This window comes from Roseibium sp. ROS1, from assembly GCF_054658215.1.
Genome location: NZ_BAAGIG010000001.1, coordinates 1,083,578 through 1,195,960 on the forward strand (window position 1 = coordinate 1,083,578; position 112,383 = coordinate 1,195,960).

Below are 112,383 nucleotides of genomic sequence, written 5' to 3' on the forward strand. Positions count from 1 at the left end.
GGCCGGATCGAGTGTCGACGCCAGCATTCTAGGCCAGGAAATCACCTACAAGATCGGGGCGTCGGGCAAACACCACGTCAAGAACAGCCTGGCAGTCCTGACCGCGGTCGTGGATCTGGGGGCGGATCTTGCAAAAGCAGGACTGGCACTCGATTCCATGCGCGCACCAAAGGGGCGCGGCGAGGTGACCCGTCTGCCCATGCAGAAGGGCGAGTTCAACCTTATCGACGAGAGCTACAACGCCAATCCCGCCTCTATGAAGGCAGCACTTGCCGTGCTGGGTGAGGCGCCTGTCACAAGGCCGGGTCGCCGCATTGCCGTCATTGGAGACATGCGAGAACTGGGGACTGATGCCGACCGTTTGCACGCGGAGTTGCTCCAGCCGATTACCGACGCCGATATTGACGCGGTCTATTGCGCGGGCCCGCACATGCATGCGCTCTGGAAGCTGCTGCCGCATGACCTGCGCGGGCACTACTGCGAAGAAGCAAAAGATCTGGAAGACGTGCTTTTGGGCGACGTCCGTTCCGGTGATGTTGTTATGATCAAGGGATCGCTCGGAACCCGGATGGGCCCGCTTGTCGAGGCCTTGAAAAAAGAATATCCGCCTGCGGACGACACCGCAGCGGCGTAAGGGGCATTGGATGTTTTATTTCTTGGGGCAATTCGCGGATCAGATTTCAGCGCTGAACGTGTTCCGTTACATCACTTTCCGAACCGGTGGCGCGATCATGACCGCGCTGTTTTTCGTTTTCCTGTTCGGACCGAAAATCATCGCCAGTCTTCGGATCCGGCAAGGGCATGGGCAGCCGATCCGCGCCGACGGACCAGAAAGTCATCTGCTGACCAAGAAAGGCACGCCCACCATGGGCGGTTTGATGATCCTGTCAGGAGCCCTGGTCGCGGCATTGCTTTGGTCGGATCTTTCCAATCCTTACGTCTGGGTGGTCATCGGCGTCACCCTCGGGTTCGGCGGCATTGGCTTTTATGATGACTACCTGAAGGTCACCAAGTCCTCGCACAAGGGATTTGGCGGCAAGGCCCGGTTGGGCCTGGAGTTCCTGATCGCTGGCGGCGCGGCCTTCGCGGTTACCCTTCTGGATGTGTCCGAATACTCGGAAGCGATCACTTTTCCCTTCATCAAGGATCTGACGCTCAATCTCGGTCTTTTCTTCATTCCCTTCGCGGCCTTCGTGATGGTTGGCGCGGGGAACGCGGTCAACCTGACCGACGGTCTCGATGGTCTGGCAATCGTACCGGTGATGATCGCCTGTGCTTCCTTCGGCCTGATTGCCTATCTTTCCGGTAACGCGGTATTTGCCAGCTATCTCCAGATCCACCACGTTGCCGGCACCGGTGAACTTGCCGTCATCTGCGGTGCCGTGATTGGCGCGGGTCTCGGCTTCCTGTGGTTCAACGCCCCTCCGGCCGCCATCTTCATGGGTGACACCGGATCACTTGCTCTCGGCGGCATGATCGGCGCGATCGCGGTTGCCACCAAGCACGAGATTGTTCTGGCCATCATTGGAGGCCTCTTCGTGCTCGAAGCCGTGTCGGTCATCGTGCAGGTGTTCTCCTTCAAGTTGACCGGCAAGCGGGTCTTCCGCATGGCGCCGATCCACCATCATTTCGAGATCATGGGCTGGACCGAAAGCCAGGTGGTGATCCGCTTCTGGATCATTTCCGTCGTGCTTGCCCTGCTCGGCCTCGCAACCTTGAAGCTGAGGTAGGCGCATGATCCCGGTCACCACATTCGACGGCAGAAAGGTTGCCCTGTTCGGGCTCGGCGGGTCCGGGCTTGCAACGGCGCGCGCGCTGAGGGCTGGCGGTGCGGATGTGGTCTGTTTCGACGACAACGAAGCCCGGGTCGCACAAGCTGCCGGCGAGGGGCTTGCAACGCAAGACCTTCGGGACCTTGACTGGTCGGACGTTGCCGCACTGGTTCTTGCTCCCGGTGTGCCGCTGACCCATCCGGTGCCGCACTGGTCCGTGGAGCTGGCGCGTGATGCGGGCGTCGAGATTGTCGGCGATGTCGAGCTTTTCTGCCGTGAGCGGCGCAAACAATGCCCGTCCGCGCCGCTGATTGCGATTACCGGTACCAATGGCAAGTCGACGACCACCGCACTGATCGCGCATCTCCTGAAGGCCCTCGGCCGGGACGTGCAACTCGGCGGCAACATCGGGACGCCGGTTCTGGAGCTGGATCCTCCGCAACCCGGTCGGCACTATGTGGTGGAGTGCTCTTCCTACCAGATCGATCTTGCGCCGACCCTGGATGCAACGGTCGGCATTCACATGAACCTGTCGCCGGATCATCTCGATCGTCACGGGTCCATGGAAAACTACGCCGCTATCAAGGAGCGGCTTGTTGCCGGTGCCAAGGTCGCGGTTGTGGGAGTTGACGACCGGTTGTCCTCAGCAATTGCCGACAGGCTTGAACTTGCACGCAAGCCCGTGTGCCGGATCGCCGGTGAGAAGGAACTCACCAACGGTATCTACGCTCGCCACGGGCGACTGATCGAGGCGCATGACGGTAGCCAGATCGAAGTTGCGCTGCTTGGCGGGATCGACAGCCTCCGCGGTGACCACAACGGCCAGAATGCGGCGGCTGCCTTCGCGGCTCTGCGTGCGCTGGAAATTCCGGCAGCGCAGATCGCAGAAGCCCTCAAGACCTTCCCGGGACTTCATCACCGCATGGAAGTGGTGGAGAAGAAGGGCCGGGTTCTCTATATCAACGATTCCAAGGCTACCAACGCTGACGCTGCGTCCAGAGCATTGGCAAGTTTCGATCGGATCTACTGGATCGCGGGCGGCCGGGCCAAGGCGGGCGGTATCTCCTCGCTGGACGAATATTTCCCGAAGATCGCCAAGACCTTCCTGATCGGAGAGGCGGCTCAGGATTTCGCCAAGACGCTGGATGGCCGCGTGCCCTTCAAGATCAGCGGAACGCTGACCCAGGCCGTGCAGGACGCCGCTGCCGAGGCGGCAGAGGACGGTGCGGCTGAAATCGCCATACTTTTGTCGCCCGCCTGTGCGAGCTTCGACCAATTCCCGAATTTTGAACTGCGGGGCGCTGCTTTTGTAGATGCGGTGCGTGCCTTGCCCAATTCCGGCAATACCCAGGAGGTCGCCTGATATGGTTTCGCGCGCCGATCGCAGCCGCTTTGCGGAATGGCTCTGGACAGTGGACCACTATCTGCTTGCCGCCTTCAGCCTGCTGATGGTTGGTGGTGTGGTGCTTTCGTTTGCAGCCAGTCCGCCGGTTGCCGAACGCATCGGCGTTGAAACCTTCTATTTCGTCAAGCGACAGGCCATGTTCCTGATACCGGCCCTGACGATCATGCTTGCCGGCTCGCTTATGACGCCGCGCATGGTCCGGCGGGCGGCACTCATCCTGTTCATCGTGTCACTACTGATGATGGTCGCCACCCTGTTCCTGGGGTTTGAGGCCAAGGGTGCGCGGCGCTGGATCTATATCGCCGGGCTGTCGATACAGCCGTCCGAATTCCTGAAGCCTGCCTTCGTGATCCTGATCGCCTTCCTTCTGTCGGAAAGCGGCCGCCGGCGCGAGGTGCCTGGAGTGCTCTTCGCCTTTGTACTCTTTGCGGTTTGCGCGGCTCTCCTGATCGCCCAGCCGGACTTTGGTCAAACCATGCTGCTCGGCCTGGTCTGGGCAGGGCTGTTCTTTCTGAACGGGATTTCCTGGCTCATCATCATGGCGCTTGGCGTCATCGGGATCGTCGGCCTGTTTGCTGCCTATGCTTTCCTGCCGCACGTGACCAACCGCGTGGACCGGTTCCTCGACCCGAGCTCCGGAGACACCTTCCAGATCGATACGGCCAAGGATTCCTTTCTTGCAGGCGGGTGGCTGGGCCGTGGCCCGGGGGAGGGCACCGTCAAGCGGATCCTGCCTGACAGCCACACAGACTTCATCTTCGCCGTTGTCGGCGAGGAGTTCGGCGTAATCGCCTGTCTGCTGCTTGTCTCCGTCTTTGCATTCATCGTCTTGAGAGGCCTGCGTCATGCCAGCCGTGATCAGGATGCTTTCAGTCGCCTGGCAACGGCAGGTCTCACAGTTCTGTTCGGCCTGCAGGCGACCATCAATCTCGCGGTGAACCTTCACCTCATTCCGTCCAAGGGCATGACCCTGCCTTTCGTTTCCTACGGCGGGTCGTCGCTCTTGTCGTCCGCCATGACCGCTGGTGCCATTCTGGCGCTCACGCGCAGGCGGCCGCAGCCGTCGCGCGGTGATGTCGTCACGGTGAGCCGGCTTTCACCCTCTTCCCTGATGTAAGGCCCCAAGCCGCACTCATGAGCAAAACTGTTTTACTGACGGCCGGCGGAACGGGCGGCCACCTCTTCCCCGCACAGGCGCTGGCCAGCGAGTTGATCCGGCGCGGCTGGACCGTGGAACTTGCAACCGACGAACGGGCCGACAAATACGGCAGCGCCTTTCCCGCTCGCAAGGTTCACATCATCGCCTCGGAGACCATCCGGGGGCACAATCCTTTCCTGCTGGCTAAGACTGCAGTGAAACTGTTTCTTGGAACGCTGCAGGCACGCAAGGTGATCAAGGCCTTGAAGCCGGATGTCGTGGCCGGGTTTGGTGGTTATCCGACGTTTCCGCCGATGTATGCTGCCCGGCTCACGGGCACGCCCTCCATCCTGCACGAAGCAAACGGCGTCATGGGGCGAGCCAACCGCCTGTTGGCGAAGGGCGTGACCGCCATTGCCACAAGCGTGCCGATCGAAGATCTGCCGGCGGATTTCAAGGCCAAGCTGACTGAAACGGGCAACCCTGTTCGGGACGCCGTCCTCGCGGCTGCGGAGTTGCCCTACTCGGCACCGCTCGCCGGGGGAACGTTCAACCTGCTGGTCTTCGGCGGATCCCAGGGTGCGCGCTTCTTTTCCGATCTGTTGCCGCCGGCGCTTGAAAAACTGCCTGCCGACATCCGCGCCCGTTTGCGGATCGTGCAGCAGTGCCGTCCGGAGGACATGGAGCGGGTACAGGCAGTTTACGACAGTCTGGGCGTTCAGGCCGAATGCGCGCCGTTCTTCCAGGACATGCCGCAGCGGATTGCCCAGGCGCATCTGGTGATCTGCCGGTCCGGTGCGTCGTCGGTCAGCGAGCTCAGCGTTCTTGGCCGTCCCTCCATTCTGGTACCGTTGCCCGGAGCCATTGATCAGGACCAGGCTGCCAATGCCAAGGTGCTTGAAAAAGCAGGTGGGGCCTGGCCGATCCGTCAGGTCGACCTCTACCCGGAGCGGTTGGCCCAGGAAATCACCCGATTCATGAATGCACCAGAAATGCTGGGCGAAGCAGCGCTAAAGGCGCGCAGCGTCGCCAGGCCTGACGCGGTGAAAAGACTTGCCGACCTCGTCGAGAAGGTCGCAGCAAAACAAGGAGAACGGCCATGAAGATGCCGCAGGACATCGGACCGGTTCATTTTGTCGGCATCGGCGGTATCGGCATGAGCGGGATTGCCGAAGTGCTGAAGACCCTCGGCTACACGGTGCAAGGCTCGGACATGGCGGAAAACGCCAATGTTCAGCGCCTGCGTGACAACGGCATCAAGGTTTCCATTGGCCATGCCGCAGAAAACCTGGGCGATGCCGAGGTGCTGGTCGTGTCTTCCGCCATCAAGAAGGACAACCCGGAACTGGTCGCGGCCCGTGAAAAGCTGATCCCTGTGGTGCGACGGGCGGAAATGCTGGCCGAGCTGATGCGCTTCAAGCAGGCGATCGCCGTTGGCGGCACACATGGCAAGACCACGACCACGTCGATGGTTGCCGCTCTTCTCGATGCCGGCGGTCTGGATCCGACGGTGATCAACGGCGGTATCATCAATGCCTATGGCACCAATGCCCGCATGGGCGAGGGTGACTGGATGGTTGTCGAGGCAGACGAGAGCGACGGCACCTTCGTCAAGCTGCCGGCTGATGTCGCCATCGTCACAAACATCGATCCGGAGCATCTGGATCACTACGGCGACTTCGCCGGCGTACGCGCTGCCTTCCGGCAGTTCGTTGAAAATGTGCCCTTCTACGGCTTTGCCGTCATGTGTCTCGACCATCCCGAAGTCCAGACGATGATCGGGACAATCGAGGACCGGCGTGTCGTCACCTATGGCGCCAATCCGCAGGCCGACGTTCGCTACACCGATGTGTCGATGGATGGTGGCAAGTCGATCTTCTCCGTAACCCTTCGTGACCGCCGCAGCGGGCAGGTGATCGAACTGGACGACCTGACGCTGCCGATGCCGGGCCTTCACAACGTTTCGAATGCCACCGCGGCAATCGCGGTTGCATCGCAGCTGGGTGTCGAGGCGGACGACCTCAGAAAAGGCATTGCGGCCTTCGGCGGCGTCAAGCGGCGCTTCACGCACACCGGCACGGTGGGCGGCGTACAGATATTCGACGATTACGGCCACCACCCTGTTGAAATCAAGGCCGTGCTCCATGCGGCGCGCGAGTCGACAAAAGGCAAGGTAATCGCGGTGATGCAGCCACATCGCTATTCGCGCCTGCACAGCCTGTTCGATGATTTCTCGAACTGCTTCAACGATGCGGACGCGGTGATTATCGCTCCTGTCTACGCCGCGGGGGAGCAGCCGATCGAGGGAGCGGCACATACCGATCTCGTCTCGGGCATGAAGACCCGCGGTCACAGGAACGTTCGGGCGATCGAGGGCCCGGAAGAGCTGCCGGCGCTTGTCAAGGAACTGGCCGAGCCGGGCGACTTCGTGGTTTGCCTCGGGGCCGGCAACATCACCCAGTGGGCATACGCGCTGCCGAAACAGCTGGAAGAGCTTTAAGGAGGACGTCACATGGCGTTTCCCGATCTGCTGGAGCAGTATACGGAGCTTGCCGAAGGTATCGGCGGCAAGCTGACGGCCAACCAGCCACTGTCTGCGGTCACGTGGTTCCGCACTGGTGGTCCCGCGCAGTTGATGTTCCAGCCGGCGGATGAAGACGACCTTGCTGCCTTCCTGAAAAAGCTTCCGAAAGATGTTCCGGTGCTGCCGGTAGGGCTGGGTTCCAACCTGCTGATCCGTGACGGCGGCCTGAAGGGCGTTGTCATTCGCCTGAGTGCAAAGGGCTTCGGTTCCATCGAGGAAGTCGGCGGTAACAGGTTGAGGGCAGGGGCGGCCGTGCCGGACAAGCGTCTGGCGGAAGCTGCGGCCAAGGCCGGTCTCGGCGGTTTTGCGTTTTACACAGGTATTCCTGGCGGTCTGGGCGGTGCGCTGCGCATGAATGCGGGCGCTCACGGAACGGAAACCCGCGAGCGCATGGTGGAGCTGACCGCGGTCGACCGGGACGGCAACCGTCACGTTCTGACGAATGAGGACATGGGCTATGCCTATCGCCACTCGGAAGCTTCGAAAGACCTGATCTTTACCTCCGCCGTCTTTGAAGGCGTGCCGCAGGACGAAGCCTCGATCCGACAGGAAATGGCCGACGTTGTCGCCCACCGCGAACGGGCGCAGCCGATCCGTGAAAAGACCGGCGGATCCACCTTCAAGAACCCGCCCGGCACGTCGGCATGGAAAGAGGTCGACGCGGCAGGCTGCCGTGGCCTGACCGTCGGTGGAGCGCAAATGTCCGAAATGCATTGCAACTTCATGATCAATACCGGAACGGCCACCGGACACGATCTCGAACTGCTGGGGGAAACCGTGCGCGCGCGCGTGCTGGCGCACAGCGGTATCCGCCTGGAGTGGGAGATCAAGCGCCTGGGTGAATTCGGTGCACAGGGGGCTATAGAGCCATTTCTGGGCAAGGAAGGGGAGGCTGCCTGATGGCAAGCAAACATGTCGCTGTTCTGATGGGGGGCTGGGTTAACGAGCGTCCTGTAAGCCTCGCCAGCGGCAAGGGCTGCGCCGATGCGCTGGAAGAAGCCGGCTACCGGGTCACCAGGGTCGACGTTGACCGCAATATTTCCGCTGTTCTCAAAGATTTGAAGCCTGATGTGGTCTTTAACGCTCTTCACGGTCCCTTCGGCGAGGATGGCTGCGTTCAGGGAATATTAGAAGTTCTTAACATCCCGTACACACATTCCGGTGTGCTCGCCTCGAGCCTTGCAATGAACAAGGTGAAGGCAAAAGCGGTGATGAATGCAGCCGGAATTCCGGTCACGGAACACCTTGTTGTCAACCGCCGGGAGATCACCCGCGAGCATCCGATGAAGCCGCCATATGTGCTGAAACCCATCAACGAGGGATCGAGCTTCGGGGTGCTGATTGTCAAGGAAGATCAAGAGTTTCCGCCACAGGAACTGGGTCGGGAGGACTGGCCTTACCCTGACGTTCTGATGTGCGAAAAGTTCATCAGCGGGCGGGAGCTGACCTGTGCCGTCATGGATGATACGGCCCTGGGCGTCATCGACATAGTGCCGTTAGGTCACGGCTTCTACGATTACGACGCAAAATATGCACAAGGCGGTTCAAAACACATTCTTCCTGCAAAAATTTCACCGATTGTTTACCAAACCATAGAGACACTAGCAGTTAAGGCGCATCAGGCTCTGGGTTGCCGCGGTGTTTCCCGCGCCGACTTCCGATTCGATGAAAAGGAAGACGGATCCGGAGAGCTGATTTGCCTAGAAGTGAACACGCAGCCAGGCATGACGCCGACTTCTCTTGTGCCCGAAATGGCGGCCCACAAGGGGATGAGTTTCAAGGACCTGGTCAGCTGGATGGTTGAGGACGCGAGTTGCTGTCGATAAGGCGCAAACATTACCGGGACGCTATGACCCCGCTGGAGGCTGAACTGGCTCCGCGTGGGCGCGGTGTGCCGCGTTTGCACCGCCAGCCGGTGTGGCGTTCGGCCGGGCGCCTGGCAGATCTGCCACGCTGGTCAGGATCTGCTGCTGCGCTCACTTTCTTAACCTTAACAATTGGTTATGGAATAGTCATAGGGGGGCACGGCCGGCTTGTTGCCGACAGCCTCCTGTCCGCTGCTGGTTTCGGCATCGAGGCCGTCAAGCTGTCCGGCCAGCGTGAAATCAACGAGTTCCAGATCCTGGAAGCGCTGGAAATTCACGAGGGTTCCTCGCTCGCCCTGTTCGACGCCAATAGCGCTCGCGAGCGTCTTAACGAGATGGCCTGGGTGAAGAGCGCTTCGGTGATGAAGCTCTATCCGAGCACGCTGCAGATCAACATCGAGGAACGCGTGCCCTATGCGCTGTGGCAGCGCGGCGACATGGTCTCGATCGTAAACGAATCAGGTGACGTAATCACCGACGAGGTGGATGGGCGTTATGCCAATCTGCTGCTTGTCGTGAACCACGGTGCTCAGCGCCGGGCGTCCGAGATCAACACCGCGCTGGAGAAGGTCCCGGGCCTGCGTCCGCGCGTGCGCGCGGCGTTCCTGATCAGCGATCGCCGCTGGGACCTGCAGCTTGAGAACGGGATTTCGATCCGCTTGCCCCAAGACAACATCGACGCCGCCTTGGCAGATCTGGTGAAAATGGATGAAGAAAGCGGGCTTCTGTCCCGGGATATCGTTGCCATCGACATGCGTCTGGCAGACCGCGTGACCGTGCGCCTCTCCGACGAGGCTGCCGAACAGCGCAAGGTCATGACGGGCGGCAAGGGCCGCTCAGGCAAAAAGGAGCGTGACACATGAGCCGCTCCGACAACAACCTCTACCTGCCGAAGATGCGGCCGCTGCCGAGCCGTCGTGCCGTCATCATGTCGGTTCTGGACGTGGGCTCCACGAAGGTCTGCTGCCTGATCGCCAAACTGGTGCCGCAGGAAGAAAAGGCAATTCTTTCCAGCCGCTCCCACAAGGTGGAAGTGCTGGGGTACGGTTATCAGCGCTCGCGCGGGATCAAGTCCGGCGTCGTTGTCGACATGGATGCTGCCGAACAGGCCATCCGTCTGGCAGTCGACAGTGCCGAGCGCATGGCCGGCGTGACGGTCGAGTCGCTGATCGCAAACATCAGCTGCGGACGCCTGCAGAGCGAGATCTACAGCGCCAACGTTCCGCTGGCAGGCGACAGCGTGTCTGAAGCCGATATCCAGCGGGTGCTTTCCGCCGGCTCCAGCCACTCGGTGACCGACGGCCGGGCCGTCACACACGCCTTGCCGATCTCCTATTCGCTGGACGGCAGCCGCGGCATCCGCGATCCGCGTGGCATGATGGGCCACAAGCTGGGCGTCGACATGCAGGTCGTGACGGCGGAAGTTCCGCCTGTGCGCAATCTGGAACTGTGCATCAACCGCGGTCACCTTCATGTGGAAACCATGGTGGCGACGCCGTTTGCCAGTGGCCTGTCCACCATCGTGGATGACGAAGCCGAGCTTGGCGTCGCCTGCATCGACATGGGCGGCGGTACGACGACATTGTCGGTCTTCGTCGATGGCCACATGGTGCACCTGGATGCGATTGCCGTTGGCGGCAATCACGTCACCACCGATATCGCCCGCGCTTTCGCAACCCGTCTGCAGGATGCGGAGCGCCTGAAAACCCTTTACGGCTCGCCGCTGGCGTCCAGCTCGGACGATCGTGACATGCTCACGGTACCGCCGCTGGAAAGCGACAGCGACCTGCCGAACCAGATCCCACGCTCGGCGTTGACCCGGGTTATCCGGCCGCGCGTGGAAGAAATCCTTGAACTCGTGAGGGATCGGCTTACGGCGTCCGGCTTTGCCGGGCGTGTCGGTAAGCAGATCGTTCTGACCGGGGGCGCAAGTCAGCTCACGGGTCTTGGAGAAGTTGCGCGTCACATCCTGGGGCGCAACGTCCGTCTTGGCCGGCCTCTAGGCGTCGCCGGTCTTCCCGAGGCTGCCAAAGGTCCGGCTTTTGCCGCCGCTGTCGGTCTCTTGATTTATCCGCAGGTCGCTCAGATCGAACAGTTCGAACACAAGAACCGGAGATCAGGGTGGGGCGGGCAATCTGGTTACCTGGCCCGTGTGGGCCAATGGATCAGGGAAAGCTTCTGACGACATGAGCCAAGAAGACGACATCCAGGAAGTTGAGCTGCCAGAAATGGCAGAGGAGATTAGGGAAGAAGAGGCTACTCCCGTACCGGGGGCGCCAGTGGGTCGCGAGGATAATATGACCATCAACCTGAAGATGCCCGACATTCAGGAGCTGAAGCCACGCATTACGGTCTTCGGCGTCGGCGGCGCGGGCGGAAACGCCGTCAATAACATGATCACTGCAGGTCTCCAGGGCTGCGACTTCGTCGTTGCCAATACGGATGCCCAGGCACTGGCCATGAACCATTCAGACAGGCTCGTCCAGATGGGCGTGGCCGTGACTGAAGGTCTTGGCGCAGGCTCCCAGCCGGAAGTCGGCTGCGCAGCTGCCGAGGAAGTGATCGACGAAATCAACGATCACCTTTCCGGATCGCACATGGTGTTCATCACCGCCGGCATGGGCGGTGGAACCGGCACCGGTGCCGCACCCGTTATCGCACGGGCGGCACGCGAGCAGGGTATACTGACGGTAGGTGTGGTGACCAAACCGTTCCAGTTCGAAGGCGCTCGCCGTATGCGGATCGCCGATTCCGGTATCGAGGAACTGCAGCGGAGTGTCGACACACTGATCGTCATTCCGAACCAGAACCTGTTCCGGATTGCCAATGCCCAGACCACCTTCGCCGACGCATTCGCGATGGCCGACCAGGTGCTCTACTCTGGTGTTGCCTGCATCACCGACCTGATGGTGAAGGAAGGTCTCATCAACCTCGACTTCGCCGACGTTCGCTCCGTGATGCGCGGCATGGGCAAGGCCATGATGGGCACCGGCGAAGCTAGTGGCGAAAAGCGTGCACAGCAGGCGGCGGAAGCGGCCATTGCCAACCCGCTGCTCGACGAATCCTCGATGAAGGGTGCAAGAGGCCTGCTCATCTCCATTACGGGCGGCAACGACCTGACGCTGTTCGAAGTGGATGAAGCGGCTACCCGCATCCGCGAGGAAGTTGACGCCGACGCCAACATCATTCTGGGCGCGACCTTCGACGAGACGCTGGATGGTCTCATCCGCGTGTCCGTCGTTGCAACCGGCATTGACAGGGAGGAAGGCCTTGCGGCCAACACGTTTCCCGGAACAGCATCTCAGCCTGTAAAGGCGGAAGCTCCGGCGGTAAGCCGGACACCGGAAATCAACACTCAGCGCCCGGCCGCTCTGGCTGAAAAGGCTCACGCCGAAAATGCCGCTGCCAAGGCCGTTGCCAATCTGGAACGGGAACTTGCCATTCCGGATCCGCAGCCGGTCGCCGTCGCAAGCGATCCGGCTGTCGAGATCAAGAAGGTGCAGCCGGCAGCAGGTTCGCTTGCAGCCAAGCCGCAGATGCTCGACATCGAAGACGAAGCCCGGGCACCTGTCGCAGAAGACATGCCGGTCAGCCAGCCTTACATTCCGCCGGTTGCCGCCGAGCATAACCCTGCACCGCGCATGCCGCGGGTGGAGGATTTCCCGCCGATCGCTCAGCGTGAAATTCAGGCAAAGCAGCAGACTGCAAATGTAGCCCAGCCTCAGCAGGCCGTTGCCCAGCAGCGTCCTCAGCAGCCTGCTCCGGCACCGAGCTATGAAGAGCACGTCGAAGACGACCGCCGCCCGATGGGGCTGCTGCGTCGCCTTGCAAGCGGCCTTGGCCGCCATCACGAAGAAGATCAGGAACATGACATGGCTGCCGCACCGGTTGCCCGTCCTGCTCCGCAGATGCAGCCGGCCCAGCAGGCCGCCCCGCGTGCGCCCCAGCAACGTCCCGCAGCTCATGGCGCTGCAGGCCAGCTGGACAACACCGGGCGGGCAACGCCGAAGCCGGTAACTGCAACAGAAGACGAACAGTTGGAAATTCCGGCGTTTCTTCGCCGCCAGGCCAACTGATTCGAGACCCGATCATCTTCCCTGATCGTTACAGCCCGGAGTTCACGCTCCGGGCTGTTTCCGTAACGGAACAAATTCCCGTTTTAATTCAGTGATTTGAAAGCCTGTGAATCGTTACAAATCGTAATAAAGCTTTATTTCGCCCAATTGGGGTTCGGGACTATGTTCCCAGCCAACGCGGGATCGTTAAAAGTCCGTAACCCTTTAAGGGCAAATAGAGGGCTTGTTTCCGCCGCAAACCGGAAGGGCAGGGTTTTATGACCGCATATGTTGACCGACAGACGACGCTAGCCGATCAGGTGACCCTGACCGGGATTGGCGTTCATTCGGGCAAACCCGCGTCGATCACTCTCGTACCGGCCGAAGCTGGTGTGGGGATTGTGTTCACCCGCACCGACCAGGAAAACTCCACCGAAGTTCCGGCCCTCTGGAACAAGGTATCCGCAACAGCACTTTGCACCGTTCTCGGCGATCCTTCCAGTGAAGGCGTCGCGACCGTTGAGCATCTCATGGCAGCTCTTTTCGGCATGGGTGTCGACAACCTGATCGTGGAAATCGACGGTCCGGAAATGCCGGTCATGGACGGCAGCAGCGTTGCGTTTGTCGAAGCAATCGAGCAGATCGGCCTGAAACGCCTGGACCGGGGACGCCGGTACCTGAAGGTGAAGAAGACCGTTCGCGTCGATAACGGTACGGCATGGTGCGAGCTGCACCCCTACAACGGCACCAAGTTCGATATCACCATCGACTTCGACACGCCGCTGATCGGTCGCCAGCAGTTCTCTTCCGACATCACTCCGGACGTGTTCCGTGACGAGCTTTCCCGTGCACGCACCTTCGGCTACGTGAAGGATGTCGAACAGCTTTGGAAGATGGGCTTTGCCCTGGGATCGTCGCTGGAAAATTCCGTGGCGATTGCCGAGGACAAGGTTCTCAATCCGGAAGGCACCCGCTGGCCGGACGAGTTTGCACGTCACAAGGCGCTCGACGCGGTTGGCGACCTGGCTCTTGCCGGTCTGCCGATCCTGGGTCTCTACCGCTCCTACAAGGGCGGGCACAAGATGAACCACGCGATCCTGGTCAAGCTGTTTGAAGATCCGAGCGCGTTCGAAATCGTCGAGTCGCCTGCATTCCGCAAGGTCGGCCAGGTCGACAAGGGCGGTATCGCAGCCGCTGCTGCTTTCGGACCTGACGTCTCCTGATATAATTTTGATCGGCCGCTTTGATGAAGCGGCCGTTTTCTTTTCGGCGGAATTCGGAACCTATTTGGACCGGTTGCCATAAAATTGCTCAAAAAAACCGTCAGATGGCCGATGAGGACGTGACGGGGACCGGTGATTTCCGCTAAACACTCCTGTCGATAAATTTGCAAGGCCGCATGACATGGGCCTTAGGGGCCGGAAAGGTCCGGGAGTATAGGCGTGAACGGAATGGATACTGGTTCTGAAGTGAACAGAGCCAAACACATGAAAACCTTCCTGAGATTGGCCGTTCTGGCTGTACCGCTTGCGCTTGCCGCATGCGGTGGCAAGGACGATCTCGATGAGTTGGCACTCAACGATACGCCGCCGGAAGTTCTGTTCAACGAAGGCCTGTCCCTGCGCGCGCAAGGCAAACTGCGCGATTCGACCCAGAAATTCGAAGAGCTCGACAAGCTCTATCCCTATTCTGAATACTCCAAGAAGTCGCTCGTGAACCTGGCGTTCCTGAACTACTCGCGAGGCAAGTACACGGAAACCGTAACTGCGGCGAAGCGGTTCGTGACGCTCTATCCGGGGGACGAGGATTCAGCCTACATGCTGTATCTCGCCGGTCAGGCCTATTTCCGCCAGATGCCGGACATCACCCGCGACCAGGCCGTGACCCGGAAGGCAGCCGGTGCGTTCAACGAGCTGATCCAGCGCTTCCCGGAATCGGAATATGTGCCGGATGCCGAAAGCAAGCTGCGCATCGTGCATGACCAGCTTGGCGGCAAGGAAATGCAGGTCGGTCGCTTCTACCTGAAAAAGCGCAACTACATCGCGGGGATCAACCGCTTCAAGACGGTTGTCGTCGATTACCAGACCACGCGGCATGTGGAAGAAGCCCTGTTCCGCCTGACCGAAGCCTACTACGCGCTCGGTGTCGTCAACGAAGCGCAGACGGCCGCAGCCGTGCTCGGGCACAACTACCCGGACAGCCAGTGGTACAAGGATGCCTATTCGCTGCTCAACAAGGGTGGGTACGAGCCTTCCGAAGACAGCGGCAGCTGGATCAGCCGCGCCTTCAAGAGCATCTGACGCCTGGTTTAATCCCGAAATGGCTTCAGCCTCGCAAATGAGGTTGAAAAGGCCCAAACAGGCTCTTTCAAGACGCTTCGGTCCTCCTATATGGTGGGCCGAACTTTAAGGAGCATCCCTTCATGCTGGTCGCGCTGTCTATCCGTGACATCGTTCTGATCGACCGTCTTGACCTCGAATTTGCCGCCGGCATGTCGGTTCTCACCGGCGAAACCGGTGCGGGCAAATCCATCCTTCTCGACTCCTTGTCGCTGGCACTCGGCGCGCGTGGTGATGCCGATCTCGTGCGTCATGGAGAGGCGCAAGGACAGGTGACGGCTGTCTTTGATGTGGCGGCGGATCATCCCGTTCGCATGTTCCTGCGCGAAAACGATGTCGATGACGATGGCGACATCATCCTGCGCCGTATCCAGACCTCCGATGGCCGCACCCGGGCCTTCGTCAACGATCAACCCGTAAGTGCAGGACTGCTGCGCCAGGCGGGCGCGCTCCTGGTGGAAATCCACGGACAGCACGATGACCGTGCCCTGGTTGACCCGGAAAGCCACCGGGCTCTCATTGATGTTTTCGGAGGGCTGACGGCCGAAGCCGAGGCCGTAGCACAGGCCTTTGCCACCTATCGCGCTGCCGACAAGGCGGTGACAGATCACGAGAAACGTATAGAAGCCGCGCGCAACGAAGCTGATTTCCTGCGTGCTGCCGTCGATGAACTGTCGGCCCTCAAGCCGGAAACCGGCGAAGAGGAGCAACTGGCGGCCCGGCGGACGGACATGATGGCGGTCGAGAAGATCGCCGGTGATCTGAACGAAGCCTTTGAAACCTTGAACGGCACTGCGTCGCCAATCCCGGAACTGGCCAGCCTTCTGCGACGTCTGGAACGTAAGGCCGACCAGGTGCCCAATCTTCTTGGCCAGCCCGTCCGCACGCTTGCCGAGGCGATGGATCTTCTGGAAGAAACGCGCGGCGGACTGGAAAGCGCGCTGCGTGAGACCGAATATGATCCACGCGAACTGGAAGCTGTCGAAGAGCGGCTGTTTGCGCTTCGTGCTGCCTCCCGCAAGTTCTCGGTGCCGGTTGACGAACTGTCCGCCCTGTGTGCCCGCATGAGCGGCGATCTGGCCGATCTCGATGCCGGTGAAGACAAGTTGGCGGCGCTGGTGAGTGCTGCTGGAAAGGCCCGCGCCGAATACGACAAGAAGGCAGCCAGCCTCTCGGACAAGCGGCGAAAGACAGCCAAGGCACTGGAAAAGGCTGTTGAAATGGAGTTGCCCGACCTCAAGCTGGAGCGGGCGAAATTCATCGTCGAAGTTGAAAGCAATCCGGAAAACCGCAGCCGTTCGGGGATCGATCTGCTGGAGTTCCATGTCCAGACGAACCCAGGCACGAAGCCGGGGCCGATGATGAAAGTCGCGTCCGGTGGCGAGCTTTCCCGTTTCCTCTTGGCACTGAAGGTGTCTCTCGCCGACAAGGGTTCTGCCCCGACGCTGGTTTTTGACGAGATCGACACAGGGGTGGGCGGTGCCGTGGCCGAGGCCATCGGCCTGCGTCTGGCACGGCTTGCCGGCAGCGTTCAGGTTCTGACGGTTACCCACGCCCCGCAGGTGGCAGCTCGCGCTGCAGGGCATTTCCTGATCGCCAAGGAAGCGACCAAGAAGGACCGGGTGGCAACGCGCGTCCAGCGTATTGATGAAGACCACCGCAGCGAGGAAATCGCCCGGATGCTCGCCGGCAGCGTTATCACGGAAGAAGCCCGCGCCGCGGCGCGCAGGCTTCTGACGGCTGCGGAATAGGAAATAGGATCCGGAGCGGTGGACAAAAAAAAGGGCGGGTTAGCCGAAGCTCCCGCCCTGTGGTGCAGTTTTCAAATGAGAAATGGTCTTACGGCTCCTTGACGAGCGGTGCTTCCTTCATGTCAGGCAGCTTCAGTTCACCTTCTCCCAGGTTGGGGACATTCAGCTCGATGCTCAGCTCTTCGTCGTTCGTGAAAAAGCCATTGGCATAGAGCAGGCCGCCTGCGATCAGCGCGACGACAAGCGCTCCGGCCATGAACCAGCCAGCGCTGTTGCCGTTCGTCTTCTCGACATAATGCGTTTCACGGTCCTGATAAGCCATTCGTGTCTCCTCATTCCAACATTGACCAGCATCGAGTTTTGCCGGTTCGATGTGCTATCAACGCTTGAGCCCGCCATTCGGTTCCGGTATCCGATTTAATCCGGTCATCAACTCGGCCTGTCCCGCTGACACATTTCGTGAAGACATCATGACTGACACTTCCTTCGCCCAAACCGACATCGACGCCCTGACGCAGGAGGAAGCACAGGTCGAGCTGAAACGGCTGGCGGCGGAAATCGCCGAGCATGACCGCCGCTATCACCAGGAAGATGCCCCGGTGATCTCGGATGCGGACTATGACGCCCTGCGCCGGCGGAACGCGTCCATCGAGGCCCGGTTTCCCAATCTCATTCTTGAAGATGGTCCCTCTGCCCAGGTAGGGGCGGCCCCAGCGTCCGGTTTCGGCAAGATTACTCACCGGGTGCCGATGTTGTCGCTGGACAATGCCTTCAACGATGACGACGTCCGGGACTTCGTCGGCCGCGTGCGCCGGTTTCTGAAGTTCGATCCGCTGATGGGGGCTCTGGCGGTTACCGCGGAACCGAAGATTGACGGTCTGTCGCTGTCTCTTCGGTATGAAAACGGCACTCTGGTTTACGCCGCAACGCGAGGTGACGGCACCACAGGTGAAAACGTCACCGAGAACGCGAAGACGATCAAGGATATTCCGGAGAAGCTGTCCGGCACGGTGCCGGGTGTCGTTGAAGTGCGCGGCGAAGTCTATATGGCGCACAAGGATTTTCAGGCGCTGAACGAGCGCATGGCAGCCAATGGCGGCAAGGTTTTCGCCAACCCGCGCAACGCGGCGGCGGGCTCGTTGCGCCAGCTGAAATCCGAAATCACGGCCTCCCGCCCACTGCGGTTCTTCGCTTATGCCTGGGGCGAGATGAGCGAGCTGCCGGAAGACACCCAGTTCGGCATGGTCAAGCAGCTGGAAGGCTGGGGCTTTCAGGTCAACCCGCTGATGAAACGCTGTGAAACCGTGGAAGAGCTTCTCGGGGTCTATCACGGCATCGAGGAAAGCCGTGCCCAGCTCGATTATGATATCGATGGTGTAGTCTACAAGGTCGACCGGCTGGACCTGCAGGAACGCCTCGGCTTTGTCTCGCGGTCACCCCGGTGGGCGATCGCTCACAAGTTCCCGGCCGAACAGGCCTACACCATTCTCAACGACATCGAGATCCAGGTTGGCCGAACAGGTGCCCTGACGCCGGTTGCCAAGCTGGAGCCGATCACGGTGGGCGGTGTCGTCGTTTCAAACGCGACCCTCCACAACGAAGACTATATCAAGGGTATTGGCCAGGACGGAGAGTCGATCCGTGGCGGCAAGGATCTTCGCATCGGTGACACGGTGAAGATCCAGCGTGCCGGCGACGTCATTCCGCAGATTGTCGACATCGATCTGGACAAACGCCCCGATGGGGCGGAAGCCTTCGAGTTTCCGACTGTCTGCCCCGCCTGCGGTAGCCACGCGGTGCGCGAGGAAAAGGAAAAAACCGGGCGCCGCGATGCGGTGCGCCGCTGCACCGGCGGTCTGATTTGCCCGGCCCAGGCAACGGAAAAGCTCAAGCATTTCGTCTCGCGCAATGCCTTCGACATCGAAGGCTTCGGCGACAAGCAGGTCGACGCCTTCTACAAGGAAGGCCTTGTGATGGCGCCGGCGGACATCTTCACGCTGGAGGAGCGGGACAAGCGCTCTCTCACCAAGTTGCGCAACCGGGAAGGCTGGGGGGCCATTTCGGCGAAGAACCTTTTCGAGGCAATCAACGCCCGGAGAGAGATTGACCTTCATCGTTTCATCTTCGCCCTCGGCATCCGTCACGTGGGCGAGGGCAACGCCAAACTTCTGGCACGTGCCTATGGCTCCTGGGCGGCGTTCTATGCAGCCATGAAGGCGGCGCATGACACGGCGGGTGAAGCCTGGACAGAGCTCAATGACATCGACGGCATCGGCCATATCGTTGCCGAGGCGCTGGCGGAGTTCTTTGCCGAGCAACACAATCTCGACCAGCTCGACGCACTTCTGGTCGAGGTGTCACCCAAGGACGCTGAAAAGATCAACGCCTCCGGCTCGCCGGTCGCAGGCAAGACAGTGGTTTTCACCGGCTCGCTGGAACGTATGACCCGCGACGAAGCCAAGGCCATGGCCGAACGCTTTGGTGCCAAGACAGCCGGTTCCGTGTCGAAAAAGACCGACCTGGTGGTGGCCGGTCCTGGTGCTGGTTCAAAGCTGAAAAAGGCACAGGAGCTGGAGATCGAAGTCATCTCCGAGGATGACTGGTTCGATCTGGTGGGGGCCTGAGGCGCACCTGCCTTCTCTATCTCTGTTTTGCGAAGATAAGGCAGGGGCGGCATGATGCACGGGCTCCCTTGTTTACTGGATCCCCGCCTGCGCGGGGATGACAAGAGAGAGGCTTCGGGACATGGCTTTGCTTCTTGTCATCCCGGTTTGACGCGCAGCGGCAAGACCGGGATCCAGTACCTCCTGTGCTCGCTGGAACCGCAAACCTCTGGGTTTCCCGAAACTGCTATCGGCAGTGCCAATTCAACAGGACTAACGTATATCCGGGAAGAATTTCAACGAAGGCTCCACGTTGCACCTCGATCAGCAATACTATGTCTACATTCTTGCAAGCGGACTGGGCGGCACGCTCTATGTCGGGGTGACGAATGACCTGTTGGGCAGGGTTTCGCAGCACCGTGAAAGCATCGGAAGCCAGTTTACCGCGAAGTATGGCGTGCATCGCTTGGTGTATTACGAAGTTCACGAGGAAATCGAGTGGGCGATCAAGCGGGAAAAACAGCTCAAACGCTGGAATCGTGCCTGGAAGATCCGTTTGATCGAAGAACGGAATCCAAACTGGGACGATGTGTTTCCTAAACTGGTTTGATACTTTTGCGTTGCTTCGATCGTTTTCTGGGCATTGCCAGTTCTCCCGCCGCTTGGTCAAGCAACAGGCTCCCTTGTTTACTGGATCCCCGCCTGCGCGGGGATGACAAGAGAGAGGCTTCAGAGCATGGATTTGCTTCTTGTCATCCCGGTTTGACGCGCAGCGGCAAGACCGGGATCCAGTACCCTCTGTGCTCGCTGGAACCGCAAACCTCTGGGGTTCCTGAAATCTGTCGCGGCTTTGTCAAAAGAGGCGGCCTCACGCAGTTGCCGGTTCAAATAAGAAAAGCCCGCTTCTTGTCCCCACCAAATCGGTCATTCCTGCCTCGCCAGCGCCGGTATGTTGCTATATTGTTCTCAAAACAAGCGCTTGAAACCGGACCAGTAAACCATGACCGACCCGGACGGGTACGACGATTCCTTTGACGATCCATTCCAGCCTATCGGCACGCGGGCGGAGTCCGCGCCTGCTCCCGTGCGGCCGCAAGGAGGGATCGCGGCCAGGGCGATGGCGGCACGGCGGGCACCGGACTATCTGACGGGGCTGAACCCGGAGCAGCGGCTGGCGGTGGAAACGACCGAAGGGCCGGTTCTGGTGCTGGCTGGTGCCGGCACGGGCAAGACCCGTGTTCTGACAACACGCATCGCCCATATCCTGGCAACCGGCTTGGCGCGGCCGTCCGAAATTCTGGCTGTCACGTTCACCAACAAGGCTTCGCGCGAGATGAAGGAACGCATTGCCGGTTTTGTCGGCGGCAATGTGGAAGGCATGGCGTGGCTCGGCACGTTCCACTCCATCTGTGTGAAGATCCTGCGCAAGCATGCCGAACTTGTCGGCTTGAAATCGTCCTTCTCGATCCTCGATACCGACGATCAGATCCGCCTTATCAAGCAGATCATCCAGGCCGAAGGGCTGGACGACAAGCGCTGGACGGCCAAGGCCTTTGCCGGGATGCTGGATGGTTGGAAAAACCGGGCTCTTGGGCCAAAGGATATCCCGGAAGGCGAGGCGCGGGCGTTTGCCAACGGCAAGGGCCGAAAGCTCTACGAGGAATATCAGGAGCGCCTGTCGATCCTGAACGTGGCCGATTTCGGTGACCTGCTTTTGCATGTCATCACGTTGTTCAAGACGCAGCCGGATGTCCTCAAGGAATATCAGCGCCGCTTCCGCTACATGCTGGTGGACGAATATCAGGACACCAACATCGCGCAGTACCTGTGGCTGCGGCTGCTGGCCCAGGGCAACCCGAATGTCTGCTGTGTCGGTGATGATGACCAGTCGATCTACGGCTGGCGCGGCGCGGAAGTCGATAACATCCTGCGCTTCGAACATGACTTCAAGGGCGCCGTCGTCATTCGCCTGGAGCGCAATTACCGCTCAACCAGCCATATCCTGGCTGCCGCATCCCACCTGATTGCCTTCAACGAAGGCCGTCTCGGCAAGACGCTGTTCACCGATTTCGAGGAACCCGACCACGACCTGGTGTCGGTGGCCTCCGTCTGGGACAGCGAAGAAGAAGCGCGCACCATCGGCGACGAGATCGAGACGCTTCAGTCGCGAGGTCATTCGCTCAATGAAATGGCGGTTCTGGTGCGGGCATCCTTCCAGATGCGCGAGTTCGAAGACCGGTTTGTCACGCTGGGGCTTAATTACAGAGTCATCGGCGGTCCGCGCTTTTATGAGCGCATGGAAATCCGCGACGCCATGGCGTATTTCCGCTGTGTCGCGCAACCCGCGGACGATCTGGCGTTTGAGCGCATTGTCAACACGCCGAAGCGCGGTCTTGGCGATGCGACGCTGAAACTGGTCCATGGCGTTGCCCGGGCAGAGCGTATTCCACTGATGCAGGCGGCAAGCCAGCTTATCGATACCGAAGAACTGAAGCCAAAGCCACGCAACGCGCTGAAGTCCGTCCTCGACAACTTCGAGCGCTGGCGGCGTCAGCTCGACCAGATGAAACACACCGAACTGGCGGAAATCATCCTCGATGAGAGCGGTTACACCGAGATGTGGCGGCAGGACCGCTCGGCGGAAGCGCCCGGACGGCTCGATAACCTGAAGGAACTGATCCGGTCTATGGACGAATTTGAATCCATGGCCGGTTTCCTGGAGCACATTTCCCTCGTCATGGACCGGGACAGCGCGGATGCGACCGACGCCGTATCCATCATGACGCTACACTCGGCCAAGGGGCTGGAATTCGACACGGTGTTCCTGCCCGGCTGGGAAGAGGGGCTGTTTCCCCACCAGCGCGCGCTGGATGAATCCGGTCGCGCCGGTCTGGAGGAAGAGCGCCGGTTGGCCTATGTCGGCATCACCCGAGCGAAGAAACGCGCAAAGCTCTATTTCGCGTCCAACCGGCGCATTCACGGCCTCTGGCAGTCCACCGTTCCCTCACGGTTTCTGGATGAACTGCCGCCGGACCATGTCGAGATTGCCGAAGCTTCGTCCAGCTATGGCGGCTATGGCGGTGGCGGTTACGGACCGTCCCGGTTCGACAGTCATGATCCCTTCGACAAGGGTAGCTACTCCACGCCGGGCTGGCAACGTGCGCAGCGTGCCAAGCAGTCCTCCAGCGGATTTTCCGATGGCGGCGGCCGTGGGTATCAGTCCGCGCGGCAAAAGCGTCAGGGGCCGTTGACCATCGAAGGAGAGCTGGTGGCGAAATCCGTCAGTGACACGCCATCGCAATTCTCTCTGGGCGAGCGCGTGTTCCACATCAAGTTCGGCTATGGCGCCATCAAGTCGATCGAGGGAAACAAGCTGACCATCGACTTTGAAAAGGCAGGGGTGAAGAAGGTCATCGACAGTTTCGTCGAACGGCACTGACCGGCTGGTTGCGAAAACCAGTCCGGTGAACTGCTTCTGACGGCTACGCTCCAATAGAACCGGGAATTTGGTCTCGCACCTGATGTATCCTTGGGTTGGCCGCAAGGCCTGAGACACTTTGAGTCTGGGACCGTTCTAGAGATCGACACCTTGCGGTTTGATCAGCATGTCGCGCTCCTTCAGGTAGGGATGTATACCGACGGCCTCACGCAGCACTTCCTGGCCCAATTGCACCCTGCCGAGCGTCATGAAGATGATTGCCTTGCCGGACAAGGCGCCAAAGTGCCGTGGTTCCAGAGCAAGGGCGCGTTCGATATCTTCGAGGCTGGCTTCGTAATTACCCTGCAGGAAGAGGATGAAGGCACGCTGGTTCCAGCCTTCCGAGTAATCCGGTGCCTCTTCCACGACCGTGTCGAGCAGATCCTTCGCACCCTGAAAGTCATAGGATCCTCGTTTACGCATGGCTTCGTCCACCTTCTTCCGGATCTCTGGCGTGGGAGCGGCATCCAGCCAGGTGTGCCAGATGCTATCTTCGATCTTGCTGGCCGCCTCTTCATTCGGAGCGTTCTTCAAGGCTTCAAACAGTTGATCCTGCTCGGACGTTGCCCAGGCGGGGAGGATGAGAAGCTGGAGGCAAAGAAGGGCAGCAACCAGACATCCGGTCACTTGCAGCCAGTTTAGGTGCGAACGGGGGCAAGTCATGGGTGTTTCCTCGCATTTCCCAATGAAATGGGGCACAGACCCGGTTTGCCCAGTCCCGGGACCGTTTCAAGCTGGCATCGCTGGCCGCTTCCCGCTATACCGCACGCCTTGACCCCAATAACCACAGGCGCGAGCGGCGATGAAAACCATCCGGGTGCGGATCACGGCTGAAGAACTGGAAGCCAAGCGGATCTCCGAGATTCTTGAACGGGCGTTTGAGGACGACGGCAATCCGGTGACCATCTACGAAGCAACGCCGGACGGACGCCTGTGGGCTGCTGAAATTCTTCTGTTCGACATGGAGCCGGAAGAGGCGGCTGCGACGGTGCGCGACCGTGTCGGCGCCGATGCATTTGCCGCGCCGCTGGAAGCAGAAGAACTGCCGGATATCAATTGGGTCGAGAAGAGCCTTGAAGGGCTGAAGCCGGTAAAAGCCGGTCGTTTCGTTGTTCACGGCAGCCACGATAGGGACAAGGTTCCAGGTGGGGCCATCGGCATCGAGATCGAAGCCGCGCTTGCCTTCGGAACCGGTCACCATGGCACGACCGCGGGTTGCCTGGAGGAAATCGACAGGCTTTTGTCCATGCGCGCGTATGACAGCATTCTCGATCTTGGAACGGGAACAGGCGTGCTGGCAATCGCCGCTGCGCTTCAATCCCGCCAGTTGGTTCTTGCAACCGATATCGACCCTGTTGCGACGAAAACAGCGCTGGAAAACGCCCGGCTCAATGGTGCGGGGCATCTTGTTCGTGGCTTTACCGCCAACGGAATTGAAGACCGCCGCTTCCGTCTCTTTGGTCCGTTCGACCTGGTGATCGCCAACATCCTGGCGCGGCCGCTGATGAAGATGGCGAAGTCCATCGGTGAACGCATGACGCCGACCGCAACCCTCGTGCTGTCCGGCCTCAGGGTGGAAGACGGTCCCCGGATCCTGTTCGCCTACGGTTGTCAGGGGTTCATTCTGGACAGGCGCGGCGAAAAGGACGGCTGGTTGACGCTTACACTTGTGCGGGGACGTAAACAGGCCTGACTGCGTCCGCCATCTGCCAGGAAACAGCGATGATCATGTCCTCGCCTGCAAGGCGCTTGTCGTCGCCAGGCTCCGCAGGATGAGGGAAGGGGAGAGCCGTTTCTTTTATTCCGGTGCCCGGAAATCTTGACTGCAGATACAAAAAGACCCGCCGAAATTTTCGGCGGGTCTTTTCTTGTGCACAGTGGTTTTTACTTAAACCGTCCTGAGCCCCTTAGAACGCGCTGGTAGAGGTGCCTTCGCGCTCGAGCTGGGCGCGGTCGTAGCCGTGGGAGGCCAGGGTCGCGTCGTCCAGTGACAGCAGGTAGCCGTTGACATAGCGGCGTGCCTGGATGGAGCGGGCTTCAATCATGCGGTCGAAAGCGCGGCGCATGAAGCTGCCGCCGGCGCGGGTCGAGGTGGTTGTTTTCATGGTCATCGTGGTCATTCCCATTTGAAGTTTAAGAGCTTCCCTAGGGAGAAACGTCTTTTTTCTTGTCTGAACCCTATATGCGCTTTTGCCGGGACCTCAGGTAGGCCTCGAAACGCATGCCAGCCTTGCGCTCTTCGCATATGCGAAAGATTTTGCTGCAATGCAAAATATGAGGAAGATAATGCTGCTGAACCAATTCAAGCGGAATAATTATCCAGCTTGATCGGATGGGGCCGCGAAATTATCTTGCGGCCATGTTCCAGACCTTTGACGATCTTAGTGATCCTTCCTGTGGCGCGCCGCATGCGGCGCTTCTCAGAGCCGAACTCTCCCGCCGTGGTCTCGACGGCTTTCTCGTGCCGCGCGCCGATGCGCATCAGGGCGAATATGTGCCGCCGCATGATTGCCGCCTCCAGTGGCTGACAGGCTTTACGGGATCTGCCGGCATGGCGGGGGTTCTGGGGGAAGAAGCCGCTATTTTCGTTGACGGCCGATACACCATTCAGGTGCGTGACCAGGTCGACATGGCGGTCTTTCCGGCGCGCCATCTTGTCAATGAGCCCGTGACCGACTGGCTGGCCGAACGACTGCAACCGGGGCAGAAGCTGGGCATCGATGCCATGCTGCACACGGTGAGAGAGGTTCGCCGTCTCGAGGAGATTTGTGAGTCGGCCGGCGCCACTTTGGTCAAGCTGAACGACAACCCGGTTGACAGTGTCTGGAAGGACCGTCCGGAGCCGCCGCTTGGTCAGGTTTTTCTCTATCCGGTTGAGCTTGCCGGACGTGGTGCGAAGGACAAGATTGCCGAAATCCAGTCGGCCCTCGCAGACAAGAAGGCGGATGCCTGCGTGCTGACGCAGCCCGACTCGATTGCCTGGCTGTTCAATATCCGTGGGTCTGACGTCACCCATACGCCGTTGCCGCTCTCCTTCGCCACGGTTCCGGCAGAAGGCAAGCCGTCCCTGTTCATTGATGGCCGCAAGTTGTCCAATTCTGTTCGCGATGCACTCGCCGATCTGACGGACCTCAGTGAACCGGCTGATTTCAAGCCGAGGCTGGAGGGTCTCGGCAAGGCTGGTGCCAGGGTGATGATTGATCCGGGCCTGGCGGGGATCGGCATCGCCGACGCCATCACCAAGGCAGGTGGAACCTTGCTGGAAGCACAAGACCCGATCCTGCTGCCGAAGGCGATCAAGAACGAGACGGAACTGAAAGGTGCGCGCGCCGCACATGTCCGCGATGCAGCTGCTTTCGTCAATTTTCTGTGCTGGTTTGACGAAGTTGCCCCCAAGGGCGATCTCGATGAGATCGCCGCTGCGGAAAAGCTTGAACAGTTCCGCCAGGAAACCGGTGTTCTGAAGGATATTTCCTTCGATACGATTTCCGGTGCGGGCCCGAACGGGGCGATTTGCCATTACAGGGTCAGCCGGTCCAGCAATCTCAAGATCCCGGTCGGCAAACCGTTCCTGATCGATTCGGGTGCCCAGTACGAAGACGGTACCACCGACATCACCCGCACACTTGCGGTCGGGGAAGTCGGCACGGAGATGAAGAAGCACTACACGCTGGTGCTGAAGGGACATATTGCGATCTCGACGGCAAAGTTCCCGGAAGGCACCACGGGTGCGCAGCTCGATACGCTTGCCCGGATCGATCTGTGGAAGGCCGGTCTTGATTTCGACCATGGCACCGGTCACGGCGTCGGAGCCTACCTCAGCGTTCACGAAGGACCACAGCGCATTGCCAAAACCGGCACGGTGCCGCTGAAACCGGGCATGATCCTGTCGAATGAGCCAGGCTACTATCCGGCGGGCGAATACGGCATCCGGATCGAAAACCTGGAAGTCGTCACGCCTGCGAGTGATTTGCCGGGTGGGGAACGCCCGATGCTCGGCTTCGAAACGATCACCCTTGTGCCCATGGATCTTCGGTTGATTGAGCCTGTTCTGCTGACGGTGGCCGAGCGCGACTGGTTGAACCGGTATCATGAGAGGGTCCGTGCCGAGATCGGTCCGCTTGTGGGCGCGAAAGAGCGGATCTGGCTGGAACAGGCGACAAAAGCGATCTAAAAGATCCTGAAGGCCGGTTTCGACCGGCCTTCCTATTTTGAATTCTTGTTTATCGAGCTGAGGTTTTTCAATGCGCGCCGCGGATGTTCTCAAGATGCCGCTCTACGCTGCCGAGCTGGCAACCGGAGCCAAGTCGTTTCGGGACAACCCGCTGATTGGCAGCCGCCGGCTGAACGAGGCCGGGTTGCACGCCAAGCGCATCAAGCTGGCGGAATCCATGGCGGATTCGCGCCGCCGCAGGTTGGAACACCTGCTGCCGGAAGCTGATCGCGCAGCTTATGCAAGAGACGGATTTATCGCCACCCGCAACCTTCTGCCGGAAGATGAACTGGCGGCGCTGCGCAAGGAAGTCGAAACAACGCGCTTCGATGCCTGGGACATGCGCCAGGGCAATGCCGTCACGCGGTTCGTTCCCCTGCCGCCCAGTGTGCTTGCAGATTTGCCTCATCTGAAGGCCTTCGTCTGGAGCAAGCCGTTCCAGAACGGTCTGCGTTATGTCGGTTCGACCAATGGTGATCCACTGGTCTACCTGCATATCGTCATGACCAATCCGGACACCAAGCGGAAGGCCGACCCGCAAACGGCGTTCCATTCCGACACCTTCCACCAGACCGCGAAATCTTGGTTCTTCCTCTATGACATCGATGATGCCGAGGGACCTTTCACGTATATTCCCGGATCGCACCGGCTGACGCCGGAACGGCTGGAATGGGAACGTGAACAGAGCCTGTCGGCCTGTGGCGACAAGAATACGCTGCATGCTCGCGGTTCCTTCCGCCTTGCTCCGGAAGAACTGGGTCGGCTGAAATATCCCGAGCCGGTGAGGTTTGCAGTTCCCGGCAACACGCTGGTCGTTGCCGATACCCACGGCTTTCATGCGCGTGCCGCCAGCAAGCGGCCGTCGGTACGCGTGGGCATTTATGGCTCGCTGCGTCGAAATCCATTCCTGCCGTGGGCGGGGCTTGACCCGTTCGATCTGCCAGGCCTCAGGGGGCGCCAGGCCCGGTTCTACATGGCCCAGAAGGATCTGCAATTCCGCCTGAAAGGCAAGGCATCGCATCGCTATGCGGGCAAGATCCTGGTAACGGAACCTTCGAAATTCTGACCTTGCGGACTATCCTCTAGGCGGAATTCCTGCAGGTGTCCGTTAGTGGTGCTCTTCCTCGTTGGCCTTGATCAGCTCCGAGTTGAAGTGATTGAGCGCCTTTACGTGGCGCGCCTGTCCGACGATCCTGGTTGCATCTTTGGTGCTGACGACGGGAAGCAATGCTTCTCCGCAGGAATCGAAGCTTTTCAGTGCGCTTTCAAGCGAGTCGGTATCATGAAGGTAGCTGCCGTCCTGACCGGGCCGGAAAATGCAATCCTCCTCATTGGCCGGGGGAGGGTCCATGAAATCCTTCACCTTGACCGTTTCTCCCAGAAAGCGGTGGATGCCGTCATTCACGAAATAGCCGCGCAAGCCAAGTAGCCAGTGGAAATAGGATTTGCCATGAACGGCCTGCGTCAGGCCCGTTGCAATCGACACGGTCAGCAGCAGGGCGATCGAGAGCGTGTAGCCGCCGGTCAATTCGAAAACGATCATGGTTGTTGAAAAGGGCGCGCCGAGAACTGCTGCTGCAACGGCCCCCATTCCCAGGATCGCGTATAGCCCCTCGCTTGAAGCCAGTTCGGGAAAGACGGAGGCGGCAATCAGCCCGAAGGCGCCTCCGGTCATTGCCCCCAGATAGAGCGATGGCGAGAAGATGCCGCCACCAAAACGGGACGCCAGCGTGATCGCGGTCGCGGCCGTTTTCGCAAACAGCAGAGCGAACAGCATCGCAAGGGGCAACTGGTCCTTGAGGGCGGCGTCCGTGGTCTCGTAGCCGACGCCAAGCACGTCGGGAAAGACCAGAGCAATGAGCCCGACCGCGAAACCGCCGATAACAGGCCGCAGCCAGACCGGCATCGAAATGTTCCGGGCAACCCAATCCGTTCCAATCAATGCAAACTGGAACAGGATTGCCACGAGGGCGGAAACCAGGCCCAGAAGCGCAAAGGCGGGAAATTCCCAATAGGAGGTGATCTGGTGTCCCGGGATCACGAAGGCGGCAACGTCGCCGAACCAGAGCCGGGAGAATACGGTTCCCGTAACGGCGGCAATCGCGATGGGCGAAATGGCCGACATCGCATAGTGCCCGAGAATGACCTCGTGTGCGAACAGAACGCCTGCGATAGGCGCGTTGAAAGAGGCGGATACCGCACTGGCAACGCCGCAGGCCAGCAGAATGCGGTGCGCGGAATCCGGCAGGTGAAACAGGCGCCCGACGGATGCACCGATGGTTGCTCCCAGGTGCACGACGGGGCCTTCACGCCCGGCACTGGCACCGGAGCCGAGCGATAACGCCGTGATAAGGGCTGATGATATGCCCGGCCAGAACGGCAGCCCGCGTCCGCCTTTGACACGAGCCTCGATCACGTCCGCCACGCTGAACGTTCTCTGCATCGGTTGCATGTACTGAAGCAGCAGGCCAACCAGCAATCCGCCAATGGTGGGCCCGGCAACGATCATGTACCACGGCAGTGTCGCGGCGGCGCTGACGACACGTTCCGTCGCCGTGCCAAGCCAGGGCAGCTGCACCAGGCTGATGATCTCACGGAAGATAATGGCCGCCCAGGAGACGAAAGATCCGATCAGAAGGGCAAGCAGCCAGACGATATGGCTTTTCTGGCGCAGAAATTCCCTGAAGTTGAACCCGATGCCAGCGAGAAGCCCGGCGATGCCGGAACGAATGGAAGGGGCGAGCCTGTAAAGAAAGTTCAATCGGTCTGGCATTTGGTCGGCGTGACTCAACTGAGATTAAAAGCCAATCTGAATTACGGCCCCATTTTACGGAGGAACCGCGTCACTTCACCGTCAAAATTGAAAAAATCCGGCTTGTCCCTTGATTTTCATGTGTTCAGGTTTAAGGAGAGGGGGTCGAAGCCTTCAGGCCATGTCGCCATCCCGGTCGCCTAGACCGGCTGTTTTGGGCTCCGGCAAATCGCCAGAAGTAGCCCTCTCAGCCAAGAAGTGTTGGCCTGCCATGTCCGTTGTTGAACCGTCCGATACACCGTCACTGTCCGGTGACGGCCCCCCAGACGCGCGCGAAGAACGCGTATTTTCTGTGCCCATGTTGTGTCTTGTGGCGTTCTTTATCGGGATCGTCGCAGCCATTGGCGCGGTTTTCTTCCGATATCTGATCTCGGTCGTTCACAATCTTTTCTACTACGGAAAATTTTCGACCGTTTACGACGCCAACCAGTTTGCCGATGCCAGTCCACTTGGGGCTCTGGTCATTCTCGTACCCGTCGTCGGTGGTTTGATCGTGGTGTTTCTGGTGAAGACCTTCGCTCCGGAGGCCAAGGGACACGGCGTGCCGGAGGTGATGTTCGCGGTCTACCACAAGAAGGGCGACGTTCGCGGCGTGGTGGCGCTGGTGAAATCCTTTGCCTCTGCGATTTCCATCGGAACCGGTGCATCCGTCGGCCGCGAGGGGCCAATCATCCAGATCGGAGCCTCCTTCGGTTCAACGATCGCCCGGGCGCTGCATCTGCCGCGCTGGCAAAAGATCACGCTGCTTTCTGCTGGGGCAGGGGCGGGGATTGCCGCCACCTTCAATACGCCGCTTGGCGGGGTGCTCTTTGCTGTCGAGATGCTGTTGCCCGAGGTCAGCAACCGGACTTTCCTGCCCGTGGTCGTTGCCACGGCGACAGCCACATACGTTGGCCGGATTGCCTTTGGTCTCGACCCGGCCTTTATCGTACCGATCTCCGCGGAAGAGGCTATCGAAGCCATCGCGCCGATCCAGCTGGGCGCCTATGCACTGCTCGGCGTCCTGGCCGGCATTGCCTCCTGGGCTTTCATTCGCACGCTCGCCTGGTGCGAGGACCTGTTCCCCAAGCTCCCGGGCAATGATTACACCCAGAACATCATCGGTATGCTGATCATCGGCACGCTCAGCTATGTCCTGATGCTCACCACGGGGCATTACCACACCGCAGGCGTCGGCTATGCCACGATCCAGGATATCCTGAATTCGACCCCTTACACATTCATACTGCTGGCTGTTCTCTTCATTGCGAAAATCATCGCGACATCGATCAGCCTTGGTGCGGGGGCATCCGGCGGTGTCTTCTCGCCATCGCTGTTTATCGGTGCGACGCTTGGCGGCATGGTCGGTGTCCTGTGTTCCTACCTGTTCCCGGACAGCGGATTTACGGCGGTGGAATTCGCCCTTGTTGGCATGGGAGCGCTCGTGGGCGGTGCAACCGGCGCATCGATGACTGCCATCGTGATGATCTTCGAGATGACCCGGGACTATAACGTCATCGTGCCGCTGGTTCTGGCGGTCGCGATTGCAGTCGGTGTCCGGCGCTGGCTGATCAAGGACAACATCTACACGGTCAAGCTGCGCCATCGCGGCAAACCGATCCCGCTCAACCGGCACACCAACATGTATCTGGTGCAGCCGATCAAGGAAGTGATGGCAAAGAATTTCGTGATTCTGCCGCTCGATACACCTGTCCAGGAAGCGATTTCCGCCGTGAGTGCCGATGGCGGATCCCATATCATCGCGTCCGACGGGCCCCGGATTGCCGGCTTTGTGCGCCTCGGCACCATTCCTTATCAGGCCGACCGCTTCGCCGGACAAACGCTGCGCGCGATCCTCTCAAGCGATTTCGTGATTGCACCGGCAACCAACATCATGAATTCGGTGATCACCCGCATGAACAACCGCAACCGCAGTTGCGCGATCATCGTGTCGGGCGACGGCCGTATTCCGCGTCCGGATGATGTGGTCGGGGTGGTCGATTCCAAGGAAATCGCCGGCGTCGTCGTCTCCAACCACTACGGCTGAGGCCATCGGTTCGGATGTCAGCCCGTGGAGTGGTTTGCCGCTCCACGGGCTTTTGTTTTCGAGTCGATCAGTTGCTCAGGGCTTCTTGCGGATCTCGATATGGCGTCCCGCCCGCTCCGGGCGCGGCAGACTGGCATGAGCTTGCGACAGGGTTGTCAGGTTGGCCGCAATGTCCTCCGGCCAGGGAGCGACCTTGCGGGCGTTCATGTCGACATGAAGACTCAGTTGTTCTGATGTCGCCGACAGCCAGCCTTCCTCGGCGTGGCGCAGTTCCTGATAGAAATGCGCGCGCTTGGCGTCGAAATCGACAAGCTGAAGCGTCGCGATCACCTTCATGCCGGCGCTGAGTTCGCGCAGGTAGCACACATGCACCTCGGCGGTGAAGAACGAGCCGCCACGGGTCTTCACATAGTCGGGACCCATGCCGAGACGGTGAAAGACCTCATCGACAGCCGTATCGAACAGGACGTTGTAATAGGCCATGTTCAGATGGCCGTTGTAATCGATCCAGTCGTCCCTGACCGTCATGATTTCGCTTTCCACCGGCATTGCGTCCCAAGTCACCTTCACAATCCTCCTTGCGCCATTGTGTCCAACCTTGCGGGAAATGCCCATTAGGCTTTGACCTTTCGGGCCGGGGCTAACATATTCGGCTTTTTACCGCGCAGACAAAAGCGCGGCCCCAGGAGGAAAGAGAATGCCGGAATTGGCAACCGCGTCCGACGGAGCGCAAGTCCTTGAAAAGAATGGCGCGATCGGCGCTGCCATCGAAAAGCTGACGGGCCTGTTCAAGGACCGTTGCTCCACGTCCATGGCTCTGCGGGAACAGCATGGCCACACCACCACCTGGTTGAAGAATCAGCCGCCCGATGCAGTTGTCTTTGCGGAGACGACCGAGGAAGTCGCCGAAGCCGTCAAGATTTGCGCAGCTCACAAGGTTCCCGTGATCGCGTTCGGCACGGGGTCCTCGCTTGAAGGGCATGTGAATGCACCGTTCGGCGGCGTTTCCATAGACCTGTCCCGTATGAACAACATTCTGGAGGTCAATGCGCAGGATCTGGATTGCCGGGTCGAGGCCGGGGTAACGCGCAAGCAGCTCAACAGCTTTATTCGCGACACCGGCCTGTTCTTTCCGATCGACCCGGGGGCGGATGCCAGCATCGGCGGCATGGCGGCCACCCGTGCATCGGGCACCAACGCTGTTCGATACGGCACGATGAAAGATGCAGTCCTCGGCCTCACCGTGGTGACCGCGGACGGACGGATCATCAAGACGGGGGGACGGGCGAAGAAGTCCTCGGCGGGTTATGATCTGACGCGGCTTTTTGTCGGCTCGGAAGGCACGCTCGGCATCATCACCGAGTTGACCTTGCGCCTGAACGGTCAACCGGAAGCCATTTCCGGCGGCGTCTGCCCGTTCCCGGATGTGGCGTCCGCCTGCAATGCTGTGATCACCACCATCCAGATGGGTCTGCCTGTAGCGCGTATCGAGCTTCTGGATGAAGTTCAGGTGCGCGGCTGCAACATCTATTCCAAGCTGGATCTGCCTGAAACTCCGACGCTTTTCCTTGAGTTCCACGGATCTGAAGCCGGGGTGCAAGAGCAGTCGGAAACTTTTTCGGCGATTGCCGAGGAGTTTGGCGGCGGGCCATTCAAATGGGCGACAGCGGCCGAAGACCGGACGAAACTTTGGGCAGCCCGGCATGACGCCTATTGGGCTGGCAAGTCGCTGAAGCCTGAAGCCAGCATCATGGTGACGGACGTGTGCGTGCCGATCTCGCGGCTTGCGGACTGCGTTGCCGCCACGGCCGAGGATATCCGCAACGAAGGTTTCCTGGCGCCGATCGTTGGGCACGTGGGTGACGGAAATTTCCACGTTCAGATCCTGGTCAACCTGGACGATCCGGAAGAAAAGCAGCGGACGGAAGACTTTGTCGGACGGCTTGCGCTCAGGGCGATCGCCATGGGGGGCACCTGCACCGGCGAACACGGTGTCGGCCAGGGCAAGCAGAAATACATGGCCAAGGAACATGGCGAGGCGCTTGACGTGATGCGCGCTGTCAAACTGGCGCTCGATCCTCACAATTTGATGAATCCCGGCAAGATCCTGCCGCAGTCATGATATTGTATCGAATCAGTTCAATAAGCTCGTTTTGCTCCGCCGGACGCCGCAGGGCGGCGATCCGGCCGGCGCCGGAAATCCTGTGTTTGCACTGCAGCAGGGATCGGCTACATCTATCCGGTACGATATCCGGTGACTTTGGAGAACAAGGAGACAAGGCCTGAACTCCGTCTACATCACGTTGGGTGTAACAGTCATTCTGGTGCTGGTGGCAGCGCTGGTCGGGCCGTTCTTTATCGACTGGACCGTCTATCGGTCGACTTTCGAAAGCTATGCGGAGCGCGCACTCGGGCACAGGGTGACTGTGCTGGGGGAGGCGGACCTGCGGCTTCTGCCTGCGCCCTCCATCAGTTTTTCCGACGTGCGTGTCGGTGGTGCCGAAGATCCGCTGCTGGTGGTGTCGCGCTTCGACATGCGCATCGAGCTTCCGTCGCTGCTGAAGGGCGAGATTCGGGTTCTCGACATGGAGCTCGATCGTCCGCACCTGTCACTTTCACTTGATGAGGCTGGACGACTGGACTGGCTGACGGCCATGACGTCGAGCGGCACCATAGCCAAACTGGCACCGGATGACCTGTCCTTCGAAAAGGTGACGATCCGTGACGGCGCATTGACGATCGTCGATGCGCGGTCTGGCGAAATCAACCGGATCGATGACGGAAATCTGGTCGTGTCCGCACGCTCGCTGGAAGGCCCGTTCCGGGGCGCCGGCAGTCTCACGCTGAATGGTGCGCCCTATACGGTCAGTCTTGCGACAGGCCGCGCACAGGAAAACGCGGGACTGCGCGTCAAAGGCGAAGTCACGCCCACCAACAGGCCGGTGAACTTTGCTTTCGACGGTCAGCTTCAGGTGGCCGACGCCGCGCCCGAATTCGACGGCCGCTTCACCATCGCCTCTGTTGCGCTGGAAGAAAACGATCCGAACATCTGGCAGGCGGAAGGGCAGTTCACTGCCGATATCGCCGAGGTGGCGGTTCCCGAATTCGAGTTCCGCTATGGTCCCGAAGACCGGCGCCTGAGCATGACCGGCAATGCGGATCTGATCTATGCCGGCGAAAAGCGTTTTGAAATCCGTGCGAAGTCGAAGCAGGTCGATCTGGACAGGTTGCTGGGAGGCGGACCGCAATCCCCCGTCGACATCAACGAGGCGGCAACACGGCTGATTGCTGCCCTGCGCGTCGTGCCGCTGCCGTCCATCGACGGTGCCGTATCCATGGATGTTCCGGCGCTGGTGGCCGGTGGCGGCATCATCCAGAATGTTCGCCTGGATCTTGAAACCATGCTGGGCGGCTGGCGCGTCGCGCGCCTTGCCGGACGCCTGCCGGGCCGCACGACGGTTGCCACCCAGGGCGACCTCGGCCTCGAGCCGTCTTTGACCTATCGCGGTGCGGTGTCTATCAGCTCGGACCAGCCGGGGTCGCTTCTCAGCTGGTGGCGGCAGAAGGAAGCCGGCGTCGGTACTATCGAACCAGTTTCCCTGGAAGGACGCTTGAACCTGGTGCCCGAAGGAGCGGCGCTGGACAATCTGCGTCTGACCATTGCCGGTTCCGAAGCCCGCGGCGGCCTGGCTTACCGCATTCCACGCAGCGGCAATTCGGAATTCTCGCTCTCTCTGGAAGCAGACCGGCTCGATCTGGACCAGATCGAAAACCTGGCTGCCCTGCTTCACCCTCAGGCTGTCGAAGCGGGAGAACCGGCAGATCCAAAAGGGCTCGATGTGTCCTTGCGCCTTCGTGCCAAACAGGTGGTGGCACGCGGTGTGGAGGGCGAAGGTCTGGCGCTGGAGGCAGAGTATTCGGACGGCGGCGTCAGGATCGACAGGCTGTTTGCAAATGACCTTGCAGGCGCCCGGCTCGATGTCTCCGGTGATATCCGCAATCTCTTTTCGGCGCCCGAGGGAGCTGTGTCCGGAACGCTCGACGCCCGGGACCTGTCCGGTCTTGTTGCGCTGGCAGGCGGTTTGTTTCCCGAAACCGTCTTTGTTGAACGGTTGGAGCGCGCAGCCGCAAGTCTGGTGCCTGCCAAGTTCGATGCCGAGTTGAAGGCGGCTGCGGTTGGCGAAGCAACGGACATGACACTGCGCCTGGATGGGAGCGCGGGCGGCGCCGATGCTGCGATCAATGCCGAGCTCAAGGGCCGTGTCGACCAGTGGCACGATGCCGAAGTTGCTGTCGGTGTGGAACTGAAGGGCCCGGATGGCGGCCGACTTCTGCAGCAGCTCGGGTTTGATGTCATTCCTTTGGAAGCTGCCGGAACAGGCCATCTGGCGCTGAATGTTTCCGGCATCCCGGCAAAGGGGCTGGCCACGGACCTTTCCACGGAGATCGGCGGATCCAGCGTTGAAGCCAACGGAACCTTGACCCTGAAAAAGGATGAGGCGCCGGAATACCTTGTTTCGGTGACCGCAGAGACATCGGACCTTGGCCCGCTGGCGTTGATGGCCGGCCGGGTCCTGCCGGTCATGAGCGGCACGATCCCTGCAGCGCTTTCGGTCGATGTCGAAGGGATTGGCAGCTCGATGGCTGTCAGCAGGGCCGAAGGCTCGCTCGGAACGACGACGTTCGAAGGTCGTCTGGAAGGCGACCTTGAACCGGCGCCGGGCGAACGTAACAGACGTTTTTCCGGTGAGATAACGGTGTCCGAGGCCGATCTGCGCACAATGACGGAACTGGTCCTTGGTCCCGATCAGTGGTTCTCGGCGGGGGACGGTTCAAGCATCTGGCCGACAACCCCGTTCGGATCGCCGCTTCTGGACGGCCTCGACCTGACCATGCAGTTCAAGGCAGACAGAATGCTGCTGGACGAAGACACCGCCATTACCGGTCCGAGTGCCGAAATTCGTCTGTCTCCCAGCCTGTTCCGCCTCGACGGTCTGCAGGGGGCCTTTGCCGGTGGTCAGCTTGACGGCAGCCTCTCGATTCGCCGGACCGAGGCGGAGGCCGCGGCTTCCGGACGGGTGAAACTGGACAATGCCGATCTGAGGCAGGTGTCCTGGCGGCCGGACAACAGGGCGGTCGCTTCCGGCACGCTCGACCTTTATCTGGAATTCGAAGGGGCGGGACGCTCGATCTCGGCAATCGTGTCAGGCCTCAACGGCGGCGGCACGTTCTCGATGGAAAACGGCGACTTCCGCGGTCTCAATCCGCAGGCCTTCCCGCTGGTGACACGCGCGGTGGATGCGGGACTGGACCTTCAGGAGAACAAGATCCGTGACGTTTTCGTCAGCCACATGGCGGCGGGAAGTCTTCCGTTCAAGCGCGTTGACGGCACGTTGACAATGGTGGGCGGACGACTGAGCGCTCGTAACGTTGTTGTCGATGCCGAAAAGGCGGAGATCTTCGGCAGTGCCGAAGTCAATCTCGCCAGTTACGATCTCGATGCGGATTTCTCGTTGAAAGTCGATCCGGGCGAGGACGCGGTCACCGGTGCTGAACCACAGGTCGGACTGTTGTTCGAAGGGGCGGTCGAGGCTCCGGAACGCCGCATCGACATCGCGCCGTTTACCGCCTATCTCACCCTGCGTGCCTTTGAGCGGGAGGTTGAACGCGTTGAGAAGCTTCAGGCGGAAATTCTGGAACGTGACCGGCTTGTGCGGGAACTGAAAAACCAGCGGGAAGGCGAAGCCCGCCGGGAACGTCAGGCAGCCCGGGCTGCCGAAGAGGAGCAGCTTCGTCTTGAGCAAGAGCAGTCCGGCGAAGACATTCAGCCTCAGCCGGATCCGGACAAGCAGGAAAATTCAGCCCTTCCGCAAAAGACCAACGATGCGCCGCGCAGGGAAACCCGCGCCGCACCGCCGCCAGTGCCTGCGCCAGCCCCGGCACCGGCCCCGGCTGTTGCCGCGGCTCCCTTTGCCGAGCGCATTCGGGCCGTGTTGGAGACGCCGGACCTGGAAGACCTGACCGCAGCGCCAGATACTGCCCCGGTCACCACTCCTTCGAACAGCCTGCCACCCCTGGACCCGCCGGTTTCCATTGAAGACCTTCTGACACGCGACGTCGGCTCGCCGCTGGTCCTGCCCGGCGCGCAGTGACAGGCTGGTACGACGGGCCTTCGCTCGTCGATATGGGCAGGTGTTGCCTGAAGCCCATTGAACGGCGATCGGAAGAGAAGCCGCCAGTCCTTTTCACTCAAAGTTTCAGCAATCTCTCCCTCATCCTGAGGAAGCGCGCAGCGCTGTCTCGAAGGATGGGCGGCACACTCTTGAGCAAGTGGCCCATCCTTCGAGACGCGCGCAAGCGCGCTCCTCAGGATGAGGGAGATGTATGTTGCAGAGGCGGCAAGAGGGCTGAAGCTCAGAGGCAGTCCGGGCACTTCTAGCTGCGCTGTGGGCAGGCGAAAAGCAGGGGACCGGAAATCAGATTGTCAGCCGTTCATCCCTCCGAAATGAGACCAGCTTCCATTTGGACCCGTTTCAAGGCCCAGATCCTGACAGCGGAAGAGAGCGGATCATCGGGGTCGCGGTTGTCGTCGATTTCGGCAATCAGTCCGGCGAGGGACTTGTTCGCGGCGTCGGCGTAGGCGTCGACGACGTCCCAGAATTCCGGTTCCAGCGCGAGGCTGGTGCGGTGGCCATGAAGTGAGAGGGAGCGCTTTAACAGAGCCATTGGCGGTCAGCCGCGATCGCCGGAAGAGCCCGGGTCAGAAGGTTCGGCTTCGATTGTGTTCGCGTCTGTTGTTGCTTTATCGGATTGTTCGGCATCAGGGCCGTCAGGTTTTTCCAGAAGATGCCCGTCGACGTGGGTTTCCAGCGTTTCCCGGCGTTGGCGGGCCGCCTCACGTTCGGCTTTGGACCGGCCATACTTGCGCCGGTTGTCCTCGGCCGTCTTTTCCTTGTCCTGACGGTTCTTCTGCTTGCGCACCATGCGCAGATTGATGATCTCCGCGCTCATGGGAAAGGCTCCCGATCTCAGGTCTTCTTGCGGAATGCATCCAGGGAAACGACTTCGCCGCCACCGTCACTGCTTTCGGCAGCTTGCACGGCAGGTTTCGCCTTGGTGTCTGCAGTTGCAGCTTCCTTGTCGCCTGCGCCGTCGTCCTGTCTGGCTTCGTTGTCGGCATGTTCCTGCTCGGCTCTGGCAAGTTCTTCCACGGCTTCCAGCAGCTCTTCCGGCAGTTCTTCCGCCGTCTTGCCGGGATCGAACTCCAGCGCGAACTGTACGGACGGATCGAAGAAACCCTTGATGGCAGAAAAAGGCACCAGCAGCTTTTCCGGCACGCCGCCAAAGGACAGGCCAACCTCGAACGCATGTTCGCCGATGGCAAGATCCCAGAACTGGTGCTGCAGCACGATGGTCATTTCCTGCGGATAGCGCTCCTTGAGCCGCTGGGAAATGCGCACGCCAGGGGCATTGGTGTCGAACGCGATGTAGAAGTGATGGTCTCCGGGCAGCCCGGTACGACCGACTTCGGCAAGTATTTTCTTCACCGCTCCACGCAGCGCGTCCTGGATCAGAATATCGTATCGCAGAAGGTCTTCAGACATCGGTTTTCGTCGAATCTCGCTGGAAAAGTCCACTATCAGGAGCACATTGACGGGCCGAGATCAAAAAGAAAAGGCTCTTTTCCAAGTGAACCCAGATTAATGTGTGCAACCCGGCAATCATCGCTCATTGGTCATGCAACCTATGTAGGACGCTGCAAATACATGGGAAGATCAAGTGGAGGCTTCTGTTGCCAGGTGCCTCCGAACCCCGCCCGTGAGTGCTACCTCAAAGGACTTAGTGGACTACCGGCGCAGCGTTACGCTGCGACAGCGTTGTCCATAGCATAGTTGTCATTTGCAACTATTAAGAAAGCCCGATAACGGTGGTACAATGCCGAGCAAAAGCACAGTCTTTACGCCCTCGTCGATCCTATTTCGCCCCCGCCGAAACCCATGGAGTTTCCGTAGCTTAGCCTCATGGGCTTGGGTGGAGGCGCCGGGTACCGCCCCCGGGTCCGATAGGTTTATTGCACTGACCATTTATTGCCATAGCTGGCGAACCAGCAGCCCTGATATAAGGTCTTCGGCCCTGAAATGAAAGAGGCTTCTGGCAAAGCATGTCGTTTGCCGGCTTGGTTCATGGCCATTCTTCCACAGCACGTGCCAAGTTGGGGAAAGTGCGGGGGAGGGGCTGTCTTTTCGGAAAAATCTGCCAAGTTAACCACAAACTCCAGATCTCCTGACCGCGAAGGCTTCCGCCGTGCAGCAATATCTCGATCTCTTGTCGAAAATCCTGGACGAAGGCGTTGATCGGGGCGACAGGACCGGAACGGGCACGCGCTCGATCTTCGGCCACCAGATGCGCTTCGATCTCTCGCAAGGCTTTCCCTGTGTCACGACAAAGAAGCTGCACCTGAAGTCGATCATTCACGAGCTGCTGTGGTTCCTCGCAGGCGATACCAACATTCGGTATCTGAAAGAAAACGGGGTGAAGATCTGGGACGACTGGGCGGACGAGAACGGCAATCTCGGACCGGTCTATGGCTACCAGTGGCGGTCATGGCCGGCACCGGACGGCAGGTCCATCGACCAGATCGCCAATCTGCTGAAGATGATCCGGACCAACCCGGAAAGCCGGCGGCTGATCGTCTCGGCGTGGAACCCGGCTCTGGTCGACGAGATGGCGCTGCCGCCGTGCCATTCGCTGTTCCAGTTCTACGTGGCTGACGGCAAGCTTTCCTGCCAGCTTTACCAGCGGTCGGCGGATGTCTTCCTGGGCGTGCCCTTCAACATTGCCTCCTATGCGCTGCTGACCATGATGGTGGCCCAGGTGACCGGCCTGAAGCCCGGCGACTTTGTGCACACGTTCGGTGATGCGCATCTTTATGCCAACCACTTCGACCAGGCCCGCGAGCAGCTCACACGTTCGCCGCGGCCCTTGCCGGAAATGAAGATCAATCCGGATGTCACGGATCTCTTTGCGTTCAAGTTCGAAGACTTTGAACTGACCGGCTACGATCCGCTCCCGCACATTGCCGCGCCGATCGCGGTCTAGCCACCGGCTGTTTCAGCTCACTTCGAACCAGGTCATCATGCCCGATGCCGCATGACCGAGCATGTGGCAATGGATCAGCCATTTCCCGGGATTGTCCGCAACAAAGGCGATCTTGACGGTCTCGCGCGGCTGGCTCGTGAAGGTGTCGCGCCAGTCGGGATTCTCCAGTTTCGTGCCATCGCGCTCGATGACGCGGAAATGATGGCCGTGCAGGTGGATCGCATGCGGGAAAGCCGTGTCGTTCCGGCTTTCCAGAAGGATCGTGTCGCCGCGCTTGGCGGAAAACATCGGATCATCTTCCATACCGGCCACACCGTTGAAAGCCCAGAAGAGTCCCTCGGACATCATCTGGCGCATGTCCATCTCGACGCCGTGTCTCATCATTGACTGCATGCCGCCCATGGCTCCACCCGCCATCACTAATGGCAGTTCCCAGGGAGAGCTCAGATCGGGTTCCGGCAACCGGTTCGGCGGTGGCAGCACGAGTGGCAGGTCTTCGCTTTCGGTTTCCGAGACGACGAAGTTGGCGAAGGTGAACGGCTTGCCGGTCATCATCTCGAATGGCAGCTTGCCGGTTTCCTGAGGTCGCAGCACCAGATCCATGCGCTGTGCCGGCGCCAGTTGCACAGTGCCCTCGACCTCCCGCGCGGTGTCAAAGGCCTGCCCATCAAGCCCGACTATCTTCGCACCAAACCGCGCCGGAGCCAGATCAAGGATACGCGCCGTGGAGGCGTTGATCAGGCGCAGCCGGTGCCAGCGGTCCTTCTTCAACGCAATGTCGGGCATCGAAGCACCGTTGATGGTGAGCCAGTTGCCCAGACGTCCGGCATGGGCAAAGTCGTGCATGGCACCGAAGCTTGCGGTTTCCAGGATACCGTTTTCGTCCAGACGCCAATCGTTGAGGATCAGCGTGATGTCGCAATCCGGGTCGAAGGACTGCTCGTCGTCCTCGACTATCAGTGCGCCCGCGAGGCCGCGCGGCACCTGGTTCCAGCTCATGTTGTGGGCGTGGTACCAGAAGGTGCCTGCGTCCGGCACGACAAAGTCGTAGTCGAAGCTTTCACCGGGGGCGACGGGGGGCTGGGTGAGGCCGGCAACACCATCCATGGCATTGTCGATGCGGATGCCGTGCCAATGGACCGAGGTGGGTTCGTCGAGGTTGTTGGTGAAGCGCACTCTGACGCGTTCGCCGCGCTTGACCCGTATCTGCGGACCGGGCAGCCGGTCGTTGTAGAGCCAGAGATCCGAGAGGCCGCCATCCTCGCCATAAAGTCGGGCCTGTCCCTTGACCGCCGCAAGGTCGAAGAAACCTTCTTCCGTTTTTGCCAGAGCAAAGGCTGGTGACAAGGCGGCAAGACCTCCTGCCACCGATGCTTTCAAGAACGAACGCCGATCCACTCTCCCACCTTCCTGACGCAAGTTGCTTCTCCCCTTCACTATGGTGGTTCCAGTTGGTGGAAGGTCAAGCTCCTCGCACGGCAATAAACCTTTCAAATAACGCTCGCATTTGGCGATGAAACTGCCGACACTTCCTTCAGGTTTCACGCAAGGGAGCTCTCCATGAAGTCAACCGACGGTCTTTCGCTCTCACCCCATGCGGCAGCTGCCGAGCGTCGCGGGTTCGATACGTCCCTTGGCCGCAAGCTCTGCGCCGGTGCCGAGGCAGGTTTGTTGCCGCATCTTCATGTCGTGATTGCAGAACGCAGTGGTGAGACGGTTCTGGAAAGTTATGGCAAGGGAGAGGACGAAAACTGGGGCCGTCCGATCGGTGAGGTAACCTTCGGCCCCGAGACCCTGCACGACCTGCGTTCTATCACCAAATCCATCGTCAGCTTGCTCTATGGCATTGCACTGGAGCGGGGCGAGGTGCCGACGCTCGATACGCCGGTTCTGGAGCTTTTTCCCGAATATGCCGACCTTGCTGTTGATCCGAAACGCATGGAGCGGACCGTGGAGCACGCCTTGACCATGTCGCTCGGCATGGAGTGGGACGAGACCCGTCCCTATACCGATCCGGAAAACAGCGAAATCGCCATGGAAATGGCCCCGGACAGGTGCCGTTACATTCTGGAGCGGCCGCTGGTGGGAGATCCCGGCACCCGATGGATCTACAGCGGCGGAGCCACCGCGCTGGTGGGCGAGATCCTGCAACGGGGAACGGGGCAGAAGCTGGCCGATTATGCAAGGGAACGCCTGTTTTCGCCACTTGGCATAAATCAGTTCGATTGGTCTAGCGGCCGGGATGGGGCCTATTCGCCGGCGTCCGGGCTGAGGTTGGCTGCGCCGGATCTGCTCAAGATCGGACGTCTCGTTCTTGACAACGGTATCTGGCAGGGCCGGGAGATCGTTCCCGAAGCCTGGATCCGGGCTTCACTGCAGCCAATCATCGAAACCAGCGAAGGACCGGGATACGGCTATTTCTGGTTTTGCGGCCAGGTTCCTGTTCCGGCTCTTGGCGGCCCGACACGCTGGTTTGCCGGCTTTGGCAATGGTGGCCAGCGGCTCTGGCTGTGCCCCAAGGCCGACGTTGCGGCCGTCATCTATTCCGGCAATTACAACGACTGGTCCGCCTGGATCCCGCCGACCCGGGTCTGGAGCGAGATCATTCTGGCGAATTTACGGGAAGCGTAGCCTGGCCTTTGAACGCCTGATCCTGACACCAATACATCCTCAGGATGAGGGGAGAAGAGGCTAGGTTAAGTTAAGCGTGCGTGCTGGTTCCACTGATCCGCAACGAAGGGTGAAAGCTCGAAGCGTTTTCACCCCTGCCGATGCGCTTCCAAGAAATCCCGGTACCACAGTGCACTGTTCTTCAGCGTACGGGCCTGGGTGCCATAATCCACGTGAACAATGCCGAAGCGCATCTTGTAGCCTTCGGCCCACTCAAAATTGTCCATCAGGCTCCAGAGGAAATAGCCCTTCACCGGAACGCCTGCCTCGCGTGCATCGGCAATGGCACCGAAATGTTTTTCCAGATAGTCGATCCGGCGTTGGTCGTTGACCACACCGTCCTGCGGCTCGTCATTGTAACAGGCACCGTTTTCAGTGATGTAGCAGTCCGGAAGCGGGTAACGGGTGTCGAGATCCTTCAGGAGATCCGACAGGCCCTTTTCATAGACTTCCCAGCCGATATCGGTCAGCTCCGGCCCCGGAGTTGGGGGAACCGTCTCGGCCATCGGATAGACCGCGCTGGCATTGGTGTCTGCTTTCACCCGTAGCGGCGTGTAGTAGTTCAGCCCCCACCAGTCGAGAGGCTGGTGAATGGTTTCAAGGTCACCGTCGCGAATGTCCATGTGGTCGCCAAAGGCGCTGAGCACATCCGCCGGATAACTGCCCTCGAACATCGGTTCGAAGAAAATGCCGTTGTTGAACTGGAAGGCCCGGTCTGCCGCTTGCCTGTCCTGTGGCGTGTCGCTGACCGGATAGACGGAATGGGCGTTGATGACGATGCCCATCGGCAAGTCTGGCTTTACGGCCCGGGCAGCCTGAACGCCCAGGCCATGTGCCAGGTTCAGCGTGTGCACACTGGCTGCGAACGCCTCGATGCTTTTTTCTCCTGGAGCATGGATGCCGTAGAGATGGCTGAGATGACAGATGCACCAGGGCTCGTTGATGGTCGCCAGTGCGTCCATCCGGTCGCCGAGCCTTTTGACGACAATCTCCGCATAGTCCGCAAACGCTTCTGCCGTGCTGCGGGCGGTCCAGCCGCCATCGCCCGCCAGGGTCAGCGGCAGATCCCAGTGGTACAGCGTCGGATTGACCTTCAGACCGCGGGCAACCATGCCATCGATCAGCCGGTCGTAGAAGTCGAGACCCTTCTCGTTCACCGGGCCTCGGCCATCGGGAAGAATGCGCGGCCAGGCGATGGAAAATCGGTAGGCGTCGACGCCGAGTGACTTGATCAGATCCAGATCGCTTTCCCAAAGATGATAGTGGTCGCAAGCCATATCTCCGGAATGCCTCTGGTAAACGCGACCGGGCATCTTCGAAAAGGCATCCCAGATGCTGGGTTTGCGGCCATCTTCGCTGGTTGCGCCCTCGATCTGATAGGCCGCGGTTGCAACACCGAACAGAAAATCGCCGGGAAAACGGAGCGCAAGGTCTTTGGGAAGTGCCATGGGAACTCATCTGGAGTGGAAACGCGAATGCGATGGTCATAGTTTCCAAAGCGCTTTGGATCAAGTGATTTCGTCTTGCGTTCTGGGTATTCTCCGCAGCCAATGTGTCAGGTCCGGTGCGCGTGAAGCGTCATCAGCCAGCGCCAGAAGGGGAGTGCAGGTTCAATAACCCTTGCAATCGCTTCGTGGCCGTTTGCCCCCTGAAGCGACCCGATGTCGCTGACGTCTCGCCAAACGGCGAGGCCCTTGTGCCGGGCGAGACCACTGCGCGGGTGGTCCGCGGGAAAGCCGCGAGGAACCTTGGCAAGATCTGGGGCGGACATTTCAAACCCGGCAGCCGTCATATGGGCGATCAGATCTCCAATGTCCTCGCCGTTGTCCGTCTCGAGTGTCTGGAGAAACGATCCGAGCACCGGTTTTGAAAACCGCATGCACCCTGCGCCGGTGCGCACATGATCGGCTTCCACGGACAGGAAGAAGCTGGGCGGTTGCGCGTCCTTGCCCTGGAAAGCGGTGTCCTGCGGCCAGAAGGCCATGCGGATGTGGGTGTTGTAGGGTGTCTTGTCCCTGGAAAAGCGCAGGTCCCTGTTGATGCGAAATTGCTTCGAGGTGAGGTCGTGTCCGCAAAGCCGCGAGAGCGTTTCGGCAAGCCTGCCGCGAAGCTCGTCGGCCGGATCCCTGACGAAGCGCTGGTAATCGGCCTTGTGCGCTTCAAACCAGTCCCTGGTGTTGTTGGTGGCAAGCTCTTCCAGAAAACGGAAGGTTTCTGGCTGAAAACCCGAGCCGTTCATTTTGCCGTCTTTCCGTTTTTCGGCTTCTTGGGCCTGGCAGTCTTGGGCGGCAGTGCGCCGACATAGGATCTGGCCATATCGATCCAGCTCTTCAGGTCTTCGTCGCTTTCGATCCCTTCCGGCTCGACCCGGATAAAGCCGGGCATGGGCCGGCCCCCCATCTTGCAGACCGAGGCGAAGGGCCTTGCCATCGCCTTTTCCTGCTGTTCGGTTCCCACACGTGCCATCAGCCCGTGTTTGGAAGCGCAGACCAGCATGTTGCCGTCGACCATGAAGCAGGTGGAGCCGAACATGCGCTTTTGCTCGACATTTTCATCCGGGATCAACGCGCGGGTGCGTTCGATCAAGACGGTTTCCATCAGGTCGGACATTCCGAAAATCTCCTTGTCGTGGCGGTCCAGTTTCAAGGACGTGCCAAGGGGCGCTTATCCGACAGCCTGGCAAGAAAAATGTCTGCGATTTTTCCTGGCTCACGTTTCCATGCTAGGAGGCGTTTGAGGAATTGAAAACCGGATTTGGAGATGGCTTTGCCGGAACTTGTCTTGATTGCCGCGGTGGCGCGAAACGGGATTATCGGGTCCGATAACGACATGCCCTGGAGGTTGCCGTCGGATCTGAAGTATTTCAAGCGGCTGACGCTTGGAAAGCCGGTGATCATGGGGCGCAAGACGTTTCTGTCGTTCGGCGGCAAGCCCTTGCCGGGACGGCCGCATGTGATTGTTTCCAGGGATCCGGAATATGCGCCGGAAGGTGCGGAAGCTGCGACGTCCCTCGAAGAGGCGCTGCGACGGGGAGCGGAACTGGCAGCGGATCTTGGCGTCGACCAGGTCATGTGCATCGGCGGGGGGCAGCTTTATGCCCAGGCGATCGGCAAAGCCGACCGTCTCGAGATCACCGAGGTGGACGCGCAGCCGGCGGGAGACACCCGCTTTCCGGACATCGATCCGGCGGTGTGGCAGGAAGTCGGTCGCGAGCCAGGCCAGCGCACCGAACGCGACAGCGCAGATTTCACCTTCGTCTCCTACCGCCGCAAGGCTTGAATACCTATCGGATCCGTTGTCATGAGTTTACCCGCCAATCTGACGGCCAGATGGGCCACTTTCGATGAGCTAAGCCTCAACGACCTCTATGAAGTGCTCAAACTGCGCCAGGATATATTCATTCTGGAGCAGGCATCTTTTTACGCCGACATCGACGGCAAGGACCAGACGGCGCTGCATTACCTCATCAAAGACCAGGAGGCCGGAGCGCTTCTTGGCGCAATCCGCCTGTTCACAGAACCGCAGCAGGGCCGTGCCCGTATCGGCAGGGTGGTCATTGCCAAGGCAGGCAGGGGGAGCGGGCTCGGGCGTCTCATGATGCAGGCCGGCATCGACAAGGCGGAGGCCCTGGTTCCGGGGTGTGAGATCCACGTTTCCGCACAGGCTTACCTGGAGGCTTTCTACGGCTCCCTGGGCTTTGCGACGGTGTCTGAAGAATACATCGAGGATGGTATTCTGCATGTCGACATGATCCGTTCCGCCAACGTGAACTGAGCCCGTCTTTTCGGGGTAAATTCCGGCGGGGTGCGGCCAAATGTTCCGTCGGTCTTGACAGTCTCTCCGTTTACCACCACCTGCGGCACGGGAACACGCGGGTTTTGGGAGGTTTTTACGTGGGGCTTTCCGTTGAAAGCATACGGTAACCTCCCTATAACCAACGGTGAGTCAGAACGGGTGAAAATCCCTGTCCGGGATAACGTGCCGGACGACAAAGAAGGAAGTTTTGATGCCTTGGAGCAATCAGTCAGGTGGCGGTGGCCCCTGGAAAGGTGGCGGAAACAACGGCGGCCCTTGGGGCAGCGGCGGTGGTGGCGGCGGTAACGGCAACGGCCCGTGGGGTGGAGGCTCCAACCGTGGAGGCGGAAACCCACCCGATCTTGAAGAGCTCCTGAAACGCACCCAAGACCGCATGCGCAACGTCCTTCCGGGCGGTGGCGGCGGCGGCTTGGGTTTCATCGGCGGCGGGATCGTGGTCGGCGTGGCGCTTATCGTCTGGCTGGCCTTCGGCTTTTATGTTGTCGATGAAGGCGAGGTCGGTGTCGAATTGGTACTCGGCAAGGTCGAGGATCAGACCCCTCCTGGCCTGAACTACAACTGGCCTTATCCGATCGGTGAAGTTTACACCCCGAAAGTCGAACTGCAGCGCGAAACCACTGTTGGCACCGAAGAAAACGTCAGCAGCTCCGGCGTTGTGCGCGCACGCGACGTTCAGGAAGAAAGCCTGATGCTGACCGGCGACGAAAACATCGTCGACGTCGGTTTCAAGGTCCTGTGGCGTATCCGGAATACCAACGAGGGTATTGCCGACTTCCTGTTCAATATCCAGGACCCGGAAGCGACCGTGAAAGCCGTGGCCGAAAGCGCGATGCGTGAGGTTGTCGGCGGATCGAAGATCGACTCCATCCTGACGGAAAATCGTGTTTCCATCCAGAACGACGTTGCCAGCCTGATGCAGAAGACGCTCGACAGCTATCAGTCGGGTATCGAGATCGGCGAAGTCCAGATGCAGCGCGTTGACCCGCCTGCGCAGGTTATCGATGCCTTCCGCGACGTGCAGGCCGCACGCGCCGACGAAGAGCGCATCAGCAACGAAGCCAAGGCCTACGCCAACCGGGTGGTCCCGGAAGCGCGCGGTGAAGCAGCACGCGTTCTGGAAGCGGCAAACGCCTACAAGGACCAGACCATTGCCGAGGCAACCGGTCAGTCCCAGCGTTTCACCAAGATCTACGAAGAATACAGGAAAGCACCGGACGTGACCCGTGAGCGTCTGTATCTCGAAACCCTGGAAAAAGTTTTGGGCTCGAACAACAAGATCATCATCGACAGCGACTCGACAGGCTCCGGCGTGTTGCCGTACCTGCCGCTGAATGACCTGAACGGGCGTCAGACCGCCCCTGCACAGCGCGCGGGAGGCAACTGATCATGCGTAGTGGTATTCTTGCAATCGTCCTGCTGATCGCAGCGGTCGTCGCCTATCTCTCGGTCTTCATCGTCAATCCGACCCAGCAGGCGCTTGTCCTGCAGTTCGGTAAGATCGTCGAACAGCCGAAGAAGGAACCGGGTCTCTACTTCAAGATCCCGTTCGTTCAGAACGTCGTCTACTTCGACAAGCGCATCCTGAACCTGAACATGCCGCCGCTTGAGCCGATCACCTCGGACAAGAAGCGTCTGATCGTCGATGCTTTCGCGCGGTACCAGATCTCCAATCCGGTGCTGTTCTATCAGCGTGTCCAGAACATCCAGACCGCCAACCGGCGTCTGTCGACGTTCCTGCAGTCCTCGCTGCGTTCGGAAGTTGGCCGCACCAGCTTCGTGGCACTTGTTCGCGACGACCGTACCGGCGTGATGGAAAACATTCGCCGCGATATCGATGCCAATGCCGAACAGCTCGGCATCGAGGTGATCGACGTGAAGATCCGCCGTGCGGATCTGCCGGACGCCAACTCACAGGCAATCTACGCCCGTATGCAGACCGAGCGTCAGCAGGAAGCCACGGAAATCCGTGCACAGGGTGAAGAAGCTGCCCGCAGGATCCGGTCCCGTGCGGATCGCGACGCGACCGTTCTTGTTGCTGAAGCACGCCGTGACTCGGAAATCATGCGTGGTACCGGTGACGCTGAAAGAAACAGGATCTTTGCCGAGGCATTCGGTGCCGATCCGGAATTCTTCGCCTTCTACCGGTCCATGCAGGCCTATGAGGCAGGATTGCGGTCCGGCGATACCAGCCTGGTGCTGTCGCCTGATTCAAGCTTCTTCCGCTTCTTCAAGGACCCGACCGGTATCTTGCCGGCTCCGGGTGCCGATGGAAACGGTAGCCAGGGCGTATCCGACCGGAATCCGTCGCTCGCTGCACAATGAGCGAACTGGTAACGGCGCTCGGCCTGGTCCTGGTGCTTGAAGGTGTTCTCTACGCGCTTGTGCCCGGTGGCATGAAGTCCATCATGCGCAGCGCGCTGGAGACACCGGACCAGACCTTGCGGGCAACTGGCCTGATCGTGGCGGTTATCGGCGTATTTCTTGTGTGGATCATTCGCGGATAACGAAAAGTTTTCGGGCGGGAGGCGCAAAATCTTCCCGCCCGTTCTATATTCTGAACCAAGGACCGGAACAAACCCATCGACTGTCAGCATTCTGACTGCAGTCCAACCGGCTGGGATGAGGAGAAAGCCCTATGGCTCCACTAAGTATTCGCCGTCGGATGACCAGGATCGCCGCAGTCGCGGCGGGCATCGTAATCGGTGGAATGGCAGCTTTTCAGCCTATCCAGGCAGCATACGCACAAGGACCTGTGTCCGTCGCGGATCTGGCGGAAGGTCTCGCGGATGCAGTGGTGAATATTTCCACCGCTCAAACCGTGCAGGGCCGCCGTTCGGTGCCGATGCCGCAGGTTCCGGAAGGTTCGCCCTTCCAGGAGTTTTTTGAAGAATTCTTCAACCGGCAGAACCGGGACGACGACCAGCCGCGGCGGGTTCAGTCGCTGGGTTCGGGCTTCGTCATTGACGGGGAAGCCGGCATCATTATCACCAACAATCACGTTATCGAAGGCGCGGACGAAATCACCGCCAACTTCAACGACGGCACCAAGCTGAAGGCGACGCTCCTCGGCACCGACGAGAAAACCGATCTCGCAGTGCTGCAGGTGGAGCCGACCACGCCGCTGAAGGCCGTCAGTTTCGGCGATAGCGACGCCATTCGCGTCGGCGACTGGGTGATGGCGATCGGCAACCCGTTTGGTCTGGGCGGCACCGTGACCGTCGGTATCGTGTCGGCACGAAACCGCGACATCAACTCCGGTCCCTACGACAACTTCATCCAGACGGATGCCTCCATCAACCGGGGGAACTCGGGCGGACCGCTGTTCGACATGGAAGGCAACGTGATCGGCATCAACACGGCCATCATCTCGCCGTCCGGCGGCTCCATCGGCATCGGCTTTGCGATCCCGGCCAACACCGCCATGAACGTGATCGATCAGCTGCGCAAGTTCGGCGAAACCCGCCGCGGCTGGCTGGGTGTTCGCATTCAGGAAGTCACGGACGAGATTGCCGACAGCCTGGCAATGGACAAGGCCATGGGCGCGCTGGTTGCCGGTGTGACCGACGATGGTCCGGCGGCCAAGGCGAAAATCGAACCGGGTGACGTGATCATCAAGTTCGACGGCAAGGATGTCGACACGATGCGCGAACTTCCGCGCATGGTGGCGGAAACTGAAATCGGCAAGGAAGTTGAAGTCACGGTTCTGCGCAAGGGCGAGGAAGTCGCCATCAGCGTGATCCTCGAGCAGCTCGTTGAAACCGAGGTGACCGAAGCCAGCGCAACCGAGGAAGAAGAGCCTGCGGAAAAGCCGGTCGAAAAGAGCGAAGTGCTCGGCATGTCGCTTGCCGTTCTGGACGACGCCTTGCGCAAGCAGTTTTCCATCGATGAAGACGTCAGCGGTGTTGTGGTCACGGAAGTGAAGCCAGGCACCTCTGCGGAGGAAAAGCGCGTGATGGCTGGCGATGTCATCAAGGAAGTCGCTCAGGAAACGGTCGAGACGCCGGAAGACGTCATGGCCGAGATCGACAAGCTGAAAAAGGACAACCGCCGCTCGGCCCTGCTTCTGCTGGCCAATCCGACGGGTGATGTCCGCTTCGTTCCGGTGCGGATCGAAGACGAGTAATCCTTCCAGACTTCGGAAGCTGAATGCAGAAGGGCGCCGTGAGGCGCCCTTTTTTTCTGCATTCAGTCTCCTGCACGCTCTTCCTGAAGACGGCTGAAGGTCTGTCTGGAACGGGAAGGGGGATGCTTTGGAGCAAGGGGCCCATCCTTCGAGACAGCGCTCCGCACTTCCTCTAGATGAGGTTGGTGGTGGGGCGGAGTTGGGGGCTTGGAGGATGTTGATGGCCTTGGCGAGCTGGATGTGCCGTAGGGCGAATTGACGGTGTGTGGCCTAACCACTTCGAAGAGTTTTGTGTTCGGTATCCCCACACACTCTCCCTCATCCTGAGGAAGGCCGGAGGCCTGACTCGAAGGATGGGCTGCATACTCCGTCGAAAGGTTCATTCCTTGAAAGACAAGAAGGACCGCCCGCGCGAGGCGAGGATTCGAAACCGCTCAAATCAGGATTGCCGCAGGCCCGCGCCTTAACTCAGTACGAAATCGCTCTCCGCGTAGCCTTGCAGGTAGAGCAGGGCTGTGAGGTCGCCGTGGTCGATGCGGAAGTCGGCGGCGGCGGCGACTGCCGGTTTGGCCCTGTAAGCGACACCGGCTCCTGCGCGTTCGATCATGGCGAGGTCGTTCGCGCCATCTCCGACCGCAAGCGTATCTGCGAATTCCAGGCCTCGCTCCGCGACGAGAAATTCCAGGCGGGTGCGCTTGGCTTCGCGTCCGAGAATCGGTTCTCCGACCTTGCCTGACAGTTTTCCGTCCACTTCCAGCAGGGTGTTGGCCTGGTTCTCGTCAAAACCGATCAGCGTCGCGACAGCAGATGTGAAATGGGTGAAGCCACCGGAAACAAGGGCGCAGTAAGCGCCGTTCGCCTTCATAGTCTGTACCAGCGTACGGCCGCCCGGCATCAGCTGGATCCGCTTGCTGAGCACCGTTTCGATGGCCGACACCGGCAATCCGGCGAGAAGGCCAACACGTTCGCGCAGGGCCGGTTCAAAATCGATCTCGCCGCGCATCGCCCGCTCGGTAATTTCCGATATGCGATCCTTGAGGCCAAGTTCAGCCGCCAGTTCGTCGATGCATTCCTGGCGGATCATGGTGGAATCCATGTCGGCGATCAGCAGGTGCTTGCGGCGGCCGGCTTCCTTCTGCACAAAGACGTCGACGGGGGCACGACCAATCACTTCGCGCAAGATACCGTCCGCGGTACTTGCCTCCAGACCCTCAAAGCGGATATCCGCTGCCACACCTGCAGAAAGACGGGTCGAGGTTCCGGTAACGCCGAGTGCATCGGATGCCTGCCGAACCAGATCCTCGTCGACTGCCGGCGCAGCAGGAGTGGACACCAAAGTGGCAACAAAAGACATGGACGGTTCCCTGGACGACGATGACGGCACGCCCGCAACTGCCAGGCGCGCCATTCTGATAGCCGGGCCGACAGCCAGCGGCAAGTCCGCTTTGGCGTTGACGTTGGCCAAAAGGCTGAATGGTGTCATCGTGAATGCAGATTCCATGCAGCTTTACGAAGACTTGCGACTGGTGAGCGCACGCCCCAGCGTGGCGGAGGAGGCTGAAGTGCCTCACCGGCTTTACGGTGTGCTGCCTGCATCGACTGCCTTTTCGACCGGCGACTGGCTGCGCCTGGCGGAACGGGAACTGCTAGATGCCTGGGGAAACGGCCAGACGCCTATCCTCGTCGGTGGCACCGGCCTCTACTTCAAGGGGCTGACGGAAGGCTTTGCGGAAATGCCTGGCATTCCGGAAGAGAACCGTGCCAGGGCGAGATCCATTGCCGACACGCAAGGTGTGGAAGGTTTGAGGCAGCACCTGATTGCCGAGGGGGATCCTGAGTCTGCCGAGGCGCTGGTTGATCCGCAACGTCTTGCCCGTGCACTGGAGGTTCTGCTGGCAACCGGTCGCCCTCTGAAGGCGTGGCAACAGCACGCCCAGTCATCGCCTCTTCTCAAGCCGCAGGCGTGTCACCGGATCGTTCTGGCACCGCCGCGGCCCTGGCTGCATGAACGTATCGAGCAACGGGCCAGGTTGATGGTTTGCGAAGAAGGCTTCAATGAAGTGCGGGCCCTGCTTGAACAAGGCCTATCGGATAAGTTGCCAGCGATGAGGGCAATCGGCGTGCCGGAACTTGGCGCCTATCTTGCCGGAAAAGCCGATTATGCAGAAACCATCCACAGGCTGACTGTTGCAACGCGTCAATACGCAAAGCGTCAGGAAACCTGGTTTCGCAACCAGATGTCGGATTGGCAACGGGTTGATCCTTCAAACCTAATTGAGATGGAGGCCTTTCTCCGAACGGTTTGACGGCTCAGCGTCAACTTCTGATGTGTGCGGTGCAGCAGTGGTTTGAGCGTAACTCTTTGGTATTGCGAATATATTTTTGTCAAAATTGATCTTATACTTTTGTCTGCCATGGCAATGGCACAATTCAGGGTTACATGGCTAACATGCGTTCGGTGGCGGGATTCGCCGCCGCTTGTAAGGCCTGAAGAAATCCTAGACTGGGAGGTCACGGTGCAGACGATCATACTCGAATGCGGTTCAGTGCGGCTCGTCCCTTTCAAGCCAACCGATATTCATCTCGTCAAAGATCTTCACTCCGATCCTTACGGCAACCGATGTACAGAATATTCCACCAATTGCACCGTCGTTGATGCGGAAGAACTGGTGCGCTCTGCTCAGCAGAACCAGGACGACCTCGGGTTTGCCAAGTGGAAGGCGGTGTCTTCCGATGGGGCATTTCTGGGCTGGGCCGGGTTTACGCCTGTCAGCGAAACTTCCGAGATCAGTCTGAACTATTGCCTGCGTCTCGACGTGCTGGATCAGGACCCGGATCTGCCCAAGCGCCTTTGTGCCGCCTTGTCAGACTGGTTCTTCGAAAACACCTATTTTTCCCATCTGGTCGCTGTCGTGCGCACCGACAACCGGACCATGCGAGAAGTGGTCAAGGGCAACGGTTTCTATCACCGCGAGAGCAAAGTGATTGAAGGCATGCAGGCGGACGTGTTTCAGCTCCTGAGCCCGTCCATGCAATCCTATCTCATGAGTGCTTAGGCATTTTCGGGGCTTACGGGACCTCGGGAAATGCGTCGGGACCGTGTCTGCCACGGTCCCTTTTTTTGAGAGTGACCCATTTGAACACACCCATTCTGACAACAGGCAGGCTGCGCCTTTTGCCTTTTTCCGAAGATGACTTCCCATTGTTGCAGGACCTTCATTCAGATCCGGAGGTCAATCGCTATCTGTCTCCGGGACCGGCGATCATGGATCCGGAGGAAGTGCGCCGGCGGCTCGCGAATTACGTCGGCGATCACCGGGGCACCGGGATGTCCAAATGGAAACTGGAGACGGTTGAGGGAGCCTTTATCGGCCGGGCGGGGTTCTCCTTCGAAAGGAACCCGGAAGGTTATGAACTTGGCTACAGCCTGAAACGGTCAGCCTGGGGGAAGGGCTATGCGAGCGAGATCGCGCGGGCTCTTGTCGGCTGGTTCTTCGACACGACACAGAACGATCACATGCTTGCCTATGCAGTTGCGGAACATAAGGCTTCTCAGCGGGTAATGCAGAAGGCAGGACTGCGTTTCTGGCGGGAAATAAGAAAGCACGGATTGCATTGCCGGTTCTACCGGATCACGCGCCGGCAATATCTTCAGTCTCCGGAGCCTGGCACGGGCGGTTGATCGCCTGAGTGATTGGTCGCCATCAAACGCCGGCAGCCTGCAAGGCGGCGGGCAGGGCGGCCGCTGTCACGGCTTCGGCAAGGGCCTCATCCGACATGGCCCGTGCCGTGGTCAGTCCTCCAATCAGGAGACTGAGAAAAACCCAGGCGCGGTTCCGCCGTTCAGACGGGGTGCCTTCCTTGAGCCCCTCGGCAACGAGTGACGCTATTTCCTGCATCTTGTCATCATAGAGTTTGCGGGTCTCAGGCTTGGCCCGTGCGACATCGGGCGACAGTGCGGTCATCGCACAGCCGCAGGCGCGGTCCTGCCGATGCGCCGTGCCGAGATAATACCGTGCAAATGCCTCGACCCATTTGTCGCCGAAACGTTCCCGGTAGTCAGGAATGGTGGTGATTACTTCGTCCAGTCCCTGTTCCAGCGCAGCATGAAAGGCCCCGTCCTTTGATCCCAGGTGCGCGTAGAATGCACCCGAAGTAGCACCCGCTGCCTTTGCGATCGCGTCGACACCAACCCCGGAATATCCTTCGCTCCGGAAGGCCCTGCTTGATGCGTTGAGCAAGGCTTTTTGGGTTTCTGCCTTGCGAAGTTGTTGTTTTGCCATGCGGTTCTCTCGATTAAAGAACGATCGTTATATATTTTGTTGACTTCATAACGATCGTTACATAAATAGAGTGCGTCAGAGAATATAGCGAACGTTATATTTAATTGAGAGGAACGGAAATGCCACTTGCACTCAATTACACCCAGGGCGTGATGAGCGAAGATGCCGGTTTGAAAGCAGGCAGGAAAATCACCGAAGCCTTCCTGAAATGGCACGGGCTTGGCGGCAACAAGGTCATGACCCCCAACGTGACCATGCAGATACAGGCACTGCCGAAGAACGGGGCGCTGTCCGGCGGAGAGCCGGTGGAAGGGGCCTGGCTGGAATGCAAGACGCCAAGTTTTGCCCTGGCTGCGCGGGACGTTCAGGTCGGGTTCTTCAAGGAAGCAACAGACATCATCGCTGCGGCGACAGAAGGTCGTTTGCCACGGGACCGCATCTATTCAAACGTGGTGCACACTGTGGACGGGACCTGGAACCTGGACGGCGAAGCCATGACCAACAGCCAGCTTTCCGAACGGATTTCGCAGGGTTGACGTCACAACACGGATTGAAAAGGGGCCGCTTCTGCGGCCCTTTTGGCGGATCCAGGGGCTTTTTGCCGGCAGGTAACGGGAGAATTCAGGAAACCGGTCCGCTCTCGAGTGAGCCGAGAAAACGCTTCAACTGGCGTGGACGGATGAAGACATGGCTCACTCCGGAGAACACCCTGATGCTTTCCAGATCACGTTCCCGCCGCGTCCGCCTGTAGTTCAGAACGAACTTGAAAAACGGCCAGTCGAAGCGCTCCAGGCAGCCATCCGGCAATTCGCCGCTGCAGGTGCCACCGCGGCCGAGAACGGAGCGCTTAAGCACTCTCGTCGCACAGAGAAACGTCTTAAAATCGAGATAGATGAGCGTATCAGCTGCTTTCAGGCGAAGGTCCAGGGTGCTGCCGTAGTTGCCGTCCATGATCCAGCGCGGGCGAGCGATCAGCTCTTTCATGGTGGCGCGCCAGACTTCGGGGGAAGGGCGCTGCCAACCCGGTTGCCAGTAATGACTGTCCAGATGAATGACGGGCAGGCCGGTCAGATCGCTCAAGGTTCGGGCCGCACGGGATTTGCCGGCCCCCGGGCATCCGGCGATCACCACGCGCTTCATCTCTCCGTCTGTGCCAAGGCTTTCCACCCGTTTGTCCTCCCCGACAAAACAAAGCCTCCTGAACCTTACCGGAAAATCGGTGGTTCAGGAGGCTTTTCGTGTCAGGTCCGAAATCGGGCGACAATACAGTCACCTTGATCCGGAACTTTTGGTGGTTCCGGCGTTAGACGGCAGCAAGCGCGCCCGGGTTGCCGGTCTGCTGGCGCAAGGCCAGCTTGTTCATGGCCGAAACATAGGCACGGGCGGAAGCGACCAGTGTGTCGGTGTCCGCTCCCTTGCCCGTGGCAATGCGGCCGCCGGCCTCCAGGCGCACGGACACTTCGGCCTGTGCGTCGGTGCCTTCGGTCACCGCATGCACTTGGTACAGGGACAGCTTGGCTTCATGCGGCACGATTGCCTTGATGGCGTTGAACGTGGCGTCGACAGGACCGTCGCCCGTGGCTTCCTTGGTGACGTGCTGGCCGTTGACGTCCATGGTCAGGATCGCCTTCTGCGGGCCACCCGTACCGGCAATTACCGTCAGCGCAATCACCTTGGTGCTTTCGCCCAGGATGCTGATTTCGTCCTCGACCAGGGCTTCGATGTCCTCGTCGTAGACGTGTTTCTTGCGGTCGGCGAGGTCCTTGAAACGGCGGAAGGCATCCTGCAGGGCATTGTCGCCCAATTCGAAGCCCAGTTCTTTCAGCTTGTCGCGGAAGGCGTGGCGGCCGGAATGCTTGCCCATGACCAGCGAGGTGGCTTTCACACCAACATCTTCCGGGCGCATGATTTCGTAGGTTTCGGCGTTTTTCAGCATGCCGTCCTGGTGGATGCCGCTCTCGTGGGCAAAGGCGTTCTTGCCGACGATGGCCTTGTTGTACTGAACCGCGAACCCGGAGGCGCCCGCCACCATCTTGGAAGCGCGAACCATGAATTTCGGGTCGATCTGGGTCATGTAGGGCAGGACGTCGCTGCGGGTGCGGATCGCCATGACGATCTCTTCCAGGGCAGCATTGCCGGCGCGTTCGCCCAGGCCGTTGATGGTGCATTCGATCTGGCGGGCACCGCCGGCGACACCGGCCAGCGAGTTGGCAACGGCCAGGCCCAGGTCGTTGTGACAGTGGACCGAGAAGATCGCCTGGTCGGCATTCGGCACGCGCTCACGGATCTGCTCGAACATGGACTTGTATTCGTCCGGGGTGGCGTAGCCGACCGTATCCGGCAGGTTGATGGTGGTGGCACCGCACTTGATTGCGGCTTCCACGCAGCGGCACAAGTATTCGATCGGCGTGCGCGTTGCGTCCATTGCGGACCATTCGACATCGTCGATCAGGTTGCGCGACCGTGTCACCGTGTCGGTGATGATTTCCAGCACCTGTTCTTCGGTCTTGTTCATCTGGAATTTCAGATGGATCGGCGAAGTGGAAACGAAGGTGTGGATGCGGCCCTTGCCGGCGTGTTTCACGGCTTCGCCGCAGCGGTCGATATCAGCGTGGATGGCGCGGGCCAGACCGGCAATGACCGAGTTTTTCGAGCGCTTGGCAATTTCGCTGACGGCTTCAAAATCGCCGTTCGAGGCAATCGGAAAACCGGCTTCGATGATGTCGACACCCATGTCGTCGAGAATTTCCGCGATCTGCAGCTTTTCTTCCAACGTCATGGAGGCGCCGGGCGATTGTTCGCCGTCGCGCAATGTGGTGTCGAAGATCCGGACCTGGTCCTTCTCGGAAGTGGCAGTCATGTCGTTTCGTCCCTGGCTTGGATCGGGCCTTAGGTCGCTCGGGTAAGGAAAGGCGTGGCGCGATCCGATGGTCGTGATGCGGTTTTTTGAAAACTCTCCCCTAAGTGCCCGTTCCGCCTAAAGACAAGCGAAGCAGCCGACGCTCAGGGGCATCTAAGAAGGAGGAGATCGCCAAGTAGAATGAGGCCGCCGCGCTGAGCCAGCGCGTTGCGAGAAGATCCAGAAATGTCGCGAACCGCGATCATGGGTCTGTCTTGGCCTTTGGTCGTCTTTTCAACTGGTCCGCCAAGCGTGGCGCAAAAGCGTGACCTGACGGTTAATGGGGACTGTTCATAAGTCAGGATGAACCATGATGCAACCAGCTTTTCCGAAGCTTGTACATTTGGAGCCCCCTTGGCCTGGCGTTTCAGGGATCGGCGATAGCTTGCGCAAACAAGATCTGAGCCGCTGCAAAGGGAGGAGGCAAAGGCATTGTGCCCAAAGCCGGCCCTGTTACGCCGCGTTTATCGCACGGAAGCCAGGGCGATTGCCGGCGTCTGTGGTAGACGTCTTGCGGACTGACCGCCTTAGCCGTTTTTGGCCAGGGGAATGGGCTCGTCGGCAAATCTGGCCTGGATCTCCTCCACTTCCTTCTTCTTGCTCAGGAAGGCGGCAATGCACTCCGGGTCGAAGTCGCTGCCTGATTTTTCTTCCAGAAAGCTGAAGGCCCGTTCGTTGGTCCACGCGGACTTGTAGGGGCGTTCCGTCGTCAGCGCGTCGAAGACGTCGGCAACGGCCGCTATCCGGCCGACAAGAGGTATTTCTTCTCCACGCAGACCATTGGGGTAACCGCTGCCGTCCCAGCGTTCGTGGTGTGTCGCGGCAATCTGGGTCGCGACCTGCAGCAGCCGGCAGCTGGAGCCCTTGAGGATGCCGGCTCCGATTTCCGTGTGCCGGTTGATTTCTTCGCGTTCTTCCGGGGTGAGGGGGCCGCGTTTCAGCATGATACGGTCCGGAATGCCAACCTTGCCGATGTCGTGCATCGGTGCGGCCATCTTGAGGTCTCGCCGGAACTCCATGCTCATGCCGAGTTCTTCGGCAATCAACTCGCAGAAGTTCGCCATGCGAAGGGTATGCATGGCCGTGTCGAGGTCCTTGTATTCGGAAGCAAGGATCAGCCGGTGAACGATTTCCTCGCCGCGCTTCCTGAGTTCGGTCGTTGCCCTGTCGACTTCCTCTTTCAGCCATTCCGCCCGGGTGGCGAGTTTGCGCTGTGCTTCGGCCAGCTTGGTCAGGTTCCGGACACGGGCCTTGAATTCCACCACCTCGAGCGGCTTGTTCAGAAAATCGACAGCACCGGAGGTCAGGGCCTCGATGCGCGTGTCCCGGTCCTTGTCTGCCGTGACGATCACCATCGGCTTGTCAGTATGGGCGGGGTGCTGATGAATTTCCTTGATGAGCTCGATGCCGTTGAGGCCCGGCAATTGATAGTCGACGATCGCCACATCGAATTCGACCATGTCGAGCGCCGCGATCAGGTCGATGGGATGGGAAAAGCTGACTGCGTGGCATCCGGGGATGCGCTCCACAAGCCGTTCCATGATCATGCGGTTGGTGGGATCGTCTTCGACCAGCAGGATGCGGAAATCGGTGTCGGCAAGCGGTGTGTCGGTCATATCGCAATCTTCCGGTATCTGTTTTTTGCTTTTTCCAGCTCCACCGTCAGGAGTGTCACCTGGTTGGAGGTTTCGATGCTGGTGCGAAGTGCGTCCGCAGTTTTTGAGAGGGTCGTAAATCCGAGATTGTCCGCCGCACCTTTCAGTGTGTGCAGCAGCCGGTCGTAGCTTTCCCCATCACCCGAGCTTGCTGCCTCGGTGACTTGCACAACGAGAGTGTCGGCATTTTCAAAGAAGGCATTCACCAGAGAATGGAAGACCTCCTCGCCAAGTTCCTCCCGCAGTTCAGCTCGTCTGGCATCCCCTTTCTCTTCTCCGGCAAGGCGAACCACGTTGGCGTTTGGTGTCGCTGCGTCGGATTGAGCCGCATGCCTCTGTTCCGTCGGTTCCGGAGAACCTGGGGATGTCGGCAGGTCGGTGATGCCTTCTGCTGAAGTGTCCGAAGGACCATATTCACGCAGGATGGTCGCAAGCCTCTGGAAGGTGACGGGCTTGGACTCGAAGGCATTCATGCCCGCGTCCAAGCAGTCCTGGCGGTGCCGGTCGGAAGCATTTGCCGTCATTGCAACGATGGGCAGCTTGTCGAATGGAGCGCCGATGTTCCGTATCAGCCGTGTTGCCGCGATCCCGTCGAGATCAGGCATCTGCACGTCCATCAGTACGAGATCGAAAGTGGCGTCCTGCACATGTTTGATCGCCTCTCTGCCGTCGCTGGCAACGATAACTTCCTGACCCAGTCTCTCCAGCAACTTCGTTGCGACACGCTGGTTTATGACGTTGTCTTCCACGAGCAGGATACGCAGACGGGGGATCAATGCAGTTGGGGTCGAACCGCTATCCAAACCGGTGAGATTCGCAGCAGGGGCATGTGCCAGTTGAACCGGCAAGGTGAAGCTGAAGGTCGCGCCTTCGCCAGGAATACTGAACACACCTATCGATCCACCCATCGCCTCGACGATCTGTTTGCAGATGGCAAGGCCGAGGCCCGTGCCGCCAAAGCGCCGGCTGATCGAGGAATCGACCTGGTGGAATGCGGTAAAGAGCTGCTTTTGTGCCTCTTCGGCAATGCCGATACCGGAATCCTTGACGCTGATCTTCAGTTCCAGGGTCTCGGCGACAACTTTTCCGGCAACCACATCGACGTGGATTGAGCCGTTTTCGGTGAATTTTACGGCATTGGACAGCAGGTTGAGCAGGACGCGCTTCAGCCGGGTGGGGTCGCTCTTGATGAAAGCTTTTTCAAGTGTCGGGTCGATGTTTAGCTTGAGCTCGTCATTCTGCTCGAGCGTCTTGCCTTCCACGACAGCTGCCGCCTCTTGCACCAGTTCGTCGAGCCGGAAGACAATCTGTTCGGTCTCAAGGGATCCGTATTCGATCTTCGCAAAATCGAGGATCTCGTTGATCATCTCCAGCAGTGTATTGCCGGAACTCGTGATGGTGCGGACGTAGCCGGTTTCTTCTTCCGGAAGCTGCTTTTGTGCCAGAAGTTCGGCCATTCCGAGAATGCCGTTCAGCGGGGTGCGGATTTCGTGTCCGATCGTGGCCAGAAACTCCGACTTGGCCTTGTTGCCGGCTTCTGCTGCTTCATAGGCCTTTTCGAATTCGGCTGCGGCCCTGTTCATCCCTTCTCGCGTCTGTTTCACGATGCGGACCTGCAGAAGCATATGCAGGGCGAGAAAGAGTGCGGCGACGACAATCGCGAACATGAAGAGGAAGGCCAGCATCTGTACATGGAAGACGTCGTTGCGGGCTTCGGCGCGTGCTTCTGAAATTGTCGCGTTCGTGCGGACAAGAAATTCGTTCGTGGCGCTACGAATTTTTTCGAGCGTTTCTTCGACAGGCGCAAAGTCGATGTCGGTGTAATTCTTTTTCGCTGCGATTTCGTTGAAGACAGGTTCGATGGCCAGGATCTTGGTCTGAATGGTCGTGATCCTGGATCTGAAGTTCGGACTTTGCTCGAAGAAGACGTTGTATTTGGAGTTGGCGAGGACCGAGAGACGCGAATAGAGGATGTCATAACGCGTTACGAGATCTCGCGGTGCTACGGCTTCCTGCGCCGCTTCGATACCGGCCTCGCCGATACGATATTTGACGTGTTGTACCAGCTCGTAGACGGCACGTGTTTCGCGGTCGAGCTGATAGACAGCCCAGATTGCGTCTTCACGGATAGCGTCATGCAACTGGCCTTCACGTTTGACCAGCATTGAAAAGATGGCAAGGACCGTACAGACAAGAAAGATCTGGACGACGAGAACGGATTTCGTCGCCCTTGCAGCCTGTTCAACGGCCTTGCCGCCTATTTCGAGCTGATTTTTCACTCTACCACTTCAACTTCACGGATTTGCCAGACCGAACGGGAAAAGTATTTCTCGTTGAAGAGTTCCGGGTTCGTGTCGAAAGGGTAGATCAGGAACAGGGGGCCCTTGTCGCGAACGGACATGTAGTCACCGTTCATTTTGGTCGCCAGCATGGTGTCGAAGTTCTCGGCATCTTCTACCGGCACTTCTGCACTGTAGTCGTTGAGAGCCTTGACGATCAGTTTGGAACCGCGTGCGCCAACTTCCTCCAGCACTGCGCGCAGCTGAGGGCCGGAAAAGGCGGTGGTGCCTTCAGTCCAGGGAGTCTCGAGCGTCTTGGAGATTTCTGTAAGGCCTTCCAGCATCTCCATATCAAATTCGGCGCTGTCGCCTTTGTTGGTGTTCTTGATGTTTCCCGTCACAACGAGGACGACATCACCTGTTGGAGCAGGAAGGTTGGCAGCCTGAACGGCAGAGCTGATCATCAGCGCCCCGGCCAGGAGGCTCAGTAAGGTTTTCATGGCGTTTCCCTGTTTACTTGCGCGTTACTGTAATTTTTGACAGTAAACTTGTTCTTGTTAGTTCCTCTGCGGAACTTGGGTACACCGGGAGCCTTTAATCAAATGCAAATTAAATGGGCAAACATCTGGTTAACTTCATCAGGTAAAATAAATATCTTTATCATTTATTCGTTTTAAATCAATACTTTAAAAGGTTGCGATGTGATGAAATTATTTAATTCGAGCACGAGGAAATGACGCAGTGATGGCTCGCTGCAAGCAGGTAGAGTATTGTGATTTATTACTATTCAATGGCAATGCGCGTTTAAGCGTTTGGGTCTCATTCGGAAGCGAGGAAATGGCGCCCCAGAAGCGACGATCCGGGCAGTGTTTCAACGGGATTGCGCCGAACCGCTGACTTTGGGCAAACAGCCACCCACGTGCACCGCGCAGACGGCAATGGCGGGTACGTCCGCGTTTTTCGATATCCACCTGGAGGAGCGGGCCTAGATGCTTGGGGGACAGGGTGACCGTGACCGATTTTGCGGTCGGTGCCTAATCGGCGTTGGCGTTGAACCCGCAATCGCGTATGCCGTTGGAAGGCCATGCCAACATCATCGCCTGGTATCATCGGCTGGAAGCAGTGCCGAGCTGGGCCGTGACGGCACCTGCACGTCTGATGGAAGCTGCCGAATAGGCCAATGCAAACGGCGGCCGGGATCCGGCCGCCGCGGCACACTGCTGACTTAGGGTGTCAGAGGTTCTGACCGCCCGAGACTTCAATGCGCTGGCCGGTCATCCAGCCGGTATTGCCGCTCAAAAGCGCGGTGATGGCTCCACCGATGTCGTCCGGAAGGCCTGCACGGCCCATGGCTGTCATGGAGGCGACCACCTTGTTTATTTCCGGATTGTCACGTACGGCACCGCCACCGAAATCCGTTTCGATGGCGCCAGGCGCCAACGTGTTGACGGCGATGTGTCGAGATCCCAGTTCCTTGGCCAGATAGCGGGTCAGAACTTCAATCGCGCCTTTCATGGTCGCGTATGCCGCGTAGCCGGGCAGGGAGAACCGGGCAAGGCCGGACGATACGTTCAGAATGCGGCCGCCATCCGCGATCAGCGGCAGCAGTCGCTGGGTCAGGAAAAAGACTCCCTTTACGTGAACATTCATCAACTGGTCAAAATCGGTCTCAGTTGTCTCGGCAAAGGGCTTATGAATGCCCGTGCCGGCGTTGTTGACCAGGAAATCGAAACTGTCACGCTGCCAGGTCTGCTGTAGCACGGTTTTCAATGCGTCCGTGAATGCGGGGAAGCCGGACGTGTCGGCAGTATCAAGCTGCAGGGCAACAGCCCTGGCCCCCAGCGCTTCCACTTCAGCAACGACCTGTGCGGCTTCTTCCTTGCTGGTCCTGTATGTCAGGACCGTGTCGATACCGTTCTTGGCAAGATGAAGAACAGTGTTGCGGCCAAGGCCGCGGCTGCCGCCGGTGATGAGGGCGATCTTGGGGGAGGTGGTCATGTTATTGGCTCCAGTGTTGTGGGGCGTGATGTCGATGACCATGAGATAGTCCGTAGCGAGACGTGTTGTGTGCCGGTTTCTCCAGAAGACTTGCCTGATCCTACAAATCAGGCAACCTGCATGCTTGCCATCACCAACCGGCGGGCGTATCGCTGGGTTCTTGACGGAGGGAACCATGCAGGCAGACGAGCTTATCCGGAAAGTTGTTGCATTTGCTGATGATCATGGCGCGGGTGGCGATCCTTTTCCTGTTGGTTCTGGTGGCATGACGCTGGTGCGTCAACGCCGGCCAACCCTCATCTATCCGATCGTCTACCAACCGATTTTCTGCCTTGTTCTCCAAGGGGAGAAGCAGACATATCTCGGATCGAACACCGTCCGGTTCGGTGCCATGCAGTCACTGATTGTCGGGCTGGATCTGCCCGCGCAGGCACGGGTCGTGCGTGCGAGCCAGGCCGAGCCCTATGTTGCGCTCGCCATTCCACTGGATATGGCACTGATCCGCGAACTTGCTCCGGAGCTGGATCGGCCAGGTAAAACATCTCTGGCTGCACGCGCCGTTGCAAGCGGCAGGGCAGATGCGGCGATCGTCGATGCGATGCGGCGCCTGTTCGAGCTTGCGGAGATGCCGGAGGCCGGCAAGGTGTTGCTGCCGTTGATCTTGCGAGAGATCCACTACTGGCTGCTGACCGCCGAACATGGCGCTATCCTGCGTCAGATTTCAGAGCAGGACAGTCACGCGGCCCGCATCGCCAAGGTCATTGCCGGCATACGCCGGGACATTGCGGCGTCCTTGCGGGTGGACGATCTTGCCGGTGAGGCAGGCATGAGCGTGTCAGCCTTCCATGCGCACTTCAAGGATATTACCGGCACCAGTCCGCTGCAGTTTCAAAAGCAGTTGCGGCTGATGGAGGCGCGCCGGCTGCTGCAGGCGGAAAAACTGTCCGTCTCGCGCGCGGCGTTCCAGGTGGGTTACGAAAGCGCGACCCAGTTCAGCCGAGAGTACGCCCGGCATTTCGGTCTGCCGCCGCGCGCCGACAAGGCGAACGAACCTGCCCAGGCGGCCTTCTGACCGTCCGGGCAGCGTCTGATTTGATTAGAGGAACAGTTCGCCCCGAGCGACAAGCGTCGCCTGACCGCCGATCCTGACCGCATGCATCTTGCCGCCCTCGATGTCGATTTCCAGGTCGATCAGGGACGGGCGTCCCATCTCGAAACCCTGTTCGATGCGGATATGGTGGGTGCCGTTGGGAAGGTCGTCATAATAGTCGACCACACCGGCAAAAGCCGCCGCAGCAGAACCTGTCGCGGGATCTTCGGGAATGCCCATGTCGGGCGCAAACAGGCGGGCGTGGAAAGCGCTGTCGTGGGAGCGAGTTTCGCGGCAATAGACATAAGCGTCCGTATTGCCGTTCTTGCCGAAGCCCGCGTTCCACATGGCCGGCACCGGTTTGGCGCGCGCCAAGGCATTCAGATCGCGCACCGGCACGAAGGTGAAGGGAGGGCCTACGCGGAAGCGGGAGGGGCCATGGTTCTCGAACCCGATGTCACTCGGCTCCAGGTTGAGCGCGGCTGCGATCAGTTCGACGTTGTGGGTCGGTCCGGCGGGTTCCGGCAGGCTGGGAGCGTCGAACTCGGCAAAGGCGGCTGCGTGCTCGCGCAGGATAACCGCGCAGCGCACGGTGCCGATCTGCTGCTTCAGAACAACAACGGCATCCTGCTCGCCCGAAATATCGCCGAAGCGTTCCGTTGCCAGAAGGATGGCGGTGCCGACGGTCGGGTGTCCGGCGAACGGCAACTCCATCTTGGGAGTGAAGATCCGCATGGTGGCAGAATGCCCCGGCTTTTCCGGCGGGAAGACGAAGACCGTTTCGGAAAGATTGAATTCACCGGCGATCTTCTGCATCTGCTCGTCGCTCAGCCCCTCGGAGTCCAGAACCACCGCCAGGGGGTTCCCGGCAAGGCTCGTGTTCGTGAAGACATCCAGGATCGCGTAGCGGCGGCTCATACTTCTCTTCTCCCTTTCGCCGCCTGCCGACCTTCAAACGAAGTCAGGCGAGGGGCTCAAACGTTGTAAAACAACCAACCTGTCCGCATCGGTCGGCCCGTGCAAACCACGGTGCCGGCTTCAAAGGTGAGCGGACTTTTGCATTTTCAGGCAAGTCCTGCCAGTGCTTAGTGCGCATTCTTGGTGAACAAAATATTGCCGTTCCCGGCCGTCTTGCCGAGTGGTCTTCATGGCAGCAGATATTTGCCGAGCGAACGGGCGTAAGGCACGATGGCGCTGTCCTCAAGGTCCGCGCGCGTGCGAATGATGCGCATATCGGCAAGCTCCTGTTCTTCCGACGCCTCTGAAAAACGCAGGATCTCCGTGCGCAACTCTTCCGCGGGGCGGGGGACATCCATCAGCTGGCCGATGGAAATTCGCCAGCCGTCGAATGTCACCAGCAGCCCGGCAGGCTTGACGTCGTCTCGTTTGAGGCCTGTTTCCTCTTCAAGTTCCCGGTAGATCGCCCCGACAACGTCGACCTTGCCATCTTCGGTCAGGTCGGTCGGGTCGAGATTGCCACCGGGAGGGTAGATCATGCCCGCTGTGGCGGTCTTTCGGGACATGACACCATAGAGCAATGCGCCTTCGGCGGACCTCAGGATGGCGGAGCCGAAGAGATTGAACGAGCTTGCATCGGGCGCACCCCAGTCGCGCCACGCCAGGAAAGCGGCAAAGGAACATTCCGCGCAGGTGCCGTTAAAGGTGCCGTCCTTGAACTCGAACCTGGTCAACTTCATGGTTCGGCCATTCCAAAGCAAGGGAATGCGCTTCCTGGCTTCCTCGAAATACGCATCGATCGCGTCTGCATGCTTCGTTTCAAAAGCCCAGGGTTCGTCCGAAACCTCGATGTTCAGCGCTTCCACCCGGTAGACCGCAGGTGCCAGCGGTTTTTCCATCAGGGGGATTTCCTTTCCGGGCGACATCTCGCTTGGTCGCGTCGCCATCGTCCGAAACCCGCGTTTTTCGTAAAAGGGGCCCGCGTTGGCGTCGCTTTCCAGATAAAGCCGGCTCAATCCCTGTCGGTGGGCATGATCCTCCGCGCGCTTCAGCAGAAGGTCGCCAATGCCCTGACGTTGGGCTTCAGGGGCAACAAACAGAAAATCGACAAGCAGCGTATCTTCGCTTTGGGGAGAGAGCCCGGAAAAGGCTATGGGCTGACCGTCCCGCTCTGCAACGGTGAGCGTCAGGGACTGGATGGTTGCCTCCGATATTCGCCAGTAGTCGCGAAACTCTGCCATTTTTTCCTCCGGATAGCCCCAGGAGGCCTTGGCGCGATGGAGGATATCGGTGAGGGCAGGGGCGTCGGCCTCTGTGGCCGGGCGGAGTTTCAATGGCATGGGCTGTCCAGATCGATTGTATCCCGGACAGCCCTAGCCAGACTTTGTGAAAGTTACAAGGCAGCAGGTTCTTTTCAGCCCTACCGGATAAATGTGCCGTTCTGCAGTTCGGTTACCGCCTGGATCAGCTCCTGACGGGTGTTCATCACGATGGGGCCGTGCCAGGCCACGGGTTCCTTGATCGGTGCACCGGAGACCAGAAGGAAACGGATGCCTTCCTCGCCTGCGTGAACGACGATCTCGTCGCCGGAGCCGAAGATCACCAGAGATCGGTTGCCGGTCTCGTCACGGATCTTCAGTTCCTCGCCGCCGAATTCCTTTTCCGTCAGAACCCCGAACGGGTCGGATGCTCCTTCGAACGTGCCGGAGCCTTCGAAAATGTAGGCAAAGGTCTGCTTGTAGGTGTCGACCTTGAAGCGTTTCTTGTGACCTGCCGGCACATGGATGTCGAGATACTGCGGATCGGCGGCGATGCCGTCGACCGGGCCGCGCTTGCCCCAGAATTCGCCACAGATGACCCGTGCGGAAGTGCCGTCGTCATCGGTCACAACCGGGATCTCTTTCGAGGCGACATCCTGGTAGCGCGGAGCGGTCATCTTCAGCGAGGACGGCAGGTTCGCCCAGAGCTGGAAACCGTGCATGCGGCCATTGGCGTCGCCCTTGGGCATCTCCTGATGCATGATCCCGCGCCCGGCTGTCATCCACTGGACGTCGCCCGCACCCAGGTTGCCGCTGTTGCCCAGGCTGTCGCCGTGTTCAACGGTGCCGGCCAGCACGTAGGTAATGGTTTCGATGCCGCGATGGGGATGCCAGGGAAAGCCCTTGAGATAGTCCTCGGGACGTTCGTTGCGGAAGTCGTCCAGCAGCAGGAACGGATCCAGCATTTCCGGATCCTGAAATCCGAAAGCTCGCTCCAGCCGGACGCCGGCGCCTTCCATGGTTGATTGTGTGCTGCCGATGTGGGTTACGGGGCGGATGGACATGACTTGGTTCCTGATGCGGATTGACTTTGAGGGAAAGATAGCGGCTCGCAGGGCAAAACCTAGTCTTGGCTCTGCAGACGCAGTGTTTCGAAAGACGAAACAGTGATCCCGTTATCCGGATAGGTTCCGACCGGACGGTGGCTTACGGCCAAAGGGTTGCATCTTGCGGACGGTCCGCCCACATGCAAGTGTGCACGCCAGTTTGGCCGTCTGGTCAAATCCCCAATTCCGAACCGGTTGAAACGATGGCCCCGATACTTTCCGTACGCGACCTGGAAAAAACCTATGACGGTGGCTTCCAGGCTCTCAAATCCGTGTCTCTGGATATCCAGCAAGGAGAGGTGTTTGCGTTGCTCGGGCCGAATGGCGCCGGCAAGACGACATTGATCAGCACGATTTGCGGCCTGGTGCGGCCGACCTCCGGCAGTATTCACGTGTGCGGCCATGACGCCTTGAGCGAGTACCGCGCTGCCCGGCAGATGATCGGTCTGGTGCCTCAGGAGATGCCCACGGCTCCCTTCGAAATGGTCGGTGATACGGTCGCCTTCAGCCGCGGCCTGTTCGGCATGAAACCCGATCCGGCACGGATCGAAAGCATCCTCAAGGACCTGACGCTCTGGGAAAAGCGCAACAATCCCATCATGGCCCTGTCCGGAGGCATGAAGCGCCGCCTGCTGGTCGCCAAGGCGCTGGCGCATGAGCCGAAGATCCTGTTCCTGGACGAGCCGACAGCCGGCGTGGATGTGGAACTCAGGCACGACATGTGGCGCATCGTTGGGGAGCTGAAGCAGAAGGGCGTCACCATCATCCTGACCACCCACTATATCGAGGAGGCCGAGGAAATGGCCGATCGTGTCGGGGTGATCAACAAGGGTGAGATCATCCTCGTGGAAGAGAAGGCAGAGCTCATGCGCAAGCTCGGGCGCAAGTTGCTGTCGCTCAGCTTGACGGAACCGCTCTTCGAGATCCCGGGCAGTCTTGCCCGCTACGATCTGAAGCTCGAGGATGACGGCCGCAGCCTGGTCTATACCTACGATACCCAGGCTGACCGGACTGGCATCACGTCGCTTCTGACCGATCTCTCCCAGGCCGGCGTGCGTTTTCACGATCTGCAGACGGATCAGTCGTCGCTCGAGGACATCTTCGTCGGCCTGGTCAGTCAGGGATGAGGCGGCGATGGACACCGGTTTCACCATTCGCAAGGCGACACTGGACGACTGCACGGCACTGACAGACCTGTGCATGCGCTCCAAGCAGTCGAACGGCTATGACGATGCTTTCATGGCCATGTGCGCCGAAGAACTCAAGGTTCGCGACAGCTGGATCGAGGAGCACGATTTCTGGCTGGCGCAGGACGCAGGCGGTGAGCCGGTCGGCTGTATCCGGCTGTCCATGGAAGACGACGGTGAGACAGGGGAACTGGAGACCTGTTTTGTCGACCCCGCCTGGCAGGGACGCCGCGTCGGCCGGGCGCTGTTCGATGCGCTTTATGAAAGAGCGCGGAGCCTTGGTCTGGTGAGGATCGGTCTCGATGCGGATCCTTTTGCAGAACCTTTCTATGCCCGCATGGGCTTCAAGACCATTGGCCGGTCTCCATCCGGCTCGATCCCGGGGCGCACGTTGCCCCGAATGGAACTCATTCTGATTTCGGGGCAGCAGGGCACATGAATTTCGAAGCGATCAAAGTCATCTACCTGGCCGAAATGGCCCGCACCCGCCGCACGATCATGCAGAGCATCATCTCGCCGGTGATCTCCACGGTGCTCTATTTCGTTGTCTTCGGGGCGGCCATCGGCTCTCGGATCTCCGAGGTTGACGGTGTCAGCTACGGCGCCTTCATCGTGCCCGGGCTGATCATGCTGTCCCTGATGACACAGAGCCTCTCCAACGCCTCCTTCGGCATCTATTTCCCGCGGTTTACGGGCACGATCTTCGAGGTGCTGTCGGCGCCCGTGTCGTTCCTGGAAATCACCGTTGCCTATGTCGGGGCGGCGGCTACGAAGTCGATCCTGGTCGGGTTGATCATCCTGATCACGGCGAGTTTCTTCGTTCCGCTGGAAATCCAGCACCCGGTCTGGATGGCCGCGTTCTTCCTCTTGACGGCTGTTACATTCGCCCTGCTCGGCTTCATCATCGGCATCTGGGCCGACAATTTCGAAAAACTGCAGTTTGTACCGCTGTTGATTGTCACGCCTCTGGCTTTTCTGGGCGGCAGCTTCTATTCCATCAACATGTTGCCGGATATCTGGCAGAAGATCACGCTGATCAACCCGGTGGTCTACCTGATTTCCGGGTTCCGCTGGAGCTTCTATGGTCAGGCGGACGTCAGCCTTTGGCTGTCGCTGCTGGCAACGATGATCTTCCTCGGCGGTTCACTGGCCGTCATACATTGGATTTTCAAGACCGGATACCGCCTGAAGGCTTGAGGTATCCGGCCGAAACGCGAGTTTAAGAGAGCGGGAATGCGTGCGTCTGTCCTTTTGAAGAAGGCTTCGATCTTCGTTCTGGCCGGGTTTCTGGCCGCCTGTCAGACGGGGCAGGGGCCAGCCCCGACGCCCGTTACAAGTGCAGCGCCTGCCGTTCAGACGGCGCCTCTTCCTGCCGTTGCCTATGCGCCGGAAACGGCGGTCGAGCGCGGGTTCTCCGCGCTGGTGCTGAATGCGTCGACCGGCGAAGAGCTTTATGCGGTCGATGCGGATGCAGCGCGGTATCCCGCTTCGCTGAGCAAGATGATGACGCTCTACCTGCTCTTTGATGCGGTTTCGCAAGGGCGTTACACGCTTTCCACCCCTTTGAGCGTTTCGGCCAAGGCAGCATCGCAGCCGCCGGCAAAGATCGGCATCAAGGCAGGGTCGACCATCACGGTCGAGCAGGCGGCAAGGGCGCTTGCGGTCAAGTCGGCCAATGACGTCGCCATTGCCGTTGCCGAAAATCTGGCCGGAAGCGAAGCGGCCTTCGCCCGGCAGATGACGTCCCAAGCGCGGGCTCTTGGCCTGTCGCGTACCCGTTTCGTCAATGCCACGGGCCTGCCGGATCCCGCGCAGGTGTCGTCGGCGCGTGACATGGCAGTGCTTGGTCTCGCCCTGAAGCGGCGGTTCCCGCAATACGGCAGCTATTACCGGGCCAAGTCGTTCGACTACAACGGCCGCACCTTCCGGGCCACCAACAACCTGGTCGGCAAGGTTGCCGGTGTGGATGGTCTGAAGACGGGCTATATCCGCATGTCCGGCTACAATCTGGTCGCGACCGCCAACCGGGGCGGCAAGCGACTGATCGTCGTCGTCATGGGCGGGGCGAGCGAGGCGGCGCGGGACAAGGAAGTGACACGGCTGATCGAAGCCTATTCCTGAGCGGCCCGCAAAGGTTCGGCTGGTATTGCACCGGAAACCTTCTCGACAACCGAGACCCGATTGCGCCCGGTCCGTTTGGACAGGTAGAGGCTCTCATCGACTGTCTTGAGCAATTCGGCTGACGGCAGCTGGCTGCCGTCGCCGTGATAGACACCTGCCGACGCCGTCAGATTGAAGTCCTGCGGTGCGAATTCGAACCGCAGGTGGGAAATGCGCTCGCGCAGGCGATCGGCAACCCGGAAGGCGTTCTCGCGCGAGATGGACGGCAGAAGCACCGCGAATTCTTCGCCGCCGAGGCGGGCAAAGCAGTCGTTCTGGCGCAGATGCGCCTTCACTTCCGAACAGACCTTCACAAGCGCTTCGTCGCCTGCGACATGTCCGAACCTGTCGTTCACCTGCTTGAAGTGATCGAGGTCGAAGTGGACCAGACCGAAGTCGTCCTTCTGCGTTTCCTGCAGGAGGCTTTCCAGACGTGTCTGAAACTCTCTGCGGTTGAAGGCGCCGGTCAGGGGATCGCGCCGTGCCGCTTCCCGGTTCCGGTTCGCCACGAGCTCGAACGACAGTGCAAGGGAGAAAGCGCCGGTCAGACTGACGAAGACGAGTGCGCACATCAGGTGAATGTCGACAATCAGGTCGTCGATCATGCCGGGCCCTTGCGGGCCGCCGGAAACAAGTCCGTGCACTGTGCGCAGCACACCTTCGGCAGCCAGAAAGAAGAACGCCAGGATGAGGCCGATATTGGAAATCAGACCCCGGAACGGTCTTGAAGCGTAGGCGGTAATGGTTGCGACGGACAGCAGCGTGAACACCACGTTGGAGGCCATGTACGCAAGGGCGTAGTTGGAAAGCAGATACGCGCAGCCTGCGACGATGCCGTAGGCAAAGACGGGCGCGACAACATTGCTGAGCTTGCTCGGCATATCCGCCAGAAGGCGTGCTGCGTGCCAGTGACAGCCAAAACCGAGCAGCAACAGGGTGTTGGGGAGCAGATAGGCGACCAGGGGTGGCAGCATGCTGCTGAGCGCAAAGCAGATCAGAGACGACGCCAACAGGGTATTTGCAGCGGCCCAGCTCAACCAGTGAGCACGCGGACTGGTCTGCAGGGAAATGGCCAGGAAGCAGATGGCAAAAATCGACAGCAGAAGCACATTTGCCGAAAAGAGTGTCGATAGATCCATCAAGGCAGTCTCCGGAACCGGTCCCTCAATCTCACAAAGGATAGTGATTACGTTACGGGATAGGGTCTTGCAATCCGGTTAGCCGCGATAAAAAAACTTTTATCAAATAGGGAATTCAACGCTTTGGTCCCGTTTACGATACCTGTGAAATTTGCGGAGGCAATACGGCATCTTTGAGGCGGCAGGGCGGGGGTGGTCGTGGGCCGCTTATTTGTGCCGCCAGAACCCCGACATCTATTTGACGACCAGCAGGAACCGGCAAAAAGAAACCCCGCTGTTGCCAGCGGGGTCTCGTTTCGGGTCGATGGGGCGAACCTTGTTAGTTCTTGGTCTTGTCGACGAGCGCGTTGGACTTGATCCACGGCATCATGCCACGGAGCTTTTCGCCAACTTCCTCGATCTGGTGTGCGTCGTTCAGGCGGCGGGTTGCCTTGAACTTGGCAGCGCCTGCACGGTATTCCTGCATCCAATCGGACGTGAACTTGCCGGTCTGGATGTCGGTCAGGACGCGCTTCATTTCCGCCTTGGTTTCCGGCGTCACGATGCGCGGACCAGTCACGTACTCACCCCACTCTGCAGTGTTGGAGATGGAGTAGTTCATGTTGGCGATGCCGCCTTCGTAGATCAGGTCGACGATCAGCTTCACTTCGTGCAGGCACTCGAAGTAGGCCATTTCCGGAGCGTACCCGGCTTCAACCAGGGTTTCGAAACCGGCGCGGATCAGTTCGACGAGACCGCCGCACAGGACAGCCTGTTCGCCGAAGAGGTCGGTTTCGCACTCTTCCTTGAAGGTGGTTTCGATGATGCCCGAACGGCCGCCGCCAACGCCACAGGCGTAGGACAGGCCGAGATCATGGGCATTGCCGGAAGCGTCCTGGTGAACAGCGATCAGGCACGGCACGCCGCCACCCTTCATGTATTCGCCGCGCACGGTGTGGCCCGGGCCCTTCGGTGCAACCATCAGAACGTCAACGGTCGACTTTGCTTCGATCAGGCCGAAGTGAACGTTGAGGCCATGTGCGAAGGCGATTGCAGCGCCGTCACGGATGTTGGCTGCGATGTGGTCCTTGTAGATGTCAGCCTGCAGTTCGTCCGGGGTTGCCATCATCATCAGGTCGGCCCAGGCAGCGGCGTCAGCCACGTTCATGACCTTGAAGCCGTCAGCTTCTGCCTTCAGAGCGGTCGTGGAGCCCTCGCGCAGGGCAACGGCGATCTCCGTGCAGCCGCTGTCCTTGAGGTTCATGGCATGGGCGCGGCCCTGCGAGCCGTAGCCGATGATGGCGACTTTTTTGGACTTGATCAGGTTAAGATCAGCATCACGATCGTAATAAACGCGCATGGGTTCCTTTCTCCCGTCTGCATTCTGTCGTTTGAAGGCCGGTTTTCCGGTCTTGATTGGTTCTGGTGTTTCCCAGTGGTTCCGAAGGTTCGCGGCGATCAGGCCCCGAACAGACGGTAAAAGCGATCGACGGCCGCTTCGGCCTGCGATTTCAGATCCTTCTCGGCAGGACCAGCGGTCTCACCCAGAAGGAGGCGGATATGGACGTCCCGAATGGCAAGGCCGTAAAGCACCTGGTAGGCGTCTTCGGATTCGTCGAATTTCAGAAGCCCGTGGCGGCGGCCGCTGTCCAGCATGGCGCGCGCGCGGGCGGAAATCATGTGTTTGCCACGCACCAGCAGAAGCTGGCCGAGGCGGTTCGAATTGGTGTTGGACTGGCCGATCGACAGCCGGTTCAACGCCAGCGAGGTTTCTGAAAACAGGACACCCAGCAGGGCTTCGACAAAGGCCGTCACATGTGCCCGGAACGTCGCCGCATCGGCAGTGGCGCCAGCCTCGGAAGGAAACTGAACCTGGCTGGCCTGGAAGGCGACAACCGCAGCCAGCAGGCCGTCACGGTCGCCGAACCACTTGTAGAGGCTTTCCTTCGAGCAGCTTGCCGTGCGGGCTAAGCCTGCCGTCGTCAGCGCCTTCTCTCCACCTTCGACCAGCAGCGTCAGCGCATGTTGCAACACCACCTGCTGGCGCGGCGAAAATTCGGGCGCTGCATCCGGGCGGGAGGTGGCAATATCGTAAGCGGTCGCTGTCATGTCTCAGGTCGGATCGTTGATTGCATGTAGGGAACCGTACGGTACGGTTCGGGTGTGGTTATGGCACCGGCAGCTGGGCAGGTCAAGGGTAATTTTGCACCTATTCGGCGAACGTGCGCATCTGGGCAAGCACTCTGGAACGTGCGCTTCAAAGCGTGATCGGAGTAGACGTTTACGCTTACTTCAAGTTTGGCTTGCGTCTCGAAGAAAGTGCGGATTAGATTTTCGTATTCAGTTTTGTTGTCTTGTTTTTTCTTGGGTGTCTTTGAGATGTTGACCATCAAAAAACTCATTTCCGGGCCGTTGTTGCTGGCCTTTCTTGTCTTGGCTGCCACCAGCGCAAGCGCTGCACCTCGGGTAACCGCAAAGATCGATCTTTCCGAACAGCGGCTTTATTTGTACGTCGACGGGCGTTTGCGAAACAAATGGCCGGTTTCGACGGCACGCAAGGGATATCGCACACCAACGGGGAGCTGGCGCCCGACCCGGCTGGAACGCGACTGGCACTCGCGCAAGTACAACTGGGCACCCATGCCCTATTCGGTCTTCTTTCTCGGCGGATACGCCATACACGGCACCAACGATCTCAAGCGGCTGGGCCGTCCTGCCTCGCACGGATGCATCCGGCTCCATCCCAAGAATGCCGCTCAGCTTTTCAATCTTGTGCGAAAGGTCGGCCGCGCCGACACGAGGATCGTGATCACGCGGTGAGTTAGGGGGGGGCAATTCATCCTTTGCTACCACAGGCCGTATTCATGAGCAGCCTGTGTGGGCACAGGTTGCATGGTTTTGGTGTGGCGGCTTACCCTTCAGGACCCTTCTGGGTGATTCCCCTTCTGCCAAGCGGAGGCCGTCGTGACCGCCTGCTCGAATTTCTGTCGATGCCTGTCAGCTGCCCTTGTGCTCTGCCTGTCGATTTTTCTCGCGCTGCCGGCATTGGCGCAGACGGTGGAGGGGGACGACAATCCACCGCTGCCGGGCTCGCCGGTCAGCGTCGGCCTCTACATCAGCCCCCCTTTTGTCATGGAGGAAGAGCCGGGTGTCTATTCCGGCATGGCGGTGGACCTTTGGGAAGCACTGGCGCAGAAAAACGGAATTCTCTACGAATATCGGATCTTCCCGACTATCCGGGAGCTGGTGGATGCAGCGGCGGACAAATCCATCGGTATTGCCGTCACCAACCTGACGATCACCCGCAAGCGCGCCGACAGGATCGACTTTACCCAGCCCTGGTTCGATGCGGGCCTGCGCATTCTCGTGCCTGACAGTCAGGGAGCGAGTTTCAGTGAGGTGATAACGGGTCTGCAGGAATCCGGTTACCTGAGAGCCTATGGCTGGTTGGCACTTGTGATCGTGTTTGCCACGGCGCTGATGACGGTGTTCGACCGGCGTTTCGACAAGAACTTTCCCCGGGGCTGGCCGGAAGGCGTGTCGGAGAGCTTTTATGCGGTCATGTCCGTGGTGACATCCGGCAAGGCGCCTTCGCGCAAGAACCTGTTTGGTTGGCCAGGCCGCATCTGGCAGGCGCTCTGGCTGGTCTGCGGCATTGCGGTGATGGCCTATGTGACGTCGTCGGTGACCAGCGTCATGACAACCCTTTCACTCACCAACCAGATCAACAGTGTTGCCGATTTGCCGGGCAAGAGTATCGGCGTCTTCGCCGGCAGCGTGGCTGAAGAGTTTGCAGAAGCATCCGGTTGGTCGCACCGGTCATTTGACGACATCGAAGGTGCAGTCGCTGCTCTGCGCAATGATGAGATTGACGCCGTTGTGGGCGATGCGCCTGTCCTTGAGTATTACGCTCACAGTCACCCGCGGGCGAATGTCGAGGTGATCGGCCCGATCTTCGAACCGGACAAATACGGCTTTGCCCTTGCGCACGGCAGTCCGTGGACACGGCCGTTGACGCTGGAATTGCTGACGGCGCATGAGACGGACATGATCGAGCAATTGCGCGTGCGCTACTTCGGCGACGAGCGCTAGGAGCCATTCCCTAGAGCTGTGGCCGCGCGGCAGCCCTCAACCAGTCAACGACAATGGCGGCCGTTTCCCGGTTCCGGCTGCGGTGCGACAGCACGGCATGATAGGCGTTGTTTGGCTGCAGCGGCGGCAGGCCGGCAGGGACCAGCAGGCCGTTTTGTACGTGGTCACCGGTGATTGAGCGCCAGCCGAGCATGACCCCGTGGCCCGACAAGGCCGCCTGGGTGGCCTGGACATAGTTGGAAAACCGGAGGCCTTTGGCCGAACCGGCAGCCTTTTGCCCCGTGCGGGCTAGATACTCCTGCCAGGAAATCCAGCGGCGATCGCTGGTGTCCACATGGATCAGAAAGGCTGACCCCAGGCTGCCGCCATCGGCGCGGATACGCTCGGCAAGGGAAGGGGCGCACACGGGCTCAACCAGCTCGCGGAACATTTGTTCGACCGTGCCGTCGTCCCAGCGGCCGTCCCCATAGCGCATGGCGATATCGGTCCCCTGGCCAAGCCGGGGGACCTCCTGCTGCGTGGTGTGAACGTTCACCGGGATTTCCGGGTGGTCCAGATAAAACGCCTCAAGCCGGGGCATGAGCCAGTAGGTGGCGAAGCCGACGGTGCAGGCAACAGTGACAGAGGCGCTGGCGGGATCGGCAAGTGTCTGGATGTCGTTCAGGGCTTCGCTCAGCCGTTCGCGGTTTTCGATCACCGCTTTCAGCAGGATCTCGCCAGCGGCAGTGAGGCCGGCCGGCCTTGTGCTGCGATCGATCAGGGCGGTGCCGACGTGTTCTTCCAACTGTCGCAAGGACTGGCTGATCGCCGACATGGATACATTCAATTCGCCCGCCGCCGCCTTGGTGCCTCCCGCGCGTTGAACCGTCTCGAAGACGGTGAGCAGCCTGAGCGGGGGGAAGCGGAGCATTTGTCTGTCCAAGTTAAGTGAATGCTTAAGTTAAGTTTCGATTTTATCACCTTTCCAAATCGCCAGTGCAAGAGCAACTTCACAGAAAGTAACTGGAACGCAGCGCTTTGCAGTGACTTGTGTGAAGTGTCTGCAAGGCTGATGAGCTAAACTTAAGGACGGATCTGATGCTTGGAACTGGTGATGCGGGTGTGTTGCTGCAGGAAAAAGGACTCGATGTGCCGCTGAGCAACGGGCAAACCGCCTATTTCAATTACTACTGGCTGCGCGACAATTGCCCGAGTTCCTTCGACCCGGAAACCCGCGAACGCGTCAACGACATCTTTGCCCTGGACGAAGCGCCAAAAGCAGCCTCCGCCGCCATCGTGGGAGGCGATCTGGAAATCGCCTGGGCCGGCACAAACGACGTCTCCCGACTGCCGCTGTCCCTGCTCAACGCCTATTCCAATGGCGAAAAGCGCCCCGATATCGCCAACCTTCAAAGAGTGCCCTGGTACGCTGACCACTATCCGAAGATGGCCCGTTTTTCCTATGACGAGGTTACCAACGACACCGCGCGTCGGCGCGACTGGGCCAAGGCGATGCTGACGGATGGTGTCGCGCTTTTGACCGGCTTGCCGGATACGGATGAAGCGCTCACCGATACGGCCGGCCTGATCGGTTATGTGCGTCCGAGCTACTTCGGCCTGACGTTTGAAGTAAAAACCCACATCAAGCCGACCAACCTTGCCTTCACTGCCAAGGCCCTGCCGCTTCACACGGACTTGCCGGACGAAGATCTTGCGCCGGGCGTGCAGTTCCTGCATTGCCGGGCCAATTCGGTCGAGGGCGGCAACAGCATCTTTGTGGACGGACTGGCTGTCGCCGAAGACTTCCGCAAGGCCTATCCGGAAGACTTCGAACTTCTGATCACCGTGGATGTGCCCTATTTCTGCGAGCATGACACGTTCGACATGCGGTCCCGCCAGCGGGTGATCGAGCTGGATGAGCACGGCAATATTTCGGGTGTCACGATCAGCCAGCACCATGCCGATATCTTCGATATGCCGCAGCATGAACTCGACCGTTACTACCCGGCCTTCTGCCGCTTCGGACGGATGATGCGGGACGACAAATACCTGATGCGGTTCCGTCTGAATGCGGGCGAATGTATTGTCTTCGACAATCACCGCATCGTGCACGGTCGGGCTGCCTATTCGGCAACCAGCGGCAATCGGCACCTGCGTGGCTGCTATACCGACAGGGGCGAGCTGCGCTCCACCTACCGGATCCTGTCCGGGGAAGGACGTTTCAAATGAGTGTCGTTACGGATGTACGCTTCGGGGCTGACCCGGACCGGCAAAGCGAACAGGCCCTGCGGGAAGACCTCGCAGCTGCCTTTCGTCTGGCGGTTAAATTCGGCTGGAGCGAATCCGTCGGCAATCATTTCAGCGCCGCGGTTTCCGAAGATGGTTCGAAATTCCTGATGAACCCCAAATGGCGACATTTCGGGGAAATCAGGGCCAGCGACCTGTTGTTGCTCGATGCCAATGATGACACCGTGATGGCGGGTGAAAATGCCCCGGACCCATCCGCCTGGTGCATCCACGGCACGGTTCACCGGGAAAATCCCAAGGCGCGGGTGCTGTTCCACTGTCACCCGCCCAATGCGACCGCGCTGGCGACGCTGCAGGATCCGTCGATGAAACCGATCGACCTGAACACCGCCCGTTTCTTCGGCAAGGTTGCGGTTGATCTCGGCTTCGGCGGCATGGCTGACGAGGCGGAGGAGGGCAGGCGGATTGCCGAAACACTCGGCGATAAGCCGGTTCTTGTAATGGGCAATCACGGGGTGTCGATTTCCGCCGTCACTGTCGCTGAAGCCTTCGAGCATCTCTATTTCTTCGAACGGGCTGCTGAAACGCTATTGAAAGCTTATGGGACCGGTCAGCCGCTGGCTATTATGTCGGACAACCTGGCCGCCAAGACGGCTGCCGAATGGGAGCCCTATGTCGGCATGGGCTATGCCCATTTCGACTATTGGAAGCGTGATCTTGACCGGAACGAGCCGGATTACCGCGACTGAGATCCGTCGATGCCGACTTGCCTTCGCCTCTCCGATGCGGGGAGGCGAAATGCATTTGGGCAAAGCATGGCAATCCTTCTTGGTGTCGCCCCGGACAAACGCAGCGCAGATCCGGGGCCTTTTCGCAAGGCTCATAGCGGCATCGCGTGAGCTGGAAACCAGATGTCAGTGCGCGCTTCAGCGAGCTTCTGATCATTGATCATCATTCAATCTTGAGCAGGAGCGGCTTTGCCGAAAAACATGTCTGCGTTCGGATCAGCGTTCGGCTTCCGCCTCACTTGTCTTGAATGACGGGCGGGCAAATGTTCCCGCAATAAACCGCCAAAACTGCAGAAATCTCACCTGTAGTAGCGACCTAATACCCGTTCAAACCCGCGGACTGCTAGCCTTTCTCCATCGCAATTTGCCAAGCTGGAGGACAGAGCATGAGCGCGAAGAAGATCCTGATGATCACGGGTGATTTCACCGAAGATTATGAGACCATGGTGCCGTTTCAGACGTTGCTTGCCATGGGTTACACGGTCGATGCGGTATGCCCCGGCAAGAAGGCCGGTGAAACGGTCGCTACCTGTATCCACGATTTCGAAGGCGACCAGACCTATTCGGAAAAGCGCGGCCATAACTTCACGCTGAACGCGACCTTCGCCGATGTCGACGTTGCCGGTTACGATGCCCTGGTAATCCCGGGTGGACGGGCTCCGGAATATCTGCGTCTTGATGCGGCTGTCATCGATGCCGTGAAGCATTTCATGGACGCGGCCAAGCCCGTTGCCGCAATCTGTCACGGCGCGCAGATCCTGACTGCTGCCAAGGTGATCGAGGGCCGCACCGTTTCGGCTTATCCGGCCTGCCGTCCGGAAGTGGAGCTTGCAGGCGCCACTTATGCCGAGATCGCAATCGACGGCGCCGTGACCGACGGCAACCTTGTTACCGCCCCTGCATGGCCGGCGCATCCGGCATGGCTGTCGCAGTTCCATGCGGTTCTGAGCGGTGCAGCCGAGGGTTCCCTGGCTGCCTGAGGCAAACGGTGCGGGCCAACAAATTGCCCGCACCATCAGCTCCGTTTGCCTGGTCCGAGAAAACGCAAGAGTGGTGCTCCGAAGGGGGCGCGACAAGTCCCGGGCCCGCCACTTACACGCTACCTGACCTCTTTCCCGCACGCGGGAAGCGGACTAGGCTGAGTTCAAATAACGGGCGTTGATATACCAAGACAGCTCCGCGATTTCAGCTCGCCAGTCCGTCACGAAGGAAACATCATGTGCAAGCTCTTCATCGAGGCAGATTCCACGCTTTGGGAAAGCACGACAAAGTCGCTGCGCATTGACGGCATGGTGACATCGGTGCGGCTGGAAACCTTCTTCTGGAAGGTTCTGGACGAGATCGCCGGACGGGACGGCATGAATGTGGTGCAACTGATTACCAAGCTTCACCACGAGAGCATCGACGCGGGGCATGATCTCGGAAATTTCACAAGCTTCCTGCGCGTTTGCTGCGGCCGGTACCTGGCCTTGCAGCTGTCTGGCGATGTGCCGACCGACAAGCGCCTGCCCATCGCGGGCCTGGATGCGGACGGCATTCTGGAAGCCGAAACCGGCCGTATTCATTGAGACATGCGCTGAAATGAGTTCAGGAGCTCTCCCTGGTCATCCCGGCCGAGCACCACGCTGCCGGGATGACTGATCCTGTGCTGGTGACACAGCACCTTGTCAGGCAGCCGCTTCTTGCGAAAGCGCCAGACGCATGTCTTCGGCGACCGCAACCGGGCCTGCCTCGGTCGGGACCTGGAAGAGCCCCAGTTTCTTCGTGACCTTGCCCAGCAGCACAGATGCCGTCATCCAGACCAGGAGCGGAGCGACAACCAGTGGCAGGGCAACAGGCAGCAGCCAGTAGAACATCTCCGGCGCATAGGTGTGCGAGAAGGCGATTGCGCCGGCGCCTGCAATGCTCATCCACCAGGTGGCGGAAAACGCCGCGGTGATCGGCAGCGAACCGTCGTCCCGATCGGCTGTCGGCCAGCCGCTGTCGGCGCCGGTCAGTACCTGAAACACCGAGCGGCAGTGAAACATCATGTGGATCGGCGCAAGGATCGAGGTCAGCAGGATTTCTAGGAGAAAGCTGATCAGAAGCCGCACCGGACCGCCGAAGTCCGCCGAGTTGCCGCCAAAGAGCGCCCGGGCAACAAGCAGCAACTTGGGCAGGATCAACAAAGCCACCAGACCAAACAGCAGGGCGAGCGCCGTGGTCGTTTCCGGATGCGGAAAGACCGGGAATGGCGAATGACCGTCGAAGTAGACCGGGGGCGGAGCAACCAGCGGAGCGGCAAGGCTTGCCAGCAGGAAGATGCACCAGATCGGCGAGGCCAGGTAGGCAAAGACGCCTTGCAGGATCGAAATCCGGCTCCAGAAGCGGAAGCGTGGGGCCGCCAGAATGCGGCTGTGCTGCAGGTTGCCCTGGCACCAGCGCCGGTCACGCTTGGCGTAGTCGACCATGTTGGCGGGGGCTTCCTCGTAGGAGCCCGTCAGGTCCGGGTCGAGACGTACCTTCCAGCCGTCGCGCGCCAGGAGCGCAGCTTCAACGGTATCGTGGCTGAGGATGTGACCACCAAAGGGCGGTTTGCCGGTAAGCGGAGCCATGCCACAGGCAGCTGCAAATGCACGGGTGCGGATCAGCGCATTGTGTCCCCAGAAGGTGCCTTCCTCGCCCTGAACGGCGGCAAGGCCGCGCGCGAAGTAAGGCCCGTAGAGACCGGTCGCGAACTGCAGGAGGCGTCCGAACAGGGTGGAAAGCCCGATGATCTGCGGCAGCGACTGCAGCAGCCCCAGGCGCGGATCTGCTTCCATGCGCCGGACCATTTCCAGGATAGTCTTGCCATCCATCAGGCTGTCGGCATCAAGCACCAGCATGTAGTCGTAGGCACCGCCCGATGTCGTCAGGAAGTCGGCAATGTTGCCTGCCTTGCGGCCAATGTTCTGTTCGCGCCGCCGATAGAACAGGCGGCCGCCGGCGTTCTGGCGAACAAGCAGTCGCTCATAGGCACGCTGTTCTTCCTCGCCGACATCCGCCTTGGTGGTGTCGGACAGGACGAAAAAATCAAACCGGTCCGCCGCGGGCAGGGCGGCAACCGATTTCATGATGGCCTCCAGCCGGGCGAACACCGGACCGGTTGCTTCGTTGTAGATCGGCAGCAGAACGGCGGTGCGACCTTCGGGCAGAGCTTCTGCGGTTGCCCTTTCCTCAGGCGGAAACAGGATGCCGAAGAGAGCGATACATCCGCCCCAGGCCAGCCAGAAGCTTGCTACCGCCATCAGCGCGATGCGGACGATGTCCAGCCAGTCGAAACCGTCCGACTGGACAACAATGGCAAACATGTACGAAGCACCCGTGGTCAGGCACAGGGCGATCACTGCCATAGCCAGCCGCCGGAAGGCCGTCGACCAGGCTTCGGAGCTGGCCTTCTTCATGTCAGCGGTCCTTGGCTGGAACCGGAACGCGCTTCAACTGCGGAGCAAGCGGCTGCACAGCCCGTTGCCACAGGGCGACAAGCGGGGCAAAGCGCACGGCCAGTGGCGGGTTGAGGTCGTGATGGGGCATTTCCAGCCCGTGACGGGGTGCAGGCACGGGCAATGTCCTGATGAAGGCAGCCCGGTCTTGCGGCGTGCCGCTAAAATGGTCGATACCACGGCGCGTGGCGGCAGAACCGGACAGAACGGACAAGAGGACGTCGTCGCCAAGGTCGGGCCGCTTCAGGACAGTCCTGATTTCTTCAAGCAGCTTACTGTCGGCAAAAAGGGTCGGACTGGTCGTCTGATCGATACTCACATGCGATGTCATCTGTTCCCACTCCACTGATACATCCAGGTTTCCGTTACATCGGTGCCGTCGAGTTGCAGGGCGAGAATGAACTCGACCGGTATTTCCTCGTCGTCCCGTGCGATATCGAGCACGGCACGCCAGCTGCCGCTTTCCAGCCGCTGGACGAACTGATGCTCCACATTGCCGTTCTGCAGGGTCAGTCTCGGTGTCAGAGGAGCTTCCGCACCCATGTCACCCAGATTTCCGCCGGCAAATTCCACGACGAACTTGCGCAGTTTCGGGTCCGGATCCGAGGCAGCCGCGCCACCATGCCCTGTGCTGGTCGCGATTACCTGTGCCAGCTCGGTTCCCGGTTCCGGTTCCCGGCCCCAGATCATCCGATAGGCAAAGCGATGTTCGGAGCCTGCCTTGGCGCCATTTTCCGGCACCCAGCAAGCAACGAGGTTGTCGTAGATCTCTTTTTCGGCCGGGATTTCCGCCAGCATGACCTGGCCGTTGCCCCAGTCGTTGATCGGCTCGATCCACAGCGACGGGCGGCGCTGATACTTGGCTTCCGTGTCCTGGTAATGATCGAAATTCCGGTCCCGCTGCAACAGGCCAAAGCCTGCCGGGTTCTCCTCGTTGAAGAAGGACAGGGCAAGCTTTTCCGGATTGCGGGCCGGCCGCCACAGACGCTGGCCATTCTGGCGCAGGATCAGGAGACCGTCATTGTCATGAACTTCCGGGCGATAGTCGTCGAAGTTGGTGCGGTCGTTCTCGCCGAACAGATACATCGAAGTCAGTGGCGCAATTCCGAGGCGTTCGACATCGTCGCGCAGGAAAATGTGCGCATCCACTTCCACAACCGTGTTGATGCCCGGCTTGATCGTGAACTGGTAGGCACCGGCAACGCGCTCGCTTTCCAGTTCGGCATAGAGCCGCATTTCGGCAGCGCCGTCCGTCGGCCGCTCCAGATAGAACTTCGTGAAACGCGGAAACTCTTCCGGTCCGGCGATGGCCGTATCGATCGCAAGTCCGCGTGCGGACAGGCCGTAGACGTTGCCCTTGCCGAGCGCGCGGAAATAGCTTGCTCCCAGGAACACCACCAACTCGTCGAAATATTCCGGAGTGTTCAGCGGATGGTGCAGGCGGAAGCCGGCGATGCCCGGCAGATCCACATCCTTGAATTTTTCCGGATCCAGCGGCTCGCGATACTCAAAGTCCGCGCCGGTGAAGTGCAGTTCGCTGATATTGCTGTCGACGATCTCATAAAGTTCCACCGGCTCCTTGTAGAGCCAGCCCGGGTGGAACGCCTGAAGCTGATAGTTGCTGCCGGTGTCCTTCCAGACGGACTTTTCGGGATTGAACCGGATTGCACGATGCTGGTCATAATCGAGGTTGGCGAGGATTTCGGGAAGAGCCGGTACATCGGGCGCAAATGCGTTCCCGGCCTTTTCTTTCATGCGCTCGACGAGCGCGGAAAAGTTAAACTCTTCGCCTGCCGCAAAGGCTCCGCCTGTTTGTGCAGGTGCGGTATTCTCTGCTGCGAGTGCAGTGCGGATGTCCGCGCCTGCCAGAGCACCGGCCGCCAGGGCCGTTGCCGATAAAAACGTGCGCCGATTGATCACGACGATTGGCCACCTTGTTGAAATTAAAGTGTTCTTTTTGGTTCACTTTTGAATGAGCACGCGCACTGCAGCAATTTTATGGAGAAAACCGGTCCAAAAAATGGCATTCCTGTGCAATGCAACATCGTACGCTTGTTCGTTCGACTTTCAAACGTCCAAACAGCAGGTTGGTTTCATATTTTTTTGAAAAAAGTTCCGCTCAGAGGCCGATTGTAACCAGCTGGGTGACGTAACTTCCGATTGCCATGGCCGATGTGAGGCCGGGGGATTCGATTCCGTAGAGCGTGACCAGGCCCGCAAGGCCATGATCTGACGGCCCGTCAATTCGGAAATCGGCCGCGGGTTCACCCGGACCGGCGATCTTGGGCCGGATGCCGGAGTAGTCGGGCAGGAGTGCATCGTCCGGCAGGCCGGGCCAGTAGCTGCGGATGGCGGCATAGAACCTGTCGCCCCGGGCGGGATCCACCCTGTAGTCGGCAACCTCCACCCATTCGACATCCGGACCGAAGCGTGCCTGGTGCTGCAGGTCGAGTGTCAGGTGAACACCGAGCCCGCCGGGTTCCGGCACGGGGTAGATGAGCTTGGAAAAAGGAGCCTTGCCCTGAAGCTTGAAATAACTGCCTTTTGCGAGGTAGGCGGCCGGTGGATTGGCACCCTCAAGCCCGGCAGCCAGGGCAGGTGCGCCGTGGCCTGCGGACAGGATCAACTCCTTGCAGGTGAGGGCATAGGTTTCCGTTCCCTCCGTTTCCGCATGCACCCGGTAACCGCCATCAGCCAGGCGCTCGAGGCGCGCAACTCTCGTGTTCAGCACAACCTGACCGCCGTTAGCCTCGAGCTCTCCCTGGAGAGCCAGCATGAAACCGTGACTGTCGACGATGCCTGTGGAAGGGGAATGCAGTGCGCCGGTGCAGGCAAGCTCCGGTTCGGCTTCGTTCAGGCTGTCCTGGTCCAGGAATACGAGATCTGTAACGCCGTTTTCCGCCGCTTTGCGACGGATTGACTGCAGTTGCTCCAACTGATCGTTATTGGACGCAACGATCAGTTTTCCAATCTGCTCGAAACCGACGCCATTCTCGGCACAAAACCGGTAAAGCCGTTCTTTGCCCTCCACACAAAACCGAGCCTTCAGGCTGCCCGTGGGATAGTAGATGCCCGCGTGGATGACTTCCGAATTGCGGGCGCTGGTTTCCGATCCGATCAGGCCATGCTGTTCCAGCACCATGACCTCGCGACCGGTGAGCGCCAGCTCACGTGCAATCGCAAGTCCAACGGCACCGGCACCGATAACGAGGGTTTCAATGTCATGCATGGTGTTGCCGGCAATCCTGGTCGCGCGTTCTTTTCCCTGTCAGCCCGTCATGCCACGGCTTGCTCCAGACGTCGATGCTGGAATTGCGGATGGAAACACAGGCCTGGGAGTAAAATCAACGAACGTCGGCTCTGCCTTGGATTGAAACCCATAATCCACGCTCCGTTGTTGCCGGGCTCGACCCGGAAATCCGTGCAGTTCGTATGAGAAGCCGCAAGCATCAGCGAATAATGATGAAAGGGTACGGCACAAATGCCACGGTTGAGCCATGGCATGACGGTGGAGGGATGTTTGCTCCAACCCAGTTCACGCCAGGAACATGCTCTTGAGGGGACTGCCGGCACAAGGCGGCGGCGATTTCATGGTCAGGCTGTGACGGACCGGAGAAAATCAGGTGTGCAGCCCCGGGCCGATGAAAGGTCCGGGGCGCATATCAACAAACGGGATCAGCTCCACCAGGCTTCCGGTGAGAACGAGCCGGCGGCATCTTCGATGACCTGACCGACCTGGAACAGGGTGCTTTCCTCAAAGGGTTTGCCGATCAGCTGAAGACCGAGCGGCAGGCCATTGTTGTCGAGGCCGGCCGGAACGGAAATGCCCGGAAGACCGGCCATGTTCACGGTCACGGTAAAGATGTCGTTGAGGTACATTTTCACCGGGTCGGAATGAAGGTCCTGGTCGGCAACGCCGAAGGCTGCCGAAGGGGTTGCCGGGGTCAGGATTGCGTCGACGCCGTTTTCCCAGGCCAGGTCGAAGTCGCGCTTGATGAGAGTGCGAACCTTCTGGGCCTTCAGGTAGTAGGCATCGTAGTAACCGGCGGACAGCACATAGGTGCCGATCAGGATACGGCGCTTGACCTCTTCCCCGAAGCCTGCTGCACGGGTGTTCTCGTACATCTCGACGATGTCCTTGCCCGGAACGCGAAGGCCGTAGCGCACACCGTCGTAACGGGCGAGGTTCGAGGAAGCTTCCGCCGGTGCCACGATGTAGTAGGCCGGCAGGGCGTATTTGGTGTGGGGCATCGCAATGTCGACGATTTCCGCACCGGCATCCTTCAGCCAGTCGATACCCTTCTGCCAGAGCGCTTCGATGTCGGCAGGCATGCCGTCCAGACGGTATTCCGCCGGAATGCCGATCTTGAGGCCCTTCACGGATTTGCCGATGGCCGCTTCATAGTCCGGCACAGGCAGATCGACCGAGGTGGTGTCCTTGGCGTCGACGGAGGCCATGGATTTCAGCATGATCGCGCTGTCCCGAACGGTGTGAGCAATCGGGCCGGCCTGGTCGAGCGAGGAAGCAAAGGCAACAACGCCCCAGCGGGAACAACGGCCATAGGTCGGCTTGATGCCGACAGTGCCGGTGAACGCGGCCGGCTGACGGATGGAGCCGCCGGTGTCGGTTGCGGTGGCGCCCATGCACATGCGGGCGGCAACGGCGGCGGCAGAACCACCGGAAGACCCGCCTGGGACGAGATCCTGGTTCGAGTTCTTCTTCCGCCACGGGTTGATCACCGGGCCGTAATAAGAGGTTTCGTTGGAGGAGCCCATGGCGAACTCGTCCATGTTCAGCTTGCCGAGCATGACCGCGCCGTCGGCCCACAGGTTGGACGTAACGGTGGATTCATAAGCGGGTTTGAAGCCGTCCAGAATGTGGCTGCAGGCCTGGGTGTGTACGCCCTGGGTGGCGAAAAGGTCCTTGATCCCAAGCGGGATGCCTTCCAGCGCACCGCCTTCGCCCTTGGCAAGCTTGGCGTCGGATGCCTTTGCCATGTCGCGCGCCTTGTCGGTGGTCACGGTGACATAGGCATTCAGCTTTTCATTGGCGGCTTCGATGTTCTTGATGAAGGCATCGGTCAGTTCCAGGGACGTGTAGTCCTTGTTTTTCAGGCCTTCGCGGGCCTCGGCAATGGTCAGTTTGGTCAGATCGGTCATGGATTTGAACTCTCAGGCGGCCGCCAGCGGCCGGGAATAGAAGATGGAATAGGGACTGTCGGGATAATCGAGCACCGGTCCGCAGCGGCTGAAGCCGGCTCGTTCATAGATGCGCCAGGCTGCCGGGTGTTTGTCGCCGGTTTCCAGAACGAGCATGGAAATGCCCTCCCGGGTTGCCAGCTCAATGATCCGGTCCAGAATGCGGCTTCCCAGGCCGAGGCCCTGAAAGGTCGGTCTGGTGTACATGCGCTTGACCTCGGCAATGCCGTCAGCGTGCCGGTGCAGGGCACCGCAGGCAGCTGCCTTGCCGTCAATCCGTGCAACGAAGACAGTCGTTGCCTCGCCGGACATCTCTTCAGCCGTCATGTGGTAGCAGGCCTCGGGCGGGCTAAGTGTCAGCAGCAGGTCGTTCAGCTCGGCAATCATCTCACCCATGTCGGCAGACAAGGACGTTTCGACGGCAATAGCTGGAACGGGTGCGATCATCCGGGTTGGTCCGCTTATTCGACGACTTTCGGCACCATGAAGAAATGATCTTCGGAGGCCGGTGCGTTCAGGGTGATGTCGGCAGCCTTGTTGCCGTCGGTCACGCCGTCGGCGCGCTTTTTCATGGTCTGTTCAACCACGGACGTCAGCGGTTCGACGCCGGAAATATCGACTTCGTCCAGTTGCTCGACAAAGCCGAGAATAGCGTTCAACTCGCCAGTCATGCGGGTCGCGTCTTCTTCGCTCACCTTGATGCGCGCCAGCCGGGCAACGCGTTTCACCGTATCGGTATCAACAGACATGTGTTCCTCGTCGTTACTGGTGCCTGAAGCGGAAATCCGCTCATGGCTTGCGCTCTTCTTGCGGCGGCCGCGCGGGGAAGGCAAGAGCGCAGGCTTGCCTTGCGGGAGAAATCGGAATAAATCGGTACCAATGGGAACCGAAATAGGGATTCGCGCGTGATCCAGTCTTGCGAAACGATCCGGCCATTGCCGATGGCGGCCATCGTCTATCTGGCTTTCGAACCAGCCTGGCTGGCGCTCAGCCGCCAGGAAAGAGGCGAGATTGCCGGCCAGATCGGCACAATCCTGGCGCGTCATCCAGAGGTTGCCTTCGAATGGTTCGACGCCGATGCCCTGGCAGGCGGGTATTCGGATTTTGCGATCTGCCGGTTTTCCGACATGCGCGCCTATCATCACTTGTGGGAGGAACTGCGCGACACGGTGATCTTCTCAAAACCCTATGCGCGGATCGTCAATGTGACGACCGGCATCGAGAATGGCTTTCAGGACTACGAGGCAAATCTTCAAAGTGCTGCGGTTGCGGAGGCTGGAGATGCCTGAGGAAGGCGCTGCCGGCCGGCCGCGGGAGGGCCGGGTCAGCAAGGCGCTTCTGGAGGCCACGCTGATTGAGCTTGCCGAAAACGGCTACGAAAAGACGACGATTGCCGCCATTGCGGCGCGAGCGCGCACCAGCAAGCAGGCGGTCTACCGGCGCTATGCGGACAAGGGGGCGCTGATTGCGGCGTCTGTCGAAGCAGCTCTTGCCAGCGTGAACCCGGCACCGCCTCAGCGGGGCAGCGTTGCGGAGGATCTGCGGCAGTGTCTGTCGAACACCGTTGCGGCCTTGCAGGATACCGCGTTGGGCGCGGCGGTTCGGGCACTGGTTCCCTATCGAAGCAGGCCGGACCTTGCCGGCGTCCTCGATGAGGCGGAGACTGCCAGACGTCTGGTCCTGCGGCAGATCTTCATCGCGACCCCGTTCGAAGCTGACATGGAAGCGCGGATCGACCTGCTTCTCGGCCTCATCTATTTCCGCCTGCTGATCCGCAATATCAGGATCGAGACGAGGGACATAGAAACGGCCATCTATCTGGTGCTGGGGCTGGTGGCACCGCGCCAACCCGTACCACGCCCGGACCTGCCGGGCCTCCCCGGATTGTGAAGCCAGCCGCCATCACGATTTTCTCGCTCGCCGTTAGCGGCTCTGTGATCAAGGGTGATTGGCCAAATTCTGCGGCAGAAGACATGTTTTTTTCCGCGTGGAGCGTTAGGCTTCACCTGAACACGCCATTCACACCCCAATGGAGACGCACATGCCGCTCTATACGTCCAAATCCGTTCTGCTGGGACTGACCGCGCTCTTCTCCGCTGCTGCCTTTACCGCTTCCGCTGATGAGATCACCACTTTCACCAAAGGCGGGGCTGCAATCGGCGGCACCGATCCGGTTGCCTATTTCACGGACGGCAAGCCTGTTGCCGGCTCCGATGAATTCACCGCAGAATATGACGATGTGACCTGGAAGTTCTCTTCCGCGGAAAACCGTGACAAGTTCGTTGCCGACCCGGCGAAATATGCCCCTCAATACGGTGGCTTTTGTGCCTTCGGTGCCGCCATGGGTTTCAAGGTGCCGGTGGTGCCGGAAGCCTGGTCGATCGTCGACGGCAAGCTTTACCTGAACAACTCCCTGAAGGTGCAGGAGCGGTTCGAGGAAGATGTGCCGGGATATATCCGCAAGGCGACCCTCAATTGGGACATCATCAAGGAGAAGAACCCTGGCGATCTGAAAGAGCCGATCATCCGCGACTGATCTGCAGAGTGTTTTCCCGGCCTGAGCCCGTCAATCGGCGGGCTCAGGCTTTTTTCCGGAATAACATGATCCGCGCACGCGCCATCCAGGCTAGGTGCAGCGCATACTTCGCTCGGAACCGCGCAGGTCCCTTCTGCAAGGTGCCGTTACACTTTTCCGAAAGGCAGATCTTTAAATCGACGATCGTCGATGTTAAATCTTGAGATTATAACTCAAGATTTATGAGGTCCTCCTTGGCCACTCCTGCGAAACGACAGCCCAGATTTCTAACCGTCAAGTCGACGCACTACCTCAGTCCAAATCTTATCCGTGTCACCTTTGCCGGCCCGGAGTTGCAGGGTTTTCCCGAAGGGCACGAGGGCGCGAACTGCAAGTTGCTGTTGCCGCGCGACGGCGAAAGCCGCGAAGCCTTCGAAGCGCATTATGCGCCGGACGGGCCTTCCGAACGCGTCCATCCGGTTCGCACCTATACCGTCCGTTCTTTCCGCCGGGATACGCTGGAACTCGATATCGACTTTGTTGCTCACGGCGACGAAGGGCCTGCAACGCGCTGGGCACAGCGGGCGGCAGAAGGAGATTTCCTGGGTTTTCTCGGCCCAAGCCAGCCGAAAATCACCGAGTTTCATGCCGACTGGTATTTGCTGGCCGCAGACCTTTCGGCAATGCCGGTGGTCGAAGCGACGCTGGAGGCTATGCCGCGCGAGGCAAGGGGTCTTGTCCTGTTCGAAGTTCCGTCAGAAGACGACAAGCGCGAGATTGCAGCACCAGAAGGCGTGGAAATCAGATGGCTGGTCCAGGATAACCCGCATCTGCCTTCAACCGCGCAGGTTGACCTCGTAAAATCTCTGGAATGGCCTGCGGGAACAATCCAGACCTGCATTGCAGGTGAAAGCTCCGTCATTCGGGCTCTTCGGGATCATCTTCACAACGAACGGAAAGTGCCGAAGGCGGACACCTACATTTCCGGCTACTGGAAAATCGGACTTGTCGAGGACGAGCATCAGCAGCTCAAACGGGCGGAAGCCGCCTGAGGCCTCTTGCTGGAACATCGCACTTCTCGCCGGTTGGGCTCGCTCCAACCGGGTGGATGCAGAAGGCCGGTCTGACCGTGTGGTCGAATATCTGCCGGCGACCCAAATCTTGCCATCAACCTGAGATCCGTTAGATCTGTTGTTACAGGTCTTTCGGGAGGCATTCTCATGCGTGGTTTTGCAGTTGGTCTTGGGCTCGTTGTTGCCGGGTTCGCCTTTGTGCCGGCGGCTTGGGCAGCCGGCCCGGCCTTCGATTGTGCGAAGGCGGAAAGTTCGGCCGAAAAGCTGGTCTGTTCGAATGATGATCTGGGAACACTGGACCAGAAACTGGCTGATATCTATGAAGGTGCGGTTGGCGTCGTGAAGTCGCTTGATGCGGGCGCCGAAGAGGAACTCAACACGCTGAAGGCCTATCAGCGCGGCTGGGTGAAAGGGCGCGACGAATGCTGGAAGAGTGACGACGAACTCTCCTGCGTCCGCTCGGCCTATGAACGCCGGATCGCGGAACTGACAGCGCGCTATCAACTGATCAAGGGACAGGCCCCGGTCTTTTACACCTGCAACGAAAACCCGGCAGACGAGATTGTGGCGACCTTCTTCGATACCGAGCCACCGTCTGCACGGTTGGAGCGCGGTGACACGACGGAGATCGTGGTGCAGGGTCCGAGCGGATCCGGCGCGCGTTACGAAGGCGATTTCGGCATTCTTTTCTGGATCAAGGGAGACGAGGCCATGGTGGACTGGCCTCAGGGCACGTCTTTCGATTGCAAGGTGCAAAGCTGACAGGCCTTTGACCGCCTGTCAGACCGCAGGAAAAAGTCGGCCGTTGCGATAAGGCAGCGGCCGCCTGCTCATAATCAGCCGTCCTTGTAATAGTAGCTATAGCCATTGAGGGCGGGGGCGCCGCCGAGGTGCGCATAGAGCACCTTCGATCCGGCGGGAATTTTGCCCTTCTTGACCAGGTCGATCATGCCTTGCATCGATTTGCCCTCATAGACCGGGTCGGTGATCATTGCCTCGGTCTTGGCGGCAAGCCGGATGGCGTCGTTTGTCTCTTCAGAGGGAACACCATAAGCCGGGTAGGCGTAGTCGGGATTGATTACGATCTCGTCGTCCCGGACCGCGCGGCCAAGTTCCACAAGGGAGGCCGTGTTGTCGACGATCTGGCGGACCTGCGCACGGGTCTGGTCAAGGGTGCCGGAGGCGTCGATGCCGATTACGCGGTCCGCCCGGTTCTGGTCGGCGAAGCCCACGATCATTCCGGCCTGGGTGGAGCCGGTGACCACGCAGACGATGATGTAGTCGAAGGTGAAACCGAGCTCTTCTTCCTGCTGCCTCACTTCCTCGGCAAAGCGCACGTAACCAAGGCCGCCGTATTTGTGGACGGATGCCCCGGCAGGAATGCCGTAAGGCGTGCCACCCGCATCGCGCACGGACTGCATTGCGTCTTCCCAGCTCTGGCGAATGCCGATGTCGAAGCCGTCGTCGACCAGACGGGAATCCGCCCCCATCAGACGCGTCAGCAGAATGTTGCCGACCCGGTCGTAGACCGCATCGTAGTGCGGTACCCATTTTTCCTGCACCACAACGCATTTCATGCCGATCTTGGCGGCGGTGGCTGCAACCATGCGGGTGTGGTTGGACTGCACACCGCCGATGGAAACGAGCGTGTCCGCGCCGGAAGCGATCGCGTCGGGTACGATATATTCCAGTTTCCGCAGCTTGTTGCCGCCAAAGGCAAGGCCGGAGTTGCAGTCGTCCCGCTTTGCATAAATGTCCACCTTACCGCCAAGCGCTTCGGAAAGCCGGGGTAGAGGTTCGATCGGCGTTGGGCCGAAGGTGAGGGGATAGCGTTCAAACTTGCTGAGGTTCATGGAGCACACCGGATTGATTGTTGACCCTTTGAGCCTTGCAGAAAATTTCAGAAAGGTGCTTTCAAAGTTTGGCATATTTTTTCTGTCAATGAGATACTGAGATGGGTATGAATTCCTCAATCATCGAATTTTTTTCAAAAAACTGAAAGATTCTTCCATGGCTGGTGAGCTCGACCGGATTGATCGCAAAATTCTCAAGCTGCTGCAGGAAGATGGCCGCCTCAGCAACGCTGAACTTGCCGGTCTGGTAAATGTCAGCCCGGCCACCTGTCACAGGCGGACGCAGCGGCTGTTCGACGAGGGTTTCATTCAGGGCGTGCGCGCGCATATCGATCCGCAAAAGGTCGACAGATCTGCCCTTGTGATCGTGGGCGTGGTGCTGGACCGGTCGACCCCGCAAAGTTTTGCCGAGTTTGAAGAAGTGGTTCGCAAGGCGGACTTTGTTCTCGATTGCCACCTGGTGGCGGGCGACTTCGATTACTTCCTGAAGATCCGCACACGGGACATGGCGGACTTCAACAAGCTGCACGGCGAAAAGCTGATTGCGTTGCCGGGTGTGCGGCAGACCCGCACGTTTTTTGTCATGAAGGAAGTGACGGACAACGCGCCGCTGCCTTTCTGAAACAGTTCGGGTTCCCTGGCCGGCCGGTCGCCGGCCTCGCAAACCGGACGACTGATGAGCGCCCCGGATCTGCTGCCTGAAATTCCCTTCCATTGTCCTGCCGCCAGTTAGCCTCGGTCGCCCTGGCTCAAAAAACGGTTGCCTTGGTCACCGGCAATAAAGTACAGACTTGATATGTAATAACATAACATATCAAACTTGCTGGAGGCCTTATGTCCGATCGACGCCTGCCTGTAACCGTTCTGTCCGGGTTCCTTGGAGCGGGAAAAACCACCTTGCTCAATCGCATCCTCAACAACCGTTCCGGGTTGAAGGTGGCTGTAATCGTCAACGACATGTCGGAGGTGAATATCGACGCAGACCTGGTGCGGGCTGGCGGTGCGGAGCTGAGCAAGACCGAGGAAACCCTTGTCGAGATGTCCAATGGCTGCATCTGCTGCACCTTGCGCGACGATCTGCTGAACGAGGTTCGCCGCCTGGCTGGCGAAGGGCGGTTCGACTACCTGCTCATTGAATCAACGGGGATATCCGAACCGTTGCCGGTGGCAGCGACTTTCGAATTCCGAGACGAAGCCGGCGACAGCCTTGCCGATGTGGCAAGGCTCGACACGATGGTGACGGTGGTCGATGCGGTCAATCTGCTGAAGGATTACTCCAGCCATGATTTCCTGAGCGATCGGGGCGAGGTGCTGGGCGAGGAGGACGAACGCACGCTGGTGCATCTCCTGACGGACCAGATAGAGTTTGCCGATGTGGTGGTTCTCAACAAGGTGGGTGCCGCGTCGGCCGGACAGGTGGATGCTGCCCGCAAGATCATCCGCAGTCTCAACGCGGATGCGAAGATTATCGAGACCGACTACTCGGAAGTCTCGCCTTCCGACATCCTGAACACGGGGCTCTTCAATTTTGAAAAGGCTCATGAACACCCGATGTGGGCCAAGGAGCTTTACGGCTTTGCCGACCACATTCCTGAAACCGAGGAATATGGTGTTGCCTCCTACGTCTACCGTGCACGGCGGCCTTTCGAACCGGAAAAGATCCATGAGCTGCTCAACGGGCAGTTACCGGGCGTGATCCGCGCCAAGGGCCATTTCTGGATCGGCAGCCGGCCGCAGTGGGTGATCGAGTTCTCGTTGGCCGGGGCGCTCTCCAGCATCAGTCCGCTTGGCACCTGGTGGGCGTCGGTGCCGCAGGAGCGTTGGCCGGATGACGACCGCGCCCGGGCCTATGCGAAGTCGCTCTGGGTCGAGCCGTTTGGCGACCGGCGGCAGGAAATTGTCTTCATCGGTGCGGGCATCGACTGGCCACTTCTGAAAAGTCGGCTCGACGCGTGCCTGATCGGCGAAAACGCGGGGAACGATCTTTCGGCCTTTGCGCAACTGCCGGATCCCTTTCCAACCTTCCGCCATGCGGACCGCGCAGCATGACAGCGCTGGAACCGAAGGTGGTCTCCCTTTCGAACGGGCCTGCCGCACGGGATGTGATTATCGGCCGGGATCCGGACATTCTCGCCGACATTCGCGATCCGGGCATCGCCGCCGCTATCTGGCGTCGAACGCCGGATCCCGAATTTCAGAGGTGGGTGAATGCCTTGCCGAAAGACAACCTGCCGGACCTGCGCACGGTGGTGCCTGTGCATCTGGCAGAGGCGGCTGTCCGGGCGGCTTGCGAGAGCCATGGACTTCCTGCGTGTCGGGAGAGGGACATGCTGGCAAGTGATGTCGGGGCACTTGCCCTGATGCTGGCAAAGACGCTGACAGTGCGTCTGCTGCGATTGCGGCTGGATGTTTCGGAAGACGTCATGTGTCCGAAGTTCCACCTGGACAATGTTCGCGCCCGGTTGTTGTGCACCTATCGCGGGGCGGGCACGGAATATGTTCCGGAAAATGTGGCCGAGGAGCCTGGCCGCATCCGTCAGGTGCCGCCTGGGGGCGTTGCCGTTTTTCGCGGCCGGCAATGGTCTTGTGGCGAAAGAACCGCTCTCTTGCACCGGTCTCCGGCCGCAACCCCGGCAAGTGGACCGCGGCTTCTTCTGGTGATCGATCCGGCAGACTAGGCGGGCTGCATTTCCGAAAGGGCCTCAGCCACGCTCTCGGGTTAGCCAGGTTTGATATCGGTCCAGGTGTCGCGTGACGATTGCGGCAAGGGAGACATCCGTACAGATCATCTCAGGGGTGATGGCATTGCTGGTTAGACCAAGCGAAAATCCGGCTTCGCTGACGATTTCGGCGGACATGGTTCGGAGGATCTCTTCCAGCTGAACCGGGGCAAAGGCGTGGCGGGAGGTGACGTGGGCAAGCGCGACCGGCTTGCCCGGAAACTTCTGACAGCCAACCATCCAGTCGAGAGTGTTTTTGAAGCTGCCGGGCAGTGCATGCATGTATTCCGGCACGGCGAACAGCAGCCCGTCGGCGCGCGCAACCTGTTCGCGCAGGTCGATGACGATTTCCGGCAGGTGGTCGGTAATATCCAGATCCGGCATGAAATGCGGCAGATCGCCGATGCGGTCATAGCGGTTGAGAACGAGCCCGTTGGGCGCCAGTCGTTCTGCTGCGCTCAGCAGGGCCAGATTGGACGATGCGGCACGAAGACTGCCGCAAAATGTAAGGATCCTGAAGGGCAAGGGACTGATCCGGTTGAAGGAGGCTAGGGGCGAGCCTATCGGATTCGCCCCGTATCGTGATCCCCCAACGACCGACCAGTTTGCGCCTTTTACCGGCTGGCAGCCGCCAGTGCTGCACCAAAGCCGACAAAGAGCGTGCCTGTGATCCGGCGTACCCACAGCATGCGCTTTGCAGACGTCAGGAAGCGGCGCATGTGGCCACCTGCGTAGGCAATTGCGGCATGGTTGGCGAAACACAATGCGGCATAGGTGAAGGACAGTACCGAGATCTCCGTGAGATCGATGCCGTCGGCGCGCATGAATTGCGGGAACAGCGCGGTGATGACCAGAATCGCCTTCGGATTGGTGACGGAAACGAGCAGCGCTTCCAGGAACAGCTTTCTGGGGCTTTTGCGGGCAATCAGGACACCATCTTCCACGTGAAAGGCAGACTTGTCGCGCCAGATCTTGAGGCCGATGAATATGAGATAGGCGGCACCAATGACCTTCAGCACCGTGAAGGCCACGGCGGAGGCTGCCATCAGGGCGCCGAAGCCGAGGGCGACCGCGTATCCCAGGATTACCAGTCCCGTGGCATTGCCTGCCGCGGAAGCGAGGGTCGCGTTACGGCCGAACCGGAGCGTGTTGGAAATGGCCAGCATGACTGCGGGACCGGGACTGACGGCAGGCAGGAGCGAGACGGCAATAAAGACGAGCCAAAGATCTATCGGCATTTCGGTTCTCGAGAAAAGGCTGCGGGGTGCAGCCGGAAGGATGTTTCAGGGCAGCAGCCGGCCGTCGCGTACGGCCTTGTTCAGCAGGTCCTGGGCAAAATCCCAAAGACCCGGGAAGGGAGACAGGCGGGATTCCTTCGTCAGCTTCAACGCTTCGGCGGAAATGGGTTCATGGGTCGGATCGTCCAGGCCGGATGCAAAGACCAGCACCATCGGATGCAGCGCGTCCATCGCGTTGGCGAATTTGGCTTCCGGTGTTTCGTTGGCTTCAAACTCCAGCCAAAGAGCCTTGAAATCCAGGCCCTGCGATGAGGGAAGCAGGGCGAACAGTCGGCTTGCGGCTGCCTGTTCCAGATCCTTGATGCCGGCCCGATTGTCGTCAGTGACCCAGTGGTCGCCTGCGTCGATCTCGACCAGGTCGTGAACGGCGAGCAGTTTGACGACGTGGTTGATGTCGGTGCCGGCAGGGGCGTGCTCGGCAAGTGTCAGCGTCTGCAGGATCACGTGCCAGCAGTGCTCGGCCGTGGTCTCGCGCCGGGCGCCGCCCGTGAGCTGGTTCAGCCGGACGACTTCCTTCAGCTTGTCGGTTTCCAGAAGAAACGCGACCTGCTTCTCCAAAGTGTCGTTCATCAGATCTCGCCCATGGCCCGGCGGAAGCGGGCAACGCTTTCGGCAAAGCCATGGATCAGCGCATCGGCGGTAAAGCCGTGGCCGATCGACATTTCCCGAATGAAGGGCGCGCGCGCCATCAGGGCAGGAATGTTTTCGACGGTCAGATCATGCCCGGCATTGACGCCGAGCCCGCAGGCCTGGGCGGCTTCCGCCGTGGCGACAATCATGTCGAGTTCCTTTTCGGCGCGTGCCGGGTCGTCGTAGCAGGCACCATAAGGGCCGGTGTAGATCTCGATACGTTCCGCCCCGAGCCTGGCAGCGTGTTCGGGGGCAACCGGGTCCGGATCGCAGAAGAGCGAGACCGTGACCGCCCACTCCTTGGCGGCGGCAATCGCCGTTTCCAGCGTGCCGGTGTCTTTCGAAAAGTCCCAGCCATGGTCCGAGGTGGACTGCTGAGGGTCGTCCGGCACGAACAGGACCTGTTCGGGGCGAGCTTCCTCCACCAGCTTCATGAAATCGGGGGCTGGATAGCCTTCCAGGCACAGTTCCTTGTTCGGGAACCGGTCCTCGATCAGCTCGGACAGCTCGAACACGTCCGTCTTGCGGATATGGCGTTCGTCCGGACGAGGATGCACGGTGATGCCCTTGGCGCCGGCTTCCATCGCGACGGCCGCAAGGCCAGTCACGCTCGGCCAGGGCAGATCCCGGCGATTTCGCAACATGGCGATGGCGTTGACATTGACGGAAAGGCGCGAAACGGCAGGCATGATTGAAAGTCCGGTGAAAACGGTTCTGATCTGGCTTTAAGAGACTGGGTCAGGTTCGCAAGATTGTGTCAAAAGCCGTTGAAGTCAAACGAGGAATTGTCACTAGAGACAATGTTTTTCAGTGTTGGTGGGGCTTCAGCCACCCTTGATATCGCACGAGCCGCCCGAGACCGGGCAGGGAGATCTCGACGTCGAAGCGGAAGATGCCATCCGGTGCCGTCTCGGCTGTTTCGCTGATCGGCAACAACCAGCGCGGCAAGGGAATGCCAAACAGCTTGCCACTGCGAACGGGATAGGCGAGCGCATCGCCTTTCAGGTTCAGGTGAATGTTGAACGTTGTTGGTCCGAAACGCTCCTGAACCACGCCGGACCCCGGTGCTCCTGACAGGCTGAGCACGGAGCGGAAAGTCTTGCCGCCGAAATTGCGCTGCCAGATTTCCTTGTCGCCCTGCCGATCGATTGTCACTTTCACCGGAGTTGCATCTGCTTCGGGCGGAAAGCCGACGATACGGCACAGCAACTGGCCGAGCCGTGAGGTGCCGCGCGTGACCTTTGCCTCACCGATCCATTGCCGGTGGTCAAACACTGTGTGAAGGGAGCGGATCTCTTCAGGCAAAGCTTTGAAGGTGCTGCTGCCGAGTGCCTGCTGGAACAAGACCGGTTCAGCCTGCTTTGCAGTGAAGGTGCGGACGTTCAGATGAGCGGTGGCCTCCTCGACGTCTGCCAGCTTGAATTCACCAAGGCTTGGCCGCGCTCCGGCTGGAACAACACCTTCGACAAGGTGCTTGCACAAGATAGCGCCCGGGACTGCCGGGATATGCGGCCCGTCGCCGGCTTCCGCAATCAGTGTCCAGCTGGCGGACAACGGCTGGCCGTCCTTGCCAAGCCCGGCAAGCTGGACTTCCATGCCGCCGCGGTCGGACCCGAACCGTTCGAACCAGCCCGCGACAGTACGAAGGAGTGGAGCGGCAGCTTGCAGTGACCTGACAAGGCGAAGACGCACCAGCCAGGAAAGAGCCCAGAGACCCAGATGAAGGAGGGAGAGTTCAAGTCCTGCCCGGAACAGCACTGTTCGGGCGTTGTAGACCTTGGGAAAGAGTGTCAGATCCGGCGCGCCGATGAAACTCGACCAGCGCTTTGAAAGACCGCTGCTGCCTTCAGGGCCGATCCGGCGCCGGGAGAGACCGGACCAGCCGATGACCTTTGTCCATCCGCCATCGCGGTAGACGGAAACGGGCTTGCCGGACTGGGTCAGGATCGCTTCGATGACGGAGAGGCCACGAGGTGCACGATTACCCGGCAGGATGGAGCTTTCGATCAGGTCGACCTGTGAGAACTCATCCCGAAGAGCTTCGACCGCAACCGAAGAGAGAGCCGGTACGCTGGAAACGCCTGAAAGCACGGTCAGTCCGCGCAAGCGTGCCTGCTCGTCGAGCGCGGTAATACCGCTGGTAAACCCGGCATCGTCGGAAAGATCCAGATAATGGCTGCCGGCTGCAAGCGCGGCTTCCGCAACAGCGTAGGGGGCTTGCCGGTAGGCCTGAAACGGACCGGCGGCGTCGACGGTGACGAAAGGCCGAAGGGCGAGAAGGGCAGCAGCGAAATCAGGTGCCGTCCGATCCAGAAAGGCGGCAGTGCCGCCATGCCGGCGACAGAAGGCTTCAACCTTTCGCTGGCTGCGGCCTGCGACGATGACCTCCAGATGCTCGTGTCTCAGCAGCGCCTCGGCCAGCTTTCCGCCGAAAACGCCATAGCCGCCGAGAACGACGATCGGCTTCCTTCGGGAAAGTTCAGTCAAGGAGCCGTTCCTTCAGCGCAGCCGACGGCAGGGGACAGGTTCGTCTGCCGAGACGATAGCGGTTTCGGGCAATCCTGTCATAAGTCCAGTCCGCGAGCCTGCGCGGCAGAAGATCCAGTACCGTGAGCGCCTTCCAGGGCCAGCCGAGACTTTTCATGGCTGCGGTGAAGGACGCCATTTTGGTGTAGGCTCGGCCGCGGCAGATAACGATGTTGGTTTCCATCTTCTGCGGGTCGAGCCTGTGGTGCCGGTAGAGTGCCTGACCGATGTCCGAGTGGGCGTCGACAAAGCGAAAGCCTGCTGTCCGGTCGTGCCTGGCGACGAACCGGGCAAAGCCGGAACACAGAACGCAAATGCCATCAAAGACGATCAGGTTGTCGGGAAGATGCGCAAGGGCAGGCGGGGCCGGTTTGACGTTGCGTCTGGTTTCCATCGTCTTGGGGCTTTCGCGGGCAATGACAGGTTTCCGCCTCTCATGTAGGGTTGCAACGCAGGGTTCGGCGAGCCCGCACAAGGTCGCAGTACAGTATTACGACTAGGTTTTCAGGTTCCGCCGTTTCCTCTAAGACTGGCCGCAAGGGGCCCGATTCTTAAGCTTGTTCCGGACTGAAACCGATTTCGGTGTCGATCCGAACGAGAATCAATGCATACATCGAGGTCTCGGATCGAGAAAACTACCAGGTAATCCATGGCCATCTCCAACGCGCTCCTCCTCTTGGCCCAGGCAGCCGTTTATTTCATCGTCATGATGAGCCTTCTGCGGGCTCGTCAGGTGATCGGTATCGGCGTCTTCATGTGCGCGCTTGGTGTGATGCATTTCCTGGAAACATATCTCGCCAGCGTCTTTTACATCGAGTTGCCGTTCGGCATCGTCTCCCCCGGGTCGACAGTGCTTTTTTCCGGCAAGCTTCTGATGATCCTGCTGCTCTACATCCGCGAGGATGCGCTGATCGTCCGCCAGCCGATCTACGGCCTGTTGATCGGCAACTTCCTGATCGTCGCACTGGTGATGATCCTGCGGAACCACGATACCATCTCGGTCACGGACGGCCGCAATCCGGATTTCGCCTTTATCGATGAAATGGGACTGCTGATGGTCTGGGGCACCATCTTGCTGTTTGTCGACGCGATCGCGATCATCGTGCTTTATGAGCGGATCGGCAATTGGGTCGGGCGGCACCTGGGTCTGCGTTTCCTGATCTGCGGCGCGGCAGTGCTGACATTCGACCAGGCCGGGTTCTTCCTGGCGCTGCATTATGTTTCCGGTGCACCCTGGCATGTGTTTGTCGGCGGCTGGGCGGCCAAGATGGTGGCTACGCTGGTCTATACGGCGCTGTTCATCCTCTACCTGAAGTATTTCGACAACGAGAGCAGCTGGCTCACCAACAGGTCCTTCAAGGACGTGTTTCAGGTGCTGACCTACCGGGAGCGCTACCACAAGCTTCTGGAAGCTTCCATTCGCGATCACCTGACCGGCACGCTTCACCGCAGCCAATACGACCAGAATGCGCCCAAAATCCTGGCCAAGAACCTGCAGGAAAACCGGCCCCTGTCCCTGCTCGTGATCGACATCGATCACTTCAAACAGGTGAACGACCGGCATGGCCATCAGGCCGGTGACGAGATCCTGAAGATGGTTGCCCGGCTTCTGGCCGACAATCTGCGTTCCGACGATCACCTCTACAGGGTGGGCGGCGAAGAGTTCGTGCTTCTGTGCGAGAAACTGTCGGTGGAAGGCGCGACCTCCATGGCCGAGCGGTTGCGCAAGGCGATCGAGCGCTTCAGCAAGATCTATCTTCCGGAAAAGGTAACGGTCAGCATCGGTCTGGCCAGTGCGCCGCAGGACGGCGACACAATGGAGGCCCTGTTCCGGCAGGCGGACCTTCGGCTTTATGAAGCCAAGAAACAGGGGCGCAATCGGGTCTTCAGCCCGGTCACGGTGGATTAGACCAATCTGGTAAGCCAAAGCATTTGAAAAAGAAAAAGCCCTGGAACCGGTCCAGGGCTTTTGTCGTTTCTGAAGGCCGGGACGATCAGACCCGGTTAAGCAGCCTTGCTCGGATGGTGTTGGGCAGGGTGCGGATCTCTTCCAGAATGCTGACCGGATCTTCCACCGGGCTGTCGACATCCAGAACGACGTAGCCGATGTCCAGATGGGACTGCATGTACTGGGCACAGATGTTGAGGTTGTGCCGGGTGAAGAGGTCGTTCAGCGTGCGCATGGCACCGGGAGCATTGTGGTGCACCTGGATGAAACGCGTGGCCGACGTGCCCTTGGGCAGTTGAACCTGCGGGAACGAGACGGCGCCGATGGTGGACCCGACATCGGAGTATTCCACCAGTCGCTTGGAGACTTCCTCGCCGATCCGGTCCTGGGCCTCTTCCGTCGAACCACCCACGTGCGGGGTCAGGATGACGTTGTCGAGGCCGCGCAGAGGCGACAGGAATTCGTCCTTGTTGGACTTCGGCTCGACCGGGAAGACGTCGATGGCAGCGCCTGCCAGGTGACCGGACTTCAGCGCGGCGGCCAGAGCGTCGATATCGACAACCTTGCCGCGGGCGTTGTTGATCAGGAACGCGCCCTTCTTCATCTTCGAAATCTGGTCAGCACCGAACATGTCGCGCGTTTCCGGCGTATCGGGAACATGCAGGGACACGACATCGGATTCAGCCAGCAGGCCATCGAGGCTTTCGGACGGCATAACGTTGCCGTGCTGCAGCTTGTCGACGAGATCGAAGTAGATCACCCGCAAGCCCATGGCCTCGGCCAGGTTCGACAACTGCGTGCCGATATTGCCGTAGCCGACGATACCAAGTGTCTTGCCGCGAACTTCGTGGGAACCAGCAGCGCTTTTCATCCAGCGGCCTTCGTGGGCCGCGGTGGATTTCGGGAAGACGCCACGCATCAGCATGACGATTTCGGCAACGGTGAGTTCGGCCACGGATCTCGTGTTGGAGAAGGGAGCATTGAACACCGGGATGCCGCGCGTAAGCGCGCCCTTGAGGTCGACCTGGTTGGTGCCGACGGAGAAGCAGCCGACGGCAACCAGGCTCTTGGCCGCTTCCAGAACCTCTTCGGTGACCTGGGTGCGGGAGCGGATGCCGAGCATCTGGACGCCCTGCAGCTTGTCGATCAACGCGTCCTTTTCCAGGGCTCCGGACAGGACTTCAACGTTTGTATAACCGTGTTTTTCAAGAACCGCGCGCGCGGTCGGCGAAATGCCTTCCAGCAGCAGCCAGCGGATCTGGTTTTTCGGCCGGGAGAGACCGTGAATCATGGCGAAATGCCTTTTGGTCTGATTGGTTTGAATCGCGCCGGATCGGCGCTAACAGCGCGCGTGTCGTATACGCGCTCGTTCACGTCGCGTCTAGGGCGCCATTTTGATGGAACGCAAGCCGACACCGCGCGTTTTGTCACCCCGGTGTTTGTGAAAGCGGTTGCTGACGGACAACAGCCTGTGCCAATAAGCGGCGGGGGCGCGTTACGGCCGGATCTCCAACCGGCTGCTTGAATAATATCCAACACCAAGCGAGAGCAGGGACCCCGATCCATGTTGAATTTGAGCGGGCCTCAATTCGATTACGAGCCATATCCCGTTTGCTATGTAACAGATGTATTGCCGCCGGAAATGTACCGGTCACTCGTCGAGAGCTATCCTGACAAGGATCTGTTCAAATACATGCCAAACCTCGGACACAAATATTCTCTGTCCGACATCAATAACCCGGATAACTACTACAAGTTCCTGTCAGATACACCTGATTGGAAAGCGTTTTACGATCATGTGAAATCCGAGAACTTCATAAACAACGTGCTGGATATGTTGGTCGCCAACAATATCGACCTGGGCCTGCGCAGGCTCAAGGTGATTGCGAAGGACGGGCAGCGGAAGGCCAGCCTGCTGAGTCGCCTCCGTCGCCAGACCGAGATCAGTGCCCGGTTCGAGTTCTCGATGATGCCGGCAAACGGCGGTCAGATCCTGCCGCACACCGACGCTCCGCATAAATTGATCACGCTGGTTCTGTCCATGATGGAGCCGGGAGCCTGGAATCACGCATGGGGTGGTGGCACGGCGGTGTGCCTTCCCAAGGACCGGACGAAGGTCTTCAACCACATCAACAAGGCGATGCCCCTCGAGGATGTTGAAACGCTGAAGACGTTCCCGTTTGAGGAAAACCAGTGTGTCCTGTTCGTGAAGACCTACAATTCCTGGCACCATGTCGCGCCGATGAGCGGACCGGACGATGCCCCCTTGCGCAAGACGCTGACGATCAACATCGAGAGCAAGCTTTAGGAAAGGCGGGGCCTGTGGAAATGCCACAGGCCTCTCGGTATTGCGCTGCTGTTGGACCGTGGTCAGTCGAGGCGGCGCAGATCCTGCAATCGCAAGGCAATGGCTCGCACCGTGTCGTCGTCATATCCGAGGCCAAGGTCGTTGCGCATGAAACGGCCAAGGTCTTCCGCTTCTTCAATCAGCCACTCCCGCTTGTTGCCACCACCGACAAACCGGGCCCGGCCGTCCAGAAAACTGATGAAACCCCGATCCGTCAGCCGGTAGAATTTCATGCTGCCCGCAAAGGACTGCCTGGGCGAAGCGGCGCACAGGAAATTGGCGGCTTCAATGTCGACAGGGCGGACGTCTACCCGGTCAAATCCGTAGAGCGCGAACCAACCCTCCTCAGTCTGTCGTTCCAGTACGTGCTCTCCTGACGCAGCTTCAAGGCGTATCCTGTAGACTTGGTCGCGGACCTGCTGGCGTTCTTCTGAAATGCGCACGGGCTCGGCTGGAGCCTGGCCGCCGAACCCGGCATCGACCAGCCATTCGGTTCCATCACATGTCACGACATGGGCAAGGTGTGAGCGTGCTCCGCCCTCCGCCGCCCCCATACGCACCCGGGCAAGCACCTGCCGGGAGGAAAAGCCGATGGCTGCCAGTGCGTCACCCAGCAGAGAGTTCAGCTCGAAGCAGTAACCGCCGCAACGGTGTTGAACGAGCTTTTGCCAGAGGCTGTCCCGGCCAAGCTCTGGAACCTTGCCAAGAAAAGGCAAAACGTTTTCGAACGGGATGGCGCTGATCTGGGCGGCCTGCAGGGCCCTCAAGCCGTCCAGGGTGGCCGGGCACGTCTCCAGGCCAATCCGCTCAAGATAAATATTAAGATCGAAGGGCATGGGCAGGTTCTGTCCGGTTTCGAGGTGTCCGATGCATGTAGGCAAGTCTTCGGCTGTTGCCAAGGAACACGACGGCGGGAGTTCGCCCGATCTGCTGTGTGCCGTGCCTCAATATGCGCAGGAAAACAAAAAAGGCCCGCCGCACCGGGTGCGACGGGCCTTGAGATCAGAAAGCGACCCCTTAAAGGCCTTCTGGTCCACGCTGAACGGCAGCAACGCCGGTGCGGGAGACTTCGACCAGACCAAGCGGTTTCATGATGGAGATGAACTGCTCGATCTTGGAGGTCCGGCCGGTGATCTCGAAGACGAAATGTTCCGTCGTCGCGTCGATCACGGTGGTGCGAAAGGCATCCGCAAGGCGCAGGGCCTCCAGGCGCTTTTCACCGGTGCCTGCCACCTTCACCAGGGCAAGCTCACGTTCCAGCGGCTTGTCCTGGTTGGTGCGTTTGGCGCGAACGGTCAGGTCGGTCACCCGGTGCACCGGCACCAGCCGATCGAGCTGGTGGCGGATCTGCTCGATGATCATCGGCGTACCGGTGGTCACGATGGTGATGCGGGACAGGTGTTTCTCGTGTTCGGTTTCCGACACGGTCAGGCTGTCGATGTTGTAACCACGGCCGGAGAACAGGCCGATCACGCGGGCGAGGACACCCGGCTCGTTGTCCACGAGCAGCGATAGGGTGTGGGTTTCGATTTCGTTGCTGACTTCTGCCAGGAAATAGGCGGAAGGCGCATCAACATTCTGTGCGTTCATTTTCTTAAAGTCCTTTTGCCTATTTCACCTTAAACGAGCGACTTGCCTTCGGCGCTGATGGCGTTGGCAACCGCTTCGTCGTTGGCTTCGTCCGGCAGCAGCATTTCGTTGTGAGCCTTGCCCGAGGGGATCATCGGGAAACAGTTGGTCAGATTGGCAACGCGGCAGTCGAACAGGACAGGCTTGTCGACGGCAATCATTTCCTCGATTGCCCCGTCAAGATCACCCGGCTTTTCGACCCGGAACCCAACCCCGCCATAGGCCTCGGCCAGCTTGACGAAGTCCGGCAGGCTGTCGGTGTAGGAATGGGACAGACGGTTGCCGTGCAGCAACTGCTGCCACTGGCGCACCATGCCCATGTACTGGTTGTTGAGGATGAACACCTTGACCGGCAGGCCGAACTGAACGGCAGTCGACATTTCCTGGATGTTCATCAGGATCGATGCATCGCCGGCAATGTCCACGCACAGCGCGTCGCGGTGGGCCACCTGCGCACCGATGGCAGCCGGCAGGCCGTAGCCCATGGTGCCGAGGCCGCCGGAGGTGAGCCAGTGGTTCGGCTCCTCGAAGCCGTAGAACTGGGCTGCCCACATCTGGTGCTGGCCGACTTCGGTGGAAATGAAGGTCTTGCGGTGTTTGGTCAGTTCATAGAGCCGCTGGATCGCGTATTGCGGCATGATGACGTCGCTGTTCGGCTTGTAGGCCAGCGAGTTGCGTGCGCGCCACTGATCGATCTGCGTCCACCAGTCCTTCATGGCCTTGGCGTCGGATTTCAGCGAAGAGGACCGCCAGATCCGCACAAGGTCTTCCAGCACGTGGGCGACATCGCCGATGATCGGCAGGTCGACATTGATCGTCTTGTTGATGGAGGACGGATCGATGTCGATATGAATCTTCTTCGAGTTCGGCGAGAAGGCATCGGTCCGGCCGGTGATGCGGTCGTCGAAGCGAGCCCCGATGCAGATCATCACATCGCAGTCGTGCATGGTCATGTTGGCTTCGTAGGTGCCATGCATGCCCAGCATGCCGAGCCAGTTGTCGCCGGACGCCGGATAGGCGCCGAGGCCCATCAGCGTGGAGGTGATCGGGAAGCCGGTCAGCGACACCAGTTCGCGCAGCAACTGGCAGGCCTGTGGGCCGGAGTTAATCACACCGCCGCCGGTATAGAGAATCGGCTTCTTGGCGTTCGCCATCAATTCGGCGGCCATGCGGATGCTGGAGGCATCGCCCTTCAGCTGCGGACGGTAGCTCTTGTGCGCGGCAGCCGGGTTCGGCGTCGGGCCCTGGTAGGTGCCGGTCGCGAACTGAACGTCCTTCGGAATGTCGACGACAACCGGGCCCGGACGGCCGGAAGTGGCGACATAGAAGGCTTCATGCAGGATGCGCGGCAGGTCGTCGACATCGCGAACCAGCCAGTTGTGCTTTGTGCAGGGGCGGGTGATGCCGACCGTGTCGCACTCCTGGAAGGCATCGTTGCCGATCAGATGGGTCGGTACCTGGCCGGAAATGCAGACAAGCGGAATGGAATCCAGCATGGCGTCGGTCAGGGCAGTCACCATGTTGGTGGCGCCGGGACCGGAGGTGACCAGGGCAACGCCCGGTTTGCCGGTGGAGCGGGCATAGCCTTCGGCGGCATGGCCTGCGCCCTGTTCGTGCCGTACGAGAATATGCTCCAGACCTTCCTGCTGAATGATCTCGTCGTAAATGGGAAGCACAGCACCGCCCGGGTAGCCGAAGATCGTGTCAACTCCCTGGTCTTTCAGCGCCTGGATGACCATTTCGGCGCCGGTCATTTCCCGTGTCATTCGTTTCGTCCTTGCATTCTCGCCTGTGGATCAGGCTTTGGCTCACATAACTGTTTGTTCTTCTGTCAATCCTGCCCGATAGGGCGCGGACTAATAAAACACTGTCTGTCTGGCCTGACGCATGCGGCGTCAAAGATCCGGGCAGTGGTGGAAAATGCGTGGTCAGGAGGCGGGTACAAAAAAAGGCCCCTTTGGGAGCCTTGGTCGCGCGCCATCCTGTCCGTACGGGGTTATCCCGCCGCGGAGGCGCGCTTTCCTACTACTACTAGAATGAGCGACATTGCCATGTCGTCCCGGTCCTTTGATGCTGCAGGCCGTCTGGCCCGGTTCGACGTCGTTGTGGAACTCCCGAAACCGGGTTTGTCCCGCCAACCTGAGGCAAGCCGATATGACAGCGACTTCAACAAGCTGGCCCAAGCCCGTCACGTCTGCCCCGGTCTTGATGCGCCGCACCCTAGTCAGGCGGATAAAACCGGTCAAGCCTTAATTTCGAAAATTGCGCAAAAGATCGAAGATGTTTCTGAAAGTTGCCTTTCGGGCGGCGTTAATGAGCTTTCCTTCCGGCGGCTGCGGATTTTCTCAGGGTTGCGTTCCCCGCAGACCGGCCATGATAAAAAATTGTCATAAAAACCGTTGCGCCAAATCGGATCGCACTATATACACCCGCCATCCGACGTGCCGCGCGGTTCTCGCGGCCCTGTCGCTTTGGGTGTGTAGCTCAGTTGGTAGAGCAGCTGACTCTTAATCAGCGGGTCTGGGGTTCGAGCCCCCACTCACCCACCATTTTCTTCTTCTGGAAATTATTCAAATGCCAAGGCGCCGCGAGTTCGCGCCGTGCTTCTTATTGTGCATTTTGTCGAGATCTGTGGCCGCCGGTCGACGGCCACGAGATTCAGCGCGTAGTTGCTGCGATCAGCAGGGGAACTCGTTCGTGATGAATTTCGAATCCTTCAAGGTGGTGAAACAGGTGTTGCCGTCCTTGAAGTAGGTGTTCTCGTGGCCGCAGACCATTGTCTCGTCCCGGAAGCCCTGTTCACAAAACTGGCCGTCCTTCACTTCCCATTTCAGTGTTTTCTTCGCGGGCTTTTTGCCCGTCACGGTCACCACGGCGATCTTGTTGCCGTTGTCGTTCCACTCGACAATCCAGTCACCGGCTTTCTTGCCGTTTTTTCCGTAGAAAATTCCTTCGATCTTGTTGCCGGACAAGATCTCGATCCGTTCGGCTTCTGTCATCGGCTTGGCTGATGCCGGAAGATCCTTGGCGATTGAGCCAGTTGAAATTGCACACATTGCAGCAAGCAAGAAAAGTTGCTTCATCATCGTGTTCTCCAATCAAGTTCAATATCAATCAACAAGTCCTTGCACAGTAACGTCTGAACTGTAGTTGTGCCCGGTGACGGTGACAACTTGATCAAAGGATGTGTTTGGCGGTGCGAATCCAAGAGGGACGATGGCCCCTTCGTGAAGGGGAAATCCGACCACGTGGGGGTTCATTCGCACAGCGGTGGATAACCGGCTTGCCTTGCAGGCGGTGAATCTCCGGTTGAAAACTCCCGTTCTTTCAAACCGGTACCCGCAAGTTTTAACCTTGATATTTTTTCTTGTTTGACCGCCTTGGCAGACAACTTAACGTGCTGCCAAGCAGGGAAAATCGGTGCCTATTTAATCTATTGGCAAACAAGGCGATCGCCGCGTTTGACGCGGCCGCTCTTTGCAGGATGCGGATGAAGGGCAACATCAAACGGGACATCCATGCATAAACTGGATTTCGAGTTGGACAAGGCACAGCTGAAACGTGCCTGGGGCGTTATAGACAGGGAGTTTCAACGCCTGGGGCTGATGCTGCGCCGCGGGTCGGATTTCGATGTTGTCGAGGCCATGGCGGCGGCCAGCGGCCTGAAGCGGCTGGAGGGGCATTTTACCCCCAGTCTCAACACCTATACGCCGTCACAGGCGTTCTGGCTGGCGCTGGTGGACGAGGAAGACCGGATGGTCGGGCGGGTGTGCGCCCGTTTCGACAGAATGGCCTATCCGATGACGCTGACCGATTTCTGGCGCAAGTATTTTCACCGCTGCTACCCGGATGCGGAGGGCGGCAAGGTTGTGCTGAGTGACAAGCAGCCGCGCGTTGGCCGGCGCATTACCGGCGACGTTGTTTATCTGGGCGGGACGGAAGTTGCCAAGGAGTGGCGCGGTTCGAAGCTCGGCGGCCTGCTCAACCAGATGGCCCAGATCGAGGCATTGGATGAGTGGGGCGCCGGCTTCTATTACGGCTGGGTGCAGGGTTTCAACTTCATGGACGGCTTCTGGCGCGACTGCGGCTTTACCCGTGCACACTTTCATGCACTGAACTGGGTTGAGCCGCTGCCTGGTACGCTGGATGCCAATCTGATTTTTGTTGCGAACACAGCTGACGATGTGTGCGATCTGATTGATAGGATCGCGAATGGACTTCAAGCAAAGTCATGAGGCAGAAAATCCGCGTGAACCCGGCACTGGTGCGGAATTTCACGAGGAGACGCTGCAGCGTCATGTCCGGCACACCTTCGCCCAGCTTGTTGCCTGTGCGCTG

General features: G+C 59.6%; 106 protein-coding genes, 1 tRNA gene and 1 other RNA gene (2 of these 108 only partly in view). 61 read left to right on the forward strand and 47 right to left on the reverse strand.

Annotation, left to right across the window (positions count from 1 at the left end; translation table 11 throughout):
- The 14 genes from ACYQ6M_RS04850 to recN all read left to right on the forward strand — a co-directional run.
- Window positions 1-634, forward strand: partial view of a UDP-N-acetylmuramoylalanyl-D-glutamyl-2,6-diaminopimelate--D-alanyl-D-alanine ligase gene (locus ACYQ6M_RS04850; RefSeq protein ID WP_460072461.1) — the final stretch only. Its footprint begins 797 nt before the window's first position; 634 of the gene's 1,431 nt are visible here — the last part of the coding sequence; its start codon lies off the left edge, out of view; its stop codon occupies window positions 632-634.
- Window positions 635-644: 10 nt separating this feature from the next.
- Entirely contained in the window at window positions 645-1,730 is a 1,086-nt protein-coding gene (gene mraY / locus ACYQ6M_RS04855; RefSeq protein ID WP_023000490.1) for a phospho-N-acetylmuramoyl-pentapeptide-transferase, read from the forward strand.
- Window positions 1,731-1,734: 4 nt separating this feature from the next.
- Window positions 1,735-3,135: a UDP-N-acetylmuramoyl-L-alanine--D-glutamate ligase gene (murD, locus tag ACYQ6M_RS04860; RefSeq protein WP_460072464.1), complete on the forward strand. Its 1,401-nt coding sequence runs from the start codon at window positions 1,735-1,737 to the stop codon at window positions 3,133-3,135.
- 1 nt (window position 3,136) lies between these two features.
- A complete protein-coding gene (gene ftsW, locus ACYQ6M_RS04865) occupies window positions 3,137-4,294 on the forward strand; it encodes a putative lipid II flippase FtsW (RefSeq protein WP_023000492.1) in 1,158 nt (385 codons plus the stop codon).
- A gap of 17 nt (window positions 4,295-4,311) precedes the next feature.
- Window positions 4,312-5,418, forward strand: coding sequence for an undecaprenyldiphospho-muramoylpentapeptide beta-N-acetylglucosaminyltransferase (murG, locus tag ACYQ6M_RS04870; RefSeq protein ID WP_460072466.1), 1,107 nt, complete (start codon window positions 4,312-4,314; stop codon window positions 5,416-5,418).
- Window positions 5,415-6,815 (forward strand): UDP-N-acetylmuramate--L-alanine ligase, encoded by a 1,401-nt coding sequence (gene murC / locus ACYQ6M_RS04875; RefSeq protein WP_460072468.1) that lies wholly within the window; start codon window positions 5,415-5,417, stop codon window positions 6,813-6,815. Before murG ends, murC begins: the two co-directional genes overlap by 4 nt.
- A 12-nt stretch (window positions 6,816-6,827) precedes the next feature.
- Window positions 6,828-7,799, forward strand: coding sequence for a UDP-N-acetylmuramate dehydrogenase (gene murB / locus ACYQ6M_RS04880; RefSeq protein WP_460072470.1), 972 nt, complete (start codon window positions 6,828-6,830; stop codon window positions 7,797-7,799).
- Window positions 7,799-8,725 carry a D-alanine--D-alanine ligase gene (locus ACYQ6M_RS04885; protein ID WP_023000496.1) on the forward strand — a complete coding sequence of 309 codons (927 nt, stop codon included), beginning with the start codon at window positions 7,799-7,801 and terminating at the stop codon, window positions 8,723-8,725. Before murB ends, ACYQ6M_RS04885 begins: the two co-directional genes overlap by 1 nt.
- 23 nt (window positions 8,726-8,748) lie before the next feature.
- Window positions 8,749-9,627, forward strand: coding sequence for a cell division protein FtsQ/DivIB (locus ACYQ6M_RS04890; RefSeq protein ID WP_023000497.1), 879 nt, complete (start codon window positions 8,749-8,751; stop codon window positions 9,625-9,627).
- The gene (gene ftsA / locus ACYQ6M_RS04895; RefSeq protein WP_023000498.1) at window positions 9,624-10,946 is read left to right on the forward strand and encodes a cell division protein FtsA; all 1,323 of its coding nucleotides are present in this window, start codon (window positions 9,624-9,626) and stop codon (window positions 10,944-10,946) included. The genes ACYQ6M_RS04890 and ftsA overlap by 4 nt, the downstream gene beginning before the upstream one ends.
- Window positions 10,947-11,061: 115 nt before the next feature.
- Complete coding sequence (gene ftsZ / locus ACYQ6M_RS04900) at window positions 11,062-12,840, forward strand: cell division protein FtsZ (RefSeq protein WP_062491483.1); 1,779 nt, start codon at window positions 11,062-11,064, stop codon at window positions 12,838-12,840.
- A 257-nt stretch (window positions 12,841-13,097) separates the two neighbouring features.
- Window positions 13,098-14,042 (forward strand): UDP-3-O-acyl-N-acetylglucosamine deacetylase, encoded by a 945-nt coding sequence (gene lpxC / locus ACYQ6M_RS04905; protein ID WP_023000500.1) that lies wholly within the window; start codon window positions 13,098-13,100, stop codon window positions 14,040-14,042.
- Between the two features lie 264 nt (window positions 14,043-14,306).
- Window positions 14,307-15,119 (forward strand): outer membrane protein assembly factor BamD, encoded by an 813-nt coding sequence (locus tag ACYQ6M_RS04910; RefSeq protein WP_023000501.1) that lies wholly within the window; start codon window positions 14,307-14,309, stop codon window positions 15,117-15,119.
- 122 nt (window positions 15,120-15,241) lie between these two features.
- Window positions 15,242-16,909, forward strand: a complete 1,668-nt coding sequence (gene recN / locus ACYQ6M_RS04915) for a DNA repair protein RecN (RefSeq protein WP_460072476.1) — start codon at window positions 15,242-15,244, stop codon at window positions 16,907-16,909.
- A gap of 88 nt (window positions 16,910-16,997) precedes the next feature.
- On the opposite strand, the gene ACYQ6M_RS04920 is transcribed toward recN, so the two are convergent.
- Window positions 16,998-17,231 (reverse strand): hypothetical protein, encoded by a 234-nt coding sequence (locus tag ACYQ6M_RS04920; RefSeq protein ID WP_023000503.1) that lies wholly within the window; start codon window positions 17,229-17,231, stop codon window positions 16,998-17,000.
- Window positions 17,232-17,379: 148 nt separating this feature from the next.
- Here ACYQ6M_RS04920 and ligA point away from each other — a divergent pair, with 148 nt between their 5' ends.
- From ligA to ACYQ6M_RS04935, 3 genes are all read left to right on the forward strand, one after another.
- Window positions 17,380-19,533 (forward strand): NAD-dependent DNA ligase LigA, encoded by a 2,154-nt coding sequence (gene ligA, locus ACYQ6M_RS04925; RefSeq protein ID WP_460072478.1) that lies wholly within the window; start codon window positions 17,380-17,382, stop codon window positions 19,531-19,533.
- 292 nt (window positions 19,534-19,825) lie between these two features.
- Window positions 19,826-20,122: a GIY-YIG nuclease family protein gene (locus ACYQ6M_RS04930; protein ID WP_460072480.1), complete on the forward strand. Its 297-nt coding sequence runs from the start codon at window positions 19,826-19,828 to the stop codon at window positions 20,120-20,122.
- Between the two features lie 390 nt (window positions 20,123-20,512).
- Window positions 20,513-22,951, forward strand: coding sequence for an ATP-dependent helicase (locus ACYQ6M_RS04935; RefSeq protein WP_460072482.1), 2,439 nt, complete (start codon window positions 20,513-20,515; stop codon window positions 22,949-22,951).
- Window positions 22,952-23,086: 135 nt separating this feature from the next.
- On the opposite strand, the gene ACYQ6M_RS04940 is transcribed toward ACYQ6M_RS04935, so the two are convergent.
- Window positions 23,087-23,653, reverse strand: a complete 567-nt coding sequence (locus tag ACYQ6M_RS04940; RefSeq protein WP_460072484.1) for a tetratricopeptide repeat protein — start codon at window positions 23,651-23,653, stop codon at window positions 23,087-23,089.
- A gap of 139 nt (window positions 23,654-23,792) precedes the next feature.
- Between ACYQ6M_RS04940 and ACYQ6M_RS04945 the strand changes: the two genes are divergently transcribed.
- Complete coding sequence (locus tag ACYQ6M_RS04945; RefSeq protein ID WP_023000508.1) at window positions 23,793-24,683, forward strand: 50S ribosomal protein L11 methyltransferase; 891 nt, start codon at window positions 23,793-23,795, stop codon at window positions 24,681-24,683.
- A gap of 214 nt (window positions 24,684-24,897) precedes the next feature.
- Here ACYQ6M_RS04945 and ACYQ6M_RS04950 read toward each other — a convergent pair whose 3' ends face one another.
- Complete coding sequence (locus ACYQ6M_RS04950; RefSeq protein WP_077292356.1) at window positions 24,898-25,116, reverse strand: hypothetical protein; 219 nt, start codon at window positions 25,114-25,116, stop codon at window positions 24,898-24,900.
- Between the two features lie 233 nt (window positions 25,117-25,349).
- On the opposite strand from ACYQ6M_RS04950, the gene ACYQ6M_RS04955 reads away from it, so the two are divergent.
- Together ACYQ6M_RS04955 and ACYQ6M_RS04960 are read left to right on the forward strand one after the other, a co-directional pair.
- Window positions 25,350-27,164: an aminopeptidase P family protein gene (locus ACYQ6M_RS04955; protein WP_460072487.1), complete on the forward strand. Its 1,815-nt coding sequence runs from the start codon at window positions 25,350-25,352 to the stop codon at window positions 27,162-27,164.
- 70 nt (window positions 27,165-27,234) lie between these two features.
- A complete protein-coding gene (locus tag ACYQ6M_RS04960) occupies window positions 27,235-28,269 on the forward strand; it encodes a phytanoyl-CoA dioxygenase family protein (protein WP_055655452.1) in 1,035 nt (344 codons plus the stop codon).
- A 42-nt stretch (window positions 28,270-28,311) separates the two neighbouring features.
- On the opposite strand, the gene ACYQ6M_RS04965 is transcribed toward ACYQ6M_RS04960, so the two are convergent.
- Complete coding sequence (locus ACYQ6M_RS04965; protein ID WP_055655450.1) at window positions 28,312-29,976, reverse strand: chloride channel protein; 1,665 nt, start codon at window positions 29,974-29,976, stop codon at window positions 28,312-28,314.
- Between the two features lie 250 nt (window positions 29,977-30,226).
- Here ACYQ6M_RS04965 and ACYQ6M_RS04970 point away from each other — a divergent pair, with 250 nt between their 5' ends.
- Window positions 30,227-32,041, forward strand: coding sequence for a chloride channel protein (locus ACYQ6M_RS04970; protein WP_023014552.1), 1,815 nt, complete (start codon window positions 30,227-30,229; stop codon window positions 32,039-32,041).
- A 75-nt stretch (window positions 32,042-32,116) separates the two neighbouring features.
- On the opposite strand, the gene ACYQ6M_RS04975 is transcribed toward ACYQ6M_RS04970, so the two are convergent.
- Window positions 32,117-32,656 carry a thioesterase family protein gene (locus ACYQ6M_RS04975; protein WP_460072490.1) on the reverse strand — a complete coding sequence of 180 codons (540 nt, stop codon included), beginning with the start codon at window positions 32,654-32,656 and terminating at the stop codon, window positions 32,117-32,119.
- A gap of 82 nt (window positions 32,657-32,738) precedes the next feature.
- On the opposite strand from ACYQ6M_RS04975, the gene ACYQ6M_RS04980 reads away from it, so the two are divergent.
- Window positions 32,739-34,163 (forward strand): FAD-binding oxidoreductase, encoded by a 1,425-nt coding sequence (locus ACYQ6M_RS04980; RefSeq protein WP_023000515.1) that lies wholly within the window; start codon window positions 32,739-32,741, stop codon window positions 34,161-34,163.
- A 181-nt stretch (window positions 34,164-34,344) separates the two neighbouring features.
- Window positions 34,345-38,193, forward strand: coding sequence for an AsmA family protein (locus ACYQ6M_RS04985; RefSeq protein WP_460072492.1), 3,849 nt, complete (start codon window positions 34,345-34,347; stop codon window positions 38,191-38,193).
- A 340-nt stretch (window positions 38,194-38,533) separates the two neighbouring features.
- Here ACYQ6M_RS04985 and ACYQ6M_RS04990 read toward each other — a convergent pair whose 3' ends face one another.
- The 4 genes from ACYQ6M_RS04990 to ssrA form a co-directional block, all read right to left on the reverse strand.
- Entirely contained in the window at window positions 38,534-38,767 is a 234-nt protein-coding gene (locus tag ACYQ6M_RS04990) for a ribbon-helix-helix domain-containing protein (RefSeq protein ID WP_152506015.1), read from the reverse strand.
- A 6-nt stretch (window positions 38,768-38,773) separates the two neighbouring features.
- Window positions 38,774-39,052, reverse strand: coding sequence for a DUF4169 family protein (locus ACYQ6M_RS04995; RefSeq protein ID WP_460072494.1), 279 nt, complete (start codon window positions 39,050-39,052; stop codon window positions 38,774-38,776).
- Window positions 39,053-39,069: 17 nt separating this feature from the next.
- A complete protein-coding gene (locus ACYQ6M_RS05000) occupies window positions 39,070-39,645 on the reverse strand; it encodes an SspB family protein (protein WP_023000519.1) in 576 nt (191 codons plus the stop codon).
- Between the two features lie 174 nt (window positions 39,646-39,819).
- Window positions 39,820-40,189: a transfer-messenger RNA gene (gene ssrA / locus ACYQ6M_RS05005) on the reverse strand.
- 156 nt (window positions 40,190-40,345) lie between these two features.
- Here ssrA and ACYQ6M_RS05010 point away from each other — a divergent pair.
- Window positions 40,346-41,140 (forward strand): thymidylate synthase, encoded by a 795-nt coding sequence (locus ACYQ6M_RS05010; protein ID WP_023000520.1) that lies wholly within the window; start codon window positions 40,346-40,348, stop codon window positions 41,138-41,140.
- A gap of 12 nt (window positions 41,141-41,152) precedes the next feature.
- Here the strand turns inward: ACYQ6M_RS05010 and ACYQ6M_RS05015 are convergent, their stop codons facing one another.
- The gene (locus ACYQ6M_RS05015) at window positions 41,153-42,538 is read right to left on the reverse strand and encodes a multicopper oxidase domain-containing protein (RefSeq protein ID WP_460072497.1); all 1,386 of its coding nucleotides are present in this window, start codon (window positions 42,536-42,538) and stop codon (window positions 41,153-41,155) included.
- 162 nt (window positions 42,539-42,700) lie between these two features.
- Here ACYQ6M_RS05015 and ACYQ6M_RS05020 point away from each other — a divergent pair, with 162 nt between their 5' ends.
- Complete coding sequence (locus tag ACYQ6M_RS05020; RefSeq protein WP_460072498.1) at window positions 42,701-43,771, forward strand: serine hydrolase domain-containing protein; 1,071 nt, start codon at window positions 42,701-42,703, stop codon at window positions 43,769-43,771.
- A gap of 128 nt (window positions 43,772-43,899) precedes the next feature.
- Here the strand turns inward: ACYQ6M_RS05020 and ACYQ6M_RS05025 are convergent, their stop codons facing one another.
- From ACYQ6M_RS05025 to ACYQ6M_RS05035, 3 genes are all read right to left on the reverse strand, one after another.
- Window positions 43,900-45,258, reverse strand: coding sequence for a GH1 family beta-glucosidase (locus tag ACYQ6M_RS05025; protein ID WP_460072500.1), 1,359 nt, complete (start codon window positions 45,256-45,258; stop codon window positions 43,900-43,902).
- Window positions 45,259-45,365: 107 nt separating this feature from the next.
- Window positions 45,366-46,049 (reverse strand): DUF2461 domain-containing protein, encoded by a 684-nt coding sequence (locus tag ACYQ6M_RS05030; RefSeq protein ID WP_460072502.1) that lies wholly within the window; start codon window positions 46,047-46,049, stop codon window positions 45,366-45,368.
- Window positions 46,046-46,420: a TfoX/Sxy family protein gene (locus ACYQ6M_RS05035; RefSeq protein ID WP_139314212.1), complete on the reverse strand. Its 375-nt coding sequence runs from the start codon at window positions 46,418-46,420 to the stop codon at window positions 46,046-46,048. Before ACYQ6M_RS05035 ends, ACYQ6M_RS05030 begins: the two co-directional genes overlap by 4 nt.
- Before the next feature lie 150 nt (window positions 46,421-46,570).
- Here ACYQ6M_RS05035 and ACYQ6M_RS05040 point away from each other — a divergent pair, with 150 nt between their 5' ends.
- The 6 genes from ACYQ6M_RS05040 to ACYQ6M_RS05065 all read left to right on the forward strand — a co-directional run bounded on the left by ACYQ6M_RS05040 (window position 46,571) and on the right by ACYQ6M_RS05065 (window position 51,749).
- Window positions 46,571-47,089: a dihydrofolate reductase gene (locus tag ACYQ6M_RS05040; RefSeq protein ID WP_168692551.1), complete on the forward strand. Its 519-nt coding sequence runs from the start codon at window positions 46,571-46,573 to the stop codon at window positions 47,087-47,089.
- A 21-nt stretch (window positions 47,090-47,110) separates the two neighbouring features.
- Complete coding sequence (locus ACYQ6M_RS05045) at window positions 47,111-47,584, forward strand: GNAT family N-acetyltransferase (RefSeq protein ID WP_460072505.1); 474 nt, start codon at window positions 47,111-47,113, stop codon at window positions 47,582-47,584.
- A 232-nt stretch (window positions 47,585-47,816) separates the two neighbouring features.
- Window positions 47,817-49,010, forward strand: coding sequence for an FtsH protease activity modulator HflK (hflK, locus tag ACYQ6M_RS05050; RefSeq protein WP_023000528.1), 1,194 nt, complete (start codon window positions 47,817-47,819; stop codon window positions 49,008-49,010).
- A gap of 2 nt (window positions 49,011-49,012) precedes the next feature.
- Entirely contained in the window at window positions 49,013-49,948 is a 936-nt protein-coding gene (gene hflC / locus ACYQ6M_RS05055) for a protease modulator HflC (RefSeq protein WP_023000529.1), read from the forward strand.
- On the forward strand, window positions 49,945-50,130 hold the full coding sequence (locus ACYQ6M_RS05060) for a DUF2065 domain-containing protein (protein WP_023000530.1): 186 nt from the start codon (window positions 49,945-49,947) through the stop codon (window positions 50,128-50,130). Before hflC ends, ACYQ6M_RS05060 begins: the two co-directional genes overlap by 4 nt.
- A 131-nt stretch (window positions 50,131-50,261) precedes the next feature.
- Entirely contained in the window at window positions 50,262-51,749 is a 1,488-nt protein-coding gene (locus ACYQ6M_RS05065) for a DegQ family serine endoprotease (RefSeq protein WP_031269138.1), read from the forward strand.
- Between the two features lie 463 nt (window positions 51,750-52,212).
- Here the strand turns inward: ACYQ6M_RS05065 and serB are convergent, their stop codons facing one another.
- Window positions 52,213-53,103 carry a phosphoserine phosphatase SerB gene (serB, locus tag ACYQ6M_RS05070; RefSeq protein ID WP_460072508.1) on the reverse strand — a complete coding sequence of 297 codons (891 nt, stop codon included), beginning with the start codon at window positions 53,101-53,103 and terminating at the stop codon, window positions 52,213-52,215.
- Between serB and miaA the strand changes: the two genes are divergently transcribed.
- From miaA to ACYQ6M_RS05085, 3 genes are all read left to right on the forward strand, one after another.
- Window positions 53,102-54,055, forward strand: a complete 954-nt coding sequence (gene miaA, locus ACYQ6M_RS05075; protein WP_460073190.1) for a tRNA (adenosine(37)-N6)-dimethylallyltransferase MiaA — start codon at window positions 53,102-53,104, stop codon at window positions 54,053-54,055. The genes serB and miaA overlap by 2 nt on opposite strands.
- A gap of 210 nt (window positions 54,056-54,265) precedes the next feature.
- A complete protein-coding gene (locus ACYQ6M_RS05080) occupies window positions 54,266-54,805 on the forward strand; it encodes a GNAT family N-acetyltransferase (protein WP_023000534.1) in 540 nt (179 codons plus the stop codon).
- 80 nt (window positions 54,806-54,885) lie between these two features.
- Entirely contained in the window at window positions 54,886-55,431 is a 546-nt protein-coding gene (locus ACYQ6M_RS05085; RefSeq protein ID WP_460072510.1) for a GNAT family N-acetyltransferase, read from the forward strand.
- A gap of 22 nt (window positions 55,432-55,453) precedes the next feature.
- Here ACYQ6M_RS05085 and ACYQ6M_RS05090 read toward each other — a convergent pair whose 3' ends face one another.
- Complete coding sequence (locus ACYQ6M_RS05090) at window positions 55,454-56,032, reverse strand: TetR/AcrR family transcriptional regulator (RefSeq protein WP_168684518.1); 579 nt, start codon at window positions 56,030-56,032, stop codon at window positions 55,454-55,456.
- A 119-nt stretch (window positions 56,033-56,151) separates the two neighbouring features.
- Here ACYQ6M_RS05090 and ACYQ6M_RS05095 point away from each other — a divergent pair, with 119 nt between their 5' ends.
- The gene (locus ACYQ6M_RS05095) at window positions 56,152-56,568 is read left to right on the forward strand and encodes a 4-oxalocrotonate tautomerase (RefSeq protein WP_075283545.1); all 417 of its coding nucleotides are present in this window, start codon (window positions 56,152-56,154) and stop codon (window positions 56,566-56,568) included.
- Window positions 56,569-56,653: 85 nt separating this feature from the next.
- On the opposite strand, the gene ACYQ6M_RS05100 is transcribed toward ACYQ6M_RS05095, so the two are convergent.
- The 5 genes from ACYQ6M_RS05100 to ACYQ6M_RS05120 form a co-directional block, all read right to left on the reverse strand.
- On the reverse strand, window positions 56,654-57,199 hold the full coding sequence (locus tag ACYQ6M_RS05100; RefSeq protein ID WP_460072512.1) for a P-loop NTPase family protein: 546 nt from the start codon (window positions 57,197-57,199) through the stop codon (window positions 56,654-56,656).
- 136 nt (window positions 57,200-57,335) lie between these two features.
- The gene (locus ACYQ6M_RS05105; RefSeq protein ID WP_023000539.1) at window positions 57,336-58,892 is read right to left on the reverse strand and encodes a 2-isopropylmalate synthase; all 1,557 of its coding nucleotides are present in this window, start codon (window positions 58,890-58,892) and stop codon (window positions 57,336-57,338) included.
- Window positions 58,893-59,458: 566 nt separating this feature from the next.
- Window positions 59,459-60,547, reverse strand: coding sequence for an HD domain-containing phosphohydrolase (locus ACYQ6M_RS05110; RefSeq protein WP_209169666.1), 1,089 nt, complete (start codon window positions 60,545-60,547; stop codon window positions 59,459-59,461).
- Complete coding sequence (locus ACYQ6M_RS05115; protein ID WP_460072515.1) at window positions 60,544-62,865, reverse strand: ATP-binding protein; 2,322 nt, start codon at window positions 62,863-62,865, stop codon at window positions 60,544-60,546. The genes ACYQ6M_RS05110 and ACYQ6M_RS05115 overlap by 4 nt, the downstream gene beginning before the upstream one ends.
- On the reverse strand, window positions 62,862-63,365 hold the full coding sequence (locus tag ACYQ6M_RS05120) for a putative pterin-binding protein (RefSeq protein ID WP_062488176.1): 504 nt from the start codon (window positions 63,363-63,365) through the stop codon (window positions 62,862-62,864). The genes ACYQ6M_RS05115 and ACYQ6M_RS05120 overlap by 4 nt, the downstream gene beginning before the upstream one ends.
- Before the next feature lie 550 nt (window positions 63,366-63,915).
- Between ACYQ6M_RS05120 and ACYQ6M_RS05125 the strand changes: the two genes are divergently transcribed.
- Window positions 63,916-64,041, forward strand: a complete 126-nt coding sequence (locus ACYQ6M_RS05125) for a hypothetical protein (RefSeq protein WP_268257691.1) — start codon at window positions 63,916-63,918, stop codon at window positions 64,039-64,041.
- A gap of 57 nt (window positions 64,042-64,098) precedes the next feature.
- On the opposite strand, the gene ACYQ6M_RS05130 is transcribed toward ACYQ6M_RS05125, so the two are convergent.
- Window positions 64,099-64,863 carry an SDR family NAD(P)-dependent oxidoreductase gene (locus ACYQ6M_RS05130; protein WP_460072518.1) on the reverse strand — a complete coding sequence of 255 codons (765 nt, stop codon included), beginning with the start codon at window positions 64,861-64,863 and terminating at the stop codon, window positions 64,099-64,101.
- Between the two features lie 175 nt (window positions 64,864-65,038).
- Here ACYQ6M_RS05130 and ACYQ6M_RS05135 point away from each other — a divergent pair, with 175 nt between their 5' ends.
- The gene (locus ACYQ6M_RS05135) at window positions 65,039-65,935 is read left to right on the forward strand and encodes an AraC family transcriptional regulator (protein WP_460072520.1); all 897 of its coding nucleotides are present in this window, start codon (window positions 65,039-65,041) and stop codon (window positions 65,933-65,935) included.
- A gap of 24 nt (window positions 65,936-65,959) precedes the next feature.
- Here ACYQ6M_RS05135 and ACYQ6M_RS05140 read toward each other — a convergent pair whose 3' ends face one another.
- From ACYQ6M_RS05140 to ACYQ6M_RS05150, 3 genes are all read right to left on the reverse strand, one after another.
- Entirely contained in the window at window positions 65,960-66,871 is a 912-nt protein-coding gene (locus ACYQ6M_RS05140; protein ID WP_460072522.1) for a PhzF family phenazine biosynthesis protein, read from the reverse strand.
- Window positions 66,872-67,098: 227 nt separating this feature from the next.
- The gene (locus ACYQ6M_RS05145) at window positions 67,099-68,250 is read right to left on the reverse strand and encodes a GNAT family N-acetyltransferase (RefSeq protein WP_460072524.1); all 1,152 of its coding nucleotides are present in this window, start codon (window positions 68,248-68,250) and stop codon (window positions 67,099-67,101) included.
- A gap of 80 nt (window positions 68,251-68,330) precedes the next feature.
- Window positions 68,331-69,233 carry a pirin family protein gene (locus tag ACYQ6M_RS05150; protein ID WP_152506041.1) on the reverse strand — a complete coding sequence of 301 codons (903 nt, stop codon included), beginning with the start codon at window positions 69,231-69,233 and terminating at the stop codon, window positions 68,331-68,333.
- 245 nt (window positions 69,234-69,478) lie between these two features.
- On the opposite strand from ACYQ6M_RS05150, the gene ACYQ6M_RS05155 reads away from it, so the two are divergent.
- The 4 genes from ACYQ6M_RS05155 to ACYQ6M_RS05170 are packed head-to-tail and all read left to right on the forward strand — an operon-like array spanning window position 69,479 to window position 72,583.
- A complete protein-coding gene (locus ACYQ6M_RS05155) occupies window positions 69,479-70,402 on the forward strand; it encodes an ABC transporter ATP-binding protein (protein ID WP_460072526.1) in 924 nt (307 codons plus the stop codon).
- 7 nt (window positions 70,403-70,409) lie between these two features.
- Window positions 70,410-70,901 carry a GNAT family N-acetyltransferase gene (locus tag ACYQ6M_RS05160; protein ID WP_023000552.1) on the forward strand — a complete coding sequence of 164 codons (492 nt, stop codon included), beginning with the start codon at window positions 70,410-70,412 and terminating at the stop codon, window positions 70,899-70,901.
- Window positions 70,898-71,659, forward strand: coding sequence for an ABC transporter permease (locus ACYQ6M_RS05165; protein WP_023000553.1), 762 nt, complete (start codon window positions 70,898-70,900; stop codon window positions 71,657-71,659). The genes ACYQ6M_RS05160 and ACYQ6M_RS05165 overlap by 4 nt, the downstream gene beginning before the upstream one ends.
- A gap of 36 nt (window positions 71,660-71,695) precedes the next feature.
- On the forward strand, window positions 71,696-72,583 hold the full coding sequence (locus ACYQ6M_RS05170; protein WP_055655402.1) for a D-alanyl-D-alanine carboxypeptidase family protein: 888 nt from the start codon (window positions 71,696-71,698) through the stop codon (window positions 72,581-72,583).
- Here the strand turns inward: ACYQ6M_RS05170 and ACYQ6M_RS05175 are convergent.
- From ACYQ6M_RS05175 to ACYQ6M_RS05185, 3 genes are all read right to left on the reverse strand, one after another.
- Window positions 72,574-73,761 carry a GGDEF domain-containing protein gene (locus ACYQ6M_RS05175; RefSeq protein WP_460072529.1) on the reverse strand — a complete coding sequence of 396 codons (1,188 nt, stop codon included), beginning with the start codon at window positions 73,759-73,761 and terminating at the stop codon, window positions 72,574-72,576. The two genes, ACYQ6M_RS05170 and ACYQ6M_RS05175, sit on opposite strands and share 10 nt — an antisense overlap.
- Window positions 73,762-74,080: 319 nt before the next feature.
- Window positions 74,081-75,100, reverse strand: coding sequence for a ketol-acid reductoisomerase (gene ilvC / locus ACYQ6M_RS05180; protein WP_006935853.1), 1,020 nt, complete (start codon window positions 75,098-75,100; stop codon window positions 74,081-74,083).
- 98 nt (window positions 75,101-75,198) lie between these two features.
- On the reverse strand, window positions 75,199-75,849 hold the full coding sequence (locus ACYQ6M_RS05185; protein ID WP_023000556.1) for a TetR/AcrR family transcriptional regulator: 651 nt from the start codon (window positions 75,847-75,849) through the stop codon (window positions 75,199-75,201).
- Between the two features lie 270 nt (window positions 75,850-76,119).
- On the opposite strand from ACYQ6M_RS05185, the gene ACYQ6M_RS05190 reads away from it, so the two are divergent.
- Both ACYQ6M_RS05190 and ACYQ6M_RS05195 read left to right on the forward strand, forming a co-directional pair.
- On the forward strand, window positions 76,120-76,560 hold the full coding sequence (locus tag ACYQ6M_RS05190) for a L,D-transpeptidase (protein WP_460072532.1): 441 nt from the start codon (window positions 76,120-76,122) through the stop codon (window positions 76,558-76,560).
- Between the two features lie 144 nt (window positions 76,561-76,704).
- Window positions 76,705-77,832 (forward strand): transporter substrate-binding domain-containing protein, encoded by a 1,128-nt coding sequence (locus ACYQ6M_RS05195; RefSeq protein WP_460072535.1) that lies wholly within the window; start codon window positions 76,705-76,707, stop codon window positions 77,830-77,832.
- Window positions 77,833-77,842: 10 nt separating this feature from the next.
- Here ACYQ6M_RS05195 and ACYQ6M_RS05200 read toward each other — a convergent pair whose 3' ends face one another.
- Window positions 77,843-78,742, reverse strand: a complete 900-nt coding sequence (locus ACYQ6M_RS05200; protein WP_460072537.1) for a LysR substrate-binding domain-containing protein — start codon at window positions 78,740-78,742, stop codon at window positions 77,843-77,845.
- Window positions 78,743-78,909: 167 nt separating this feature from the next.
- Here ACYQ6M_RS05200 and ACYQ6M_RS05205 point away from each other — a divergent pair, with 167 nt between their 5' ends.
- From ACYQ6M_RS05205 to ACYQ6M_RS05220, 4 genes are all read left to right on the forward strand, one after another.
- A complete protein-coding gene (locus ACYQ6M_RS05205) occupies window positions 78,910-80,040 on the forward strand; it encodes a TauD/TfdA family dioxygenase (protein ID WP_023000560.1) in 1,131 nt (376 codons plus the stop codon).
- Window positions 80,037-80,807 carry a class II aldolase/adducin family protein gene (locus ACYQ6M_RS05210; protein ID WP_460072539.1) on the forward strand — a complete coding sequence of 257 codons (771 nt, stop codon included), beginning with the start codon at window positions 80,037-80,039 and terminating at the stop codon, window positions 80,805-80,807. Before ACYQ6M_RS05205 ends, ACYQ6M_RS05210 begins: the two co-directional genes overlap by 4 nt.
- 425 nt (window positions 80,808-81,232) lie before the next feature.
- Window positions 81,233-81,826 (forward strand): DJ-1/PfpI family protein, encoded by a 594-nt coding sequence (locus ACYQ6M_RS05215; RefSeq protein ID WP_023000562.1) that lies wholly within the window; start codon window positions 81,233-81,235, stop codon window positions 81,824-81,826.
- Between the two features lie 237 nt (window positions 81,827-82,063).
- On the forward strand, window positions 82,064-82,414 hold the full coding sequence (locus ACYQ6M_RS05220) for a ribbon-helix-helix domain-containing protein (RefSeq protein WP_023000563.1): 351 nt from the start codon (window positions 82,064-82,066) through the stop codon (window positions 82,412-82,414).
- A gap of 99 nt (window positions 82,415-82,513) precedes the next feature.
- On the opposite strand, the gene mdoH is transcribed toward ACYQ6M_RS05220, so the two are convergent.
- The 7 genes from mdoH to gatC form a co-directional block, all read right to left on the reverse strand.
- Complete coding sequence (gene mdoH, locus ACYQ6M_RS05225) at window positions 82,514-84,268, reverse strand: glucans biosynthesis glucosyltransferase MdoH (RefSeq protein WP_023000564.1); 1,755 nt, start codon at window positions 84,266-84,268, stop codon at window positions 82,514-82,516.
- Window position 84,269: 1 nt separating this feature from the next.
- Complete coding sequence (locus ACYQ6M_RS05230; protein ID WP_023000565.1) at window positions 84,270-84,638, reverse strand: hypothetical protein; 369 nt, start codon at window positions 84,636-84,638, stop codon at window positions 84,270-84,272.
- A complete protein-coding gene (locus tag ACYQ6M_RS05235; protein ID WP_460072542.1) occupies window positions 84,635-86,227 on the reverse strand; it encodes an OpgD/OpgG family glucan biosynthesis protein in 1,593 nt (530 codons plus the stop codon). Before ACYQ6M_RS05235 ends, ACYQ6M_RS05230 begins: the two co-directional genes overlap by 4 nt.
- Before the next feature lie 199 nt (window positions 86,228-86,426).
- Window positions 86,427-87,536 (reverse strand): NAD(P)/FAD-dependent oxidoreductase, encoded by a 1,110-nt coding sequence (locus tag ACYQ6M_RS05240; protein WP_460072544.1) that lies wholly within the window; start codon window positions 87,534-87,536, stop codon window positions 86,427-86,429.
- 446 nt (window positions 87,537-87,982) lie between these two features.
- A complete protein-coding gene (gene gatA / locus ACYQ6M_RS05245) occupies window positions 87,983-89,467 on the reverse strand; it encodes an Asp-tRNA(Asn)/Glu-tRNA(Gln) amidotransferase subunit GatA (protein WP_023000568.1) in 1,485 nt (494 codons plus the stop codon).
- A gap of 12 nt (window positions 89,468-89,479) precedes the next feature.
- Complete coding sequence (locus tag ACYQ6M_RS05250; RefSeq protein WP_460072546.1) at window positions 89,480-89,953, reverse strand: GNAT family N-acetyltransferase; 474 nt, start codon at window positions 89,951-89,953, stop codon at window positions 89,480-89,482.
- 14 nt (window positions 89,954-89,967) lie between these two features.
- A complete protein-coding gene (gatC, locus tag ACYQ6M_RS05255; RefSeq protein ID WP_023000570.1) occupies window positions 89,968-90,255 on the reverse strand; it encodes an Asp-tRNA(Asn)/Glu-tRNA(Gln) amidotransferase subunit GatC in 288 nt (95 codons plus the stop codon).
- A gap of 156 nt (window positions 90,256-90,411) precedes the next feature.
- Here gatC and ACYQ6M_RS05260 point away from each other — a divergent pair, with 156 nt between their 5' ends.
- The 5 genes from ACYQ6M_RS05260 (at window position 90,412) to ACYQ6M_RS05280 (ending at window position 93,856) form a co-directional block, all read left to right on the forward strand.
- Complete coding sequence (locus ACYQ6M_RS05260; RefSeq protein WP_152506053.1) at window positions 90,412-90,795, forward strand: darcynin family protein; 384 nt, start codon at window positions 90,412-90,414, stop codon at window positions 90,793-90,795.
- Entirely contained in the window at window positions 90,788-91,396 is a 609-nt protein-coding gene (locus ACYQ6M_RS05265; protein WP_460072549.1) for a TetR-like C-terminal domain-containing protein, read from the forward strand. The genes ACYQ6M_RS05260 and ACYQ6M_RS05265 overlap by 8 nt, the downstream gene beginning before the upstream one ends.
- A gap of 151 nt (window positions 91,397-91,547) precedes the next feature.
- Window positions 91,548-92,042, forward strand: a complete 495-nt coding sequence (locus ACYQ6M_RS05270; protein WP_031269160.1) for a YHS domain-containing (seleno)protein — start codon at window positions 91,548-91,550, stop codon at window positions 92,040-92,042.
- 233 nt (window positions 92,043-92,275) lie between these two features.
- Window positions 92,276-93,073 (forward strand): siderophore-interacting protein, encoded by a 798-nt coding sequence (locus tag ACYQ6M_RS05275; RefSeq protein ID WP_173017336.1) that lies wholly within the window; start codon window positions 92,276-92,278, stop codon window positions 93,071-93,073.
- A gap of 168 nt (window positions 93,074-93,241) precedes the next feature.
- Window positions 93,242-93,856: an MliC family protein gene (locus ACYQ6M_RS05280; RefSeq protein ID WP_460072551.1), complete on the forward strand. Its 615-nt coding sequence runs from the start codon at window positions 93,242-93,244 to the stop codon at window positions 93,854-93,856.
- A gap of 74 nt (window positions 93,857-93,930) precedes the next feature.
- Here the strand turns inward: ACYQ6M_RS05280 and ACYQ6M_RS05285 are convergent, their stop codons facing one another.
- Entirely contained in the window at window positions 93,931-94,947 is a 1,017-nt protein-coding gene (locus tag ACYQ6M_RS05285; RefSeq protein ID WP_228872285.1) for a 1-aminocyclopropane-1-carboxylate deaminase, read from the reverse strand.
- Window positions 94,948-95,104: 157 nt separating this feature from the next.
- On the opposite strand from ACYQ6M_RS05285, the gene ACYQ6M_RS05290 reads away from it, so the two are divergent.
- From ACYQ6M_RS05290 to ACYQ6M_RS05300, 3 genes are all read left to right on the forward strand, one after another.
- Window positions 95,105-95,569, forward strand: coding sequence for an Lrp/AsnC family transcriptional regulator (locus ACYQ6M_RS05290; protein ID WP_075283526.1), 465 nt, complete (start codon window positions 95,105-95,107; stop codon window positions 95,567-95,569).
- Between the two features lie 212 nt (window positions 95,570-95,781).
- On the forward strand, window positions 95,782-96,996 hold the full coding sequence (locus ACYQ6M_RS05295; protein WP_460072553.1) for a GTP-binding protein: 1,215 nt from the start codon (window positions 95,782-95,784) through the stop codon (window positions 96,994-96,996).
- The gene (locus tag ACYQ6M_RS05300; RefSeq protein ID WP_460072555.1) at window positions 96,993-97,625 is read left to right on the forward strand and encodes a DUF1826 domain-containing protein; all 633 of its coding nucleotides are present in this window, start codon (window positions 96,993-96,995) and stop codon (window positions 97,623-97,625) included. The genes ACYQ6M_RS05295 and ACYQ6M_RS05300 overlap by 4 nt, the downstream gene beginning before the upstream one ends.
- A gap of 24 nt (window positions 97,626-97,649) precedes the next feature.
- Here ACYQ6M_RS05300 and ACYQ6M_RS05305 read toward each other — a convergent pair whose 3' ends face one another.
- The 6 genes from ACYQ6M_RS05305 to ACYQ6M_RS05330 all read right to left on the reverse strand — a co-directional run bounded on the left by ACYQ6M_RS05305 (window position 97,650) and on the right by ACYQ6M_RS05330 (window position 102,515).
- The gene (locus ACYQ6M_RS05305) at window positions 97,650-98,192 is read right to left on the reverse strand and encodes an NADPH-dependent FMN reductase (protein WP_460072557.1); all 543 of its coding nucleotides are present in this window, start codon (window positions 98,190-98,192) and stop codon (window positions 97,650-97,652) included.
- Between the two features lie 89 nt (window positions 98,193-98,281).
- A complete protein-coding gene (locus ACYQ6M_RS05310; RefSeq protein WP_023000581.1) occupies window positions 98,282-98,905 on the reverse strand; it encodes a LysE family translocator in 624 nt (207 codons plus the stop codon).
- A gap of 45 nt (window positions 98,906-98,950) precedes the next feature.
- Entirely contained in the window at window positions 98,951-99,535 is a 585-nt protein-coding gene (locus ACYQ6M_RS05315) for an HD domain-containing protein (RefSeq protein ID WP_077292395.1), read from the reverse strand.
- A complete protein-coding gene (locus ACYQ6M_RS05320) occupies window positions 99,535-100,284 on the reverse strand; it encodes a pyridoxine 5'-phosphate synthase (RefSeq protein ID WP_460072559.1) in 750 nt (249 codons plus the stop codon). The genes ACYQ6M_RS05315 and ACYQ6M_RS05320 overlap by 1 nt, the downstream gene beginning before the upstream one ends.
- A gap of 118 nt (window positions 100,285-100,402) precedes the next feature.
- The gene (locus ACYQ6M_RS05325) at window positions 100,403-102,082 is read right to left on the reverse strand and encodes a DUF4166 domain-containing protein (protein WP_460072561.1); all 1,680 of its coding nucleotides are present in this window, start codon (window positions 102,080-102,082) and stop codon (window positions 100,403-100,405) included.
- Complete coding sequence (locus ACYQ6M_RS05330; protein ID WP_460072562.1) at window positions 102,075-102,515, reverse strand: thiol-disulfide oxidoreductase DCC family protein; 441 nt, start codon at window positions 102,513-102,515, stop codon at window positions 102,075-102,077. The genes ACYQ6M_RS05325 and ACYQ6M_RS05330 overlap by 8 nt, the downstream gene beginning before the upstream one ends.
- Before the next feature lie 255 nt (window positions 102,516-102,770).
- Between ACYQ6M_RS05330 and ACYQ6M_RS05335 the strand changes: the two genes are divergently transcribed.
- Window positions 102,771-104,030 carry a GGDEF domain-containing protein gene (locus tag ACYQ6M_RS05335; protein WP_023000586.1) on the forward strand — a complete coding sequence of 420 codons (1,260 nt, stop codon included), beginning with the start codon at window positions 102,771-102,773 and terminating at the stop codon, window positions 104,028-104,030.
- Window positions 104,031-104,115: 85 nt separating this feature from the next.
- Here the strand turns inward: ACYQ6M_RS05335 and serA are convergent, their stop codons facing one another.
- The gene (serA, locus tag ACYQ6M_RS05340) at window positions 104,116-105,360 is read right to left on the reverse strand and encodes a phosphoglycerate dehydrogenase (RefSeq protein WP_023000587.1); all 1,245 of its coding nucleotides are present in this window, start codon (window positions 105,358-105,360) and stop codon (window positions 104,116-104,118) included.
- 273 nt (window positions 105,361-105,633) lie between these two features.
- Here serA and ACYQ6M_RS05345 point away from each other — a divergent pair, with 273 nt between their 5' ends.
- Window positions 105,634-106,377 (forward strand): hypothetical protein, encoded by a 744-nt coding sequence (locus ACYQ6M_RS05345; RefSeq protein ID WP_229004428.1) that lies wholly within the window; start codon window positions 105,634-105,636, stop codon window positions 106,375-106,377.
- Window positions 106,378-106,439: 62 nt separating this feature from the next.
- Here the strand turns inward: ACYQ6M_RS05345 and ACYQ6M_RS05350 are convergent, their stop codons facing one another.
- The 3 genes from ACYQ6M_RS05350 to ACYQ6M_RS05360 form a co-directional block, all read right to left on the reverse strand.
- On the reverse strand, window positions 106,440-107,252 hold the full coding sequence (locus tag ACYQ6M_RS05350; RefSeq protein WP_031269163.1) for an arylamine N-acetyltransferase family protein: 813 nt from the start codon (window positions 107,250-107,252) through the stop codon (window positions 106,440-106,442).
- A 181-nt stretch (window positions 107,253-107,433) separates the two neighbouring features.
- A complete protein-coding gene (ilvN, locus tag ACYQ6M_RS05355) occupies window positions 107,434-108,006 on the reverse strand; it encodes an acetolactate synthase small subunit (RefSeq protein ID WP_023000590.1) in 573 nt (190 codons plus the stop codon).
- Between the two features lie 29 nt (window positions 108,007-108,035).
- Window positions 108,036-109,811, reverse strand: coding sequence for an acetolactate synthase 3 large subunit (locus ACYQ6M_RS05360; RefSeq protein WP_460072566.1), 1,776 nt, complete (start codon window positions 109,809-109,811; stop codon window positions 108,036-108,038).
- A 270-nt stretch (window positions 109,812-110,081) separates the two neighbouring features.
- Between ACYQ6M_RS05360 and ACYQ6M_RS05365 the strand changes: the two genes are divergently transcribed.
- A complete protein-coding gene (locus ACYQ6M_RS05365; RefSeq protein WP_460072568.1) occupies window positions 110,082-110,438 on the forward strand; it encodes a hypothetical protein in 357 nt (118 codons plus the stop codon).
- An 80-nt stretch (window positions 110,439-110,518) separates the two neighbouring features.
- Window positions 110,519-110,594, forward strand: a tRNA-Lys gene (locus ACYQ6M_RS05370).
- A gap of 129 nt (window positions 110,595-110,723) precedes the next feature.
- On the opposite strand, the gene ACYQ6M_RS05375 is transcribed toward ACYQ6M_RS05370, so the two are convergent.
- A complete protein-coding gene (locus ACYQ6M_RS05375) occupies window positions 110,724-111,131 on the reverse strand; it encodes a hypothetical protein (protein WP_055655361.1) in 408 nt (135 codons plus the stop codon).
- A gap of 432 nt (window positions 111,132-111,563) precedes the next feature.
- Between ACYQ6M_RS05375 and ACYQ6M_RS05380 the strand changes: the two genes are divergently transcribed.
- On the forward strand, window positions 111,564-112,280 hold the full coding sequence (locus tag ACYQ6M_RS05380) for a hypothetical protein (protein WP_023000594.1): 717 nt from the start codon (window positions 111,564-111,566) through the stop codon (window positions 112,278-112,280).
- A protein-coding gene (locus ACYQ6M_RS05385) for a hypothetical protein (RefSeq protein WP_152506066.1) crosses the window boundary here: on the forward strand, window positions 112,258-112,383 show its 5' portion. Its footprint extends 69 nt past the window's final position; the window shows 126 of its 195 coding nt (coding positions 1-126); its start codon is at window positions 112,258-112,260; the stop codon falls past the right edge of the window. The genes ACYQ6M_RS05380 and ACYQ6M_RS05385 overlap by 23 nt, the downstream gene beginning before the upstream one ends.

Bases quoted from the DNA above. Each gene is read 5' to 3' on its own strand.
- mraY (WP_023000490.1), top strand. From the start codon at position 645: ATGTTTTATTTCTTGGGGCAATTCGCGGATCAGATTTCAGCGCTGAAC.
- murD (WP_460072464.1), top strand. From the start codon at position 1,735: ATGATCCCGGTCACCACATTCGACGGCAGAAAGGTTGCCCTGTTCGGG.
- ftsW (WP_023000492.1), top strand. From the start codon at position 3,137: ATGGTTTCGCGCGCCGATCGCAGCCGCTTTGCGGAATGGCTCTGGACA.
- murG (WP_460072466.1), top strand. From the start codon at position 4,312: ATGAGCAAAACTGTTTTACTGACGGCCGGCGGAACGGGCGGCCACCTC.
- murC (WP_460072468.1), top strand. From the start codon at position 5,415: ATGAAGATGCCGCAGGACATCGGACCGGTTCATTTTGTCGGCATCGGC.
- murB (WP_460072470.1), top strand. From the start codon at position 6,828: ATGGCGTTTCCCGATCTGCTGGAGCAGTATACGGAGCTTGCCGAAGGT.
- ACYQ6M_RS04885 (WP_023000496.1), top strand. From the start codon at position 7,799: ATGGCAAGCAAACATGTCGCTGTTCTGATGGGGGGCTGGGTTAACGAG.
- ACYQ6M_RS04890 (WP_023000497.1), top strand. From the start codon at position 8,749: ATGACCCCGCTGGAGGCTGAACTGGCTCCGCGTGGGCGCGGTGTGCCG.
- ftsA (WP_023000498.1), top strand. From the start codon at position 9,624: ATGAGCCGCTCCGACAACAACCTCTACCTGCCGAAGATGCGGCCGCTG.
- ftsZ (WP_062491483.1), top strand. From the start codon at position 11,062: ATGACCATCAACCTGAAGATGCCCGACATTCAGGAGCTGAAGCCACGC.
- lpxC (WP_023000500.1), top strand. From the start codon at position 13,098: ATGACCGCATATGTTGACCGACAGACGACGCTAGCCGATCAGGTGACC.
- ACYQ6M_RS04910 (WP_023000501.1), top strand. From the start codon at position 14,307: ATGAAAACCTTCCTGAGATTGGCCGTTCTGGCTGTACCGCTTGCGCTT.
- recN (WP_460072476.1), top strand. From the start codon at position 15,242: ATGCTGGTCGCGCTGTCTATCCGTGACATCGTTCTGATCGACCGTCTT.
- ACYQ6M_RS04920 (WP_023000503.1), bottom strand. From the start codon at position 17,231: ATGGCTTATCAGGACCGTGAAACGCATTATGTCGAGAAGACGAACGGC.
- ligA (WP_460072478.1), top strand. From the start codon at position 17,380: ATGACTGACACTTCCTTCGCCCAAACCGACATCGACGCCCTGACGCAG.
- ACYQ6M_RS04935 (WP_460072482.1), top strand. From the start codon at position 20,513: ATGACCGACCCGGACGGGTACGACGATTCCTTTGACGATCCATTCCAG.
- ACYQ6M_RS04940 (WP_460072484.1), bottom strand. From the start codon at position 23,653: ATGACTTGCCCCCGTTCGCACCTAAACTGGCTGCAAGTGACCGGATGT.
- ACYQ6M_RS04945 (WP_023000508.1), top strand. From the start codon at position 23,793: ATGAAAACCATCCGGGTGCGGATCACGGCTGAAGAACTGGAAGCCAAG.
- ACYQ6M_RS04950 (WP_077292356.1), bottom strand. From the start codon at position 25,116: ATGGGAATGACCACGATGACCATGAAAACAACCACCTCGACCCGCGCC.
- ACYQ6M_RS04955 (WP_460072487.1), top strand. From the start codon at position 25,350: ATGTTCCAGACCTTTGACGATCTTAGTGATCCTTCCTGTGGCGCGCCG.
- ACYQ6M_RS04960 (WP_055655452.1), top strand. From the start codon at position 27,235: ATGCGCGCCGCGGATGTTCTCAAGATGCCGCTCTACGCTGCCGAGCTG.
- ACYQ6M_RS04965 (WP_055655450.1), bottom strand. From the start codon at position 29,976: ATGCCAGACCGATTGAACTTTCTTTACAGGCTCGCCCCTTCCATTCGT.
- ACYQ6M_RS04970 (WP_023014552.1), top strand. From the start codon at position 30,227: ATGTCCGTTGTTGAACCGTCCGATACACCGTCACTGTCCGGTGACGGC.
- ACYQ6M_RS04975 (WP_460072490.1), bottom strand. From the start codon at position 32,656: ATGGGCATTTCCCGCAAGGTTGGACACAATGGCGCAAGGAGGATTGTG.
- ACYQ6M_RS04980 (WP_023000515.1), top strand. From the start codon at position 32,739: ATGCCGGAATTGGCAACCGCGTCCGACGGAGCGCAAGTCCTTGAAAAG.
- ACYQ6M_RS04990 (WP_152506015.1), bottom strand. From the start codon at position 38,767: ATGGCTCTGTTAAAGCGCTCCCTCTCACTTCATGGCCACCGCACCAGC.
- ACYQ6M_RS04995 (WP_460072494.1), bottom strand. From the start codon at position 39,052: ATGAGCGCGGAGATCATCAATCTGCGCATGGTGCGCAAGCAGAAGAAC.
- ACYQ6M_RS05000 (WP_023000519.1), bottom strand. From the start codon at position 39,645: ATGTCTGAAGACCTTCTGCGATACGATATTCTGATCCAGGACGCGCTG.
- ACYQ6M_RS05020 (WP_460072498.1), top strand. From the start codon at position 42,701: ATGAAGTCAACCGACGGTCTTTCGCTCTCACCCCATGCGGCAGCTGCC.
- ACYQ6M_RS05025 (WP_460072500.1), bottom strand. From the start codon at position 45,258: ATGGCACTTCCCAAAGACCTTGCGCTCCGTTTTCCCGGCGATTTTCTG.
- ACYQ6M_RS05030 (WP_460072502.1), bottom strand. From the start codon at position 46,049: ATGAACGGCTCGGGTTTTCAGCCAGAAACCTTCCGTTTTCTGGAAGAG.
- ACYQ6M_RS05035 (WP_139314212.1), bottom strand. From the start codon at position 46,420: ATGTCCGACCTGATGGAAACCGTCTTGATCGAACGCACCCGCGCGTTG.
- ACYQ6M_RS05040 (WP_168692551.1), top strand. From the start codon at position 46,571: ATGGCTTTGCCGGAACTTGTCTTGATTGCCGCGGTGGCGCGAAACGGG.
- ACYQ6M_RS05045 (WP_460072505.1), top strand. From the start codon at position 47,111: ATGAGTTTACCCGCCAATCTGACGGCCAGATGGGCCACTTTCGATGAG.
- hflK (WP_023000528.1), top strand. From the start codon at position 47,817: ATGCCTTGGAGCAATCAGTCAGGTGGCGGTGGCCCCTGGAAAGGTGGC.
- hflC (WP_023000529.1), top strand. From the start codon at position 49,013: ATGCGTAGTGGTATTCTTGCAATCGTCCTGCTGATCGCAGCGGTCGTC.
- ACYQ6M_RS05060 (WP_023000530.1), top strand. From the start codon at position 49,945: ATGAGCGAACTGGTAACGGCGCTCGGCCTGGTCCTGGTGCTTGAAGGT.
- ACYQ6M_RS05065 (WP_031269138.1), top strand. From the start codon at position 50,262: ATGGCTCCACTAAGTATTCGCCGTCGGATGACCAGGATCGCCGCAGTC.
- miaA (WP_460073190.1), top strand. From the start codon at position 53,102: ATGGACGGTTCCCTGGACGACGATGACGGCACGCCCGCAACTGCCAGG.
- serB (WP_460072508.1), bottom strand. From the start codon at position 53,103: ATGTCTTTTGTTGCCACTTTGGTGTCCACTCCTGCTGCGCCGGCAGTC.
- ACYQ6M_RS05090 (WP_168684518.1), bottom strand. From the start codon at position 56,032: ATGGCAAAACAACAACTTCGCAAGGCAGAAACCCAAAAAGCCTTGCTC.
- ACYQ6M_RS05095 (WP_075283545.1), top strand. From the start codon at position 56,152: ATGCCACTTGCACTCAATTACACCCAGGGCGTGATGAGCGAAGATGCC.
- ACYQ6M_RS05105 (WP_023000539.1), bottom strand. From the start codon at position 58,892: ATGACTGCCACTTCCGAGAAGGACCAGGTCCGGATCTTCGACACCACA.
- ACYQ6M_RS05110 (WP_209169666.1), bottom strand. From the start codon at position 60,547: ATGACCGACACACCGCTTGCCGACACCGATTTCCGCATCCTGCTGGTC.
- ACYQ6M_RS05120 (WP_062488176.1), bottom strand. From the start codon at position 63,365: ATGAAAACCTTACTGAGCCTCCTGGCCGGGGCGCTGATGATCAGCTCT.
- ACYQ6M_RS05130 (WP_460072518.1), bottom strand. From the start codon at position 64,863: ATGACCACCTCCCCCAAGATCGCCCTCATCACCGGCGGCAGCCGCGGC.
- ACYQ6M_RS05135 (WP_460072520.1), top strand. From the start codon at position 65,039: ATGCAGGCAGACGAGCTTATCCGGAAAGTTGTTGCATTTGCTGATGAT.
- ACYQ6M_RS05140 (WP_460072522.1), bottom strand. From the start codon at position 66,871: ATGAGCCGCCGCTACGCGATCCTGGATGTCTTCACGAACACGAGCCTT.
- ACYQ6M_RS05145 (WP_460072524.1), bottom strand. From the start codon at position 68,250: ATGCCATTGAAACTCCGCCCGGCCACAGAGGCCGACGCCCCTGCCCTC.
- ACYQ6M_RS05150 (WP_152506041.1), bottom strand. From the start codon at position 69,233: ATGTCCATCCGCCCCGTAACCCACATCGGCAGCACACAATCAACCATG.
- ACYQ6M_RS05155 (WP_460072526.1), top strand. From the start codon at position 69,479: ATGGCCCCGATACTTTCCGTACGCGACCTGGAAAAAACCTATGACGGT.
- ACYQ6M_RS05160 (WP_023000552.1), top strand. From the start codon at position 70,410: ATGGACACCGGTTTCACCATTCGCAAGGCGACACTGGACGACTGCACG.
- ACYQ6M_RS05165 (WP_023000553.1), top strand. From the start codon at position 70,898: ATGAATTTCGAAGCGATCAAAGTCATCTACCTGGCCGAAATGGCCCGC.
- ACYQ6M_RS05170 (WP_055655402.1), top strand. From the start codon at position 71,696: ATGCGTGCGTCTGTCCTTTTGAAGAAGGCTTCGATCTTCGTTCTGGCC.
- ACYQ6M_RS05175 (WP_460072529.1), bottom strand. From the start codon at position 73,761: ATGGATCTATCGACACTCTTTTCGGCAAATGTGCTTCTGCTGTCGATT.
- ilvC (WP_006935853.1), bottom strand. From the start codon at position 75,100: ATGCGCGTTTATTACGATCGTGATGCTGATCTTAACCTGATCAAGTCC.
- ACYQ6M_RS05185 (WP_023000556.1), bottom strand. From the start codon at position 75,849: ATGACAGCGACCGCTTACGATATTGCCACCTCCCGCCCGGATGCAGCG.
- ACYQ6M_RS05190 (WP_460072532.1), top strand. From the start codon at position 76,120: ATGTTGACCATCAAAAAACTCATTTCCGGGCCGTTGTTGCTGGCCTTT.
- ACYQ6M_RS05200 (WP_460072537.1), bottom strand. From the start codon at position 78,742: ATGCTCCGCTTCCCCCCGCTCAGGCTGCTCACCGTCTTCGAGACGGTT.
- ACYQ6M_RS05205 (WP_023000560.1), top strand. From the start codon at position 78,910: ATGCTTGGAACTGGTGATGCGGGTGTGTTGCTGCAGGAAAAAGGACTC.
- ACYQ6M_RS05210 (WP_460072539.1), top strand. From the start codon at position 80,037: ATGAGTGTCGTTACGGATGTACGCTTCGGGGCTGACCCGGACCGGCAA.
- ACYQ6M_RS05215 (WP_023000562.1), top strand. From the start codon at position 81,233: ATGAGCGCGAAGAAGATCCTGATGATCACGGGTGATTTCACCGAAGAT.
- ACYQ6M_RS05220 (WP_023000563.1), top strand. From the start codon at position 82,064: ATGTGCAAGCTCTTCATCGAGGCAGATTCCACGCTTTGGGAAAGCACG.
- mdoH (WP_023000564.1), bottom strand. From the start codon at position 84,268: ATGAAGAAGGCCAGCTCCGAAGCCTGGTCGACGGCCTTCCGGCGGCTG.
- ACYQ6M_RS05230 (WP_023000565.1), bottom strand. From the start codon at position 84,638: ATGACATCGCATGTGAGTATCGATCAGACGACCAGTCCGACCCTTTTT.
- ACYQ6M_RS05240 (WP_460072544.1), bottom strand. From the start codon at position 87,536: ATGCATGACATTGAAACCCTCGTTATCGGTGCCGGTGCCGTTGGACTT.
- gatA (WP_023000568.1), bottom strand. From the start codon at position 89,467: ATGACCGATCTGACCAAACTGACCATTGCCGAGGCCCGCGAAGGCCTG.
- ACYQ6M_RS05250 (WP_460072546.1), bottom strand. From the start codon at position 89,953: ATGATCGCACCCGTTCCAGCTATTGCCGTCGAAACGTCCTTGTCTGCC.
- gatC (WP_023000570.1), bottom strand. From the start codon at position 90,255: ATGTCTGTTGATACCGATACGGTGAAACGCGTTGCCCGGCTGGCGCGC.
- ACYQ6M_RS05265 (WP_460072549.1), top strand. From the start codon at position 90,788: ATGCCTGAGGAAGGCGCTGCCGGCCGGCCGCGGGAGGGCCGGGTCAGC.
- ACYQ6M_RS05270 (WP_031269160.1), top strand. From the start codon at position 91,548: ATGCCGCTCTATACGTCCAAATCCGTTCTGCTGGGACTGACCGCGCTC.
- ACYQ6M_RS05280 (WP_460072551.1), top strand. From the start codon at position 93,242: ATGCGTGGTTTTGCAGTTGGTCTTGGGCTCGTTGTTGCCGGGTTCGCC.
- ACYQ6M_RS05285 (WP_228872285.1), bottom strand. From the start codon at position 94,947: ATGAACCTCAGCAAGTTTGAACGCTATCCCCTCACCTTCGGCCCAACG.
- ACYQ6M_RS05290 (WP_075283526.1), top strand. From the start codon at position 95,105: ATGGCTGGTGAGCTCGACCGGATTGATCGCAAAATTCTCAAGCTGCTG.
- ACYQ6M_RS05295 (WP_460072553.1), top strand. From the start codon at position 95,782: ATGTCCGATCGACGCCTGCCTGTAACCGTTCTGTCCGGGTTCCTTGGA.
- ACYQ6M_RS05300 (WP_460072555.1), top strand. From the start codon at position 96,993: ATGACAGCGCTGGAACCGAAGGTGGTCTCCCTTTCGAACGGGCCTGCC.
- ACYQ6M_RS05310 (WP_023000581.1), bottom strand. From the start codon at position 98,905: ATGCCGATAGATCTTTGGCTCGTCTTTATTGCCGTCTCGCTCCTGCCT.
- ACYQ6M_RS05315 (WP_077292395.1), bottom strand. From the start codon at position 99,535: ATGAACGACACTTTGGAGAAGCAGGTCGCGTTTCTTCTGGAAACCGAC.
- ACYQ6M_RS05320 (WP_460072559.1), bottom strand. From the start codon at position 100,284: ATGCCTGCCGTTTCGCGCCTTTCCGTCAATGTCAACGCCATCGCCATG.
- ACYQ6M_RS05330 (WP_460072562.1), bottom strand. From the start codon at position 102,515: ATGGAAACCAGACGCAACGTCAAACCGGCCCCGCCTGCCCTTGCGCAT.
- ACYQ6M_RS05335 (WP_023000586.1), top strand. From the start codon at position 102,771: ATGGCCATCTCCAACGCGCTCCTCCTCTTGGCCCAGGCAGCCGTTTAT.
- serA (WP_023000587.1), bottom strand. From the start codon at position 105,360: ATGATTCACGGTCTCTCCCGGCCGAAAAACCAGATCCGCTGGCTGCTG.
- ACYQ6M_RS05345 (WP_229004428.1), top strand. From the start codon at position 105,634: ATGTTGAATTTGAGCGGGCCTCAATTCGATTACGAGCCATATCCCGTT.
- ACYQ6M_RS05350 (WP_031269163.1), bottom strand. From the start codon at position 107,252: ATGCCCTTCGATCTTAATATTTATCTTGAGCGGATTGGCCTGGAGACG.
- ilvN (WP_023000590.1), bottom strand. From the start codon at position 108,006: ATGAACGCACAGAATGTTGATGCGCCTTCCGCCTATTTCCTGGCAGAA.
- ACYQ6M_RS05360 (WP_460072566.1), bottom strand. From the start codon at position 109,811: ATGACACGGGAAATGACCGGCGCCGAAATGGTCATCCAGGCGCTGAAA.
- ACYQ6M_RS05365 (WP_460072568.1), top strand. From the start codon at position 110,082: ATGAGCGACATTGCCATGTCGTCCCGGTCCTTTGATGCTGCAGGCCGT.
- ACYQ6M_RS05375 (WP_055655361.1), bottom strand. From the start codon at position 111,131: ATGATGAAGCAACTTTTCTTGCTTGCTGCAATGTGTGCAATTTCAACT.
- ACYQ6M_RS05380 (WP_023000594.1), top strand. From the start codon at position 111,564: ATGCATAAACTGGATTTCGAGTTGGACAAGGCACAGCTGAAACGTGCC.